Annotated in this window: 112 protein-coding genes and 2 pseudogenes (1 of these 114 running past the window's edge); 90 read left to right on the top strand and 24 right to left on the bottom strand. The window is 71.2% G+C overall.

Annotation, left to right across the window (positions count from 1 at the left end):
- Positions 1–738, bottom strand: partial view of a DUF2071 domain-containing protein gene (locus HTV45_RS28265; protein WP_308309773.1) — the 5' portion only. The gene continues 30 nt to the left of window position 1, outside the view; the window shows 738 of its 768 coding nt (coding positions 1–738); it begins with the start codon at positions 736–738; its stop codon lies off the left edge, out of view.
- A gap of 121 nt (positions 739–859) precedes the next feature.
- Between HTV45_RS28265 and HTV45_RS28260 the strand changes: the two genes are divergently transcribed.
- The 6 genes from HTV45_RS28260 (at position 860) to HTV45_RS28240 (ending at position 6,087) form a co-directional block, all read left to right on the top strand.
- Positions 860–1,192, top strand: a complete 333-nt coding sequence (locus HTV45_RS28260; RefSeq protein WP_215208718.1) for a cupin domain-containing protein — start codon at positions 860–862, stop codon at positions 1,190–1,192.
- A gap of 327 nt (positions 1,193–1,519) precedes the next feature.
- The gene (locus HTV45_RS28255) at positions 1,520–3,232 is read left to right on the top strand and encodes a hypothetical protein (RefSeq protein WP_251692864.1); all 1,713 of its coding nucleotides are present in this window, start codon (positions 1,520–1,522) and stop codon (positions 3,230–3,232) included.
- On the top strand, positions 3,123–3,566 hold the full coding sequence (locus HTV45_RS34535) for a hypothetical protein (protein ID WP_251692863.1): 444 nt from the start codon (positions 3,123–3,125) through the stop codon (positions 3,564–3,566). The genes HTV45_RS28255 and HTV45_RS34535 overlap by 110 nt, the downstream gene beginning before the upstream one ends.
- Positions 3,563–4,108: a hypothetical protein gene (locus HTV45_RS28250; protein WP_215208717.1), complete on the top strand. Its 546-nt coding sequence runs from the start codon at positions 3,563–3,565 to the stop codon at positions 4,106–4,108. The genes HTV45_RS34535 and HTV45_RS28250 overlap by 4 nt, the downstream gene beginning before the upstream one ends.
- Positions 4,109–4,235: 127 nt before the next feature.
- A complete protein-coding gene (locus tag HTV45_RS28245; protein ID WP_215208716.1) occupies positions 4,236–5,576 on the top strand; it encodes an AAA family ATPase in 1,341 nt (446 codons plus the stop codon).
- 4 nt (positions 5,577–5,580) lie between these two features.
- Positions 5,581–6,087 carry a hypothetical protein gene (locus HTV45_RS28240; RefSeq protein WP_215208715.1) on the top strand — a complete coding sequence of 169 codons (507 nt, stop codon included), beginning with the start codon at positions 5,581–5,583 and terminating at the stop codon, positions 6,085–6,087.
- A 31-nt stretch (positions 6,088–6,118) separates the two neighbouring features.
- On the opposite strand, the gene HTV45_RS28235 is transcribed toward HTV45_RS28240, so the two are convergent.
- Positions 6,119–6,580 (bottom strand): ATP-binding protein, encoded by a 462-nt coding sequence (locus HTV45_RS28235; RefSeq protein ID WP_215208714.1) that lies wholly within the window; start codon positions 6,578–6,580, stop codon positions 6,119–6,121.
- A 143-nt stretch (positions 6,581–6,723) separates the two neighbouring features.
- Here HTV45_RS28235 and HTV45_RS28230 point away from each other — a divergent pair, with 143 nt between their 5' ends.
- Together HTV45_RS28230 and HTV45_RS28225 are read left to right on the top strand one after the other, a co-directional pair.
- Complete coding sequence (locus HTV45_RS28230) at positions 6,724–7,569, top strand: helix-turn-helix transcriptional regulator (protein WP_215208713.1); 846 nt, start codon at positions 6,724–6,726, stop codon at positions 7,567–7,569.
- Positions 7,566–7,754 carry a DUF397 domain-containing protein gene (locus HTV45_RS28225; RefSeq protein WP_215208712.1) on the top strand — a complete coding sequence of 63 codons (189 nt, stop codon included), beginning with the start codon at positions 7,566–7,568 and terminating at the stop codon, positions 7,752–7,754. Before HTV45_RS28230 ends, HTV45_RS28225 begins: the two co-directional genes overlap by 4 nt.
- Before the next feature lie 65 nt (positions 7,755–7,819).
- Here HTV45_RS28225 and HTV45_RS28220 read toward each other — a convergent pair whose 3' ends face one another.
- Positions 7,820–9,574, bottom strand: a complete 1,755-nt coding sequence (locus tag HTV45_RS28220) for an NlpC/P60 family protein (RefSeq protein WP_215208711.1) — start codon at positions 9,572–9,574, stop codon at positions 7,820–7,822.
- Positions 9,575–10,052: 478 nt separating this feature from the next.
- On the opposite strand from HTV45_RS28220, the gene rpsJ reads away from it, so the two are divergent.
- The 31 genes from rpsJ to truA all read left to right on the top strand — a co-directional run bounded on the left by rpsJ (position 10,053) and on the right by truA (position 27,694).
- On the top strand, positions 10,053–10,361 hold the full coding sequence (rpsJ, locus tag HTV45_RS28215; RefSeq protein ID WP_003948644.1) for a 30S ribosomal protein S10: 309 nt from the start codon (positions 10,053–10,055) through the stop codon (positions 10,359–10,361).
- 16 nt (positions 10,362–10,377) lie between these two features.
- Positions 10,378–11,022 (top strand): 50S ribosomal protein L3, encoded by a 645-nt coding sequence (rplC, locus tag HTV45_RS28210; RefSeq protein WP_215208710.1) that lies wholly within the window; start codon positions 10,378–10,380, stop codon positions 11,020–11,022.
- 7 nt (positions 11,023–11,029) lie between these two features.
- Entirely contained in the window at positions 11,030–11,689 is a 660-nt protein-coding gene (gene rplD / locus HTV45_RS28205; protein WP_215208709.1) for a 50S ribosomal protein L4, read from the top strand.
- Positions 11,689–12,108 carry a 50S ribosomal protein L23 gene (gene rplW, locus HTV45_RS28200; protein WP_215208708.1) on the top strand — a complete coding sequence of 140 codons (420 nt, stop codon included), beginning with the start codon at positions 11,689–11,691 and terminating at the stop codon, positions 12,106–12,108. The genes rplD and rplW overlap by 1 nt, the downstream gene beginning before the upstream one ends.
- Positions 12,109–12,146: 38 nt before the next feature.
- Positions 12,147–12,983 (top strand): 50S ribosomal protein L2, encoded by an 837-nt coding sequence (rplB, locus tag HTV45_RS28195; RefSeq protein ID WP_103546601.1) that lies wholly within the window; start codon positions 12,147–12,149, stop codon positions 12,981–12,983.
- 12 nt (positions 12,984–12,995) lie between these two features.
- Entirely contained in the window at positions 12,996–13,277 is a 282-nt protein-coding gene (gene rpsS, locus HTV45_RS28190) for a 30S ribosomal protein S19 (protein ID WP_003948639.1), read from the top strand.
- 44 nt (positions 13,278–13,321) lie between these two features.
- A complete protein-coding gene (gene rplV, locus HTV45_RS28185) occupies positions 13,322–13,669 on the top strand; it encodes a 50S ribosomal protein L22 (RefSeq protein ID WP_215208729.1) in 348 nt (115 codons plus the stop codon).
- A complete protein-coding gene (gene rpsC, locus HTV45_RS28180) occupies positions 13,669–14,496 on the top strand; it encodes a 30S ribosomal protein S3 (RefSeq protein ID WP_030220998.1) in 828 nt (275 codons plus the stop codon). Before rplV ends, rpsC begins: the two co-directional genes overlap by 1 nt.
- 5 nt (positions 14,497–14,501) lie before the next feature.
- Positions 14,502–14,921: a 50S ribosomal protein L16 gene (gene rplP / locus HTV45_RS28175; protein ID WP_004927269.1), complete on the top strand. Its 420-nt coding sequence runs from the start codon at positions 14,502–14,504 to the stop codon at positions 14,919–14,921.
- Positions 14,921–15,145: a 50S ribosomal protein L29 gene (rpmC, locus tag HTV45_RS28170; RefSeq protein WP_030831683.1), complete on the top strand. Its 225-nt coding sequence runs from the start codon at positions 14,921–14,923 to the stop codon at positions 15,143–15,145. Before rplP ends, rpmC begins: the two co-directional genes overlap by 1 nt.
- Positions 15,145–15,432, top strand: coding sequence for a 30S ribosomal protein S17 (gene rpsQ, locus HTV45_RS28165; RefSeq protein WP_215208707.1), 288 nt, complete (start codon positions 15,145–15,147; stop codon positions 15,430–15,432). The genes rpmC and rpsQ overlap by 1 nt, the downstream gene beginning before the upstream one ends.
- 135 nt (positions 15,433–15,567) lie before the next feature.
- Complete coding sequence (gene rplN / locus HTV45_RS28160; protein WP_003992364.1) at positions 15,568–15,936, top strand: 50S ribosomal protein L14; 369 nt, start codon at positions 15,568–15,570, stop codon at positions 15,934–15,936.
- 2 nt (positions 15,937–15,938) lie between these two features.
- Positions 15,939–16,262 carry a 50S ribosomal protein L24 gene (rplX, locus tag HTV45_RS28155; protein WP_016645174.1) on the top strand — a complete coding sequence of 108 codons (324 nt, stop codon included), beginning with the start codon at positions 15,939–15,941 and terminating at the stop codon, positions 16,260–16,262.
- Positions 16,262–16,819, top strand: coding sequence for a 50S ribosomal protein L5 (gene rplE, locus HTV45_RS28150; RefSeq protein ID WP_103546598.1), 558 nt, complete (start codon positions 16,262–16,264; stop codon positions 16,817–16,819). The genes rplX and rplE overlap by 1 nt, the downstream gene beginning before the upstream one ends.
- A gap of 5 nt (positions 16,820–16,824) precedes the next feature.
- On the top strand, positions 16,825–17,010 hold the full coding sequence (locus tag HTV45_RS28145; protein ID WP_003948630.1) for a type Z 30S ribosomal protein S14: 186 nt from the start codon (positions 16,825–16,827) through the stop codon (positions 17,008–17,010).
- A gap of 237 nt (positions 17,011–17,247) precedes the next feature.
- Positions 17,248–17,646, top strand: coding sequence for a 30S ribosomal protein S8 (gene rpsH, locus HTV45_RS28140; RefSeq protein ID WP_103546597.1), 399 nt, complete (start codon positions 17,248–17,250; stop codon positions 17,644–17,646).
- A gap of 24 nt (positions 17,647–17,670) precedes the next feature.
- Complete coding sequence (rplF, locus tag HTV45_RS28135) at positions 17,671–18,210, top strand: 50S ribosomal protein L6 (RefSeq protein ID WP_215208706.1); 540 nt, start codon at positions 17,671–17,673, stop codon at positions 18,208–18,210.
- Positions 18,211–18,213: 3 nt separating this feature from the next.
- Positions 18,214–18,597, top strand: a complete 384-nt coding sequence (gene rplR, locus HTV45_RS28130) for a 50S ribosomal protein L18 (RefSeq protein ID WP_055592173.1) — start codon at positions 18,214–18,216, stop codon at positions 18,595–18,597.
- Positions 18,598–18,662: 65 nt separating this feature from the next.
- The gene (gene rpsE / locus HTV45_RS28125) at positions 18,663–19,268 is read left to right on the top strand and encodes a 30S ribosomal protein S5 (RefSeq protein WP_215208705.1); all 606 of its coding nucleotides are present in this window, start codon (positions 18,663–18,665) and stop codon (positions 19,266–19,268) included.
- 3 nt (positions 19,269–19,271) lie between these two features.
- The gene (gene rpmD / locus HTV45_RS28120) at positions 19,272–19,454 is read left to right on the top strand and encodes a 50S ribosomal protein L30 (protein ID WP_004927226.1); all 183 of its coding nucleotides are present in this window, start codon (positions 19,272–19,274) and stop codon (positions 19,452–19,454) included.
- Between the two features lie 2 nt (positions 19,455–19,456).
- Positions 19,457–19,912: a 50S ribosomal protein L15 gene (gene rplO / locus HTV45_RS28115; RefSeq protein WP_215208704.1), complete on the top strand. Its 456-nt coding sequence runs from the start codon at positions 19,457–19,459 to the stop codon at positions 19,910–19,912.
- Between the two features lie 244 nt (positions 19,913–20,156).
- Positions 20,157–21,470: a preprotein translocase subunit SecY gene (secY, locus tag HTV45_RS28110; protein WP_215208703.1), complete on the top strand. Its 1,314-nt coding sequence runs from the start codon at positions 20,157–20,159 to the stop codon at positions 21,468–21,470.
- A complete protein-coding gene (locus tag HTV45_RS28105) occupies positions 21,470–22,123 on the top strand; it encodes an adenylate kinase (protein ID WP_215208702.1) in 654 nt (217 codons plus the stop codon). The genes secY and HTV45_RS28105 overlap by 1 nt, the downstream gene beginning before the upstream one ends.
- A gap of 236 nt (positions 22,124–22,359) precedes the next feature.
- A complete protein-coding gene (gene map / locus HTV45_RS28100; protein ID WP_215208701.1) occupies positions 22,360–23,196 on the top strand; it encodes a type I methionyl aminopeptidase in 837 nt (278 codons plus the stop codon).
- Positions 23,197–23,358: 162 nt separating this feature from the next.
- Positions 23,359–23,580 carry a translation initiation factor IF-1 gene (gene infA / locus HTV45_RS28095; protein WP_003948620.1) on the top strand — a complete coding sequence of 74 codons (222 nt, stop codon included), beginning with the start codon at positions 23,359–23,361 and terminating at the stop codon, positions 23,578–23,580.
- Positions 23,581–23,639: 59 nt separating this feature from the next.
- On the top strand, positions 23,640–23,753 hold the full coding sequence (rpmJ, locus tag HTV45_RS28090; protein WP_003974245.1) for a 50S ribosomal protein L36: 114 nt from the start codon (positions 23,640–23,642) through the stop codon (positions 23,751–23,753).
- A gap of 191 nt (positions 23,754–23,944) precedes the next feature.
- A complete protein-coding gene (rpsM, locus tag HTV45_RS28085) occupies positions 23,945–24,325 on the top strand; it encodes a 30S ribosomal protein S13 (protein WP_006140893.1) in 381 nt (126 codons plus the stop codon).
- A 64-nt stretch (positions 24,326–24,389) separates the two neighbouring features.
- Positions 24,390–24,794: a 30S ribosomal protein S11 gene (gene rpsK / locus HTV45_RS28080; protein WP_003948617.1), complete on the top strand. Its 405-nt coding sequence runs from the start codon at positions 24,390–24,392 to the stop codon at positions 24,792–24,794.
- A gap of 171 nt (positions 24,795–24,965) precedes the next feature.
- A complete protein-coding gene (locus HTV45_RS28075; protein WP_003966937.1) occupies positions 24,966–25,988 on the top strand; it encodes a DNA-directed RNA polymerase subunit alpha in 1,023 nt (340 codons plus the stop codon).
- Positions 25,989–26,192: 204 nt separating this feature from the next.
- Positions 26,193–26,708 carry a 50S ribosomal protein L17 gene (rplQ, locus tag HTV45_RS28070; protein ID WP_215208700.1) on the top strand — a complete coding sequence of 172 codons (516 nt, stop codon included), beginning with the start codon at positions 26,193–26,195 and terminating at the stop codon, positions 26,706–26,708.
- Between the two features lie 143 nt (positions 26,709–26,851).
- A complete protein-coding gene (truA, locus tag HTV45_RS28065) occupies positions 26,852–27,694 on the top strand; it encodes a tRNA pseudouridine(38-40) synthase TruA (protein ID WP_308309772.1) in 843 nt (280 codons plus the stop codon).
- Between the two features lie 199 nt (positions 27,695–27,893).
- Here truA and HTV45_RS28060 read toward each other — a convergent pair whose 3' ends face one another.
- The gene (locus tag HTV45_RS28060) at positions 27,894–28,808 is read right to left on the bottom strand and encodes a hypothetical protein (protein ID WP_215208699.1); all 915 of its coding nucleotides are present in this window, start codon (positions 28,806–28,808) and stop codon (positions 27,894–27,896) included.
- A gap of 74 nt (positions 28,809–28,882) precedes the next feature.
- Between HTV45_RS28060 and HTV45_RS28055 the strand changes: the two genes are divergently transcribed.
- The 4 genes from HTV45_RS28055 to glmM all read left to right on the top strand — a co-directional run bounded on the left by HTV45_RS28055 (position 28,883) and on the right by glmM (position 33,125).
- The gene (locus HTV45_RS28055) at positions 28,883–30,169 is read left to right on the top strand and encodes a glycosyltransferase family 87 protein (RefSeq protein ID WP_215208698.1); all 1,287 of its coding nucleotides are present in this window, start codon (positions 28,883–28,885) and stop codon (positions 30,167–30,169) included.
- Positions 30,170–30,459: 290 nt separating this feature from the next.
- Positions 30,460–30,903, top strand: coding sequence for a 50S ribosomal protein L13 (rplM, locus tag HTV45_RS28050; protein WP_215208697.1), 444 nt, complete (start codon positions 30,460–30,462; stop codon positions 30,901–30,903).
- A 42-nt stretch (positions 30,904–30,945) separates the two neighbouring features.
- Positions 30,946–31,458, top strand: coding sequence for a 30S ribosomal protein S9 (gene rpsI, locus HTV45_RS28045; RefSeq protein WP_215208696.1), 513 nt, complete (start codon positions 30,946–30,948; stop codon positions 31,456–31,458).
- Positions 31,459–31,766: 308 nt separating this feature from the next.
- On the top strand, positions 31,767–33,125 hold the full coding sequence (gene glmM / locus HTV45_RS28040; protein WP_215208695.1) for a phosphoglucosamine mutase: 1,359 nt from the start codon (positions 31,767–31,769) through the stop codon (positions 33,123–33,125).
- Positions 33,126–33,553: 428 nt separating this feature from the next.
- On the opposite strand, the gene coaA is transcribed toward glmM, so the two are convergent.
- Positions 33,554–34,543 (bottom strand): type I pantothenate kinase, encoded by a 990-nt coding sequence (gene coaA, locus HTV45_RS28035; protein ID WP_215208694.1) that lies wholly within the window; start codon positions 34,541–34,543, stop codon positions 33,554–33,556.
- 211 nt (positions 34,544–34,754) lie between these two features.
- Here coaA and HTV45_RS28030 point away from each other — a divergent pair, with 211 nt between their 5' ends.
- The 9 genes from HTV45_RS28030 (at position 34,755) to HTV45_RS27990 (ending at position 44,493) form a co-directional block, all read left to right on the top strand.
- Complete coding sequence (locus HTV45_RS28030) at positions 34,755–35,534, top strand: hypothetical protein (RefSeq protein WP_215208693.1); 780 nt, start codon at positions 34,755–34,757, stop codon at positions 35,532–35,534.
- A gap of 116 nt (positions 35,535–35,650) precedes the next feature.
- Positions 35,651–37,498, top strand: a complete 1,848-nt coding sequence (gene glmS, locus HTV45_RS28025) for a glutamine--fructose-6-phosphate transaminase (isomerizing) (RefSeq protein ID WP_215208692.1) — start codon at positions 35,651–35,653, stop codon at positions 37,496–37,498.
- A gap of 281 nt (positions 37,499–37,779) precedes the next feature.
- Positions 37,780–38,151 carry a holo-ACP synthase gene (locus tag HTV45_RS28020; protein ID WP_215208691.1) on the top strand — a complete coding sequence of 124 codons (372 nt, stop codon included), beginning with the start codon at positions 37,780–37,782 and terminating at the stop codon, positions 38,149–38,151.
- A gap of 296 nt (positions 38,152–38,447) precedes the next feature.
- Positions 38,448–39,284 (top strand): RNA polymerase sigma factor SigF, encoded by an 837-nt coding sequence (locus HTV45_RS28015; RefSeq protein ID WP_181007756.1) that lies wholly within the window; start codon positions 38,448–38,450, stop codon positions 39,282–39,284.
- Positions 39,285–39,657: 373 nt separating this feature from the next.
- A complete protein-coding gene (locus HTV45_RS28010; RefSeq protein WP_215208690.1) occupies positions 39,658–41,088 on the top strand; it encodes an NAD(P)H-hydrate dehydratase in 1,431 nt (476 codons plus the stop codon).
- A gap of 103 nt (positions 41,089–41,191) precedes the next feature.
- Positions 41,192–42,409, top strand: coding sequence for an alanine racemase (gene alr / locus HTV45_RS28005; protein ID WP_215208689.1), 1,218 nt, complete (start codon positions 41,192–41,194; stop codon positions 42,407–42,409).
- Entirely contained in the window at positions 42,406–43,635 is a 1,230-nt protein-coding gene (locus tag HTV45_RS28000) for an alpha/beta hydrolase (RefSeq protein ID WP_308309771.1), read from the top strand. Before alr ends, HTV45_RS28000 begins: the two co-directional genes overlap by 4 nt.
- Positions 43,604–44,134 (top strand): tRNA (adenosine(37)-N6)-threonylcarbamoyltransferase complex ATPase subunit type 1 TsaE, encoded by a 531-nt coding sequence (gene tsaE / locus HTV45_RS27995; RefSeq protein WP_215208688.1) that lies wholly within the window; start codon positions 43,604–43,606, stop codon positions 44,132–44,134. The genes HTV45_RS28000 and tsaE overlap by 32 nt, the downstream gene beginning before the upstream one ends.
- A gap of 179 nt (positions 44,135–44,313) precedes the next feature.
- Positions 44,314–44,493 carry a hypothetical protein gene (locus HTV45_RS27990; RefSeq protein WP_215208687.1) on the top strand — a complete coding sequence of 60 codons (180 nt, stop codon included), beginning with the start codon at positions 44,314–44,316 and terminating at the stop codon, positions 44,491–44,493.
- A 36-nt stretch (positions 44,494–44,529) separates the two neighbouring features.
- On the opposite strand, the gene HTV45_RS27985 is transcribed toward HTV45_RS27990, so the two are convergent.
- The gene (locus HTV45_RS27985; protein WP_215208686.1) at positions 44,530–45,078 is read right to left on the bottom strand and encodes a hypothetical protein; all 549 of its coding nucleotides are present in this window, start codon (positions 45,076–45,078) and stop codon (positions 44,530–44,532) included.
- Between the two features lie 119 nt (positions 45,079–45,197).
- On the opposite strand from HTV45_RS27985, the gene tsaB reads away from it, so the two are divergent.
- From tsaB to HTV45_RS27945, 8 genes are all read left to right on the top strand, one after another.
- Positions 45,198–45,851, top strand: a complete 654-nt coding sequence (gene tsaB / locus HTV45_RS27980) for a tRNA (adenosine(37)-N6)-threonylcarbamoyltransferase complex dimerization subunit type 1 TsaB (RefSeq protein ID WP_215208685.1) — start codon at positions 45,198–45,200, stop codon at positions 45,849–45,851.
- A gap of 35 nt (positions 45,852–45,886) precedes the next feature.
- On the top strand, positions 45,887–46,420 hold the full coding sequence (gene rimI / locus HTV45_RS27975) for a ribosomal protein S18-alanine N-acetyltransferase (RefSeq protein ID WP_215208726.1): 534 nt from the start codon (positions 45,887–45,889) through the stop codon (positions 46,418–46,420).
- Positions 46,413–47,510 (top strand): tRNA (adenosine(37)-N6)-threonylcarbamoyltransferase complex transferase subunit TsaD, encoded by a 1,098-nt coding sequence (gene tsaD / locus HTV45_RS27970; protein ID WP_215208684.1) that lies wholly within the window; start codon positions 46,413–46,415, stop codon positions 47,508–47,510. The genes rimI and tsaD overlap by 8 nt, the downstream gene beginning before the upstream one ends.
- Positions 47,507–47,770 (top strand): hypothetical protein, encoded by a 264-nt coding sequence (locus HTV45_RS27965; protein WP_215208683.1) that lies wholly within the window; start codon positions 47,507–47,509, stop codon positions 47,768–47,770. Before tsaD ends, HTV45_RS27965 begins: the two co-directional genes overlap by 4 nt.
- A 286-nt stretch (positions 47,771–48,056) precedes the next feature.
- A complete protein-coding gene (locus HTV45_RS27960; protein WP_215208682.1) occupies positions 48,057–49,109 on the top strand; it encodes a LacI family DNA-binding transcriptional regulator in 1,053 nt (350 codons plus the stop codon).
- A 262-nt stretch (positions 49,110–49,371) separates the two neighbouring features.
- Complete coding sequence (locus tag HTV45_RS27955; RefSeq protein ID WP_308309774.1) at positions 49,372–50,394, top strand: LCP family protein; 1,023 nt, start codon at positions 49,372–49,374, stop codon at positions 50,392–50,394.
- Positions 50,395–50,527: 133 nt separating this feature from the next.
- Complete coding sequence (locus HTV45_RS27950; protein WP_215208680.1) at positions 50,528–50,884, top strand: YciI family protein; 357 nt, start codon at positions 50,528–50,530, stop codon at positions 50,882–50,884.
- 160 nt (positions 50,885–51,044) lie between these two features.
- Positions 51,045–52,256, top strand: coding sequence for an RNA polymerase sigma factor (locus tag HTV45_RS27945; protein WP_215208725.1), 1,212 nt, complete (start codon positions 51,045–51,047; stop codon positions 52,254–52,256).
- A 191-nt stretch (positions 52,257–52,447) separates the two neighbouring features.
- Here HTV45_RS27945 and HTV45_RS27940 read toward each other — a convergent pair whose 3' ends face one another.
- Positions 52,448–53,635: a methyltransferase domain-containing protein gene (locus HTV45_RS27940; protein WP_308309770.1), complete on the bottom strand. Its 1,188-nt coding sequence runs from the start codon at positions 53,633–53,635 to the stop codon at positions 52,448–52,450.
- 135 nt (positions 53,636–53,770) lie between these two features.
- On the opposite strand from HTV45_RS27940, the gene HTV45_RS27935 reads away from it, so the two are divergent.
- The 5 genes from HTV45_RS27935 to HTV45_RS27915 all read left to right on the top strand — a co-directional run bounded on the left by HTV45_RS27935 (position 53,771) and on the right by HTV45_RS27915 (position 59,247).
- Positions 53,771–54,652, top strand: coding sequence for a polysaccharide deacetylase family protein (locus tag HTV45_RS27935; protein ID WP_308309769.1), 882 nt, complete (start codon positions 53,771–53,773; stop codon positions 54,650–54,652).
- A complete protein-coding gene (locus HTV45_RS27930; protein ID WP_308309768.1) occupies positions 54,649–55,551 on the top strand; it encodes a polysaccharide deacetylase family protein in 903 nt (300 codons plus the stop codon). The genes HTV45_RS27935 and HTV45_RS27930 overlap by 4 nt, the downstream gene beginning before the upstream one ends.
- A 434-nt stretch (positions 55,552–55,985) precedes the next feature.
- Positions 55,986–56,294 (top strand): co-chaperone GroES, encoded by a 309-nt coding sequence (groES, locus tag HTV45_RS27925; RefSeq protein WP_003998759.1) that lies wholly within the window; start codon positions 55,986–55,988, stop codon positions 56,292–56,294.
- A 124-nt stretch (positions 56,295–56,418) separates the two neighbouring features.
- Positions 56,419–58,044 (top strand): chaperonin GroEL, encoded by a 1,626-nt coding sequence (groL, locus tag HTV45_RS27920; RefSeq protein WP_215208676.1) that lies wholly within the window; start codon positions 56,419–56,421, stop codon positions 58,042–58,044.
- A 153-nt stretch (positions 58,045–58,197) separates the two neighbouring features.
- Complete coding sequence (locus HTV45_RS27915; protein ID WP_215208675.1) at positions 58,198–59,247, top strand: hypothetical protein; 1,050 nt, start codon at positions 58,198–58,200, stop codon at positions 59,245–59,247.
- A gap of 44 nt (positions 59,248–59,291) precedes the next feature.
- On the opposite strand, the gene HTV45_RS27910 is transcribed toward HTV45_RS27915, so the two are convergent.
- Entirely contained in the window at positions 59,292–59,558 is a 267-nt protein-coding gene (locus tag HTV45_RS27910) for a hypothetical protein (RefSeq protein ID WP_215208674.1), read from the bottom strand.
- 381 nt (positions 59,559–59,939) lie between these two features.
- Here HTV45_RS27910 and HTV45_RS34900 point away from each other — a divergent pair, with 381 nt between their 5' ends.
- From HTV45_RS34900 to HTV45_RS27900, 3 genes are all read left to right on the top strand, one after another.
- The gene (locus tag HTV45_RS34900) at positions 59,940–60,068 is read left to right on the top strand and encodes a hypothetical protein (protein ID WP_285899697.1); all 129 of its coding nucleotides are present in this window, start codon (positions 59,940–59,942) and stop codon (positions 60,066–60,068) included.
- A 270-nt stretch (positions 60,069–60,338) separates the two neighbouring features.
- The gene (locus HTV45_RS27905) at positions 60,339–61,082 is read left to right on the top strand and encodes an NPCBM/NEW2 domain-containing protein (protein WP_215208673.1); all 744 of its coding nucleotides are present in this window, start codon (positions 60,339–60,341) and stop codon (positions 61,080–61,082) included.
- A gap of 320 nt (positions 61,083–61,402) precedes the next feature.
- A complete protein-coding gene (locus HTV45_RS27900; RefSeq protein WP_215208672.1) occupies positions 61,403–62,713 on the top strand; it encodes a hypothetical protein in 1,311 nt (436 codons plus the stop codon).
- A gap of 273 nt (positions 62,714–62,986) precedes the next feature.
- On the opposite strand, the gene HTV45_RS27895 is transcribed toward HTV45_RS27900, so the two are convergent.
- The 3 genes from HTV45_RS27895 to HTV45_RS27885 form a co-directional block, all read right to left on the bottom strand.
- A complete protein-coding gene (locus HTV45_RS27895; protein ID WP_215208671.1) occupies positions 62,987–63,694 on the bottom strand; it encodes an ester cyclase in 708 nt (235 codons plus the stop codon).
- 139 nt (positions 63,695–63,833) lie between these two features.
- Positions 63,834–64,607: an SDR family oxidoreductase gene (locus tag HTV45_RS27890; protein WP_215208670.1), complete on the bottom strand. Its 774-nt coding sequence runs from the start codon at positions 64,605–64,607 to the stop codon at positions 63,834–63,836.
- Positions 64,608–64,657: 50 nt separating this feature from the next.
- Positions 64,658–65,338, bottom strand: coding sequence for an MOSC domain-containing protein (locus HTV45_RS27885; RefSeq protein ID WP_215208669.1), 681 nt, complete (start codon positions 65,336–65,338; stop codon positions 64,658–64,660).
- Between the two features lie 79 nt (positions 65,339–65,417).
- Here HTV45_RS27885 and HTV45_RS27880 point away from each other — a divergent pair, with 79 nt between their 5' ends.
- Positions 65,418–66,314 (top strand): LysR family transcriptional regulator, encoded by an 897-nt coding sequence (locus HTV45_RS27880; protein ID WP_215208668.1) that lies wholly within the window; start codon positions 65,418–65,420, stop codon positions 66,312–66,314.
- Between the two features lie 103 nt (positions 66,315–66,417).
- Here HTV45_RS27880 and HTV45_RS27875 read toward each other — a convergent pair whose 3' ends face one another.
- Positions 66,418–66,750 (bottom strand): WhiB family transcriptional regulator, encoded by a 333-nt coding sequence (locus HTV45_RS27875; protein WP_215208667.1) that lies wholly within the window; start codon positions 66,748–66,750, stop codon positions 66,418–66,420.
- A gap of 379 nt (positions 66,751–67,129) precedes the next feature.
- Between HTV45_RS27875 and HTV45_RS27870 the strand changes: the two genes are divergently transcribed.
- The 4 genes from HTV45_RS27870 to HTV45_RS27855 all read left to right on the top strand — a co-directional run bounded on the left by HTV45_RS27870 (position 67,130) and on the right by HTV45_RS27855 (position 71,918).
- Positions 67,130–67,741 carry a response regulator transcription factor gene (locus HTV45_RS27870; protein WP_003948568.1) on the top strand — a complete coding sequence of 204 codons (612 nt, stop codon included), beginning with the start codon at positions 67,130–67,132 and terminating at the stop codon, positions 67,739–67,741.
- A gap of 668 nt (positions 67,742–68,409) precedes the next feature.
- Entirely contained in the window at positions 68,410–68,997 is a 588-nt protein-coding gene (locus HTV45_RS27865) for a sigma-70 family RNA polymerase sigma factor (protein ID WP_215208666.1), read from the top strand.
- A gap of 164 nt (positions 68,998–69,161) precedes the next feature.
- Complete coding sequence (gene guaB / locus HTV45_RS27860) at positions 69,162–70,664, top strand: IMP dehydrogenase (protein ID WP_215208665.1); 1,503 nt, start codon at positions 69,162–69,164, stop codon at positions 70,662–70,664.
- 129 nt (positions 70,665–70,793) lie between these two features.
- Complete coding sequence (locus HTV45_RS27855; RefSeq protein ID WP_215208664.1) at positions 70,794–71,918, top strand: GuaB3 family IMP dehydrogenase-related protein; 1,125 nt, start codon at positions 70,794–70,796, stop codon at positions 71,916–71,918.
- 553 nt (positions 71,919–72,471) lie between these two features.
- On the opposite strand, the gene HTV45_RS27850 is transcribed toward HTV45_RS27855, so the two are convergent.
- On the bottom strand, positions 72,472–73,680 hold the full coding sequence (locus HTV45_RS27850; RefSeq protein ID WP_215208663.1) for a nucleotide sugar dehydrogenase: 1,209 nt from the start codon (positions 73,678–73,680) through the stop codon (positions 72,472–72,474).
- Between the two features lie 272 nt (positions 73,681–73,952).
- On the opposite strand from HTV45_RS27850, the gene HTV45_RS27845 reads away from it, so the two are divergent.
- Complete coding sequence (locus tag HTV45_RS27845) at positions 73,953–75,659, top strand: glycerol-3-phosphate dehydrogenase/oxidase (RefSeq protein WP_215208662.1); 1,707 nt, start codon at positions 73,953–73,955, stop codon at positions 75,657–75,659.
- An 83-nt stretch (positions 75,660–75,742) separates the two neighbouring features.
- Here HTV45_RS27845 and HTV45_RS27840 read toward each other — a convergent pair whose 3' ends face one another.
- A complete protein-coding gene (locus tag HTV45_RS27840) occupies positions 75,743–76,786 on the bottom strand; it encodes a serine hydrolase (RefSeq protein WP_215208661.1) in 1,044 nt (347 codons plus the stop codon).
- 171 nt (positions 76,787–76,957) lie between these two features.
- Between HTV45_RS27840 and HTV45_RS27835 the strand changes: the two genes are divergently transcribed.
- The 7 genes and pseudogenes from HTV45_RS27835 to HTV45_RS27805 all read left to right on the top strand — a co-directional run bounded on the left by HTV45_RS27835 (position 76,958) and on the right by HTV45_RS27805 (position 90,556).
- A complete protein-coding gene (locus HTV45_RS27835; RefSeq protein WP_215208660.1) occupies positions 76,958–79,057 on the top strand; it encodes a serine/threonine-protein kinase in 2,100 nt (699 codons plus the stop codon).
- 152 nt (positions 79,058–79,209) lie between these two features.
- Positions 79,210–81,696, top strand: coding sequence for a protein kinase (locus HTV45_RS27830; RefSeq protein WP_215208659.1), 2,487 nt, complete (start codon positions 79,210–79,212; stop codon positions 81,694–81,696).
- Positions 81,697–81,856: 160 nt separating this feature from the next.
- Entirely contained in the window at positions 81,857–83,494 is a 1,638-nt protein-coding gene (locus HTV45_RS27825) for a serine/threonine-protein kinase (protein WP_215208658.1), read from the top strand.
- 81 nt (positions 83,495–83,575) lie between these two features.
- Positions 83,576–84,709: pseudogene (locus tag HTV45_RS27820) on the top strand (serine/threonine-protein kinase); the annotation flags it as partial.
- 313 nt (positions 84,710–85,022) lie between these two features.
- Complete coding sequence (locus HTV45_RS27815) at positions 85,023–86,759, top strand: serine/threonine-protein kinase (protein ID WP_215208656.1); 1,737 nt, start codon at positions 85,023–85,025, stop codon at positions 86,757–86,759.
- Between the two features lie 291 nt (positions 86,760–87,050).
- Positions 87,051–88,664 carry a succinic semialdehyde dehydrogenase gene (locus HTV45_RS27810; protein ID WP_215208655.1) on the top strand — a complete coding sequence of 538 codons (1,614 nt, stop codon included), beginning with the start codon at positions 87,051–87,053 and terminating at the stop codon, positions 88,662–88,664.
- Positions 88,665–88,765: 101 nt separating this feature from the next.
- The gene (locus HTV45_RS27805; RefSeq protein WP_215208654.1) at positions 88,766–90,556 is read left to right on the top strand and encodes a GMC family oxidoreductase; all 1,791 of its coding nucleotides are present in this window, start codon (positions 88,766–88,768) and stop codon (positions 90,554–90,556) included.
- A gap of 652 nt (positions 90,557–91,208) precedes the next feature.
- Here the strand turns inward: HTV45_RS27805 and HTV45_RS27800 are convergent.
- A complete protein-coding gene (locus HTV45_RS27800; protein ID WP_215208653.1) occupies positions 91,209–91,505 on the bottom strand; it encodes a chorismate mutase in 297 nt (98 codons plus the stop codon).
- A gap of 370 nt (positions 91,506–91,875) precedes the next feature.
- Here HTV45_RS27800 and guaA point away from each other — a divergent pair, with 370 nt between their 5' ends.
- Positions 91,876–93,456 (top strand): glutamine-hydrolyzing GMP synthase, encoded by a 1,581-nt coding sequence (gene guaA / locus HTV45_RS27795; protein WP_215208652.1) that lies wholly within the window; start codon positions 91,876–91,878, stop codon positions 93,454–93,456.
- A gap of 10 nt (positions 93,457–93,466) precedes the next feature.
- Here guaA and HTV45_RS27790 read toward each other — a convergent pair whose 3' ends face one another.
- Complete coding sequence (locus HTV45_RS27790) at positions 93,467–93,958, bottom strand: pyridoxamine 5'-phosphate oxidase family protein (RefSeq protein WP_215208651.1); 492 nt, start codon at positions 93,956–93,958, stop codon at positions 93,467–93,469.
- 126 nt (positions 93,959–94,084) lie between these two features.
- Between HTV45_RS27790 and HTV45_RS27785 the strand changes: the two genes are divergently transcribed.
- The 3 genes from HTV45_RS27785 to HTV45_RS27775 all read left to right on the top strand — a co-directional run bounded on the left by HTV45_RS27785 (position 94,085) and on the right by HTV45_RS27775 (position 97,003).
- The gene (locus HTV45_RS27785; RefSeq protein WP_215208650.1) at positions 94,085–94,879 is read left to right on the top strand and encodes a class II aldolase/adducin family protein; all 795 of its coding nucleotides are present in this window, start codon (positions 94,085–94,087) and stop codon (positions 94,877–94,879) included.
- Between the two features lie 213 nt (positions 94,880–95,092).
- Positions 95,093–96,373: a hypothetical protein gene (locus HTV45_RS27780; protein ID WP_215208649.1), complete on the top strand. Its 1,281-nt coding sequence runs from the start codon at positions 95,093–95,095 to the stop codon at positions 96,371–96,373.
- A 105-nt stretch (positions 96,374–96,478) separates the two neighbouring features.
- Positions 96,479–97,003: a DoxX family protein gene (locus HTV45_RS27775; RefSeq protein ID WP_215208648.1), complete on the top strand. Its 525-nt coding sequence runs from the start codon at positions 96,479–96,481 to the stop codon at positions 97,001–97,003.
- A gap of 24 nt (positions 97,004–97,027) precedes the next feature.
- Here HTV45_RS27775 and HTV45_RS27770 read toward each other — a convergent pair whose 3' ends face one another.
- Positions 97,028–97,243 (bottom strand): hypothetical protein, encoded by a 216-nt coding sequence (locus HTV45_RS27770; protein ID WP_215208647.1) that lies wholly within the window; start codon positions 97,241–97,243, stop codon positions 97,028–97,030.
- Complete coding sequence (locus HTV45_RS27765; protein ID WP_215208646.1) at positions 97,230–98,690, bottom strand: PspC domain-containing protein; 1,461 nt, start codon at positions 98,688–98,690, stop codon at positions 97,230–97,232. Before HTV45_RS27765 ends, HTV45_RS27770 begins: the two co-directional genes overlap by 14 nt.
- Before the next feature lie 177 nt (positions 98,691–98,867).
- Between HTV45_RS27765 and HTV45_RS27760 the strand changes: the two genes are divergently transcribed.
- On the top strand, positions 98,868–100,160 hold the full coding sequence (locus HTV45_RS27760) for an ATP-binding protein (RefSeq protein WP_215208645.1): 1,293 nt from the start codon (positions 98,868–98,870) through the stop codon (positions 100,158–100,160).
- On the top strand, positions 100,157–100,912 hold the full coding sequence (locus tag HTV45_RS27755) for a response regulator transcription factor (RefSeq protein ID WP_215208644.1): 756 nt from the start codon (positions 100,157–100,159) through the stop codon (positions 100,910–100,912). Before HTV45_RS27760 ends, HTV45_RS27755 begins: the two co-directional genes overlap by 4 nt.
- Positions 100,913–100,934: 22 nt before the next feature.
- Here the strand turns inward: HTV45_RS27755 and HTV45_RS27750 are convergent, their stop codons facing one another.
- Positions 100,935–101,972 (bottom strand): C40 family peptidase, encoded by a 1,038-nt coding sequence (locus HTV45_RS27750; protein ID WP_215208643.1) that lies wholly within the window; start codon positions 101,970–101,972, stop codon positions 100,935–100,937.
- Between the two features lie 356 nt (positions 101,973–102,328).
- On the opposite strand from HTV45_RS27750, the gene HTV45_RS27745 reads away from it, so the two are divergent.
- Positions 102,329–102,682 carry a hypothetical protein gene (locus HTV45_RS27745; protein WP_215208642.1) on the top strand — a complete coding sequence of 118 codons (354 nt, stop codon included), beginning with the start codon at positions 102,329–102,331 and terminating at the stop codon, positions 102,680–102,682.
- A 61-nt stretch (positions 102,683–102,743) separates the two neighbouring features.
- On the opposite strand, the gene HTV45_RS27740 is transcribed toward HTV45_RS27745, so the two are convergent.
- The gene (locus HTV45_RS27740) at positions 102,744–103,928 is read right to left on the bottom strand and encodes a C40 family peptidase (protein ID WP_215208641.1); all 1,185 of its coding nucleotides are present in this window, start codon (positions 103,926–103,928) and stop codon (positions 102,744–102,746) included.
- A 454-nt stretch (positions 103,929–104,382) separates the two neighbouring features.
- Here HTV45_RS27740 and pcrA point away from each other — a divergent pair, with 454 nt between their 5' ends.
- Positions 104,383–106,863 (top strand): DNA helicase PcrA, encoded by a 2,481-nt coding sequence (pcrA, locus tag HTV45_RS27735; protein ID WP_215208640.1) that lies wholly within the window; start codon positions 104,383–104,385, stop codon positions 106,861–106,863.
- A gap of 133 nt (positions 106,864–106,996) precedes the next feature.
- Here the strand turns inward: pcrA and HTV45_RS27730 are convergent, their stop codons facing one another.
- Together HTV45_RS27730 and HTV45_RS27725 are read right to left on the bottom strand one after the other, a co-directional pair.
- A complete protein-coding gene (locus tag HTV45_RS27730) occupies positions 106,997–108,703 on the bottom strand; it encodes a M23 family metallopeptidase (RefSeq protein ID WP_215208639.1) in 1,707 nt (568 codons plus the stop codon).
- A gap of 179 nt (positions 108,704–108,882) precedes the next feature.
- On the bottom strand, positions 108,883–109,758 hold the full coding sequence (locus tag HTV45_RS27725) for a triacylglycerol lipase (RefSeq protein ID WP_215208638.1): 876 nt from the start codon (positions 109,756–109,758) through the stop codon (positions 108,883–108,885).
- Between the two features lie 395 nt (positions 109,759–110,153).
- On the opposite strand from HTV45_RS27725, the gene HTV45_RS27720 reads away from it, so the two are divergent.
- On the top strand, positions 110,154–110,570 hold the full coding sequence (locus HTV45_RS27720) for a cobalamin B12-binding domain-containing protein (RefSeq protein ID WP_215208724.1): 417 nt from the start codon (positions 110,154–110,156) through the stop codon (positions 110,568–110,570).
- A gap of 281 nt (positions 110,571–110,851) precedes the next feature.
- Here the strand turns inward: HTV45_RS27720 and HTV45_RS27715 are convergent, their stop codons facing one another.
- Both HTV45_RS27715 and HTV45_RS27710 read right to left on the bottom strand, forming a co-directional pair.
- Positions 110,852–112,477, bottom strand: a complete 1,626-nt coding sequence (locus HTV45_RS27715; RefSeq protein WP_215208637.1) for a DUF5691 domain-containing protein — start codon at positions 112,475–112,477, stop codon at positions 110,852–110,854.
- Positions 112,478–112,588: 111 nt separating this feature from the next.
- A pseudogene (locus HTV45_RS27710) lies at positions 112,589–112,817 on the bottom strand (hypothetical protein); the annotation flags it as partial.

The raw sequence follows: 112,817 nt of genomic DNA, 5'->3' as shown, positions 1-112,817 counted from the left end.
AGGCCGGCCGAAGCGGGCGGGGACGCCCGGGGAGTACAGCACGCTCACCGGCTCCCCGGCCGGTGCCGGCAGACCGGCCGCCGTGATCAGGTCCTCCTCGCACTCCACCAGCTCGGCCCGCTCCAGCGGCCAGCGCGGATGCGCGTTGGGCAGGTACATCGACCGCCCGAAGAACGCGCCGTGCATGCCCCAGCGGGCGGTGAGGAAGTGCTCCAGCTCCGTCGGCTCCCCGATCGCCTCGCCCCGTCGCACGGTGAGACGGCTGCCCGCACCGCGCGGTCCCGGCCAGCGCCGGGAGCCGGTGTACGTCACCCTGCCGCCGTCGAGGTGCCCCACGCTCATCCGGGACCAGACGTACGGCATCCGGAACCCCAGGCGCCCGATCGCCACCGGGATCAGCCGGGAGGCGTCCAGGGAGAGGAAGACGACCCCGCGCCGTCCGTGCGGGTCCACCGAGTAGAGGCGGACGTTGGTCTCCGGGAAGTTCCCCAGGTACGGCACCCCCGGCAGCCGCAGCCAGCCCACCCGGTGCATCCGGAACGCGACGAGACCGACGTACGTGACCCCGTCCAGCGTGTCGGGCACGGTGCCCGGCGGCAGCAGACCGGCCACGTCGGCCGGGTCCACCGCCCAGTGCACGAACGTCAGGTCGAGCCAGGACTGGGTGAGCAGCGGGCGCGCGATCGCCTCCGGCGGGTCGGGCGTGACGGGCTCCGGGGGCAGCGATGTCGACGGCACCGGGCCAGTATCGCGGAGCACGCGGGCACGGCACGGGCCGTCCGGGTGAACGTGGCCGACACCACGGTGTACCCCACACGGCCCTGGTGACCGTGCGCCGCCGGCGGGAACACTGGGAGCCATGCAGAAGCTCTCCCTCGACGCCCTCGCCCGTGAACACCTCGAACGCGCCGCCGCCGCGTCCAACGGCCGCAGCGCCACCACCGTCTACGGCGGCCACGAGCACACCCTGCGCCAGACCCTCCTCGCGCTGACCGCCGGCACCGGCCTCGCCGAGCACGAGAACCCCGGCGAGGCCACCCTGCTGGTCCTGCGCGGCCGCGTCCGCCTCACCAGCGGCGACACGGAGTGGGAGGGCCGCTCCGGCGACCTGATCGCCATCCCCCCGGCCCGCCACGCCCTGGAGGCGCTGGAGGACGCGGCGGTGATCCTCACGGTCGCCAAACTGGGCTGAACGCTCCGCCGGGACGGTACGGCACGACGCGTGGGGTGGCTCGCGCTGCCCGCCGGGGTGGGCGGAGCGGCCGTGACGTCACGCTCCGCTACGCCGCGATACCGTGTGCGACAGCGGTCGACCCTCCGACACCGGTGTGGCCGCGCGGGAGGGCGACCGGACGGGGAGGACGGTCCGTGGTGACGTGCACCGCTGGGACGTGCACCGCTGGGCCGGAGCGACGGCAGGGACGAAGCCGAACCGGTTCACGGTGAACCCTGCCGGGACGCTCTGCCGAGCCCTGCCGAGACACCCTGGGGGACCGAGATGCCGACCTACCACGAGATCATGACCACGGATCTCGGCGCACTCACCACGGCCGCCGAACAGTGGGACGGGATGGCGGGTGAGTTCGCCGAACAGGAGAAGGCCTACCGCCGGGACGTGCACGGCATCTCCCTGGGCACCGGCTGGGAGGGACTGAGCGCCGGCGCGGCCAACAGGCGTTTCGACATCACCCTCAAGCAGTTCGAGTACGCGCAGACGGAGGCCAAGGCGGTGGCCGCACTGGTACGCGACGCGCACACGCAGTTCGTCGAACTGCGCGGCCGGCTGAAGTCGGCCCGGCAGGACGCCGTCGACGCGGGCATGAAGGTGTCCGAGACCGGACGCGTGAGCTTCGACATGGAGCGGCTGCCGGAGGAGTCACGCAGGTCGGTGCGCCAGGATCCGGCCTGCCTGGACGCCGTCCAGTCGTGGCAGGACCGCATCGACAAGGCGGTCCGGGATGTCACGGACGCGGACACCGGCGTCCGGATCGCCCTGCGGGCCGTCGTGACCGACTCCAGCCCCCTCGCCGGCGGCAAGGGCTTCAACGGTGAGGCGAAGGGCGACATCGAGAAGTACGAGGGTGAGGCGGCCGAGAAGGCACTGGACCGGCTCCGCGAGGGCGAGCGCCTGTCCGACAGGGAACTCGCCGAGCTGGAGCGGACGTTCCGCGACAACGCCGACGACCCCGCGTTCTCCCGCACGCTCCTGGACGGCCTGGGCGCCGAAGGCACCATCAGACTGACGAACGAGCTGAACGACCTCGTCCACGCGCGCGGCGACGGCCGCGCGGACCACTACACGAAGATCGGGACCGGCCTGGCCCACGCCCTCGCCTCGGCGACCCGGGACACCGGGTCGCCCTGGTACGAGGGCTGGCGCGAGGACATGCGGGAGGCCGGCGTGGCCCGGTACGCCACCGACGCCCAGGGAGCCCGCCTCGACGAGGCGGTCGGCTACCAGTCACTGGTCACCCTCATGCAGAAGGGCGACGGGTACGCGCCGGACATGCTCGCGGACCTGACCGACGACATGATCGCGGCCGAGAAGAAGGACCCGGGCATCTGGCGCCTCAAGCACGAGTACAGCGGAGAGCGGGGCGGCTGGTTCGCCAACGACCCGGTGGACGGCATGCTCGGCCTCATGAGCCGGAACCCCGACGCCGCCGCGGACTACCTCGGCTCCGACGCGCACATGACGTACCTCATGAACGAGCGGGACTGGGAGGTCACCCTGCACGAGCGGGAGGGGATGAAGACGACCACGTACACGCGGTGTGGACGGCGACAGCCACGCGGGCTTCGGCGCCGCCCTGCAGGCCGCGACGACCGGTATCGACCCGTCGGACGGGAACGCCCGCTACGTCGAGCACACCGAGCAGAACGAGGCGGTCCTCAAGTCGGCCCTGACGACCCTGGCCGACGAGGGCGACGACTTCCCACCGTCCCTGCGGGAGCCCATGGCCACGATCCTGGTCAACCACGGGGACACGGTGTACACGGCGATGAGCAACGTCGACATCGCGGCCTCGCCCCTCGACCAGACCGACCTCTTCGAGGTCACGAAGCAACTCTCCAAGGACCAGGACGCCTACGGCACGCTGAACGCGGGACTGAACCAGGCGATGGTCACCGGCATCCACGATGCCGACAGCTCCTACCCGGAGGAGTCCCTGACGCGTGCGGGCCGCACGGTCGGCTTCCTGGCGGAGGCCCGTGTCCAGGCCCAGGGTGATCCGGAGATCGCTGAGTTCGGGGCCAAGCCGCTGCTCGACGAGGCCATCAGCTACATCCCGGTCGCCGGTGACAGGATCCAGCAGGGAGTCGACTACGTCACCGAGAAGTGGCTGGAGGACGAGCAGAGGAGCCTGGACGGGCAGGCGGCCAAGGAGAACATCGCCCGGTATGAGGACCGCAACAAGCAGTTGATCGCTCTGGCAGAGGAATGGCAGGAAGTGCACCAGAAGGACGGTGCCCCCCAGTACAGGCCGGCCGACAAGATCGAGCAGGCCGCAGAGATCGGGATCTCCCGGGCTCAGGGAATCTCCGGAGGCGGGACGAGGGGATGAGTCGTCTGTTCCGGGGCATCGTCCCCGTGGCACTGGGAACTCTGCTGGTCCTCGGAGGCCTGTGGCTGTTCGGCGGCGAGGGGAAACGGGAGCTGCCCGAGTCGCTCTGCGGAACCCGTATAAGCCCACGTCTCCTGGAGCCGCTGCTTCCGGCCGAGGGCGATGTGTCCGAACGGAACGACGTGGAGAGAGGGGAACCACAACCGTCCTCCCCGTGCCGCGTCTACGTCGGTGACGAGGTCGCTCTGCGTCTGCGGTTCGCGTGGCACTCGGATCCCGTCGACCCGCTACAGGTGGCCGGGTCCGTGGATTCGGTGTCGAACCTTTCGATGCCGGAGAGGGTGGATCTCCCGGAGGAAACGGTGATCGGCTACGACGGAGCGATCTCCACGACGCTCTGCGAGACCGAGGGAGGCTCCCGTTTCACGCTGTCCGTACTACTGGAGGGAGCCAATTCCACCCGTGACACCTACCGGGCCCCTCTTGAGGACTTCATGCGCGCCTACTTCCCCGCCACCGTGAAGACGCTGAACTGTCGCTGAGCCGGTCGGCCGGCGGTGGTGTGGCGCTTCGGCACGCCGGTCGGTCGCTGTTGGACGCGTCGTATGGGCTGCTGCTTAGCTGAGCGAAGGACTGCGTCAGGTCGATAGTGAGTGAAAGAGGTGCCTGGTGGACACTCCCCGTCTTGAAGAGGTGCGACTGACCTCCTTCAAGAGCTTCACCGAGCAGCGTCTGCCCTTGCAGGATCTCACCGTGCTGATCGGGCGGAACGGCAGTGGGAAGTCCAACGCGCTCGACGGACTGATGGTGTTGTCCCGGCTGGCACTGGGCGAACCGGTGAGGGACGCGCTGGACGGGCCCCGCACCGGGGGAGAGGAACCGATCCGGGGCGGCGCCGAGGGGTGTGTGCCGCTCGGGGAGGACCGTTTCGCGCTCGGGTGCCGGGTGCGGTCCGGTGAGGCGGTCTTCGATCTGGACGTGGTGATCGCGGTCTCTCCCGAAGTGCGCATCCTCCGTGAGGAGCTGACGGCGGTCGAGGGCGTGCCGTATGCGGGCCGCCGGCTGGCGGAAGGGCGTTCTCTCCTGACGAGCGACGCACCGGACGCACGCCGCAGCGACCTCAACGTCCGCTACTTCAACGGGCGGCGCGGTCTCGATCCGGGGGTACCGTTCGCCGCCGACAGGCTGCTGGCCGGGCAGGTGCCGGTGAGGCTGCCCGCGACCACGGAGGCCACGAAGCTCGTACACCGGGCGGCGCGGGACGTGCTCGCCGTCCTGCGGGACGTCTTCCTCCTCGACCCGGTTCCGCACCTCATGAGGCAGTACGTCAATGCGCGTGACGCGGAGCTCAGACGCAGCGCCGACAACCTGAGCGCGGCGGTCGCCGGCCTGGCCAAGACCGATCCCGCCGCTTTCGACAGACTCACGGAGCTGGTGGCGGGCATGCCCGAGTACCCGGTGCGGGGGATGAGCAGCGTTGACACCAAGTTGGGGGATGTACAGCTGGTCCTGCGCGAGGCGGGATACCACGGAGCGGAACACGACGTCCCCGCACGGCTCCTGAGCGACGGCATGCTGCGGTTCCTTGCCTTCGGCACCGCTCTGCTGAGCGCGCCCGTCTCCGACGGTGGCGTCGAACCGCTCCTGACGCAGCGGCACCTGGTGATCGAGGAGATCGAGAACGGCCTCTACCCCACCCAGGCCGCGCGGGTACTGCGTCTGATGAAGGATGAGTCCCAGCGGCGCCGCATCGACGTGCTCTTCACCACCCACAGCCCGGCCCTGCTCAATTCCCTGAACGCGCAGGATCATCCGGGAGTCGTTGTGTGCAGCCGGGACCCGGAGTCGGGGGAGAGCCGACTGTCCCGCCTCACGGAACTGCCCGGCTACGTCGACCTCCTGGCCGCGGGTGACCTCGGTGACGCGGTGACCAAGGGGCGTCTGCCGGATGCCGTGCGGCCCCGGGAAGAGGGTATGACGAGTGTCGAGGACTTCCTGAGGAGCCTGTGAGTCCGTGAGCAGACAGCAACAGTCCGGGCTGCGGCTCCCCGTCGTCGACTTCCTGGACACATCCGTTTTCGTCGAGATCCTCGGCGTACCCCACATGGACGGCCACCGCGGCGAAGTCTTGTCGGAGATGGACGCCCGGCTGAAGGCCAGGGTGCGCTTCGTGCTGCCGACCGCGACCGTTGTCGAGACCGGCAATCACGTCTTCCAGATCAAGAACGGTGACGCCCGCCGGAAGTGTGCCGCGGACTTCATGAGCATGTTGCGCAAGACCGCGAATGGGGAGGCGCCCTGGGTGCTGCACGAGCGGACCTGGGACGGTGCCTTCCTCGCCTCGCTCTGTGACGGCGGCACCACAGGCATGGACCTGGCCACGCACGCCGTACGACAGCAGCTGGGCACCGGCGATCTGAGCATCGTCTCCGAGCGGGACCTGTACGCGGCCAGGGCGAGGGCCGAGGTCCGCATCTGGACGCTGGAGGCCACGATGGGGACGTGGGCCGAGCTGCCCTGAGCCTGGCCCGTACGGCAGTCCCGTCGCCGGGTCACCGGGGTGGGGCGACGGGTCGGGAACCGGTGGGTCCGGTCTCCACCTCGGCCCAGACGGTCTTGAGCGGGGGCGGCCCGGGGACGACTCCCCAACGGTCGGCGAAGGCTTCCACGAGCAGCAGGCCGCGTCCCGACTCGGCGTCGGTGGCGGAGTGCTGTGGGCACGGCATCCGGTCACCGCGCGTGTCGGTGACCTCGATGCGGAGGATGCCGCCGACGACGTACAGCAACAGCCGGAAGTCCCGGCCGGGGACGCGGCCGTGGGTGACGGCGTTGGCCGACAGCTCCGCGACGACGAGTTCCGCCGGGTGCGTCGGCAGTCCCCACGTGCGCAGTTGCTCGGTGGCGAGCAGCCGGGCGAGACGGGCGCCGCGCGGTGTGGAGGACAGCTGGAGGCTGAGGTTACGGACGGGGGCGGCGGCAAGTCGGGGCGCGGGGTCACTGATTTCCTGATTCACGTCACTCAGCGTGGCGGAACCTGCTTCCGTGGAGGAGTGACAACGCCTGCACGTACCGTCACTGTCCCGGCTTTTGTCTCGGCTGTCTCGGCTGTCTCGGCGTTGTACGAGTACGAGTACACGTACGCGCCGGAGGAGGAGCCGTGGACGAGGGTGTCGACGAGGCGGGCTGGGATGTCGAGCCGGGCGACGAGATCGAGCCGGTGGTGCAGGCGGTGGGCCGCCTGCTCAGGGTCTGCCGGGAGTCCGCCGGGATGAGCGTGTCCGAGCTGGCGGACGCCCTCGGGTACGGCGAGGACATGATCCGCAAGATCGAACGCGGGGCCCGCATCCCCCGCCCGGAGTGCCTGGACAGGGCGGACCAGATCCTGAAGGCGCAGGGGCATCTGAGGGCCTTCATGGAGGACATGCGCAAGGCGCGGTATCCGAAGAAGGTGCGGCAACTGGCCGAGCTGGAGGAGCGGTCGGTGGAGATGCTGCTGTACAGCAACCACAACATCCATGGGCTGTTGCAGACGGAGGAGTACGCGCGGGCGCTGCTTCGCACCTGGCGTCCCGCCTACCCGCCGGACGAACTGGAGCGCATGACGGTCGCCCGCATGGCCCGGAAGTCCGTCTTCGAGCGCTCACCCGCGCCGGAGTTCGGCTTTGTCCTGGAAGAGGTGACGCTGCGCCGCCCGGTCGGGGGCACAATGGTGCTGCGCCGACAGCTCGAACACATGCTGCACGTGGCGAAGTTGCCGTTCGTGGAGCTTCAGGTGATGCCGACCGCCAGCGCGAACCACCCGGGAACGGGTGGGCTTGTCGAGGTGCTCAAGTTCGCGGACGGTACGGGGATGGGGCGTACCGACGGCGACTTCGGAGGCCGCCCGGTCTCGCACCCAAGACAGCTCCGCGTCCTCGATCTGCGCTATGGCATCATCCGGGCTCAGGCGCTCACACCAGAGGAGTCTCTGGTCTTCATCGAGCAAATGCTGGGAGAGCTATGAGCACGCCGGAACTCCACTGGTTCAAGAGCAGCTACAGCAGCAGCAGCAACGGCAACGACTGCATCGAAGTCGCCCCCACCCCCACCACCGTCCACGTCCGCGACTCCAAGAACACATCCGGCCCGCGGCTCGCGCTCACACCGGAGGCGTGGGCGGACTTCGTGGCCTACGCGTCGCGGGGCTGATCCCCGACGCCCGCACCGGCAGTCTCATCGCCACCCACCCCCCACCGGCGCCTTCGGCGGGGGTGTCAGATGCGGTGCACCGTGTGCAGGGTCCGGGCGTAGGTGCCCGTTCCGTCCAGGAGTGAGGCGCCTCCCAGATCGGACATGGTGGGGCCGTTGACGGTCTTGCGGCTGGACAGGAAGCGGCGCCCGCCGGCCGTGTCCGTGCCGAGGTGGATGCCGACGTGGTCCGCCGTGGCCATGACGTTGTCATCGCCCGAGTCCGCGTTGAACAGCACGAGATCGCCGGGCTGGAGCTGCTCGGCGGAAGGAGGGATCACCCCGTCGGTGCGGGCGATGCGCACCCCCGGGGCGTGGTCGGCCATGTCGCGGGACCGCCGGGGTATCCGGGTGCCGGAGGTGTCCTCACCCGCGGCCATCGGCACCCCCATGTGGTAGCCGTACACCATCCGTGTGTAACCCGAGCAGTCGAGGTTGCCCACCTGCTTGCTCGACCGGCCGGTGTGGGTGCCGTCGGGAAAGGTCCAGCCGGTGTCCATGTACTCGTGGAAGTCGGCACCCTCGCGGCGCAGACCCCGCGGGTCCAGGTAGCCGTACCCCGCCGCGCCCAGGACCTGTCTGCCCTCCGCCGGTCCGGAGCCGGAGATCACGGCGGGAGCACCGGGGAGGAACATGGCGGCGTAGGCCAGGACGTCCGGCGCGGTGGAGCCGGACCAGGCGCGTACGGTGCTCTCCAGCTCCGGCGTCCAGGTTCCGTCGAAGGGCTCGGGCAGCACCCGCACCCAGTCCCCGTGGGTGACCGTCGGCGGCTCTGCCCACGTGCCGGCGTCCAGTTGGAAGCGGCTCACCAGCAGCTTCATCGGCAGGCTGGTGCAGCCGCGGTTGGCCAGTGCGCGCAGGCCGACGCGTCCCGCCCCGAAGGTCGAGTCGGTGACGTCCACCGCCCACCCGGAGGGCTCCGGTGCGGTGGACGCCCAGGCCTTGGCCCGGATCCGGGTCCCCTCACGGCGCACCCGGATCGTCCAGTCCGTGCCCGCGGGCACACCGGTGGCGACCGTGAGGGCCGGGACCAGCTGGGTGACCGTGTCGTCGACCTCCTTCTCCACCCGCAGTTGCACCGCGCCGGAGGTGACGAAGGAGAGCCGGGCCCGGTAGTTGTTGTGGGTGTTCTGGTAGCCGAAGGACAGGGCGTAGGAGCAGGCTTCCCCGGTGGGCACCTTGTCGAAGCGGGCGACGGAGCGGACGTCGACGTCGGTGAGCGCGTTGTCGCGGATGCTGGCGTGCCGGCTGGCGTAGTCGGTGGTCAGTTCGATGACGCCGGTGCCCGGCAGTACCGAGTAGTCGGTGTCGGCGGGGCCGAGAGTGGACCAGACGCCGCCGCCGGGGGAGCTGCCCCAGTAGGAGCGCCTGTCCGCGGGCAGGGACGGGTCGGGCAGGGTCCGCCCGAAGTCGTCCACGAAGGGGTGCTTGTTCTCCGTGAACGTCCGCTCCGGTCCGGGCAGCAGCACGGTGCGGGCGCCGTGGGTGAGCAGGGCGACGCGTCTGCCGTCCGAGGTGACCTCGGTACGGGACGGGGTGCCCGGCAGGATCCTGGTGGTGAGGGGCGACCGCAGTGTCTCGCGGAGGAAGTGAGCGGCACCCAGCGGTGCCGTCGTCACGGACGAGGGGGTGGAGCCGAGTGTCGTCGGAGCCGCGAGTGGCGTGGCCGGTGCGGCCGTACCGGTCGCCTGTGCGGGGGAGGCGGTCGTGCTGACCAGGGGGAGGGAAGCGGTGGAGGCGGCGAGGACGGCGAGGACGCTGCGCCGTGAGGTGTTCGACATGGTGTTCATGATCGTGGAGCGGCGACCCGCTCCGGGCTCCGGCGCCGGTCCGGAGGCTCCCGCGTTTGATCGCCGTCACTCCCGGGGTAATCTCTTCCGTCCGATTGGCCAGCCCCGGTCCCCGTGTGGCAAACTGTCGGAGTTGCTCGGTCGAGCGTTGATGCTGCGCGCCTCCCGCCGGGAGGGCTGGAAGCAAGTCCCACAGTACTCGTCGCCCCATGCGTTGCGCCGGAAGGCGCAGGGGCGGACGTACGGGAATCTTCCGGAAAGCGTGTGTGCGATGCCGGCCAGGCACCCGGTGGGCCTTTCGCCCCCGGTCCACGGTTCTGGTAAGGCCGTGTCAATCCCCGCAGGGATGTTCGAACGTGGGACATCCATGTCAGCGAGAGAGCGACACGCCCGACCGCGTGGGTCGGACGGCGAGAGTGTGGAACACCGGGTTCCAGAGCGTTGAGAGAAACAGGACTACGGAGTAGCCATGGCGGGACAGAAGATCCGCATCCGGCTCAAGGCCTACGACCACGAGGTCATCGACTCTTCGGCGAAGAAGATCGTCGAGACGGTGACGCGCACTGGTGCGTCGGTCGCGGGCCCGGTGCCGCTGCCCACTGAGAAGAACGTGTACTGCGTCATCAAGTCGCCGCACAAGTACAAGGACTCGCGCGAGCACTTCGAGATGCGCACGCACAAGCGCCTGATCGACATCCTCGACCCGACCCCCAAGACCGTTGACTCTCTGATGCGACTCGACCTCCCGGCCGGTGTCGACATCGAGATCAAGCTCTGAGGGCGGTGATCTGAAGATGACCAAGCAGATCAAGGGCATCCTGGGCGAGAAGCTCGGCATGACGCAGGTGTGGGACGAGAACAACCGTGTTGTTCCGGTCACCGTCGTCAAGGCCGGCCCGAACGTCGTCACCCAGGTCCGTACGAACGACGCCGACGGCTACGAGTCGGTCCAGATCGCCTTCGGCGAGATCGACCCGCGCAAGGTGAACAAGCCCCTCAAGGGCCACTTCGCCAAGGCCGACGTCACCCCCCGCCGTCACCTCGTCGAGATCCGCACCGCGGACGCCTCCGAGTACACGCTGGGCCAGGAAGTCACCGCCGAGGTCTTCGAGTCCGGCGTGAAGGTCGACGTCACCGGCAAGAGCAAGGGCAAGGGCTTCGCCGGTGTCATGAAGCGTCACAACTTCAAGGGCCTCGGCGCCGGTCACGGCACCCAGCGCAAGCACCGCTCGCCGGGCTCCATCGGTGGCTGTGCCACCCCGGGCCGCGTGTTCAAGGGCCTCCGCATGGCGGGTCGCATGGGCAACGAGCGGGTCACCACCCAGAACCTGACCGTCCACGCCATTGACGCGGAGAAGGGTCTGCTGCTCATCAAGGGCGCGGTTCCCGGTCCGAACGGCGGCCTCGTCCTGGTCCGCACCGCGGCCAAGGGGGCCTGAGGTAACGATGAGCACTGTTGACATCCTTTCGCCTGCCGGCGAGAAGACCGGAAGCGTCGAGCTCCCCGCGGAGATCTTCGGCGTGGAGAAGATCAGCATTCCGCTGATCCACCAGGTCGTCGTCGCGCAGAACGCCGCTGCCCGCCAGGGCACGCACAAGACCAAGCGTCGCGGAGAAGTCCGTGGTGGCGGCCGCAAGCCGTACCGCCAGAAGGGCACCGGCCGCGCCCGTCAGGGCTCGACCCGCGCCCCGCAGTTCGCCGGCGGTGGCGTCGTCCACGGCCCGCAGCCGCGTGACTACTCGCAGCGGACCCCGAAGAAGATGAAGGCCGCGGCCCTGCGCCACGCCCTCACCGACCGGGCCCGCCACAACCGCATCCACGTCGTCACCGGCGTGATCGAGGGTGAGGCGCCCTCCACGAAGGCCGCCCGGACGCTGTTCGGCAAGATCTCGGAGCGCAAGAACCTGCTCCTGGTCGTCGACCGCGCCGACGAGGCCGCGTGGCTGTCCGCCCGCAACCTGCCCCAGATCCACATTCTGGAGCCGGGCCAGCTGAACACGTACGACGTTCTCGTCTCGGACGATGTGGTCTTCACCCAGGCCGCTTTCGAGTCCTTCGTCGCCGGCCCGAACAAGGCCAACGACAACGAAGGGAGCGAGGTCTGATGGCTGCTCGTCACCCCTCGATCGCCTCGAAGGCCGCCAAGGCGGCCAAGGCCCGTCGCGTCGCCAAGGCGCGCCGCCACGAGGCCGAAGGCAAGAACACCGTCGTCACTCCGGTGAGCAAGTCGTACACGGACCCCCGTGACGTGCTGCTCAAGCCGGTCGTGTCGGAGAAGAGCTACGCGCTGATCGACGAGAACAAGTACACGTTCCTCGTCGACCCCCACGCGAACAAGACCCAGATCAAGCAGGCCGTCCAGGCGGTCTTCGAGGTCAAGGTCACCGGGGTCAACACGATCAACCGCATCGGCAAGCGCAAGCGGACCCGCACCGGCTTCGGCCAGCGTGCGGCGACCAAGCGCGCGATCGTGACCCTCGCCGAGGGCGACCGTATCGACATCTTCGGCGGTCCGACCGCTTAAGCGGTCAGGATCGTTCGATATCGGACGAGGACTGAGAAATGGGTATCCGCAAGTACAAGCCGACGACGCCGGGCCGTCGTGGCTCCAGCGTCGCCGACTTCGTCGAGGTCACGCGGTCCACGCCGGAGAAGTCGCTGGTCCGTCCCCTGCACAGCAAGGGCGGCCGTAACAATTCCGGTCGTGTGACCGTCCGCCACCAGGGTGGTGGCCACAAGCGCGCCTTCCGCGTGATCGACTTCCGTCGTCACGACAAGGACGGCGTGCCGGCGAAGGTCGCGCACATCGAGTACGACCCCAACCGCACCGCGCGCATCGCGCTGCTGCACTACGCCGACGGCGAGAAGCGCTACATCCTCGCCCCGCGCAACCTGCAGCAGGGCGACCGCGTGGAGAACGGTCCCGGGGCCGACATCAAGCCGGGCAACAACCTGGCCCTCCGCAACATCCCGGTCGGTACCACGATCCACGCGATCGAGCTCCGTCCCGGTGGCGGCGCCAAGTTCGCCCGCTCCGCCGGTGCCTCCGTGCAGCTGCTCGCGAAGGAGGGCTCGATGGCCCACCTCCGCATGCCGTCCGGAGAGATCCGCCTGGTCGACCAGCGCTGCCGCGCCACGGTCGGCGAGGTCGGCAACGCCGAGCAGAGCAACATCAACTGGGGCAAGGCCGGCCGTAAGCGGTGGCTGGGCGTCCGCCCGACCGTCCGTGGTGTCGTGATGAACCCGGTCGACCACCCGCACGGTGGTGGTGAGGGCCGGACCTCCGGTGGCCGTCACCCCGTGTCCCCCTGGGGCAAGAAGGAAGGCCGTACTCGTTCGCCCAAGAAGGCGTCGAACAAGTACATCGTCCGCCGCCGCAAGACGAACAAGAAGCGCTAAGGACGGGTTGAGATGCCTCGTAGCTTGAAGAAGGGACCCTTCGTCGACGACCACCTGATCAAGAAGGTGGACGTCCAGAACGAAGCCGGTACCAAGAACGTCATCAAGACCTGGTCCCGTCGCTCGATGATCGTCCCGGCGATGCTGGGCCACACGATCGCGGTGCACAACGGCAAGACCCACATCCCGGTGTTTGTCACCGAGTCGATGGTCGGCCACAAGCTCGGCGAGTTCTCGCCGACCCGCACCTTCCGGGGCCACGTCAAGGACGACCGGAAGTCGAAGCGCCGCTAGTCGGCGGGGTGCAATCGACCATGACAGACACTGAAGGGACAACCATGGAAGCCAGGGCCCAGGCGCGGTACATCCGCGTCACGCCCATGAAGGCCCGCCGCGTGGTGGACCTCATCCGTGGCATGGATGCCACGGAGGCTCAGGCGGTCCTGCGTTTCGCCCCGCAGGCCGCGAGCGTGACGGTGGGCAAGGTGCTGGACAGCGCCATCGCCAATGCCGCGCACAACTACGACCACACCGACGCCGACAGCCTCTTCATTTCCGAGGCCTACGTCGACGAGGGCCCGACCCTGAAGCGGTTCCGTCCGCGTGCCCAGGGCCGCGCCTACCGGATCCGCAAGCGGACCAGCCACATCACCGTGGTCGTCAGCAGCAAGGAAGGAACCCGGTAATGGGCCAGAAGGTTAACCCGCATGGGTTCCGGCTCGGCATCACCACCGACTTCAAGTCGCGCTGGTACGCCGACAAGCTGTACAAGGACTACGTCAAGGAAGACGTCGCCATCCGCCGGATGATGACGTCCGGCATGGAGCGCGCCGGCATCTCCAAGGTCGAGATCGAGCGCACCCGGGACCGTGTGCGGGTGGACATCCACACCGCGCGTCCGGGCATCGTGATCGGCCGCCGCGGCGCCGAGGCCGACCGCATCCGCGGTGACCTCGAGAAGCTCACGGGCAAGCAGGTCCAGCTCAACATCCTCGAGGTCAAGAGCCCGGAGACGGACGCTCAGCTGGTGGCCCAGGCCGTCGCCGAGCAGCTGTCCTCCCGCGTCTCCTTCCGTCGTGCCATGCGCAAGAGCATGCAGGGCACGATGAAGGCCGGCGCCAAGGGCATCAAGATCCAGTGTGGTGGCCGTCTCGGCGGCGCCGAGATGTCCCGCTCGGAGTTCTACCGCGAGGGCCGTGTGCCCCTGCACACGCTCCGCGCGAACGTGGACTACGGCTTCTTCGAGGCCAAGACGACCTTCGGCCGCATCGGCGTGAAGGTCTGGATCTACAAGGGCGACGTCAAGAACATCGCCGAGGTCCGCGCCGAGAACGCCGCCGCCCGTGCCGGCAACCGCCCGGCCCGTGGCGGTGCCGACCGCCCGGCCCGTGGTGGCCGCGGTGGCGAGCGTGGCGGTCGCGGCCGCAAGCCGCAGCAGGCTCCCGCTGCCGAGGCCCCCAAGGCCGAGGCTCCGGCTGCCGCTCCGGCTGAGAGCACCGGAACGGAGGCCTGACCGACATGCTGATCCCCCGTAGGGTCAAGCACCGCAAGCAGCACCACCCGAAGCGCCGTGGTCAGGCCAAGGGCGGTACGACGGTCGCGTTCGGCGAGTACGGCATTCAGGCCCTCACGCCGGCGTACGTGACCAACCGCCAGATCGAGGCGGCCCGTATCGCGATGACCCGCCACATCAAGCGTGGCGGCAAGGTCTGGATCAACATCTACCCGGACCGCCCGCTCACGAAGAAGCCGGCCGAGACCCGCATGGGTTCCGGTAAGGGTTCGCCGGAGTGGTGGATCGCGAACGTGCACCCGGGACGGGTCATGTTCGAGCTGTCCTACCCCAACGAGAAGATCGCCCGTGAGGCCCTCACTCGTGCAGCGCACAAGCTGCCGATGAAGTGCCGGATCGTCAAGCGCGAGGCAGGTGAAGCGTGATGTCGGCCGGTACCAAGGCGTCCGAGCTGCGCGAGCTGGGTGACGAGGAGCTTCTGGCGAAGCTCCGCGAAGCCAAGGAAGAGCTGTTCAACCTCCGCTTCCAGGCGGCGACCGGACAGCTTGAGAACCATGGCCGTCTGAAGGCGGTCCGCAAGGACATCGCGCGGATCTACACCCTGATGCGCGAGCGTGAGCTGGGCATCGAAACGGTGGAGAACGCCTGATGAGCGAGAACAACGTGACTGAGACCAACCCCGAGGTTCGTGGCGACCGTAAGACCCGCGAGGGCATCGTCGTCGCCGACAAGATGGACAAGACCGTCGTCGTCGCCGTCGAGGACCGCAAGAAGCACGCGCTGTACGGCAAGGTCATCCGCAGCACGAGCAAGCTCAAGGCCCACGACGAGCAGAACGCCGCCGGTATCGGCGACCGCGTCCTCCTGATGGAGACCCGGCCGCTGTCGGCGACGAAGCACTGGCGCATCGTCGAGATCCTCGAGAAGGCCAAGTAGGTAATTCCCGCAAGGGAATTCCCCAGACGTTCCTGCGGGGCATCCCTCGCAGGACAGTTCCGCCAGGCTCCGGGGTCCGCTCGCCCGACAGGGTGAGCGGCCCCCGGGGAACCGGCAGACAAACAGGAGATAGACGTGATCCAGCAGGAGTCGCGACTGCGCGTCGCCGACAACACGGGGGCGAAGGAAATCCTTTGCATCCGTGTGCTCGGTGGCTCCGGTCGCCGCTACGCGGGCATCGGTGACGTCATCGTCGCCACCGTCAAGGACGCGATCCCCGGTGGCAACGTGAAGAAGGGTGACGTCATCAAGGCGGTCATCGTTCGCACCGTCAAGGAGCGCCGCCGTCCGGACGGCTCGTACATCCGCTTCGACGAGAACGCCGCCGTCATTCTGAAGAACGACGGCGACCCTCGTGGCACCCGTATCTTCGGCCCGGTCGGCCGAGAGCTGCGCGAGAAGAAGTTCATGAAGATCATCTCCCTCGCGCCGGAGGTGCTGTGAGCATGAAGATCAAGAAGGGCGACCTGGTCCAGGTCATCACCGGCAAGGACAAGGGCAAGCAGGGCAAGGTCATTGCCGCTTACCCGCGCGACGAGCGTGTCCTGGTCGAGGGTGTCAACCGGGTCAAGAAGCACACCAAGGCCGGCCCGACCGCCAGCGGTTCGCAGGCCGGCGGCATCGTGACCACCGAGGCTCCGGTCCACGTCTCCAACGTCCAGCTGGTCGTGGAGAAGGACGGGAACAAGGTCGTCACGCGCGTCGGTTACCGCTTCGACGACGAAGGCAACAAGATCCGCGTTGCCAAGCGGACGGGTGAGGACATCTGATGACGACCACCACCACTCCGCGTCTGAAGACGAAGTACCGCGAGGACATCGCGGGCAAGCTGCGTGAGCAGTTCTCCTACGAGAACGTCATGCAGGTTCCCGGCCTCGTGAAGATCGTGGTCAACATGGGTGTGGGCGACGCCGCCCGCGACTCCAAGCTGATCGAGGGCGCCATCCGCGACCTCACCACGATCACCGGTCAGAAGCCGGCCGTCACCAAGGCCCGCAAGTCCATCGCGCAGTTCAAGCTGCGCGAGGGCCAGCCGATCGGTGCCCACGTCACGCTCCGTGGCGACCGCATGTGGGAGTTCCTGGACCGCACCCTGTCGCTCGCGCTCCCGCGCATCCGCGACTTCCGTGGTCTGTCCCCCAAGCAGTTCGACGGACGTGGCAACTACACCTTCGGTCTCACGGAGCAGGTCATGTTCCACGAGATCGACCAGGACAAGATCGACCGCACCCGGGGTATGGACATCACCGTGGTGACCACGGCGACCAACGACGAAGAGGGCCGCGCCCTTCTCCGTCACCTCGGCTTCCCGTTCAAGGAGGCGTGAGCGAGATGGCGAAGAAGGCTCTCATCGCGAAGGCTGCTCGCAAGCCCAAGTTCGGAGTGCGCGGTTACACCCGCTGCCAGCGCTGCGGTCGTCCGCACTCCGTGTACCGCAAGTTCGGCCTGTGCCGCGTGTGCCTTCGTGAGATGGCTCACCGTGGCGAGCTGCCGGGCGTGACCAAGAGCTCCTGGTAGTCCGGGTAATTCCGGACTCCAGGGCTCTCGGTAAGCAAGGGGAACGGCGGGAGTCCCGCTCCGTATGGCTTAGGCTTGCGGGGTTGGGCACCTGCCGTGCCCGCACGCACGCGGGCAACGCCCGCTCATGTTTGCTTACTACGCCGTAGGTCCACCGCGCCGCACCCGTCCCGTCTCGGATCGGGGAGAGGGATGGCGCACCAGGAAACCCCGGCGAGAGAGGCCGAAGGCCAATTCATGACCATGACTGATCCGATCGCAGACATGCTTACGCGTCTGCGGAACGCGAACTCGGCGTACCACGACACCGTGGCGATGCCGCACTCGAAGATCAAGTCGCACATCGCGGAGATCCTCCAGCAGGAGGGCTTCATCACGGGCTGGAAGGTCGAGGACGCCGAGGTCGGCAAGAACCTCGTCCTGGACCTCAAGTTCGGTCCCAACCGTGAGCGCTCCATCGCGGGCATCAAGCGGATCTCCAAGCCCGGTCTCCGGGTGTACGCGAAGTCCACCAACCTGCCGAAGGTCCTGGGCGGCCTGGGCGTGGCGATCATCTCCACGTCCCACGGGCTCCTCACGGGACAGCAGGCCGGCAAGAAGGGCGTAGGCGGAGAAGTCCTCGCCTACGTCTGGTAACGGAAGGGAACGGAGGAAACAGCTATGTCGCGCATCGGCAAGCTCCCCATCGCGGTTCCCGCCGGCGTGGACGTCACCATCGACGGCCAGACGGTCTCGGTCAAGGGCCCCAAGGGCTCGCTGACCCACACCGTCGTGGCGCCGATCGAGATCGCCAAGGGTGAGGACGGCGTTCTGAACGTCACCCGCCCCAACGACGAGCGTCAGAACAAGGCCCTGCACGGCCTGTCCCGCACGCTGGTGGCGAACATGATCACCGGCGTGACCCAGGGTTACGTGAAGAAGCTCGAGATCAGCGGTGTCGGTTACCGCGTGCTCGCCAAGGGTTCGAACCTGGAGTTCTCCCTCGGCTACAGCCACTCGATCACGGTCGAGGCCCCCGAGGGCATCACCTTCAAGGTCGAGAACCCGACGCGCTTCTCGGTCGAGGGAATCGACAAGCAGAAGGTCGGCGAGGTTGCGGCCAACATCCGCAAGCTGCGCAAGCCCGACCCGTACAAGGCCAAGGGTGTCAAGTACGAGGGCGAAGTCATCCGGCGCAAGGTCGGAAAGGCGGGTAAGTAAGCCATGGCATACGGGCAGAAGATCCTCAAGGGCGACGCCTACAAGCGTGCTGCTATCAAGCGCCGTCACATCCGGATCCGCAAGAATGTCTCTGGTACCGCAGAGCGTCCCCGCCTGGTCGTGACCCGCTCCAACCGCCACATCGTGGCGCAGGTGATCGACGACCTCAAGGGCCACACGCTGGCTTCGGCGTCCACGCTGGACGCATCGATCCGTGGTGGCGAGGCCGACAAGTCCTCGCAGGCCAAGCAGGTCGGTGCCCTGGTCGCGGAGCGCGCCAAGGCCGCCGGTGTCGAGGCTGTCGTATTCGACCGCGGTGGCAACCAGTACGCGGGGCGCATCGCCGCCCTGGCGGACGCCGCCCGCGAAGCCGGTCTGAAGTTCTAGAGCCGCCCGTCGCGGTAGCGACTGTTGTTGCTGCGAGCTAGCGGAAACAGAGAGAGGTAATTCCAATGGCTGGACCCCAGCGCCGCGGTGGCGGTGCCGGTGGCGGCGAGCGGCGGGACCGGAAGGGCCGTGACGGTGGCGCATCCGCCGCCGAGAAGACCGCGTACGTTGAGCGCGTAGTCGCGATCAACCGCGTCGCCAAGGTTGTGAAGGGTGGTCGTCGCTTCAGCTTTACCGCGCTGGTCGTGGTGGGCGACGGTGACGGCACCGTGGGTGTCGGATACGGCAAGGCCAAGGAGGTGCCGGCCGCCATCGCCAAGGGTGTTGAGGAGGCCAAGAAGCACTTCTTCAAGGTCCCCCGCATCCAGGGCACCATCCCGCACCCCATCCAGGGTGAGAAGGCTGCCGGCGTCGTGCTGCTCAAGCCGGCGTCCCCGGGTACCGGCGTGATCGCCGGTGGTCCGGTGCGCGCCGTGCTCGAGTGCGCCGGTATCCACGACGTGCTGTCGAAGTCGCTCGGCTCCGACAACCAGATCAACATCGTGCACGCGACCGTGGAGGCCCTCAAGGGCCTGATGCGTCCCGAGGAGATCGCGGCCCGCCGTGGTCTGCCCCTCGAGGACGTGGCTCCCGCGGCTCTTCTCCGCGCACGTGCCGGGGCGGGTGCGTAGGTCATGGCGCAGCTCAGGATTACGCAGGTCAAGTCCTACATCGGCAGCAAGCAGAACCACCGTGACACCCTGCGTTCCCTTGGTCTCAAGGGCATCAACACGCAGGTCGTCAAGGAGGATCGTCCCGAGTTCCGCGGCATGGTGCACACCGTCCGCCACCTCGTGACGGTCGAGGAGGTCGACTGATCATGGCGGAGCAGAACCCGCTCAAGATCCACAACCTCCGTCCCGCCCCCGGCGCCAAGACCGCGAAGACCCGAGTCGGTCGTGGTGAGGCGTCGAAGGGTAAGACGGCCGGTCGTGGTACCAAGGGCACCAAGGCCCGTTACCAGGTTCCGGAGCGCTTCGAGGGTGGCCAGATGCCCCTCCACATGCGTCTCCCGAAGCTCAAGGGCTTCAAGAACCCGTTCAAGACCGAGTTCCAGGTCGTCAACCTGGACAAGCTCGCCTCCCTCTACCCCGAGGGCGGAGAGGTCACGGTCGAGGACCTGGTCAACAAGGGTGCCGTGCGCAAGAACAGCCTCGTCAAGGTCCTGGGCCAGGGCGAGATCTCCGTGGCGCTGCAGGTGACGGTCGACGCCGTCTCCGGCTCCGCCAAGGAGAAGATCACCGCCGCCGGCGGTACCGTCACCGAGCTCGTCTGATTTCTTCAGGTGTCCCGATGACGTAGAGCGATCCCGACCGGGGATACCCCACAAATGGGGTATCCCCGGTTGGTCGTTCCTAGGGGGGCATGGTCGCCGGTAAGGTGGCCTGCGCTGCCCATTGACCTCGGGTGCCCCATACGGGGCACTCACGGCGGCAGTTGACCGTTACGTAATCGTCCTTAGTCGGAATCTCAAGACCGTCACCCTTGACGCACTTGCGCGGGGGGTCGCAGGAGGCACCGTGCTCACCGCGTTCGCCCGGGCGTTCAAGACGCCCGACCTGCGCAAGAAGCTGCTCTTCACGCTCGGCATCATCGTCGTGTACCGCATTGGTACGAACGTCCCGATCCCTGGTGTCGACTACCGCAATGTCCAGGCGTGTATCGACAACGCCGAGACCGGCCAGGGCCTGCTGGGCCTGGTCAACATGTTCAGCGGTGGCGCGCTGCTCCAGATCACGATCTTCGCGCTGGGCATCATGCCGTACATCACCGCGAGCATCATCCTGCAGCTGCTGACCGTCGTGATCCCGCGTCTGGAAGCCCTGAAGAAGGAGGGCCAGGCCGGTACGGCGAAGATCACGCAGTACACCCGTTATCTGACGGTCGCGCTCGCCATCCTCCAGGGCACCGGGCTGGTGGCCACCGCGCGCAGCGGCTCCCTCTTCCCGGGCTGCCCCGTCGCCGGACAGATCGTCCCGGACCAGTCGATCTTCGTGACCATGACCATGGTCATCACGATGACCGCCGGTACGGCCGCGGTGATGTGGCTCGGCGAGCTGATCACCGACCGCGGTATCGGCAACGGCATGTCGATCCTGATGTTCATCTCGATCGCCGCGACCTTCCCCTCCGCCTTGTGGGCCATCAAGGAGCAGGGCAGCCTGGCGGACGGCTGGATCGAGTTCGGCACCGTCATGATCGTCGGATTCGTCATGGTCGCCCTGGTCGTCTTCGTCGAGCAGGCCCAGCGCCGGATCCCGGTGCAGTACGCCAAGCGCATGATCGGCCGCCGCTCCTACGGCGGCACGTCCACCTACATCCCGCTCAAGGTGAACCAGGCGGGCGTCATCCCCGTCATCTTCGCCTCGTCGCTGCTCTACATTCCCGCTCTGATCGTTCAGTTCTCCAATTCCCAGTCGGGCTGGGCGACCTGGATCACGACGAACCTGGCGGACACCGGCGCGACGCCGCACATCATCCTGTACTTCGTGCTGATCGTCTTCTTCGCCTTCTTCTACGTGGCCATTACCTTCAACCCCGAAGAAGTCGCCGACAACATGAAGAAGTATGGTGGCTTCATCCCGGGCATCCGGGCTGGCCGACCGACCGCTGAGTACCTGAGCTTTGTACTCAACCGGATCACCTGGCCGGGTTCGCTGTATCTGGGGCTGATCTCTCTCGTGCCGACAATGGCGTTGGCTGGTTTCGGGGCAAACCAGAACTTCCCGTTCGGCGGGACCAGCATCCTGATCATCGTGGGTGTCGGTCTCGAGACCGTGAAGCAGATCGAGAGCCAGCTTCAGCAGCGCAATTACGAAGGGTTCCTCCGCTGATGCGAATCGTCCTCGTCGGGCCGCCGGGTGCCGGTAAGGGTACGCAGGCCACCCGCCTTGCCGAGAAACTGCGCATCCCGCACATCTCCACGGGCGACCTGTTCCGCGCCAACATCAGCCGGCAGACCGAGCTCGGCAAGCTCGCGAAGTCGTATATGGACGCGGGCAATCTCGTCCCCGACGAGGTCACCATCGCCATGGCCAAGGACCGCATGGAGCAGCCCGACGCCGAGGGCGGTTTCCTGCTGGACGGTTTCCCGCGCAATGTGTCGCAGGCCGGGGCGCTGGACGAACTGCTGCAGACCGAGGGCATCAAGCTGGACGCGGTGCTCGATCTGGAGGCTCCCGAGGACGAGGTCGTCAAGCGGATCGCCGGACGGCGCGTCTGCCGCAACGACTCGGCGCACGTGTTCCACGCGACGTACAGCCCGCCGAAGCAGGAGGGTGTGTGCGACACCTGTGGTGGTGAGCTGTACCAGCGGGACGACGACTCGGAGTCGACGGTACGGACGCGGCTGGAGGTCTACCACACGCAGACCGAGCCGATCATCGGCTACTACCGGGCGCAGGGGCTGGTCGTGACCATCTCCGCGATGGGGCCGGTCGACGAGGTCACCACGCGTGCGCTGGAGGCGCTGAAGAGCGGTAAGTAGGTCGTGTCGCGTGCTTGCAGCCGCGGTTCCCTTCCAGGGGGCCGCGGCTGTGGCTTGGGCGGGGCGGTGCGCGGGCCGGCGTGTGCGGGGTGCCGTCGGCCCGCCCCTGCCTCCATCGCCCCAGCGGCACGGCTGCCCACGGTGGACGGTGGGCGGGGGAGTGGGGGAAGGGAGCGGGCCCGTATCGTTGGAGGGGTTGGTATTTCTCCACTGGTCGCAGAAAGGCCGTCGTCCCCATGGTGCAGATCAAGAGCCCTGAGCAGATCGCCACGATGCGTGAGGCGGGGCTGGTCGTCGCCGCCATTCACGCGGCCACCCGCGAGGCCGCCGTGCCCGGGGCCTCGACGAAGGATCTGGACGAGGTCGCCCGCAAGGTGCTCGCCGAGCACAACGCCAAGTCGAACTTCCTCGGCTACGGGGGCTTCCCGGCGACCATCTGCACCTCGGTGAACGAGGTCGTCGTGCACGGCATCCCCTCCGGCGACGTCGTCCTCAAGGACGGCGACGTGATCTCCATCGACTGCGGTGCGGTCATCGACGGCTGGCACGGCGACGCCGCCTACACCGCGTTCGTCGGGTCCGGCCACTCCCCGGAACTGGTCGAGCTGTCCCGGGTGACCGAGGAGTCGATGTGGGCCGGCATCGCGGCCATGAAGCAGGGCAACCGGCTCGTCGACGTCTCCCGCGCGATCGAGACGTACATCCGCCGGCAGCCGAAGCCGGGCGGCGGCAAGTACGGGATCATCGAGGACTACGGCGGCCACGGCATCGGCACCGAGATGCACATGGACCCGCATCTGCTGAACTACGTCGAGCGCAAGCGGGGCAAGGGCCCGAAGCTGGTCCCCGGTTTCTGCCTGGCGATCGAGCCGATGGTCTCCCTGGGCACCCCGAAGACCGAGGTCCTCTCCGACGACTGGACGGTCATCACGACCGACGGCACGTGGTCGTCGCACTGGGAGCACTCCGTCGCCCTCACCGAGCGGGGACCGCTGGTCCTGACGGCTCCGGACGGCGGCAGGACCAAGCTGGCGGAGATGGGCATCACCGCCGCTCCCGACCCTCTTGGTTAAGGATCTCCGGTGTGGGGCAGGATCTCTCGATTCGTGTTTCCGGGTGCGCTGACGTAGACTGACTCGTCGGCTCTTGTGCACCCGCATGTCTGCATGTACTCACAATGTTCTCACGCGGTGCACGCCAGAGTCGATCAAGGTAGTCGATTCGAAGGGCGAAGCGTGGCCAAGAAGCAAGGTGCCATCGAGATCGAAGGCACTGTCGTCGAGTCTCTCCCGAACGCCATGTTCAAGGTGGAGCTCCAGAACGGCCACCAGGTCCTGGCTCACATCAGCGGCAAGATGCGTATGCACTACATCCGCATCCTCCCTGACGACCGGGTCGTGGTGGAGCTGTCTCCGTACGACCTGACGCGTGGCCGGATCGTCTACCGGTACAAGTAGATCTTGCCCGCGCCCCGGTTCGCCGGGGTGATGGCACTGACCCGGAGAACCTCACACCCATGAAGGTCAAGCCGAGCGTCAAGAAGATCTGCGACAAGTGCAGGGTGATCCGCCGTCACGGCCGGGTCATGGTCATCTGCGACAACCCGCGCCACAAGCAGCGCCAGGGCTGACCGCAGCACGATCGACCCTCTGCGACTTCGCAGAACTTCGCGCGACGCGAGCAGTACACGTTCATACGCAGGTCCCGAGCCGTATGGCTCGACACCCCCGGCTCGGAGGCCGGGGACCCGGTCCGTACCTCGTACGGCGGGCTGGGAAGCGGGCCTGCGGAAGACCTCCGACAACTAACTGGAGCCATTGAATGGCACGCGTTTCCGGTGTTGACATCCCGCGCGAAAAGCGCGTGGAGATCGCCCTCACCTATGTGTTCGGCATCGGCCGGACCCTTTCGCAGCAGACGCTGGCCGCTACCGGCGTCGACCCGAACACCCGCGTTCGCGACCTCTCCGAGGAGCAGCTCGTCGCGATCCGTGAGTTCGTGGACAACAACATCAAGACCGAGGGCGACCTCCGTCGCGAGATCCAGGCCGACATCCGCCGCAAGGTCGAGATCGGTACCTACCAGGGTCTGCGACACCGTCGTGGTCTGCCCGTCCGCGGTCAGCGCACCAGCACCAACGCGCGTACCCGCAAGGGCCCGCGTCGCGCCATCGCCGGCAAGAAGAAGCCGGGCAAGAAGTAGTCCTCAGCGGACGCTCATCCAGCGGTCTTGCTGCAGGACCGACCACCTCCCGTAGGAGTAATAGATGCCCCCCAAGGGTCGTCAGGGCGCTGCCAAGAAGGTGCGCCGCAAGGAAAAGAAGAACGTCGCTCACGGCCACGCGCACATCAAGAGCACGTTCAACAACACGATCGTCTCCATCACGGACCCGACCGGCAACGTGATCTCCTGGGCCTCCGCCGGCCACGTCGGCTTCAAGGGTTCCCGGAAGTCCACGCCGTTCGCCGCGCAGATGGCCGCCGAGTCGGCTGCCCGCCGCGCCCAGGAGCACGGCATGCGCAAGGTCGACGTGTTCGTCAAGGGCCCGGGCTCCGGTCGTGAGACCGCGATCCGCTCCCTGCAGGCCACGGGCCTCGAGGTCGGCTCCATCCAGGACGTCACCCCGACCCCGCACAACGGCTGCCGCCCGCCCAAGCGCCGCCGCGTCTGATTTCGCGCGACGGCCCTCCCCGCCGCCGCGGGGAGGATCCGCGCCGTCGCGTGTGATCTCGCTTCACCAGGGTTTTCCGGGCGGTACGACTCTTTCGGGTCGTATCGCCCGTACCCTTGCAGTACTGGTCGGGCGTCAAATAGCGGGCGCCCCTGACTGAAGGATCTCTCCATGCTGATCGCTCAGCGTCCCTCGTTGACCGAAGAGGTCGTCGACGAATTCCGCTCCCGGTTCGTGATCGAGCCGCTGGAGCCGGGCTTCGGCTACACCCTCGGCAACTCCCTCCGCCGTACCCTCCTGTCGTCGATCCCCGGTGCCGCTGTCACCAGCATCCGCATCGACGGCGTCCTGCACGAGTTCACCACCGTGCCGGGCGTCAAGGAGGACGTCACCGACCTGATCCTCAACATCAAGCAGCTGGTCGTCTCCTCGGAGCACGACGAGCCGGTCGTGATGTACCTGCGCAAGCAGGGCCCGGGTCTGGTCACCGCCGCCGACATCGCCCCGCCGGCCGGTGTCGAGGTGCACAACCCCGACCTCGTCCTCGCCACGCTCAACGGCAAGGGCAAGCTGGAGATGGAGCTGACGGTCGAGCGCGGCCGCGGTTACGTCTCGGCCGTGCAGAACAAGCAGGTCGGTCAGGAGATCGGGCGCATCCCGGTCGACTCGATCTACTCGCCGGTTCTCAAGGTCACCTACAAGGTCGAGGCGACCCGTGTCGAGCAGCGCACCGACTTCGACAAGCTGATCGTCGACGTCGAGACCAAGCAGGCCATGCGTCCGCGTGACGCCATGGCGTCGGCCGGTAAGACCCTGGTCGAGCTGTTCGGTCTGGCCCGCGAGCTCAACATCGACGCCGAGGGCATCGACATGGGCCCGTCGCCCACGGACGCCGCCCTCGCCGCCGATCTGGCGCTGCCGATCGAGGAGCTGGAGCTCACCGTTCGGTCGTACAACTGCCTCAAGCGTGAGGGCATCCACTCCGTGGGTGAGCTCGTCGCGCGCAGCGAGGCCGACCTGCTCGACATCCGCAACTTCGGTGCGAAGTCGATCGACGAGGTCAAGGCGAAGCTGGCGGGCATGGGTCTCGCGCTGAAGGACTCGCCCCCCGGGTTCGACCCCACCGCCGCTGCGGACGCGTTCGGCGCGGACGACGACGCGGACGCGGGCTTCGTGGAGACCGAGCAGTACTAGGCGCTCCGCGAGGAGGCCTGATTCTCGGGTGCGGGTCCGCTGTGGCTTGTCGCGCCCCCGCGACGGAGTCGCATACCGACACCTCCCCGCGCCCCTTCCGGGGCGCCCCTTCGGGGTCGCCCCGGATCTCCGACAGACAACCGTCTGCTCGGATACTGACTCCGGTACCTGATACGGCCGGGGCAGACACCTAGGAGAAACACCATGCCGAGGCCCACCAAGGGTGCCCGTATGGGCGGCAGCGCCGCGCACGAGAAGCTCCTCCTCGCGAACCTCGCGAAGGCGCTGTTCGAGCACGGCCGCATCACCACCACCGAGGCGAAGGCGCGCAAGCTGCGTCCGTACGCCGAGCGTCTGGTCACCAAGGCGAAGAAGGGCGACCTTCACAACCGCCGTCAGGTGCTCCAGGTCATCACGGACAAGAGCATCGTCCACACGCTCTTCACCGAGATCGGCCCGCGGTACGAGAACCGTCCCGGTGGCTACACCCGCATCACCAAGATCGGTAACCGCCGTGGCGACAACGCGCCCATGGCCGTCATCGAGCTGGTCGAGGCGCTGACGGTTCAGCAGACCGCGGTCGGCGAGGCCGAGGCTGCGACGAAGCGTTCCGCGAAGGACGCCGAGGGCGCTGACGCTGAGGCCGCCGAGACCAAGGCGGACCTGTCCAAGGACGAGGCGGTCGAGGCTGCCCCGGCCGAGGAGCCGAAGGACGCGTAAGCGTTCTGATGGGGGACTGGTCGTTCGCGGCTGCGGATTCTTCGTGGCCGGTCGCACAGTTCCCGGCGTCCCTCTGGGGCGCGCTGCGGGCCCGTTCCTTCCGAAGGAGCGGGCCCGCTTCTCGTGGGTGAGAGGATCTCGGTGTGAGTGACGAAGTGCGGGTGCGGCTGGACCTTTCCTACGACGGAGCCGGGTTCTCCGGGTGGGCCAGGCAGGCCGGGGGACGGCGGACCGTACAGGGCGAGATCGAGGACGCGCTGCGGACCGTGACGCGGTCCGGGGGGACGACGTACGAGCTGACCGTGGCGGGGCGGACCGACGCCGGTGTGCACGCCCGGGGCCAGGTCGCGCACGTCGACCTTCCGCGGGAGGTGTGGGCCGAGCACCACACCAAGCTGCTGAAGCGGCTCGCCGGGCGGCTGCCGAGGGACGTGCGGGTGTGGGCGCTCAGGGAGGCGCCGCCCGGGTTCGACGCGCGGTTCTCCGCGATCTGGCGGCGCTACGCCTACCGGGTCACCGACAACCCCGGGGGAGTGGACCCGCTGCTGCGCGGTCATGTGCTGTGGCACGACTGGCCGTTGGACGTCGACGCCATGAGAACGGCCGCGCGCGGGCTGCTGGGGGAGCACGACTTCGCCGCCTACTGCAAGAAGCGGGAGGGGGCCACGACCATCCGGACGCTCCAGGAGCTGAGCCTGGAGCGCGGCGGTGACGGGATCATCACCGCCACCGTGCGGGCGGACGCCTTCTGCCACAACATGGTGCGCTCACTGATCGGCGCCCTGCTGTTCGTCGGCGACGGCCACCGCCCGCCGGACTGGCCCGGGAAGGTCCTGGCGGCGGGCGTCCGGGACTCGGCCGTCCATGTCGTACGCCCGCACGGCCTGACCCTGGAAGAGGTCGGCTACCCGGCCGACGAGCAGTTGGCGGCCCGCAGCAGGGAAGCCCGCAACAAGCGGACCCTGCCCACCGCCCGCTGCTGCTGAGGGTGGGGCGGCTTCGGCAACTGGTGCACCGACATCCCCTTCGAGGGGACGCGTTCCTGGACGCCGAAGGTCGACCGGGTCTGCTCAGGTCCGGCCGGACGGTCTTCCCGGACGGCGCGACCGAGCCCGCGGCCGACTCCGCCGCCGCGGGCACCAGGTACGTGAACACGCTGTCAGGGAAGGGCTCACCGGGCGGCGGTCAGCCCGCCTGGGCCGCCGCGGATGCCTGGGCCTCGCCCCGGCGGCGGATCTGACGGAAGGTGAACTCCTGGAGGTCGTCGCCGGTGGCGAAGACGGCCTTGTCCTTCTCCGTCACGTCCTTGCCGTCGGTGAAGCCGGCCAGGGTGAAGTAGGCGTAGCGGCCGAGGGCGTTGCGGGTGGAGCGGCAGACCGCGCCGGAGCAGAAGTCCTTCACGCCGCCGCCCGACAGCGACTTGACGATGCTCTTGCCGTCGGTCTGCCCGCGGGCCTTGGCCGCCTGCGCCTGGGTGTCGAAGACGGCGACGCCCACCGTCACCGCCACGTCGTCCTTGGTGTAGGTGACCCGGATCAGGCGTGTGCAGCCGTTGTCGGTGAGCGCCTTGGGGAGGGTGGCCCTCGCGGCCGAGGCGCAGTTCCCGGTGTCCGCCGTCGGGCCCTTCTTGTACACCGTCCCACCCATGGTCAGCTGGGTGCCCGGGAAGAGGATGTCGGGGCTGAGCGGGGCCTTGTCCTTCACCGCGCTGGCGATGAAGTCGTTCGGGTCCAGTGGAGGCGGGGCGCTGGTCGGGGCGAACGACGGGACCGTGCCCGTCGGGCTCGGTACGGCGACGTCGGTGGCACCGGGCAGCTGGGACGACGCGCCCGGTGAGGCCTGGTCGCCGCCGTTCGCCGAGACGACGGCGACCGCCACGGCCGTGCCTATCGCGACGGTGGCGAGTGCGCCGCCGCCTATGAACAGCAGCCGGCGCCGCTTGGCCCGCGCCTCGGAAGCGTCGGCGAGCGCGGCCCAGTCGGGTGACTGGCCCCCGCCCCCGCCGTCGCCGCTCCACGGCTGCTGCGGCTGCTGCGGCTGCTGGGAATTCGGTTTCCAGGGATCCCACTGCTGCGGAGGTCCCCCCTGCCCAAAGCTCATGGGGCGCATCTTAGACGTGCCTTGGGGTGTGCTGGTCCTCCTCAACGGCTGTCGCAGGCCGTAGCGTTGCGCCCATGGTGATGGACAAAAGCGACATCTCGGGGTGGTTGGTGCGGCCCGCGGGCGTCGCCGCGTGGGCCGGACTGGCGGCCGTGCTGGGGGCGCTGACGGTCCGCACGGTGCTGGTGACCTCGGGCGGAGGCATGGACAACGCGATCGTCGTGGACGCCGCGCGCACCTGGCTGGACGGTGGATCGCCCTACGACGACCGGCACTTCCTCTACTTTCCGAGTGCGGTCATGGCGGCCGTTCCGCAGGCGCTGCTGCCATGGTCCGTGCTCGATGTGCTGGTGCCGGTGGTGGTGACCGTCGCCCTCGCGCTGGGCTGGGTCTGTGCCCTGCGGCTGCACCGGGTGCCGCTGCACAGCCGGCTCGCCGCCCTCGGGCTGCTGGGCCTCGCGGCCGGATTCGCGCCGTTCGGGCAGCTGGTGCGGCTGGGGAACTGGACGGTGACGGCCGCGCTGGCGCTGCCCCTGTCCCTGCTGCTGGCGAGCCGGGGCCGCTGGACGGCGGCGGGCGCGGTCATCGGAGTGGCGGTGGCGGTGAAGCCGCTGCTCGCGCCGATGGTGCTGCTGTTCCTCTTCGCGCGCCGGTGGAGGGCACTGGCCGTGGTGGTTCTGGTGCCCGCGGTCACCTCGGTGGTGGCCGCCCTGTTCCTGCCCGACCCCACGGGCTTCCTCACCCGCACCCTGCCCTTCCTGCTGAGCGGCGACGACGCCTTCGTGCGGCTCTACGAGGCCGGGCCCGCGGCCGTGCTGCCCCGGCTCGGCGCGCCCCAGGCGCCGGCCACGGCGCTGGCCCTGCTCGCGGCCGCCGTCGGGGTGTGGTGCGGGTACCGCCGCTGGCGGGGGCCCGGGCCCGTGTCGCTGCGCCTCGCCGAGACGTCCGCGGGGCTGATGCTCTCGGCGTTCCTGGTGTCGCGGCCCTCCTACAACCACTACCTGCTGGTCGTCCTGCCCCTGCTGCTCGCCGGCCTGCCGTATGCCGGGTCGGTGGCCCGGCGGCCCTGGTTCTGGCTCGCGCTGGTGCCGCAGCTGCCGGGGGTGACCTGGCCGTGGCTGGAGTCGGGGAAACGCCGGGCCTTCCGGGACGCGGTCACGCTGTGTGTACTGGCGGGGACGGTCGCGTATCACTGCGTGCGGGGCGAGCGAGGGGAGCAGGGGGAGAGAGGGGAGCAGGGGGAGCGGGGGGAACGGGACGGGGAGCGGGAGGGCCGTGGGGTGGCTGGGGCGTCGCGGACTCCGGGTCGTCCGGTGCCTGGCGGCGTGGTGTCCGAGGTGCGGGGGAGCGAGGGTGTGTGATGCGCGGGACGCGGGAGGCGGGGGAGGCGCCGGGTGAGGCCGTAGAATCGGTTGTGGCCACCGGCGGTGAGCTCGTTTTGACCCGCCTGGCTGAGCATGGGTATTCTGCATGTTCGTTGTGTGTAGTGGCTTGCTCATTCTCACGTGAGGGGCCCTTACACCGGTCCACCGGACCGATGACCAGCGACCAGCGCGCGGTTTGCGTCACCGCAGTGCGGTCAGGGCTGTCGTGATCGTCTTCGGTGACCTTGTCAGGACCACATTCACTGAAGAAGCGAAGGCTACGAACCGTGCGTACGTACAGCCCCAAGCCCGGCGATGTGACGCGCCAGTGGCACGTCATCGACGCTCAGGACATCGTCCTGGGTCGTCTGGCCACCACTGCGGCCTCCATCCTGCGCGGCAAGCACAAGCCGATCTACGCGCCCCACGTCGACACCGGTGACTTCGTCATCATCATCAACGCGGACAAGGTGCACCTCTCCGGAAACAAGCGGACCCAGAAGATGGCGTACCGCCACTCGGGCTACCCGGGTGGTCTGCGCTCCGTCCGCTACGACGAGCTGCTCGCGAAGAACCCCGAGAAGGCCGTCGAGAAGGCCGTCAAGGGCATGCTCCCCAAGAACACCCTGGGCCGTCAGATGCTGTCGAAGCTGAAGGTCTACTCGGGCGACCAGCACCCGCACGCTGCCCAGCAGCCGGTGCCGTTCGAGATCACCCAGGTCGCGCAGTAAGTCCGGCCACCCCCTAAGACTGAACTGAATCTGAGGAGCATCGTGGCCGAGACCACTGCCGAGCAGCCGCTCGAAGAGCTTGACATCGACAGCTACACCACCGAGTCCGAGGTGCCCGTCGAGGGCGAGTACACCTCGGAGTCCATGGCCTCCCGCTTCGGCGAGCCCCAGCCGGCCGCCGGGCTGGGCCGTCGCAAGAACGCCATCGCCCGCGTCCGGATCGTCCCGGGCACCGGCAAGTGGAAGATCAACGGTCGCACCCTCGAGGACTACTTCCCGAACAAGGTGCACCAGCAGGAAGTCAACGAGCCCTTCAAGGTGCTCGAGCTCGACGACCGTTACGACGTCATCGCCCGCATCGCGGGTGGCGGTGTCTCCGGTCAGGCCGGTGCGCTCCGTCTGGGTGTCGCCCGTGCGCTGAACGAGGCGGACGTCGACAACAACCGCGGCGCCCTGAAGAAGGCCGGCTTCCTCAAGCGCGACGACCGTGCGGTCGAGCGCAAGAAGGCCGGTCTGAAGAAGGCCCGTAAGGCCCCGCAGTACAGCAAGCGCTGATCCCAGGCGCTCGCGCGTACTCCGAACGCCCCGGCGGCACGCCACAGTGCTGCCGGGGCGTTCGTCTATTTACTGCCGTGGGCGTATAACGTCACAAGGCGCTCAAACGCTAATGTGATCGGATGGTCGGATGGCCGGGCGTTGTCCTCATGGTGAACGCCCGGGATGCGGAGCCGCACTCGCCTTGCGACCGTCGAACACATCACAAGCTTCGTCAGTGGCGCAACCGTCGGCCGTACAGGTGGGTCCAACGCCTCGGCGGAACCCCTGGTTCGGCTTTTCATACTGACGCTTCTTCAGGAGGACAAGTGGGACGACTCTTCGGCACGGACGGTGTGCGCGGTGTCGCCAACGCGGACCTGACGGCGGAAATGGCGCTCGGCCTGTCCGTCGCCGCCGCGCACGTACTGGCCGAGGCGGGCACGTTCGAAGGGCACCGGCCCACCGCCGTGGTCGGACGTGATCCGCGCGCGTCCGGGGAGTTCCTGGAAGCCGCCGTGGTCGCGGGCCTGGCGAGCGCGGGCGTGGATGTCCTGCGGGTCGGAGTGCTGCCGACACCCGCGGTGGCACACCTCACCGGTGCCCTCCGCGCCGACCTCGGTGTCATGCTCTCCGCCAGCCACAACGCCATGCCGGACAACGGCGTCAAGTTCTTCGCCCGCGGCGGTCACAAACTCGCCGACGAACTGGAGAACCGGATCGAGTCCGTGTACGAGGAGCACCGCACCGGCGCCCCCTGGGACCGCCCGACCGGGGCCGGCGTCGGTCGTGTGCGGGACTACGGGGAAGGGCTCGACACCTACGTCGCCCACCTCGTCGGCGTGCTCCCGAACCGGCTGGACGGGCTGAAGATCGTCCTCGACGAGGCGCACGGTGCCGCCGCGAAGGTGTCGCCGGAGGCGTTCACCCGGGCCGGGGCCGAGGTCATCACGATCGGTGCCGAGCCGGACGGGCTCAACATCAACGACGGGTGCGGCTCGACCCACCTCGGCCTGCTGAAGGCCGCGGTCGTCGAGCACGGGGCCGCGCTGGGGATCGCCCACGACGGTGACGCCGACCGGTGCCTGGCCGTGGACCACACCGGTGAGGAGGTCGACGGCGACCAGATCCTCGCGGTGCTGGCGCTGGCGATGCGGGAGCGGTCCGCGCTGCGGTCCGACACCGTCGTCGCGACGGTGATGTCCAATCTCGGCTTCAAGCTGGCGATGGAGCGGGAGGGCATCCAGCTGGTGCAGACCGCTGTCGGGGACCGGTACGTGCTGGAGGAGATGAAGAACGGGGGCTACGCCCTCGGGGGCGAGCAGTCCGGGCACGTCATCATCCTCGACCACGCGACGACCGGTGACGGCACGCTGACCGGGCTGCTGCTCGCGGCGCGCGTCGCGGGGAGCGGGCGTCCGCTGCGGGAGCTGGCGTCGGTGATGTCGCGTCTGCCGCAGGTGCTCATCAACGTCCCGGATGTGGACAGGTCCCGGGTGCGGACCTCCGCGGAGCTCGCCGCAGCGGTGGGTGAGGCGGAACGGGAGCTGGGCGAGACGGGGCGTGTGCTCCTGCGGCCCTCGGGGACGGAACCGCTGGTCCGCGTCATGGTCGAGGCCGCGGACATCGACCAGGCGCGGTCGGTGGCGGGGCGGCTGGCGGACGCGGTGAAGTCGGCGCTGGGATAGCCGGCGGCGCGGAGGCTGTTCGGCGGTGGTGCGGGTGCGCCGGTGGCTGTCCGGTGGGGGTGCGGGATGTATGCCTGCGGCGCAGCTTTCGATTCGGTGGGGGTGGGCGTAGCGCCCAGGGGCGGTGGGTGGGTCGGGGTCGGGTCGAGGTGTCCGTCCTCGGACCGGCGCGGAATCGGTCATTCGGCAGGGCTGGGGTGTTGACGCGCCAGTCGCTGCGGGCGGGCACCCCCGCCCCGTCCCCTTCCCGCCGCGCGACCCCTCGCCGGCCGCGGGCAGTCGTGCCGCCGGGGCGCGGCACCCGGGTTGTGCAGCACTCCCCCCGCCCAGCGCTGGAACCGGGTGACCCATGAAGCACCGGGCCGAGTAGCGGCCTCTGCCTGGCTGTACACCCCGGCCGGAGGGCCCTGTCGGCCCCGGGGGAGCCCTTACAGCTTGCGCAGGCTGAGGCGCTGGACCTTGTGGTCCGGGCCCTTGCGCAGGATCAGGGCGGCCCGGCCCCGGGTGGGGGCGATGTTCTCCACGAGGTTCGGCTTGTTGATCGTCCGCCACATCGTGCGGGCGTAGTCGAGGGCCTCGTCCTCGGAGACCTGCGTGTACTTGCGGAAGTACGAGGACGGGTCCTGGAACGCGGTCTCGCGCAGCCGCTTGAAGCGGTTGAGGTACCAGCGCTCGATGTCCTCGGCGCGGGCGTCGACGTACACGCTGAAGTCGAAGTAGTCGGCGAGGCCCACGCGTGTGCGGCCGTCCTGGCCGGGCAGGGCAGGCTGGAGGACGTTGAGGCCCTCGACGATCAGGATGTCCGGACGGCGCACGGTGAGCTTCTCGCCCGGCACGATGTCATAGATCAGGTGGGAGTAGACGGGCGCGGTGACCTCGCCCTTGCCCGCCTTGATGTCGGCGACGAAGCGGGTGAGCGCGCGGCGGTCGTAGGACTCGGGGAAGCCCTTGCGCGACATCAGCCCGCGTTCCTGGAGCTTCTCGGTCGGCAGCAGGAAGCCGTCCGTGGTGACCAGCTCCACCCGTGGATGCTCGGGCCAGCGCGACAGCAGGGCACGGAGCAGGCGGGCGACCGTGGACTTGCCGACGGCGACGGAGCCGGCGACCCCTATGACGAAGGGTGTGCCCGACTGGGAGCCCTGCTCACCGAGGAAGGTGTTCAGCGCGCTGCGGAGACCGGCGGTGGCACCGACGTAGAGGTTGAGCAGCCGGGACAGCGGCAGGTAGATGTCCCGCACCTCGTCGAGGTCGATGACGTCACCGAGTCCGCGCAGTTGTTCGACCTCCGCCGCGGACAGCGGCAGCGGAGTCTTCTCGCGCAGCGCGCTCCATTCGGCGCGGGTGAGGTCGACGTAGGGAGTCGCCTCCGGCCGATGCCGGTGGGCGCTCCGGGGGATCGAGGAGACCGGATAGATCACAGTCCATTGTTAACGGAGTTCGAACGGGGCGACAGGTGGGCTGCGTCACGCTCGTTCGCCCGCGGGACCCCTGCCGTACTCCTTGCAGATCACGCGTGGATCACGGTAGGGATCCGAGGGGGCGATCTGGTGATCATTTCTGGTGGAGCTGTGTTTACAGTGCGGGAAATGTGCCGCGGATCTCGTCCGCGCCTTCGAGAAAGAGTCACCCGTGAGAACCAGCCCCGTCCGCCGTACGCTGCTCGCCGCTTCCGCTGTCACGTTCGCCCTGCTGGTCACCGGCTGCGGTGGCTCCGGTGACGAGGACAAGTCCGGCGAGGGCAAGGGCAAGGCCGACGCGACCGCTTCCGCCGCGCCGGCGGGTAAGGCGCTCACCGCCGCCGAGCTGGAGAAGGCCGTGCTCGCGCAGTCGGACGTCAAGGACGGCAAGGTGACGAAGGTCCCCGCCGCGGAAGATGTCGCCGCGGACAAGGTCAAGGCGGCGGACGCGGCCTGCCAGCCGCTCGCCCACCTGCAGATGAGCGTGCCCGCCGGCTCGCCGGCCGCCACGGTGAAGCGGGCCTGGACGAGCGAGCCGCAGAAGCCGGCCGCTGATGTCAGCCCCGAGGACGCGCTGCTCGCCGGCCTCGACGTGAACAAGATGATCGTCACGCTCGCCTCCTACGAGGACGGCGGCGCCGAGCAGGTCATCAAGGACGTGGACGCCGCCGTCGGCACGTGCGCCGGAGGCTTCGCCTATGACGCGATGGGCGAGCCGTTCAAGATCCTGGAGGTCGAGAAGACCCAGGCGTCCGGCGGCGACGAGACGGTCGCGATCACGGCGACCCTGGCCGCGGAGGAAGGCGTGAAGGCGCCCATGAAGCTGGTCGTCGCCCGCAAGGGCGCCACCGTCGCCTCCTTCACCGTCACCAACTTCGCCTCTGCCGCCACCGGCGAGGACTTCGACTTCCCGACGGCTGTCTCCGACGCCCAGCTCGGCAAGCTCGCCTGACGCATCCCGCGTTCCGTTCCCACCGGTGCCCGAGGCCTTCGTGCGCCGGTGGGAATTTCCGATTTCGGGCACGCGGTGGCCGTTTGTGGCGGCTGACGGACCGTAGGCTGCCGGGTATGTGCGGAATCGTGGGATACGTGGGGCCGCAGTCGGCGCTGGACGTCGTGACGGCCGGACTGAAGCGACTGGAGTACCGGGGCTACGACTCGGCGGGTGTCGCCGTGCAGGCCGACGGCGGGCTGGCCACGGCGAAGAAGGCCGGGAAGCTGGTCAACCTGGAGAAGGAGCTGGCCGACCGGCCGCTGCCGGCCGGGACGACCGGGATCGGCCACACCCGTTGGGCCACCCACGGCGGTCCGACCGACGCCAACGCCCATCCGCACCTCGACAACGCGGGCCGCGTCGCCGTCGTCCACAACGGCATCATCGAGAACTTCGCCGCGCTGCGTGAGGAGTTGGCCGAGCGCGGCCATGAACTCCGCTCCGAGACGGACACCGAAGTCGTCGCCCATCTGCTCGCCGAGGAGTTCTCCGGCTGCGCGGATCTCGCCGAGGCGATGCGGCTGGTGTGCCGGCGTCTGGAGGGCGCGTTCACCCTGGTGGCCGTCCACGCCGACGAACCGGACGTGGTCGTCGGCGCGCGCCGCAACTCGCCGCTGGTGGTGGGCGTGGGGGAGGGGGAGGCGTTCCTCGCCTCGGACGTGGCCGCGTTCATCGCGCACACCCGGGACGCCGTCGAGCTGGGTCAGGACCAGGTCGTCGAGGTGCGCCGCGACGCGGTCACCGTCACCGACTTCCACGGGGACGCGGCCGATGTCCGCGCGTACCACGTCGACTGGGACGCCTCCGCCGCCGAGAAGGGCGGCTACGACTACTTCATGCTCAAGGAGATCGCCGAGCAGCCGAAGGCCGTCGCCGACACGCTGCTGGGCCGGATCGACGGGGCGGGCTCGCTGACGCTGGACGAGGTCCGGATCCCGGCGGGCGTGCTGCGCGAGGTCGACAAGGTCGTCATCGTCGCCTGCGGTACCGCCTTCCACGCCGGGCTGATCGCCAAGTACGCCATCGAGCACTGGACGCGGCTGCCGTGTGAGGTGGAACTGGCGAGCGAGTTCCGCTACCGGGACCCGATCCTCGACCAGCAGACCCTGGTCATCGCCGTCTCCCAGTCCGGCGAGACCATGGACACGCTGATGGCGCTGCGGCACGCCCGCGAGCAGGGCGCCAAGGTCCTCGCGATCTGCAACACCAACGGCTCCACGATCCCGCGCGAGTCGGACGCGGTGCTGTACACGCACGCCGGGCCGGAGGTGGCCGTCGCCTCCACGAAGGCGTTCCTGACGCAGCTCGTCGCCTGCTACCTGGTCGCCCTGTACCTGGGCCAGGTGCGGGGCACCCAGTGGGCCGACGAGATCCGCGCGGTGGTGCGGGACCTGTCCTCCGTCTCCGGTGCGGTGGACCGCGTCCTGGAGACCATGGAGCCGGTACGGGAGCTGGCCCGGTCGCTGGCGGCGAAGAACACGGTGCTGTTCCTCGGACGCCATGTGGGCTACCCGGTGGCCCTGGAGGGGGCCCTGAAACTGAAGGAGCTCGCCTACATGCACGCGGAGGGCTTCGCTGCGGGTGAGCTGAAGCACGGGCCGATCGCGCTGATCGAGGACGACCTGCCGGTGGTGGTCGTCGTCCCCTCGCCGCGCGGGCGGTCGGTGCTCCACGACAAGATCGTCTCCAACATCCAGGAGATCCGGGCGCGCGGTGCCCGCACGATCGTCATCGCGGAGGAGGGCGACGAGGCGGTGGTGCCGTACGCGGACCACCTGATCCGCGTCCCGGTCACCCCCACGCTGCTCCAGCCGCTGGTGGCGACGGTGCCGCTGCAGGTCTTCGCCTGCGAGCTGGCCACGGCGCGGGGGAACGAGGTGGATCAGCCCCGGAACCTGGCGAAGTCGGTGACCGTGGAGTAGGCCGTGCCGGCCCGTCCGGCGCGGCCGCTGGTATCGCCGGCAGGCCCGGGCGACGGGTGGTGAGGGCCCCTGGAAACCGCCTCATGTCGCCGGGGCCTTGCTGTGCCGTACGAGGGAGAAAGAGGGGGAAAGGGTGAAAACGGGCGTGAGGGGTCGTGCGGCGGGCACCCGTCCGCCCGTCGGGCGCCGGTGCGCAAGGGAACCGGCGCCTCCGATCCGGCGCCCGACGTCCCACCGGGAGAGCGGCACCGTGCGAGGCACCGCCTCGTAGGGTGCTGCGCATGAGCATCATCGGAGTCGGGATCGACGTGGCGGAGATCGAACGGTTCGCGGAGTCGCTGGAGCGGACGCCCGCGCTGGCCCGGCGGCTCTTCGTGGAGAGCGAGCTGCTGCTGCCCAGCGGGGAGCGGCGCGGTGTGGCCTCCCTCGCCGCACGGTTCGCCGCCAAGGAGGCGCTGGCCAAGGCGCTGGGCGCGCCGGCCGGGCTCTCCTGGACCGATGTCGAGGTGTGGTGCGAGGACAGCGGGCAGCCGCGGTTGCGGGTCAGCGGGACGGTGGCGGCCCGGGCGGCGGAACTGGGCGTACGGTCCTGGCACGTGTCCCTGAGTCACGACGCCGGGGTGGCCTCGGCGGTCGTCGTCGCGGAGGGGTGAGGCCGGTCACATGGGTTCGTTGCTCGCTTTCCCGGGGGCAGGGGTCGACCTGCCGGTCTGGGGGGAGGCGTTTCTCCTCGTCGGCGCCGTGCTCACCCTTGTCTTCTCCCTCGTGCGGCTGGTGCGGAAGCGTCGTCGGTGACCTTCGCGGGGTCCTTCCGCGAGCGTGGTCCGTGCATTTCGTACGGTTGTTTCGGAAGGGCGGTGCGTGCATCGCCCGGACGGGGGTACAAGCGTGGAGCCGGCGCCCGGAACGGGGGCCGAGAGATTTGGGAGGGCTAGCTGTGACGTCGACGATGGCGCGGACGGACCGAGCTCAGAGCGTGACCGAGCTGCCGGAGGTCGCGGATCCCGGCCAGGTCGCGCCCCAGGACGCACGCGAGCTGTCCAAGCAGTTCTTCCGCCGGCTCACGGAGCTGGAGGAGGGCACGCACGAGTACCAGTACGCGCGCAACACGCTGATCGAGATGAACATGTCCCTGGTCCGCTACGCGGCCGGCCGGTTCCGCAGCCGCGGACCGGAGGAGATGGAGGACATCGTCCAGGTCGGCATGATCGGTCTGATCAAGGCGATCGACCGGTTCGAGCTGTCCCGCGAAGTGGAGTTCACCTCCTTCGCGATCCCCTACATCGTCGGTGAGATCAAGCGGTTCTTCCGGGACACGTCCTGGTCCGTGCACGTGCCGCGGCGCCTTCAGGAGGCCCGGGTGCAGCTGGCCCGTGCCACCGAGGAACTGCGCAGCCGGCTGGGCCGTACGCCCTCGACCGCCGAACTCGCCCAGCTGATGAGCCTGACCGAGGCCGAGGTCAACGAGGCCCGGATCGCCTCCAACGGCTACAACTCCTCCTCGCTGGACGCCGCCATCGGCAGCGAGCCGGACGGCGAGAGCGTGCTCGCGGACTTCATCGGCACCGAGGACGCCGCACTGGGACTGGTCGAGGACTTCCACGCGCTCGCCCCGATGATCGCCGACCTCGACGAGCGCGAGCGGAAGATCGTGCACTGGAGGTTCGTGGAGGAGCTGACGCAGGCGGAGATCGGTGAGCGGCTGGGCTGCTCCCAGATGCACGTGTCGCGGCTGCTGTCCCGGACGCTGAAGAAGCTGCGGGCGGGGATGCTCAGCACCAGCTGAGGCGAATCGCGGCGAAGAGGTGTGGTGGGGGGGGGGGGGGGGGGGGGGGGGGGGGGGGGGGGGGGGGGGGGGGGGGGGGGGGGGGGGGGGGGGGGGGGGGGGGGGGGGGGGGGGGGGGGGGGGGGGGGGGGGGGGGGGGGGGGGGGGGGGGGGGGGGGGGGGGGGGGGGGGGGGGGGNGGTGCGGCCTGAGGGCCGCACCCCGCGTTCGTGTGCCTGTGTGCCCGTGTGCCGGTGTGCCGACCGTCGCGCCGTCGCCGCTCGGTCGCGGGTGGCGGTCGCGTGCGGCGGCCCAGCGGCGCACAGGCCGGCGGGCGGGAGCCGCCGGCCCGGTCACCGGGAGCCGGCTCGTTGTGGTGCGGGAGACTCGGACGCATGCGTACTGCGTACAGCGTGGAGACGGTCAGGGCGGCAGAGCGGGAACTGATGGCACGGCTGCCGGAGGGCGCGCTGATGCAGCGTGCGGCCGCCGGACTCGCCGCGGCCTGCGCGGACGTGCTCGGGCGGGTGTACGGCAGCCGGGTCGTGCTGCTGGTGGGCAGCGGGGACAACGGAGGCGACGCCCTGTACGCCGGTGCCCGGCTCGCCCGGCGCGGCGCCGGGGTGAGCGCGGTTCTGCTTTCGCCGGAGCGTGCCCATCCCGGAGGGCTCGAGGCGCTGCGCCGGGCGGGCGGCCGGGTGGAGGGCACGGAGGGCGCGCGCGAGTCGATCGGGCGGGCGGATCTCGTCGTCGACGGCATCGTCGGGATCGGCGGCACGGGCGGGCTGCGGCCGGACGCCGTGCCGCTCGCGGAGGCCGCCGAGCGGGCGCGGGCGGCCGTGGTCGCCGTCGATCTGCCGAGCGGCGTCGACGCGGACAGCGGGGAGGTGCGGGGGAGGGCGCTGCGGGCCGACCTCACGGTGACGTTCGGGACGCACAAGGCGGGACTGCTGATCGATCCGGCACGGGAGTACGCCGGGGCGGTGCGGCTGGTCGACATCGGGCTGGCGCTTCCGGCGGAACCCGGGCTGGAGGCGTTGCAGCACGCGGACGTGGCCCGGCTGCTGCCGGTGCCGGCCGCGGAGAGCGACAAGTACCGGCGGGGCGTGGTCGGCATCGCCGCCGGGTCCGCGCGTTATCCGGGGGCGGCGGTGCTCGCGGTGGCGGGTGCGCTGCGGGGCGGGGCGGGGGCCGTACGGTACGTCGGTCCCGCCGGGCAGGCCGTGATCGCCCGCTTCCCGGAGGCGCTGGTGTCCGACCGTGGACCGGAGCACGCGGGGCGGGTGCAGGCATGGGTGGTCGGACCGGGTGCCGGGGACGACGCGGCGACGGTCGCGGAGGTGCTGGCGGCCGATGTGCCGGTGCTGATCGACGCGGACGGGCTGCGGCTGGCGGAGGCCTCGGCGGTACGGGGCCGGCGGGCGCCGACGCTGATGACCCCGCACGCGGGGGAGGCGGCGGCGCTGCTCGGCGTCGGGCGGGAGGAGGTCGAGGGAGGCCGGCTGGGCGCGGTGCGGGAGCTGGCGGGGCGGTACGGGGCGACGGTGCTGTTGAAGGGGTCGACGACGCTGGTCTGCGGCGGGGGCGGGCCGGTGCGGGTGAACCCGACGGGGACATCGTGGCTGGCGACGGCCGGGAGCGGTGACGTGCTGTCGGGGCTCGGGGGGTCGCTGCTGGCGGCGGGGCTGCCGGCGGTGGACGCCGGGAGCGTGGCGGCGTACCTGCACGGGCTGGCGGGGAGGTTCGCGGCGGACGGGGCGCCGGTGGGGGCGTGGGATGTGGCGGAGGGGATCGCGGGGGCGTGGCGGAGTGTGGTGAGGGGCTGAACGGTGACCGGAGGGGCTGAACGGTGACCGGGTGCGTCGGGTCGGGGGTGGGAGGGCCGGAGGGCCGGAGGGTTGATTGCGGGGCTCTGAGAGACTGTGCGGGATGAACGAGACAGTTGCGCCGCCGGGTGCGGAGCTGCGGGCCCGTGCCGAGATCGACCTGGCTGCCGTGCGGGCCAATGTGCGGGCCCTGCGCGAGCGCGCGCCCGGCGCCGCCCTGATGGCCGTGGTCAAGGCCGACGGGTACGGGCACGGCGCGGCCGCCTGTGCCCGGGCCGCTGTCGAGGCCGGGGCGACCTGGCTGGGCACCGCAACCCCGCAGGAGGCGCTCGCGCTGCGCGCGCCCGGTACCGGGGTGCCGGATCACGTACGGGTGATGTGCTGGCTGTGGACACCGGGCGGGCCCTGGCGCGAGGCGATCGAGGCCGGTGTCGACGTGTCCCTCGGCGGCATGTGGGCGCTGGAGGAGGTCACGCGGGCCGCGCGTCTCGCCGGGCGGCCCGCGCGGGCGCACCTCAAGGCCGATACCGGACTGGGACGCGGCGGCTGCCAGCCCGGGGAGGACTGGGCGGAGCTGGTCGCCGGCGCGCTGCGCGCCGAGGCCGAGGGGCTGCTGCGGATCACCGGTCTCTGGTCCCACCTCGCCTGCGCCGACGAACCCGGGCATCCCTCGATCGTCGCCCAGCTGTCCCTGTTCCGGGAGATGGTGGCGTACGCGGAGGGCCGGGGCGTCGACCCCGAGGTGCGGCACATCGCCAACTCGCCCGCCACCCTGACCCTTCCCGAGAGCCACTTCGACCTGGTCCGCCCCGGCATCGCGGTGTACGGCGTCTCGCCCAGCCCCGAGACCGGCGTCCCCGCCGACTTCGGACTGCGCCCGGCGATGACCCTGTCCGCCTCGCTGGCCCTGGTGAAGCGGGTCCCCGGCGGCCATGGCGTCAGCTACGCCCACCACTACGTCACCCCGGGCGCGACCACCCTCGGGCTGGTCCCGCTCGGCTACGCGGACGGCATCCCGCGCCACGCCTCCTCCTCCGGCCCGGTACTGGTCGAGGGCAAGTGGCGTACGGTCGCGGGGCGGATCGCGATGGACCAGTTCGTCGTCGACCTGGGCGGGGACGACCCGGGCGCGGGTGCACGCGCCGTGCTCTTCGGCCCGGGTGACCGGGGTGAGCCCACCGCCGCCGACTGGGCGCAGGCGGCCGGGACCATCGCGTACGAGATCGTCACCCGGATCGGCAGCCGCGTTCCGCGCGTCTACAGGAACGAGGGGAACGAGGGGAACGAGGGGAACGAGGGGAACGAGGGGAGCGGCAGGTGAGCGAGGGCATCGCGGAGGTCGCCGCCTCCGCGGCCGAGGTCTCCCGCGGGGGCTGGCGCCGGGCCACCGGCGTCGCGGGCGTCGCGATAGGCGTGCTCGCCACCGGAGCCGCCGCGGGTGTCGCCATAGAGCGGATGACGGTCGGCCGGGGCATGCGCAAGAAGGCCAGGCTCGCCCTCGACTCCACCGGTCCGTACGGGTCGTTGCGCGGCACACCAGGCAGGGCGTACTCCGATGACGGCACCGAGCTGTACTACGAGGTCGACGACCCCGACCCCGACCCGGAGGCCACGCCCGCGCGGCGGCGCCGGCTGTTCGGCCGCAGGTCCCCGGCTCCGGTGACCGTCGTCTTCAGCCACGGCTACTGCCTCAACCAGGACTCCTGGCACTTCCAGCGGGCCGCGCTCAGGGACGTCGTACGGACCGTGTACTGGGACCAGCGCAGCCACGGCCGCTCGGCGCGGGGCGCGGCCCAGACGGAGCGGGGCGAGCCGGTCACCATCGACCAGCTCGGGCGCGACCTGAAGGCCGTCGTCGACGCGGCGGCGCCCGAGGGGCCCCTGGTGCTCGTCGGTCACTCCATGGGCGGGATGACCGTGATGGCCCTCGCCGAGCAGTATCCCGAGCTGATGCGGGAGCGGTGCGTGGGTGTCGCCCTGGTCGGTACGTCGTCGGGGCGGCTCGGCGAGGTCAACTTCGGGCTGCCGGTGGCCGGGGTCAACGCGGTGCGGCGGCTGCTGCCGGGAGTGCTGAAGGCGCTGGGGCAGCGGGCCGAGCTGGTGGAGAGGGGGCGCCGGGCCACCGCGGACCTGTTCGCGGGGGTCATCAAGCGGTACTCCTTCGCGTCCCGGGACGTGGACCCGGCCGTCGCCCGGTTCGCCGAGCGGATGATCGAGAGCACGCCCATCGACGTGGTCGCCGAGTACTACCCGGCCTTCGACGACCACGACAAGACCGAGGCCCTCGCCCACTTCGCCGCCCTCCCGGTGCTGGTGCTGGCCGGGACCCAGGACCTGGTGACGCCCAGCGAGCACAGCGAGGCGATCGCCGATGTGCTGCCCGACGGGGAGCTGGTGCTGGTCCCGGACGCCGGACACCTGGTGATGCTGGAGCATCCGGAGGTGGTCACCGACCGGCTCGCCGACCTGCTCGTCCGCGCGGGCGCGATGCCGGCGGGCGTTACGGTGGATGGTTATGGAAGCAGCAGCACCGTACAACCCGGCTGAACCGGGGCCGGCCGCGAACTCCGTCGAGCTGACCGTCACCTCCCCCGAGCAGATGCGGGAACTGGGGCGCAGGCTCGCCAAGCTGTTGCGCGCCGGCGATCTCGTCGTGCTCTCCGGCGAGCTCGGCGCGGGCAAGACGACACTGACCCGGGGGCTCGGCGAAGGGCTCGGTGTGCGGGGCGCGGTCACCTCGCCGACCTTCGTGATCGCCCGGGTGCATCCGTCGCCGGCGGGCGGTCCACCGCTGGTCCACGTCGACGCCTACCGGCTGGGCGGCGGGCTGGACGAGATGGAGGACCTGGACCTCGACGTCTCGCTGCCGGAGTCGGTGATCGTGGTGGAGTGGGGCGAGGGCAAGGTCGAGGAGCTGACCGAGGACCGGTTGCGCGTCGGCATCCACCGGGCGGTCGGGGACACCACGGACGAGGTGCGGCAGGTGACCGTGACCGGTCTGGGTGCGCGGTGGGCGGGCGCCGGCCTGAGCGCGCTCTCGGCCTGACGGCCCGGTGCCGGCCGGTTCCGCGGTCGGACGGCGGACTCACGCGCGTGCGGCGCCCCGGATTCCGACATCGTGTCGGCAAACGGTTGCGTTCGGGGTCTCCGGCGTGGTCACATGGTATCCAGTTCGTAGTTAGGTCTACCTAACCACGTCCGCCCCCGGCCCACAGGAGGCGCTCCATGCCGGACACCCAGAACTCATCCGGGTCCACGGCGCAGCCGCAGTCGCTTTCCGGGGTGCCGATGCGTGAACTGCTCGCCGCGTGCGCCGCGGCCGCCGCGATCTCCACCCCGCCCGGCGCCCCCGCGCCCCGCCGCTCCGCCGAGGCGGACGTACGGGAGCGGCGCGAGGCGGCGTGACGGGGGCCGCCCGTCGGCCGGTCGCCACGGGTGGTCTTACGGCACCACGACGACCGTCCGTCCGATCGTCGCGAACTTCCACATCGCCGCGCCGTCCGCGCGGGTCTCACGGATGCCGCCCGTGCGCTCCCGCGGGTCGAGCACCGGCGCCGAACCGTCGACCGCCGCGCTGAACCCGATAGCCGTGCCGTCGACGCCGGCGAAGCGGACGACGTGCTCGACGGGGACACCGTCCGATCCGGTGACCGCGCCGGACCGGGACGTGACCCGGTAGGTGCCCGGGGCGGGGTCCACCGTGCCGGGCTCGACCCCGAAGGCGCGCGACACCTTGCTCCCCGTCTCCACCAGCCACACCCGGTCGTTCTCCAGCGAGTACACGACCCGTTTGCCCGTGCCCGACCGTACGGGCAGGGCGCCGGGACGGTCCCGGTCCGGGAGCGCCTTGCGGACCGCGCCCGCAGCTCCGGACGCCGGGTGGCGCAGTCCCGGCGGGACGTTCTCCGCCGCCTGGTGGCCGAGGAAGCCGACCGTCGCCAGCGCCGCCGCGGTCAGCCCCGTTACGATCATCGCGCTGGTGCCTGACACCGACGTCACCTCTGTCCCGCTCTGCTCCGTTATGTACGCATGCCGTCGTGACGGTAGCAGTACGTGACCGTCCGGCCGGTGCGGCCGTGGCCGGGGCGCGGGAGCCGTAGGCTGTTTGCGTGCTCTTGCTCGCTCTGGATACCGCCACCCCCGCCGTCACCGTCGCGCTGCACGACGGCGACGACGTCATCGCCTCGTCCAGTCAGGTGGACGCCCGCCGGCACGGCGAGCTGCTGCTCCCGGCGGTCGACCGTGTACTCGCCGAGGCAGGCCTGCGGCTGGACGCCGTCACCGGGATCGTCGTCGGCGTCGGCCCCGGCCCGTACACCGGGCTGCGGGTCGGCCTGATGACCGCGGACACCTTCGGCCTCGCGCTCGGTGTGCCCGTGCACGGTGTGTGCACGCTGGACGGCCTCGCCTACGCCTCCGATCTGGAGGGCCCCTTCGTCGTGGCGACCGACGCCCGCCGCAAGGAGGTCTACTGGGCGCGCTACGCCGACTCCCGCACCCGGCTCACCGAGCCGGCCGTGGACCGGCCCGCCGACATCGCCGGGGAGGTCGCGGGCCTGCCCGCGGTCGGCGCCGGCGCGCTGCTGTACCCGGACACGTTCCCCCGGGTGCGCGCGCCCGAGCACGTCACCGCCGCCGCCCTGGCCCGGCTGGCCGTGGAGCGGCTCGAGGGGGGCGGGGAACTGCCACCGCCCCGGCCGCTGTACCTGCGCCGCCCCGATGCCCAGGTCCCCAAGAACTACAAGGTGGTCACCCCCAAGTGACGGGAAACGGAAACGAGACGGTCGTGCTGCGCGAGATGCGCTGGTGGGACATCGACTCCGTACTGGAACTGGAGCGGGACCTGTTTCCCGAGGACGCCTGGTCGCGCGGGATGTTCTGGTCCGAGCTGGCGCACGCCCGCGGGCCCGGGGCGACCCGGCACTACGTCGTGGCCCAGGAGGGCGACCGGATCGTCGGCTACGCGGGCCTGACCACCTCGGGCACGGAGTCGGAGGACGGAGGCTCCGCCGAGGGGGGCGACATCCAGACCGTCGCCGTCACCCGTGACCACTGGGGCACCGGCCTCGGCTCGCGGCTGCTGACCGAGCTGCTGCGGGCGGCGACCGCGTTCGAGTGCACCGAGGTGATGCTGGAGTGCCGGGTGGACAACGTCCGCGCACAGAAGCTCTACGAGCGCTTCGGCTTCGAGATCATCGGGGTCCGGCGCGGCTACTACCAGCCGGGGAACGTGGACGCCCTGGTGATGCGCCTGACCGATCCGTCCACCTCAGTGAGCCCGGCGAGTCCCGTCGACGGGACCGGCGTACAAGGAACCGAGATCCATGGCTGACGAACCCCTGGTACTGGGGATCGAGACCTCCTGCGACGAGACCGGTGTCGGCATCGTGCGCGGTACCACCCTGCTGGCGGACGCCGTCGCCTCCAGCGTCGACGAGCACGCCCGCTATGGCGGTGTCGTCCCCGAGGTCGCCTCCCGCGCCCACCTGGAGGCGATGGTCCCCACCATCGAGCGCGCGCTGAAGGACGCGGGTGTCGGCGCCCGCGACCTCGACGGCATCGCCGTCACCGCCGGCCCCGGACTCGCCGGGGCACTGCTGGTCGGTGTCTCGGCGGCCAAGGCGTACGCCTACGCCCTCGGCAAGCCGCTCTACGGGGTCAACCACCTCGCCTCCCACATCTGCGTCGACCAGTTGGAGCACGGACCGCTGCCCGAGCCGACGATGGCCCTGCTGGTCTCCGGCGGGCACTCCTCGCTGCTGCTGTCCGCGGACATCACCTCCGACGTCCGCCCGCTCGGCGCGACCATCGACGACGCGGCGGGCGAGGCGTTCGACAAGATCGCCCGTGTGATGAACCTCGGGTTCCCCGGCGGCCCGGTCATCGACCGCTACGCCCGCGAGGGCGACCCGGACGCGATCGCGTTCCCGCGCGGGCTGACCGGCCCGCGTGACCCGGCGTACGACTTCTCCTTCTCCGGGCTGAAGACGGCGGTGGCCCGCTGGATCGAGGCCAGGCGCGCGGCGGGCGAGGAGGTGCCGGTGCGCGACGTGTCGGCGTCCTTCCAGGAGGCGGTCGTGGACGTCCTCACCCGCAAGGCCGTACGGGCCTGCAAGGACGAGGGCGTCGACCATCTGATGATCGGCGGCGGGGTGGCCGCCAACTCCCGGCTGCGGGCTCTGGCCCAGGAGCGCTGCGAGGCGGCCGGTATCCGGCTGCGTGTGCCCCGTCCCAAGCTGTGCACGGACAACGGCGCGATGGTGGCCGCACTGGGCGCGGAGATGGTCGCCCGCAACCGCCCCGTCTCCGACTGGGACCTGTCCGCCGACTCCTCCCTCCCGGTCACCGAACCCCATGTGCCGGGCACCTCGCACGCGCACGACCATGTGCACGAGACCGCCAGGGAGAACCTGTACTCATGACGGTCGCGCTGATGTGGGAGGCCCGTGCGGTCCCCGGCCGGGCCTCGGACCTGCTGGCCTGGACCGAGGAACGGGTACGGGAGTTCACCGAACGCCCCCTGCGCCGCGAGACCTTCCGTGCCCCGCAGGACCGCGTCCTGCTCATCACCTGGTGGGACGCCCCGTACGACGCGGAGCTGCCCGAACTCCCGGAGCCGGCCGGGGACCTGATCGCCCGCCCGGTACACCGCTGGCGGTTCGAGTCGCTCGGCGGCGTCTGACTCCGGGACCCGTCCGGGGCCGGTGCGCTCACCCGGCGGCCCGGACTCCCGTGGCGGCCGGACTCCGTGGCCGGGTCACCCGCCGCAGTCGCCTCCATGGCCACCGCGCTCTGGCGTGACCCCGCCCCGGCCGCCGCCGCCCACGGCGGGCTCCTGTCGGGGTGGAGGACCGGACCTCTCCCGCACCATGGGATCCGAATGTTTCGCGACAAATAGCGAATGTTCCGGGAATCCATGGCGTGCGTAGGTCTTCGTCAAGAGGGCGGGCAGGGTTACGATCGCGCCCATGACTTCCCCGCAGCCCGCTGAAACACGGACGCAAGGGCGCACCTCCCAGACCGCGACGCTCGCCGAGATCGCCCGCGAGGCCGGCGTCTCCGCCCCGACTGTTTCGAAGGTCCTCAACGGGCGGGCGGATGTCGCTCCCGGCACCCGGAGCCGGGTCGAGGGACTGCTGCGCGCCCACGGCTACCGGCGACGGCGTGCCGAGGCCACCCGCTCGCCCCTGATCGACCTGGTCTTCCACGAGCTGGAGAGCGCCTGGGCGATGGAGGTCATCCGGGGTGTGGAGAACGTCGCCCGCGACGCCGGGCTCAGCGTGGTGCTCTCCGAGAGCGCGGGACGGCTCACGCCGGGGCGCACCTGGGCCGACCAGGTCGCCGCGCGCCGCCCGCACGGCGTGGTCCTCGTCCTGTCCGGTCTCGACGAGTCCGGACAGGCCCTGCTGACCAGCCGCTCCATCCCGTTCGTGGTGATGGACCCGGCCGGCGACCCGGGCACCGACGTGCCGTCCATCGGCGCGACCAACTGGCAGGGCGGACTCGCCGCCACCCGGCACCTGGTGGAGCTGGGCCACACCAGGATCGGCGCCATCAGCGGGCCCTCGCGGATGATGTGCAGCCGCGCCCGCGTCGACGGCTACCGGGCCGCCCTGGAGACGGCGGGTCTCCCGGTGGTTCCGGAGCTGATCGTGGGCGGCGACTTCCACCACGACGCCGGTTACCGGCAGGGCCTCGCCCTGCTGCGCCGGGAGGACCGGCCCACCGCGATCTTCACCGGGAACGACCTCCAGGCGCTCGGCGTCTACGAGGCCGCACGCGAGCTGGGGCTGCGCATCCCGGAGGACCTGAGCGTGGTCGGGTTCGACGACCTTCCCCTGGCCCGCTGGGTGGGGCCGCCGCTGACGACCGTACGGCAGCCGCTGACGGAGATGGCGGAGGCGGCGGCCAGGCTGGTCCTCGACCTCGGCAAGGGAGAGGACAGCCAGGCGGCGACCCGGGTGGAGCTGGCGACGAGTCTGGTGGTGCGGAGCAGTACGGCGGCACCGGGCGGGGCGTGAGCCGCTTCGAGAGTTTCGACCCGTCGGGCCCATCGGTCCGGGGCCCGTCGGACCCGCCGTGGGGGCCTGCGTCCGGCAGACCTGTCGGACCTGTCGGAAGTCTGAGAATTTTCCAAGAAAAATGTCCGGTAGTCGCCGCTCGTCATAATTCGGACTTACGTTCCTACGTGTGACGGGACATCAGGGGAGCGACGGGGCCGACGCCGACGGGGGCGCCGGGAGTGACGAGGGCGGGGCCGGTGACGGGGCCGACGGCACCGGGATACGGACCGGCCGGCGGGCGCGGGTACTGAAGATCACCGGGCTCTCGCTGGCGGGCGTCCTCCTCCTGGGCGCGGGGGCGGCCGGCTGGGCGTACTGGCACCTCAGCGACAACATCAGCAGCGTCGACATCAACGGTGCGCTGGGCGACGACCGTCCCGCCAGGCCCCTGTCCGCTCCGTCTGCGGGGGCATCGGCCACCGCCGTGCCGCTGCCGACCGAGTCCCTGAACATCCTGGTGCTGGGCTCGGACTCGCGCACCGGTGAGGAGAACCGGGAGCTCGGCGGCGGTGAGGACGGAGGTGCCCGCTCGGACACCGCCATGGTGGTCCACCTCGACGCCGGACGGACCGCCGCGACGGTGGTCAGCATCCCGCGCGACACCCTCGTGGACCGGCCCTCCTGCCCCCTGCCCGACGGGGAGTCGACACGGCCGGTGTCCGGGGCCATGTTCAACAGCGCGTACGAGGTCGGCGGGCCGGTGTGCGCGGTGAAGACCGTCGAGGCACTCACGGACGTCCGGATGGACCACTACATCGAGATCGACTTCGCCGGATTCGCCCGCCTGGTCGACGCGCTCGGCGGGGTCACCGTCACCACCCGGGAGGACATCGACGACGAGCGGAGCCACCTCACCCTGGAGGCCGGGACCCACCACCTCGACGGCACCGAAGCCCTCGCCCTGGCCCGCACCCGGTACGACATCGGAGACGGCAGCGACCTCGGCCGCATCGAACTCCAGCACCAGCTCGTGAAGGCACTGCTGGAGCAGATCGGGCGGCAGAACCTGCTGACCGACCCCGCCGGGCTGTACGAGGTGGCCGACGCGGTCACCGGGAGCCTCACCGCCGACACCGGGCTGGACTCGCTCGGCGAGCTGACCCGCCTCGGCCAGAGTCTGAGGGGACTGTCCTCCGCCGGTGTCACGACCCTGACCATGCCGGTGCTGCCCGCCCCCTGGGACCGCAACCGCGTGGTGGCCGACGAGCCGGAGGCGGGAGAGCTGTGGGCCTCGCTGCGGTGAGCGGCGGGCACCGGCCCGCCCCGGAGAAGTGACGCGGAAAAACTTCCGCGCGGGTGTCGATGTCCGTCCCTCCCGTTCGACGCAGTGGTGAGAGGCCGGGAGGGACCCGGTCCGCACGAGGCGAGGAGCCATCATGCCGCGCTATCTCTCCATGATCCGGATCGACGAGAACAACGCCCCCGAGGGGGGCCCGAGTGCCGAACTGATGCAGCGGATGGGCGAGCTGATCGAGGAGATGACCAAGGCCGGGGTCCTGCTGGACACCGCCGGGCTCACCCCGACCGCCGAGGGCACCCGGGTGCACTACGAGGGCGGCCGGCTCTCCGTGACCGACGGGCCGTTCACCGAGACCAAGGAGGTCATCGGCGGTTACGCGATGCTTCAGGCCAGGGACAAGGCCGAGGCGGTCGAGTGGACCAAGCGCTTCCTGCGGGTGCACGAGGAGCACTGGACGGTGACCTGCGAGGTGCGGGAGGTCGTCGAGGGCTGACCGTCCGGGTGCCGGGAGGCCGGGGCGGACCCGGGGGCCGGCGGCGGCTTCTTGGTTCCGCCGCCGTACGGGTGTCTGATGGTGGGCTGTGACACCACAGCCCACCACCGGCCCCGGCGGCCGGGAGACGGCGGCCCGCACCGTCGAGACCGTGTTCCGCATGGAGTCCCCCCGGGTGATCGCCGGCGTGACCCGTCTCGTCCGGGACGTCGGCATCGCCGAGGAACTCGCGCAGGACGCCCTGGTCGCCGCGCTGGAGCAGTGGCCGCGGGACGGGGTGCCCGCCAATCCGGGCGCCTGGCTCATGACCACCGCCCGCAACCGCGCCGTCGACCTGATCCGCCGCCGGGAGACCTACGTCCGCAAGCTGGCCGAGATCGGCCGCGACCCGTCGGCCGGGGTCGCCCCGCCGCCGGAGCCCGCCGACCCGGACGGCATCGACGACGACCTGCTCCGCCTCGTCTTCACCGCCTGCCACCCGGTGCTGTCCGCCGAGGCGCGCACCGCCCTCACCCTGCGGTTGCTCGGCGGCCTGACCACGGCCGAGATCGCCCGCGCCTTCCTCGTGCCGGAGGCGACCGTGGCCCAGCGGATCGTGCGCGCCAAGCGCACCCTGGCGACGCGGAACGTCGCCTTCGAGGTACCCCACGGTCCCGACCGCGCGGCCCGCCTCGGCTCGGTCCTGGACGTCATCTACCTGATCTACAACGAGGGGTACGCGGCCACGGCAGGCGACGACTGGCTGCGCCCCGCGCTGTGCGAGGACGCGCTGCGGCTGGCCCGTGTGCTGTCCGGACTGATGCCGGAGGAGTCCGAGGTGCACGGGCTCACCGCGCTGCTGGAGTTCCAGTCCTCACGGGCCGCGGCCCGCACCGGTCCGGACGGCGAACCGGTACTCCTCGAGGACCAGAACCGCGCCCGCTGGAACCGCGTGTTCATCGCCCGCGGTGTCGACGCCCTCACCCTCGCCGACGCCACCGCCGCCGGAGCCCCCGGCCCGTACGCTCTTCAGGCGGCCATCGCGGCCTGCCACGCGCACGCCCACCGCTACGACGAGACCGACTGGTCCCGGATCGCCACCCTGTACGGCCTGCTCGCCGCCCGCGCCCCCTCCCCGGTCGTCGAACTCAACCGCGCGGTCGCCGTCTCCATGGCCGAGGGCCCCGCCGCCGCACTGCCCCTCGTCGACGCCCTGACCGGCGTACCGGCACTGCGGGACTACCACCTGCTGCCCAGCGTCCGCGGTGATCTGCTGGCCCGCCTCGGCCGTACGCGGGAGGCCCGGGCCGAGTTCGAGCGGGCGGCGTCGCTGACCCGCAACGCACGCGAACGCGAGCTGCTGCTGCGCCGCGCGGCGGCGCAGGACGGCTGACCGGCGCACCGGTGGCCCGGCGGCGGGATGGCCGGGGCGCCGTCGACGCGGGGCGGAGGACCGTGGCGCAGGGGGAACCGTGCGGCCGGAGCGGGGTTTCGCGGCGCCGGGTGCCTGCGGGGGCCGCCGCCGCGCCGCCGCGGCCCTGGGCGGCGACCCCATGACCGTACGGGTGGGCCGCCGCCGCGTGGTCATCGCACCGGGTGCCCCAGCAGCATGGCCGGGGCGCCGGCGACGCGGGTGAGGAACACGGTGACGGACGCGGAGCCGTGCGGTTTGGGCAGCGCCTTGCGGCGCAGTTCCTCCGGCTCGACGGCCGAGCCGCGCTTCTTGACGGTCAGGATGCCGACCGCGCGCTCCCGCAGCAGCGCCTTGAGCTTCTTGACGTTGAAGGGAAGCCGGTCGGTGATCTCGTAGGCGGTGGCGTACGGCGTGCTGTGCGCCTCGTCGGAGGTGACGTAGGCGATGGTCGGGTCGATCAGCCCGCCGTTCAGGTCCCCGGCCACCTCGGCGACCAGGTGGGCGCGGATGACGGCGCCGTCGGGCTCGTACAGGTATCGGCCGACCGGCCGGACCTCGGGGTTCGGGAGCTCGGTCCCGGGTGTCACGTAGATGCCGGCCATGGCGGGCAGCAGCGTGGCCCGCCGTGCCCCCGGTGTCACGTCCGGGCCGAACCACAGCACGGCCTCCTTCACGTCCCCGCCGTCCGAGACCCACTCGGCCGTCGCCTCGGCGGGGATCGCCTCGTGCGGGATGCCGGGCGCGATCTTCAGCAGGCCGAGCGGTGCCGCGCGTGCGGCGGACACGGCCCAGGACAGGGGAGGGGAGTATGCCTCCGGATCGAAGATCCGGCCGCGTCCGGAGGAGCGCCGGGCGGGGTCGGCGAAGACCGCGTCGCAGCCGGCCGTGTCCACCTCCGTCACGTCGGCCTCGCGCACCTCGATCAGGCCGGCGAGCCCGAGCGCGTCGGCGTTGGCGCGGGCCGCCTCACAGGTCAGCGGGTCCCGGTCGACGGCCAGGACCCGGATCCCGGCGCGGGCCAGCGCGATCGCGTCGCCGCCGATCCCGCAGCACAGGTCGGCGACGGACCGCACCCCGCGGGCGCGGAGGCACTCGGCGCGGTACGTCGCCACACTCGCCCGGGTCGACTGCTCCACCCCGTTGGGTGTGAAGAACATCCGCCCCGCGTCCTCGGTGCCGAACTTCGCCACCGCCCGCTGACGCAGCCGCGCCTGGCCGAGCGCGGCCGACACCAGCTCGGCGGGGTGGGTGCGGCGCAGCCGGGTCGCGACGGCGAGTTCGTGCGCCGGGTCGGTGTCGCGCACCTCGTCGAGGAGGGCGCGGCCTTCGGGGGTGAGGAGGGGGGCGAGGTCGTTCACCGGGTCATTGTGGGCCAGTCGGTGGACCGTATGCGTCCGGCCGCGGTGTCGGGCCGGGTCCCGGCCGTCCGGCTGCGAGGATCCGGCGTCATGCGAGAAGTAGGACAAAATGATAAAAAGTGGCCGTCGCGTGGTGTGCGGACCGGCCTCGCCGTACTCGCTCTCGCCACCATCGCCTCGGCCTGCGGAGAGGGCGGCGGTGGCGACAAGGTCGAACCGGCGGGCGGCCAGCAGCCCTACCAGGCACCCCCGGCCCGCGCGCTCGACTCCTACGCCACCAAGCTGCGCGCCGCGCACGCCGCGAGCGTCGCCGCCGCGAAACGCTGGGGCCTGAAGAAGGTGCCCCTGACGGCTCCCGAGCCCCCGGAGAAGAAGCCGGAGATCACCACCCGCGACGGCTTCGAGGTGGACGGCCACCGCCGCCTCGGACTTCCCCCGGTGTTCACCACCGTCCCCACCAAGGAGAAGATCCTCTTCCTCACCATCGACGACGGTGAGGAGAAGGACCCCGCGTTCCTGCGGATGATGAGCGAACTGAAGATCCCCTACAGCGCCTTCCTCAGCGACTACCTCGTCAAGGAGGACTACGGCTACTTCAAGAAGATGCGGGACGGGGGCGTCGGCCTGCACAACCACACCCTGCACCACCCCTACCTCCCCGCCCTGTCCCGCGCCCGCCAGACGCGCGAGATCTGCGGCATGCAGAAGGTCATCGAGAAGCACTACGGCGAGCGCCCCGCCCTCTTCCGCCCGCCGTACGGCAACTACGACAAGAACACCCTGCGCGCCGCGAAGTCCTGCGGGATCACGCATGTCCCCCTCTGGAACGAGGAGGTCTTCGTCGACCGCTGGGAGTACCGCGAGTGGGACCGCTCGCTGCACCCCGGTGACATCGTCCTCACCCACTTCCGGGGCCGCGACGACTGGAAGGGCACGATGCCGGACATGATCCGCCGCTTCCTCGACCGGGTCACGGCCGAGGGCTACGCGGTGGCGCGGTTGGAGGACTACCTGTGAGGCGCGCGAGGGCCCTGACGGCCCTCGTGGCAGCCGCTGCCGCCGTACTCGGCGGGGGATGCGGCACCGGCCCGGACGGCCCGGACGCTCCCCGGCACGGATCCGCCACTGCCCCTGGCGGGCCGGCTGCGTCCCCTGGCGGGCCGGCGGATCTCCCGGGCGGGACGCCGGGTCCCTCCGCGCCGTCCGGGCTTCCCGTGCCGCCGGGGCCGGGGCCGGGGCCGGAGCCGGAGCCGGAGCCGGAGCCGGAGCCGGGGGCGGGGGGGGGGGCGGCGGGCAGGGCCACCCAGGCCACCGCCGCCCTCCCGCCCGTCATCGACCACATCCCGACCGACGACCGGGTCGTCTTCCTCACCTACGACGACGGCGTCGAACGCGCCCCCCGCTTCATCGACCTGGTCCGCGAACGCCGGCTCCCCGTCAGCATGTTCCTGACGGACAGTGTGATGGGCCCCGGCTACGCCCACTTCGCCCGCCTGCGCGCGGTCGGCGCGAGTCTGCAGAACCACACCCTGGACCATCCCGCCCTGCGCGGTCTGCCCTACGCCGGACAGCGCGCCGAGATCTGCGGTCAGCAGCGCAAGCTCAAGGCCCGCTTCGGCATCCGCCCCCGCCTGTTCCGCCCGCCCTACGGCACGTACGACGCCACCACCCTGCGCGCCGCCGCCGACTGCGGCATCGCGGCCGTGGTGCTGTGGCGGGCCACCCTGGAAACGGACGGCCACCTCACCTACGCCCGCGGCCCCCGCCACCTGAACCCCGGCGACATCGTCGCCGTACCCTCGGGCGAGGCGCCGACGCTGTCGCTGGCGGAACGGACGGGACGGCTGCTGGGGGAACTGGAGGAGCGGGGGCTGAAGGTGGGGCGCCTGGAGGACTACGCCCCAGGCCACCACTGACCCCGGCCCGGCAGCCCTGACGAGCACGGCCGGTACTCCCGCCGTCCGGCGGTCACTGGCGGGCACGGCCGGTACTCCCGCCGTCCGGCGGTCACTGGCGAGCACCGCTCACCTCTCAGCCCGTCCGGCGATTGAGGACGAGGCCCGTTCAGGGCCGAAGGGGGGTCTGGGGGCGCAGCCCCCAGTGACGGTCACTGCAACACCGCCGGCTGCACAACCCGGTGCAAAAACCGCCCCCCACGCCCGACGCGCCGCACGGCAACTGGCACTCCGCTTGACCGAGTGCTAATCCCGGTCATAGTCTCGGACCTGGCACTCCCCCCTGGAGAGTGCCAATGCGCGACGGGCAGGTCCGGCACCCGCGACGACGGATCCACCTGGTCGCCACCTCAGACAGTTAACCCCGTGAGATCTCCGAAGGGGGAGGTCGGATCGTGACGACCACCAGCTCCAAGGTTGCCATCAAGCCGCTCGAGGACCGCATTGTGGTCCAGCCGCTCGACGCTGAGCAGACCACGGCCTCTGGCCTGGTCATTCCGGACACCGCCAAGGAGAAGCCCCAGGAGGGCGTCGTCCTGGCCGTGGGCCCGGGACGCTTCGAGAACGGCGAGCGCCTGCCGCTCGACGTCAAGACCGGCGACATCGTGCTGTACAGCAAGTACGGCGGCACCGAGGTGAAGTACAACGGCGAGGAGTACCTCGTCCTCTCGGCTCGCGACGTCCTCGCGATCATCGAGAAGTAATTCACCCGCTTCACCGAAGCACCTGCATGTGAGCTGCGCCCCGGGCCCCCGCGACCTTATGAAGCCGGGCGTCAGGGGCGCAGTTCGTTTCACCCACGCTTTCCGAGAGGGCTGAACCGCTCCCATGGCGAAGATCCTGAAGTTCGACGAGGACGCCCGTCGCGCCCTTGAGCGCGGCGTCAACAAGCTTGCCGACACGGTGAAGGTGACGATCGGCCCCAAGGGCCGCAACGTCGTCATCGACAAGAAGTTCGGCGCCCCCACCATCACCAACGACGGTGTCACGATCGCCCGCGAGGTGGAGATCGAGGACCCGTACGAGAACCTCGGCGCGCAGCTGGTGAAGGAGGTGGCGACCAAGACCAACGACATCGCGGGTGACGGCACCACCACCGCCACCGTGCTGGCCCAGGCGCTGGTCCGCGAGGGCCTGAAGAACGTCGCCGCGGGCGCTTCCCCGGCCGCCCTGAAGAAGGGCATCGACGCCGCCGTCGCCGCGGTGTCCGAGGACCTGCTCGCCTCGGCCCGTCCGATCGACGAGAAGTCCGACATCGCCGCCGTCGCCGCGCTGTCCGCGCAGGACGAGCAGGTCGGCGAGCTCATCGCCGAGGCGATGGACAAGGTCGGCAAGGACGGTGTCATCACCGTCGAGGAGTCCAACACCTTCGGTCTGGAGCTGGACTTCACCGAGGGCATGGCCTTCGACAAGGGCTACCTGTCGCCGTACTTCGTGACGGACCAGGAGCGTATGGAGGCCGTCCTCGACGACCCGTACATCCTGATCACCCAGGGCAAGATCGGCTCCATCGCGGAGCTGCTGCCGCTGCTGGAGAAGGTCATCCAGGCCAACGCCTCCAAGCCGCTGCTGATCATCGCCGAGGACGTCGAGGGCGAGGCCCTGTCGACCCTGGTCGTCAACAAGATCCGCGGCACCTTCAACGCGGTCGCGGTCAAGGCGCCCGGCTTCGGCGACCGCCGCAAGGCGATGCTGCAGGACATGGCCGTCCTCACCGGCGCCACGGTCATCGCCGAGGAGGTCGGCCTCAAGCTCGACCAGGTCGGCCTGGACGTGCTCGGCTCCGCCCGCCGCGTCACCGTCACCAAGGACGACACCACGGTCGTCGACGGTGGCGGCAAGAAGGAGGACGTGACCGGTCGCATCGGCCAGATCAAGGCCGAGATCGAGACCACCGACTCCGACTGGGACCGCGAGAAGCTCCAGGAGCGCCTCGCGAAGCTGGCCGGCGGCGTGTGCGTGATCAAGGTCGGCGCCGCCACCGAGGTGGAGCTGAAGGAGAAGAAGCACCGTCTGGAGGACGCCATCTCCGCGACCCGCGCCGCGGTCGAGGAGGGCATCGTCTCCGGTGGTGGCTCCGCGCTGGTCCACGCCGTCAAGGTCCTCGAGGGCAACCTCGGCAAGACCGGCGACGAGGCCACCGGTGTCTCCGTGGTCCGCAAGGCCGCCGTCGAGCCGCTGCGCTGGATCGCCGAGAACGCCGGCCTCGAGGGCTACGTCATCACCTCCAAGGTCGCCGAGCTCGAGAAGGGCCAGGGCTTCAACGCCGCCACCGGCGAGTACGGCGACCTGGTCAAGGCCGGCGTCATCGACCCGGTCAAGGTGACCCGCTCCGCGCTGGAGAACGCCGCGTCCATCGCCTCCCTGCTCCTCACGACCGAGACCCTGGTCGTGGAGAAGAAGGAAGAGGAAGAGCCGGCCGCCGCCGGCGGTGGCCACGGCCACGCCCACTGACGACACGAGGTCGCCGGTACCTGAGTGAAGGCCCGGTTCCCGTCCGCCCGGACGGGAACCGGGCCTTTGCCATGCCCCCGATCATGGAACCGTCCCCGGCCGGAGAGGGTCTCTCCACACGGCAGACGGAGCAGGAGCAGGAGGGGGACGGCGATGCACCAGGTGCTCTACGGGGAGCGGTCCCGCAACCCACTGGCACGCACCGTGGAACTCACCGGGAGCGGGCTGCGCAGAGGCGGCAGGACGACTCCGCCGGCCGAGCTGAACCTCGCCGCCATGGCGGAGGCCTTCCTGCGCGGGCACTGGCTCGGCGGCGGAGGCAGCGAACGCCCCCTGGCCTCGCTGCCGCCGGACCGCGGCATCGTGCCGGTCACCCGGGCGACCGGCACCAGCACTCCCATGAAGGTACGCCAGGCGGCCGGCTTCGCCCGCGCGCTGGGTGAACTGGCGGTCCGCAGATGCGGCGGACCCGACCAGGTGGCCGCCCTCGCCGCGCGGGCGCACGCGGAAGGCGTACCCCTGTGGATCGCACGCCGGTACGCGCACGCCCCCGCCGGACCGGTGACCGTCGCCGTGGACCGCCGCTCGGTGCGCGTCGACGTCTGGGGCCCTCACGCCCCGGCCGTACGGCTCAGAGCACCGCAGGGCTACCTCTCCGACTCCGTCGACCAGGCCCACGGCCTGGTCATGACCGTCGGTGACGTCCCCGCCGGAATCGAACTGCGCAGGAAGCTCCGCAGATCCAAGAACAAGGTCGAGATCCGCCTGCCCGACCGGCTGTGGACCCTGCGCCGCGAGGACACCGTGAGTTCGTCACTGCTGCGTGACGGCGCCCGTGTCGCCGTACTGACCCGCCCGCCCCGCGGCACCACCCCGGCCCCCGGCACCCTGCTGCTCCCGCTGTCCGACGTCCACCACGAGAGCCCCGACCCCCTGGACGCCGTGATGGCCCACGCGGTCGCGGTCTCCTTCGGTCTCGGCGACACCACGGGCACGGCCAGATTCCGCCCCGCGCACCGCTACCGCGGGGCCACGGGCGACGCCGCCTGGGACCGCCCCTGGTTCAGCAACCTCGGCAGGGACCGCGACGACAACGAACCCGGCGGCGGCGACGGCTGGGGGAGCGACGGCGGAGACGGAGGCGACGGAGGCGGCGACGGAGGGGGCGGCGGTGACGGAGGCGGGAGCGGAGGCGGCGACTGAGCCGGCCCGCACCCCCGCGCCTCGCCCCGCTCCCGGTCCAGGGATCACCAGGCCTTGCTGCGGTCGAACTCCGTGATGTCGACGGTGACGCCGGAGGTCTTGAGCGTGGTGGGGGACTCCCCCGTGGCCGTCTGCCCCGGCTGTACGTCGGTGGCCAGCTCGGTCGAGTTGTAGAGCCGTTTGCCGTCCGGCCCCACGGCCTCCCACTCCCACGTGGAGTTCGACTTCTCCGAACTCCGGTTCGTGATGGTCCAGGTGACCCAGATGTTCTCGAACCCGGCCTGGGAGCGGTCCTCGATCTCGAAACTCACGAGATCGCCCCGCTCACCACCCGACACCTCCGACCGCCCGTCCTTGGGCTCCTCGCCCTGGTCTTCGGCCTTTGGCGTAATGCGCAGGTCGGCGGTTGGGGGCGGCTGTCGGCGGGGCGGTGGAAGGCGGCCGTGATCCCGGAAATCGAACGGGAATTCAAAAGAGAATAGGTGTGCGAATACAGTGCGGGGATTCCCGGGTTCGCGGGTTTCGAGAACATCACGTGAGGAGGGCTTCTGTAACGGGAGGGCCACAGCACTGAACGCCCGTCGAAATCCACGGTGTTGCCCGTCATGCGTGTGTCACCATCAACCTCCTTTTACTGCGGGAAAGTTGGGGATATGGCGGGTTGGACCACCGACCACAGAGTCAAAATCATCGTGGGAATCGTCGGAGCCGCGGCGGTGATCGTCGCCGCGGTCATCACCGGCCTGATGAAGTCGGACACCACCAGCGTGGACCAGAAGAACGGGCGGGACGGCACCGTCTGCATCGGCTCGAAGTGCTGAGACGAATGTCGTGCGGGCATGGCGCAGAGCGGTCCGCGGGACGGGGGCGGGGACGAGCCGACCGGGCCACTCCTCCTCGCAGCCCGAGGAGGGCGGCGCAGGGCTCACGGGCGGCGGGGGCTCCGGCGGCGCGAACGACGATGAACCGCACGAGGAGCCGGCCGACTGCTGCGTATGTCCTTCGAGGGGGCGCTCGGTGACACACACGGGCGGTCGGGTCTCCGGCCGTGCGCAGGTGACGGGCGGAGCCGGATGACCGAGGCGGGAAGAATGAGAACGTGGAGAAGAGCGGCCCGCGGGCCGGTACTCGCGTGCCTGCTGGTGTGCGTGGCCACCGGCTGCGGCGACACCAACAACATCGACGCGCATGCCGGGCGGGACGGCAAGGTCTGCGTGGACGGCGCGGTGTGCGACGAGGATGCGACGGAGCCCGGGGCGCCGGAGTCCTCGGAGGCGTCCCCATCGGCCGGCTCCCCGTCGTCCGATGACCCGTCCGGCGACGGCACCCCGGACGACGACGGCGGCGAAGTCGTCACCGCCGATCCCGGATCCGCCGTCTCCGGCGATGACCCGGCCGAGGCGCGTTCCGACGTCCGCGTGCGGCACCTCACCGAGATCGGTCCGATCGGGGGGTACGGGAACAACGTGAGGAAGGACTCCTCGCAACTCGGTGACACCCCCCTCACCAAGAGCATCGTCTTCGCGCCGGGGGTCTTCAGCAAGACGGTCAAGCCGCTCACCTTCACCGTCCCCACCGGGCTGACGCGCTTTGCGGCGACCGTCGGACTCGACGACGAGACGCTGCCCGACTACGTGGCCCACGTCGGCATCGAGAACCGCGACGGAACGACCCTCACCAGCCTCACCCTCCGGACCGGAGACGTGCACAACATCTCGGAGAACGTGGCCGGGGCGGGAGCGATCACCATCAGCGTCTCGATCCTGGAATGGGCGTCGGACGCGGTGAACAGCAGACCGCGTGTCGTGATCGGCGACGGCAGATTCATCAGGTAGACGCCGTATCTGCCGCGCTGCCCCCGGCGGTCAGTCCGTCGTCCCTTCAGCCGAGCGGGCCGAGCAGGACCGGTACCACTGAATTCCTGTGCCTTTCGTATCCGCGGGGGATAGCCTGCGCGGCGGACTCTCACCCCTCCCTGATCGGATGGTCGGGATTGCCTATCGTATTTCTTATCGAATTAGATTCGATTCCATTCCCCCGATGAAAAGGTTTATGGACATGTGTATGGCGATTCGGTAGGGGAGTCAGTTAATCTTCAACAGGGGTGTCGTCAAGTGCATCCCTGTCGCACGCATACGACAGTGGGGGGCGTGCAGTGGAGCTCTGGGGTTCACTCATATCGACAGCCAGGTGCGCAAACGCGCGGGTGCATGGCGTCCTGGATTCCTATGCGGAGAAAGTCACCCCGAAGGGGAGAGTGGGGCAAGCCTTCTTCATCTTCATCGTCCCGCTCGTGGTCATGGGACTCGTCTATGCCGTATGCGCCTGGACCGGCGTGGAGTCATCGGAGGACTGTCCCGCTTCCACCCTTCTGCACCTGGCCATCCCGGCTCTCCAGGAACGGCCCTCGGAGTGCCGTGAACTGCCTCTCGTCGCCGACCTGCCGAGCGTCGCCCTCGGTTTCACGTCGACGCTCGCGGTGACGATCTACCTGACCCTGATCAAGAGGCTGGGGCGGCTCGAGCGAGGACTCGTCGCCTCCGGACTCGTGAAATCGGCGAAGTTCAGGGAGGGGCAACTCGCCGAGCGGCTCGCAGCCCTCCACGAGGGGATCCGCATCGCGCGCCGGGGCAGAGTGGTGCTGCTGGCTTTCAGTATCGCCCTGAGCTGCTACCTCTACTGGGCTGCCTTCAAGGGCGGTCGCGCTTTCTCCGACCTCTCCGCCATATCCAGGGAGCATCCGAGCGAAGAGGTGCTGCGTGCCTCGTGGTGGGCCAATCATGAAGAGCATATCGGGCTGGCCGTCACCTGGATCGTTGTCGGGGCGTTCGGTATCTACTTCGCGGCGAAGCAGGCCTATATCTACGGAAAGCTCGTAGGCTTCTCTGTCGGCTCCAGGAAATACTGGGAGTTCCAGTACGTGCCGAGGGATCGCGACGACGACTTCGGATGGAAGCCGGTGGGCGAAATCAACGCCATGATCTATCTGGGCTTCCTGAACTTCGCGGTCAGCCTGTTCGCTGTCGCCTACCTCTTGCAGGACGCGCCCGGCGGATGGGGCAAGGCGGCCATCGGCGCTATGGCACTGCTGGGAATCGTGGCGAACCTGGGCGTTCTGCTGGCGCTTCTCTGGGTGATGGTGAGGAACCACCGCAAGATCATCATGCGGAATCGGGCAGAGGTGAAGAGGAGACTGCTGGAGCGTGAGGGCCGGCTGCGGGCGTCGCGTGAACTCCCCGCTCACGCGGGCGGGCGGTCTCCGCAGCGTCGCGGCGGGCCGATCGCGTCGAAGGGGCCTGCCGTCGGCGAGAAGGAATACTCGTACCTCTCCGTCCAGGGGACGCTCCTGTTCGAGGCGCCCCGCTGGTATCCCCTGAAGGGGAGACTCCGGCCGCTCCTGTCGGTGGCCCCCGGACTCTTCGCCTTCTACAAGGCGGGCGCCGAGCTTGTGAAGCTCATCCAGTGAGTCCGTCGCCCTGTCCCCGGCTGACCGCGCGCCTCAGACCCACCCTCACCGAGAGGCGGGCTCCCATTTCGCCGTGCTGACCTCCACCGACGAGGTGCGGGCGGCGACGGAACCCTCCGGAAAGCTCCGCAGGATCGGTACTCCCCGCACCTCTCCGTACGTCGTCGCGCTCGTCGAAGGGCTCAGCCGTCACCGAGGGGAACGAGCAGGCATCCGACGCGGGGACGCAGGGCCTGGCATCGCCGCCAGGCTCCGCTGACCTGCTCGGCCGGCTCAGAGCTCGGTGGGCTCCAGCGCCCCCAACTCCGCCATCAGCCCCAGCCGGTCGTACTGCCACCAGCCCTCGACGATCTTCCCGGTGTCACCGAAGCGGAAGATGACCGTACCGGTCATGGACGCCTTCTTCCCGGTGGCCGGGATGCCGAGGAAGTCGCCCGTGTGGGTGCCCTGCCAGCTCCACCGGGTGCAGACGCGGTCGCCCTGGGCGATCTGGTCCTCGATGCGGAAGGAGAAGTCGAAACCACCGCGCCAGACGTCCATCTCGCGCCGGAAGTGGTCGAGGCCGATGATGTCCTGCTCGTTGGCCGGATCGTGGTCGCGGTAGTGCTCCTCGATCAGACCCGTCATCGGCGACAGATCGTCCGCCGTGGCCACCACCTCGAAGAAGCGCCGCGCGGAATCCGTGTTCAGCCGCGCGTCGCGCACCACGTCCAGGTCCGTGAACGTCGGCATCCCGTCGCAGAGCGCCACCATCTCCCGGAAGATCCGGTCGGTCTCGGGGAGCTGTGAGTTCCGCATCGCCTCCTCGTAGGACGGGAACTCCACGATCTCGACGATGTGCGAGGTGTCCGAGCGGTCCTTGCCGACGACCGCGTGGGTCGCCGTCCGCTTCCCCCTGCTCTGCTCGACCCACTGGTCCATGAGCCGGTCCATCTCCTCGAACCGGTTCGTCCTGCAGTCGATCAGCTGCATGAAGGTCATGACGTCACCGCCTCCGGCCCCCGGTCCGGGGGTCCTGGGTCCGGATGTCCTGGTCCCTCCATTCTCCTCCGTCGGACGGTCCGCGTCCCGCCCGGCCGGAGTATCCGGAGTACCGGAGTGCCGGAGTGCCGGAAGACCTCTACCGGGGGCCGTACTTCCGCCCGGTCCGGGACGAGAGGCCGCCGAGCAGTCCGCGCGGGACCAGCTTCGCCGCCCCCATCAGGGCCTTGTAGCGGGGGTCCGGGATCGACACCGTCCTGCCCCGGGCCAGGTCGGTGAGGGCGGCCGCGGCGACCTTGTCCGCGTCCAGCCACATCCAGCCCGGGATGCTGTCCGTGCCCATCCCGGCCCGCTCGTGGAACTCGGTGCGCACGAAGCCGGGGCACAGCGCCATCAGACGGACGCCGTGGCCCGCCAGGTCGACGGCCGCGCCCTGGGTGAACTGCACCACCCACGCCTTGGAGGCACCGTACGTCCCACGCGGCACGAACGCGGCGGTCGAGGCGACGTTCACGACGCCTCCGCGCCCGCGCTCCCGCATCGCCTCCACGGCCGACGACGTCAGCCGGAGCACGGCCTCGCAGTGCACCTTGAGCATCCGCAGCTCGTCGGCCATGGGGACCTCGAGGTAGCGGCCCTTGTTGCCGAACCCGGCGTTGTTGATCAGCAGGTCGACGGGGTTCTTCCGGTCGCCGAGGCGGTCGGCCACCGACTCGATGCCCTTGTCCTCAGCCAGGTCGGCGGTCAGCACCTCCGCCTCGATGCCGTGGCGGTCGTGCAACTCGGTGGCCTGTTCGCGCAGCCGGCCGGTGTCGCGGGCCACCAGCACCAGGTCATGTCCGTCGGCCGCCAGCCGCCGCGCGAACGCGGCACCGATCCCAGCCGTCGATCCCGTAATCAGAGCCGTTGTCATGGCGCAAGAGTAGTTACCCGGAGCGGAGTCGTCCGCTCGGTGCCGAGCTGTCAGGCCGTGGACTCCACCTCGTACTTCTCCATGTACTTCCGCGCCAGCGCGCGCGCCTCCGGATGCAGTGCCGGGCCGGCCGCGGTCAGCCGCGGCAGCAGTGTCCGTTCGGTCGTCACCGCGCGGAACTGCAGAGCCACCGTCACCTCGTGGTCCGGCCGGTGCAGGATCCGTACGGCGTCGCCCGCCCGTATCCCGCCGGGCCGGATGACCCGCAGGTACGCACCCGGCGCGCCGCGCCGCGTGAACCGCTTCACCCAGCCCTTCTCACCCAGATGGCCCTGGAAGGTGCGGCAGGGGATGCGTCCGCTGGTGATCTCCAGCACCACGTCCGCGCCGATGCCCCAGCGCTCGCCGATCAGCGCGCCGGACACGTCGATCCCTTCGGTGGTGAGGTTCTCGCCGAAGGATCCGGGCGCCAGCGGGCGTCCCAGCGTGCGCTCCCACTCGTCGAGATCCTCCCGGGCCACGGCGTAGACGGCCTGGTCGTCGCCGCCGTGGTGCCTGGTCTCGCAGACCGCGTCCCCGGCCAGTCCGCTGCCCCCGACACCCTTGGGTCCGGGGGCCTCCACCCGCACGGGTCCGGTCACCGGCTGCTTGTCGATACCGGTCACACCGTCGGGATGGTCCGTGTACGGCACCGCCGTGGGGCGCCCCACGTTCACAGAGAGAAGCTTCATGGGCGAACGGTAGGCGATCGAGATAAAAGCGTCGACGCATTATGGGTCGCGAGGTCAAAGGGTCGCTTATCCTTGTGGAGTGATCGAAGCCCGACATCTCCGCGTGCTGCGTGCCGTGGCCACCACCGGTTCCTTCTCCGCGGCGGCCCGCGAGCTGGGCTGCACCCAGCCGGCCGTCAGTCAGCAGATGAAGGCCCTGGAGGCGTCGGTCGGCACGCCCCTGCTCATCCGCAGCGGCCGCGAGATGCGTCTGACCCAGGCCGGTGAGGCACTGGTGCGGCATGCCGCCGGGATCATCGCCGGACTCACCGCGGCCGAGGAGGAGGTCGCCGCCATCGCCGGGCTGCGCGCGGGCCGGGTCCGGCTCGTCTCCTTCCCCAGCGGCAGCTCCACGCTCGTTCCCACGGCGCTCGCCGCCCTGCGCGACGCCCACCCGGGCACCCGGGTCTCCCTCGAGGAGGCCGAACCGCCGCGCTCCGTGCGGCTGCTGCGCGAGGGTGACTGCGATGTGGCCCTGGCCTTCCGCTACGAAGGGGCGGCGGGTGCGGAGGAGTGGGACGACCTCGTCGTCCGGCCGCTGCTGTCGGACCGGCTGGTGGGGCTGGTGCCGGAGGGGCACCGGCTCGCCCGTGCGGCGTCCCTGGCCATCGGTGAACTCGCCGACGAGCCGTGGATCGCCGGCTGCCCGCGCTGCCGGGGGCAGCTGGTCGAGGTGTGCGAGACGGCCGGCTTCACCCCGCGCATCGACTTCGCGACCGACGACTACCCGGCGGTCGCCGGACTGGTGGGCGCGGGACTCGGGGTCGCGGTCCTGCCCCAGCTGGCCATCGAGTCCGTACGGCCCCGGGGGGTGCGCACCGTGGCACTGGAGCCCGCCGTGCGGCGGGAGATCGTCGCCCTCACGCTCCCGGATCTCGCCCAGGTGCCCGCGGTCGCCGCGACGCTGGAGAAGCTGGCCGCGGCCGCGGCCGGCTGACGGCGCGGCGGCAGCCCGTCGAGCCGGCTGCCGGCCTGTCACGGGCAGCCCGTCGTGGAGCAAGGACACGCGTGCGTGCCCGCGTTTCAGAAGAAACGTTCCTTCAGTTGTTCGAAGCGGAGACGTGTCCGCCGCCGGCCGATGCCGGCACCAGCCGGTGACGCGCCCGCCCCATCAGCTCTTCGCGCTCGTCCTCGGTCAGGCCGCCCCACACGCCGTACGGTTCGCGGACCGCCAGCGCGTGCGCGGCGCACTCGGCGCGTACCGGGCACCTCATGCAGACCTCCTTGGCCGAGTTCTCGCGAGCGCTTCGAGCCGCACCGCGCTCACCTTCGGGGTGGAAGAACAACGAGCTGTCCACCCCGCGGCAGGCAGCGAGGAGCTGCCAGTCCCACAGGTCCGCGTTCGGTCCGGGAAGGCGGGAGAAATCTGCCATTGTGTGACCCCTTGTAGCCGTTCTGGGCGGATCCGGTGTCCACGACCGTACAACTACGATCAAAGGAGATGAAAATATGACTCATTGCGAATCTAGCCCCGAACACCATCAAAGGGGAAGAAAAGGGTCTGAATGGGGCACGGGTTGTGGTGAAAGTTCGAGGGTCCGCGCGCATGTCTGCACCGTGAGCGCCTCCTCACGTAGAGTGCCGAAGATGGCAGACGGCCCCGTAACTCTTTCGAGTGACCGTCGTTGAGAGTGCGAGGCGGTTGAAGGAACAGGTGCTCGGGCGGGTGTCCGGGTCAGTCGACCGCACAGGTGACGATTTCGTACCAGCCTGGAGGCTCAAGGTGACGCGCATCAGCTGCGGAGGGCGGCCATGACTTCCGTCCTCGTCTGCGACGACTCCCCGCTTGCCCGGGAGGCGCTCCGCCGTGCGGTCGCGACCGTGCCCGGTGTCGAGCGCGTAACGACGGCTGCCAACGGCGAGGAAGTCCTCCGCCGCTGGGGTGCCGACCGCTCGGATCTGATTCTGATGGACGTACGCATGCCCGGCCTGGGCGGCGTCGAGACGGTCCGCCGGCTGCTGTCCGCCGACCCGGGGGCGCGCATCATCATGCTCACCGTCGCCGAGGACCTGGACGGTGTGGCGCTCGCGGTGGCCGCCGGCGCACGCGGCTATCTGCACAAGGACGCCTCCCGCGCGGAGCTGCGGGCCACGGTCACGCAGGCGCTCGCGGACCCGACCTGGCGGCTCGCCCCGCGGCGGCTGCGCTCCGCCGAGATGGGTGCGGCGCCGACGCTCACCGCGCGGGAGATCCAGGTCCTCGAAGGAATGAGCCACGGCCGCTCCAACGCGGAGATCGGCCGGGAGCTGTTCCTCTCGGAGGACACCGTCAAGACGCACGCGCGACGGCTCTTCAAGAAGCTCGGCGCCTCCGACCGGGCCCACGCGGTGGCGCTCGGGTTCCGGTGGGGTCTGGTGCGCTAGGCCCGACCTGCGGGCCGGGCCGGATGCGGCGTACGGCGGCGGGAGCGGGCCGGTGAGCGGGTACGGGCCGGTGCGCGGGGGCGTGCCGGTGCCTCCGCCCGGGACCGGATCCTGCCGGGGGCCGGGAACGGTTCGGGTGCCGTCGGTCCATGGTCGTGCGCACCCAGCGCACCCAGCGCACCCAGCGGCGCGCCCCGCGTGTCGTGCGTCCGCCTGTGCTCCCGCGCGCGGTCATGTCGCCCCGCACGCCTCGCTGCCGTGCGGAGCCGGAACGGCGGGCCCACGGTCCCCGGTGTGCTGCGCCCTCGCGCGGTGTCGTCATGGGGCCGGTCAGCCGGCAGCGCGGAGCGCGCGGAACGGCGGCGTGCGGTCCCCCGCCTCCCGTGCCGGACCCGTCCGGGCGGCGAGCCCAGGCGCCGGTCGCGTACCCCGCGAGAACCACCCCGGAAACCTGCCCCACCAGGGCTTCCTCGATGGCCGGCAGGTGCCCGCTGCTCGTTTCGGCGCCGATGGCGCATCCTTGAGGTGTGGAGTTCCTCGGGGACGAGTCGGTCGAGCGGGAGGGGAGGGCGCAGGGTATGAGTTCCGGCGCACCTGCTCATAACGCTTCGGTGCACAACCAGGGACACGGTGCCGCGGACCAGACGCCGGCAAGGCACCATGGACCGATGCGCGACGACGAGGCGGGCACTGCCCATGGGGCGTTCGGTGCGCTCGTCCATCGCGCCGTCGACGGAGACGAGCAGGCCACACACGACCTGCTCGCACATGTCCACCCCCTGGCGCTGCGCTACTGCCGCACGCGTCTGTCCCGGCTCCCCGGCGACGCCCGGCACTTCGTCGAGGACCTCGCCCAGGAGGTCTGCGTCGCGGTGCTCCTCGCGCTGCCCCGCTACAAGGACACCGGCCGGCCCTTCGAGGCGTTCATCTTCGCCATCGCCTCCCACAAGGTCGCCGACCTCCAGCGCGCGGCGATGCGGCACCCCGGATCGACCGCCGTGCCCTCCGACGAGATGCCCGAGCGCCCCGACGACTCCCTCGGCCCGGAAGAGCGCGCCCTGCTCAGCAGCGACGCCGAATGGGCCAAGAAACTGCTGGCCAGCCTGCCCGAGAACCAGCGCGAGCTGATCCTGCTGCGCATCGCCGTCGGGCTCACCGCCGAGGAGACCGGCCAGATGTTGGGTATGTCACCCGGGGCCGTCCGGGTGGCGCAGCACCGCGCGCTGAGCCGGCTGCGGGCCCTGGCGGAGCAGTAACCGCCGCCCTCGCACCGCTCCTTCGGTCCAGCCGATGAACGGACGATCAGCCGTCTCCGTACGAACATACGAAGCCGGAGCCGTGTGAAACCGTGGAATGAGACGTCCGCGCTTCCCGTTAGCATGGACATCCGCACCGATCAAGGCCATTTGGGGAAGGTGTCATGACTGCGAACGTCGACGGAGTGCCCGGAAAATTCGCGACACTCGGGCTGACCTACGACGACGTGCTGCTGCTGCCGGGCGCATCCGAGGTGCTCCCCAACGCGGTTGACACCTCGTCCCGCATCTCCCGCAACGTCCGGGTGAACATTCCCCTGCTCTCGGCCGCGATGGACAAGGTCACCGAGGCCCGTATGGCGATCGCCATGGCCCGGCAGGGCGGCGTCGGCGTGCTCCACCGCAACCTCTCCGTCGAGGACCAGGCCAATCAGGTCGACCTGGTGAAGCGCTCCGAGTCCGGCATGGTCACCGACCCCATCACCATTCACCCGGACGCCACGCTCGCCGAGGCCGACGCGCTGTGCGCGAAGTTCCGCATCAGCGGCGTCCCGGTCACCGACGGCAACAAGAAGCTGCTCGGCATCGTCACCAACCGTGACATGGCCTTCGAGACCGACCGTTCCCGTGAGGTGCGCGAGGTCATGACCCCGATGCCGCTGGTCACCGGGCACGTCGGCATCTCCGGCGTCGAGGCGATGGAGCTCCTGCGCCGCCACAAGATCGAGAAGCTGCCGCTGGTCGACGACACGGGGGCGCTCAAGGGCCTGATCACGGTCAAGGACTTCGTGAAGGCCGAGCAGTACCCGCACGCCGCCAAGGACGGGGAGGGCCGGCTGATCGTCGGCGCCGCCGTGGGCGCCAGCCCCGAGGCCCTGGAGCGGGCCCAGGCGCTCGCCGAGGCCGGTGTGGACTTCCTGGTCGTCGACACCTCGCACGGCCACAACAGCAACGCCCTGAGCTGGATGGCGAAGATCAAGTCGAGCGTCGGCATCGACGTGATCGGCGGCAACGTGGCCACGCGCGACGGCGCCCAGGCGCTGATCGACGCCGGTGTCGACGGCATCAAGGTGGGCGTCGGACCCGGCTCGATCTGCACCACCCGGGTCGTCGCCGGCATCGGAGTACCGCAGGTCACGGCCATCTACGAGGCGTCCCTCGCGGCCCGCGCGGCGGGCGTCCCGCTCATCGGCGACGGCGGGCTGCAGTACTCCGGCGACATCGGCAAGGCGCTCGCCGCCGGCGCCGACACCGTCATGCTGGGCAGCCTTCTCGCGGGCTGCGAGGAGTCCCCCGGCGAGCTGCAGTTCATCAACGGCAAGCAGTTCAAGTCGTACCGCGGCATGGGCTCGCTGGGCGCCATGCAGTCCCGGGGACAGGGCAGGTCGTACTCGAAGGACCGCTACTTCCAGGCCGAGGTCGCCGCCGACGACAAGCTCGTGCCGGAGGGCATCGAGGGCCAGGTGCCCTACCGCGGCCCGCTGGCCAACGTGCTGCACCAGCTCGTCGGCGGTCTGCGCCAGACGATGGGCTACGTGGGCGCCGCGACCATCGAGGAGATGGAGTCCAAGGGCCGCTTCGTCCGCATCACGTCGGCCGGTCTCAAGGAGAGCCACCCGCACGACATCCAGATGACGGTCGAGGCACCGAACTACAGCCGCCAGTAGAGGCGAGCCCGTCGAGGGCGGCTCCGGATGCGTCCGGGGCCGCCCTCGCGCGACGTCCGGGGCGGTGGGCGCCGCGGCCGTCGGGGATACTGGAAGGCGCTGCAAACGCATCAGGGAAAGGCCACAGACGTGACTGAGATCGAGATCGGGCGCGGCAAGCGCGGCCGCCGGGCGTACGCCTTCGACGACATCGCCGTCGTCCCCAGCCGCCGTACGCGGGACCCGAAGGAGGTCTCGATCGCCTGGCAGATCGACGCCTACCGCTTCGAGCTGCCGTTCCTGGCCGCTCCCATGGACTCGGTCGTCTCACCGGCCACGGCGATCCGCATCGGTGAGCTCGGCGGCCTCGGTGTGCTGAACCTCGAGGGCCTGTGGACGCGCCACGAGGACCCGCAGCCGCTGCTGGACGAGGTCGTCGGCCTGCCCGCCGAGGCGGCCACCCGGCGCCTCCAGGAGATCTACGCCGCTCCCATCAGGGAGGAGCTGATCGGGCAGCGCATCAAGGAGGTGCGCGACTCGGGCGTGGTCACCGCCGCCGCGCTCTCCCCGCAGCGCACCGTCCAGTTCTCCAAGGCCGTCGTCGACGCGGGCGTGGACATCTTCGTCATCCGCGGCACGACGGTCTCGGCCGAGCACGTCTCCAGTTCGCACGAGCCGCTGAACCTGAAGCAGTTCATCTACGAGCTCGACGTCCCGGTGATCGTCGGCGGTTGCGCCACCTACACCGCCGCCCTGCACCTCATGCGCACCGGCGCGGCGGGCGTGCTGGTCGGCTTCGGCGGCGGCGCCGCGCACACCACGCGCAACGTGCTGGGCATCCAGGTCCCCATGGCCACCGCGGTCGCCGACGTGGCCGCCGCCCGCCGCGACTACATGGACGAGTCCGGCGGCCGGTACGTGCACGTCATCGCGGACGGCGGCGTCGGCTGGTCGGGCGACATCTCCAAGGCGATCGCCTGCGGCGCGGACTCCGTGATGATGGGCTCTCCGCTGGCCCGCGCTACGGACGGTCCGGGCAGGGGCAACCACTGGGGCATGGAGGCCGTCAACGAGGAGCTGCCGCGCGGCCAGAAGGTCGACCTCGGCACGGTCGGCACGCTGGAGGAGATCCTCACCGGCCCGTCGCACACCCCCGACGGCTCGATGAACCTCTTCGGCGCCCTGCGCCGCGCGATGGCCACGACCGGCTACAGCGAGCTGAAGGAGTTCCAGCGCGTCGAGGTGACGGTGGCGGACTCGCAGCACCGGCGGTAGGGGTCGGACGGGCTTTTCGTACGGCACCGAGAGGGCCGGTCACCTGGTGAGGTGACCGGCCCTCTCGCATGTCGGGGGGCGTGCGGGGGCGCCCGTGGCAGTCGGGGGGCGCGCGGTCGCTTTCGGGGTCGATTCGCGCTGGTACACCCGTGTGAGGCCGCTACTGTCCCCGACGGCGCCCAGTTCTTCTGGGAGCCCCCTTCCAAGGACCTGGTCCGGACCCCGCCCTCGGGGCCCGGCCCGATTCCGACGGACCGTCCACCGGGTCACTGGGCGGTGTCGTGGAAGGGGGCGCCCATGGGACGCCACCGCAGGCCCACTCGCTGGGATCGGATCCGTCCGTGGGCGGTGAAGTGCCGGAGGAGGTGGATCTTGCGGATTTTCGGATGGTGAGCGGCCGCCCCCACGAAGACTGGGGGCGGACACCCGTGAACCATTCCGGAGCCTGCCGCAGTGACCGCTGCGGTGGGCTCCGCCTGTTTTCTACCGTACCCGTGCGGCACCCCGCCCACCACCAACCCTGTGGCGCGGACAGCCTCCGCGCGCCCCCTCCTCACAACCGGTGCGCCGCCCCCGTAGGAGTGGCCCCCCGGGTGTCCAGCAAGAGCTGGGCCTTCACCGACAGGCCCTGGAGGTCGTACGTGCGGTGCTGTTGCAGCAGGATCGTCAGGTCGGCGTCGGCGGCGGCCTCGTAGAGGGAGTCCGCGCGGGGGACGGGGCGGTCGAGGACGTTCCAGGACGGGACGTGCGGGTCCTGGTAGCTGATGGAGGCGCCCAGTTCCATCAGCCGGACCGCGATCTCCTGGGCCGGGCTGCCCTGCTGGTCGGCGAGGTCGGCCTTGTAGGTGACGCCGAGGAGCAGCACACGTGCGCCGCGCGCGGACTTGCCGTGCTCGTTGAGGAGCGCGGCGGCGCGCTGCACGACGTAGCGCGGCATCCGGCTGTTGACCTCCTGGGCGAGTTCCGCCATGCGCAGGGTGCGGCCCGCGTGGGCGGTCAGGTCCTGGGGGACGGCGTGGCCGCCGACGCCGGGGCCGGGGCGGAAGGGGTGGAAGCCGAAGGGTTTGGTCTCCGCGCAGCGCAGCACGTCCCACAGGTCGATGCCCAGGTCGTGGCAGAGGGCGGCCATCTCGTTGACGAGGGCGATGTTGACGTGCCGGAAGTTGGTCTCCAGGAGCTGCACGGTCTCCGCCTCGCGCGGGCCGCGCGCGCGGACGACCTTGTCGGTGAGCCGGCCGTAGAAGGCGGCGGCCGACTCGGTGCAGGCGGGGGTGAGGCCGCCGATGACCTTCGGGGTGTTGGCGGGGGTGAAGTCGCGGTTGCCCGGGTCGACGCGGCTGGGGGAGTGGGCGAGGTGGAAATCGCGTCCGGCGCGGAGACCGGAACCCGATTCGAGCAGGCGCAGCAGGGGCCCCTCCGTCGTCCCGGGGGGGACCGGGGACTCCAGGATCACCGTGGTGTGCGGGCGCAGCCGCGTGGCGAGGGTCCGAGCGGCCGTCTCGACCTGCCCGAGGGCCGGTCCGCCGTCCGTGCCGCGTAGGGTCGGCGCGCAGATGACGGCGGTGCGCACCCGGCCCAGTTCGGCGGGGTTGGTGGTGGTGCGGAAGCCCTGGGCCAGCATGCGGCGCTGCTCGGCGGCGCTGAGGGAGCCGGGCTCGGGGCCGGTCCGGTATCCGACGGTGGGGATGCCGGCGGTGACGGCGGCCTGGGCCAGGGGCAGTCCGTACGGGCCGAGTCCGATGACGGCGAGATCTGCGGGCATGGCGTGGGCCGTCCTTCCCAATAACCGGAGTGCGACAGGTGCGCAAGCGCTGTGGACTGGACAGGCGAGCGCAATGTCAGACTAGGAGTAAATATGACCGATATGTGGGATTGATCGGTTGGTTTCGGTGAGTCGTTCCGCGGGTGTTGTCCACAGGCTGGGGGCGCGTGTGGCTGAAGTCGGGCAAGAGGGTCAGAATCTGGGCATGAGGATGAGGGACCGGGCTTCGCCCCACAGGTGCGGCCGACGCGACCGATGAGCGGGAGGCAGCGGTGAGGACAGCGACACTGGGGCCGGCGCAGCGCGCCGAATCACTCGCATCCATGGCCGAGCACGAACTGGACGTGCTGGTGGTGGGTGGCGGAGTGGTCGGTGCGGGCACGGCGCTCGACGCCGTGACACGGGGCCTGTCCACGGGACTTCTCGAGGCGCGCGACTGGGCGTCGGGCACCTCCAGCCGGTCCAGCAAGCTGATCCACGGTGGCCTGCGCTATCTGGAGATGCTCGACTTCGCCCTCGTCCGCGAGGCGCTGAAGGAGCGCGGTCTGCTCCTGGAAAGGCTCGCTCCGCATCTGGTGCGTCCGGTGCCGTTTCTGTACCCCCTGCAGCACAAGGGCTGGGAGCGGCTGTACGCCGGAGCGGGCGTCGCGCTCTACGACACCATGGCGATGGCCCGCGGCCACGGTCGGGGACTGCCCGTGCACCGGCACCTGAGCAGGCGTCATGCCCTGCGTGTCGCCCCGTGTCTGAAGAAGGACGCGCTGGTCGGCGCCCTGCAGTACTACGACGCGCAGATGGACGACGCCCGGTTCGTCGCCACCCTGGTCCGCACGGCCGCGGCGTACGGCGCGAAGACCGCCAACCGTGCCCGGGTGACCGGGTTCCTGCGGGAGGGTGAACGCGTCGTCGGCGCCCGGGTGCACGACGTGGCGGGCGGCGGCGAGTACGAGGTCCGCGCCAAGCAGGTCGTCAACGCCACCGGTGTGTGGACCGACGACACGCAGGCGATGGTCGGGGAGCGAGGGCAGTTCCATGTCCGGGCCTCCAAGGGCATCCACCTGGTCGTCCCCAAGGACCGCATCCACTCCACGACCGGGCTCATCCTGCGCACCGAGAAATCCGTCCTGTTCGTCATTCCCTGGGGCAGGCACTGGATCGTCGGCACCACGGACACCGGCTGGGACCTGGACAAGGCGCACCCGGCCGCGTCCAGCGCCGACATCGACTATCTGCTCGAGCACGTGAACTCGGTGCTCGCGGTGCCGCTGACCCGGGACGACGTCGAGGGTGTGTTCGCCGGCCTGCGACCGCTGCTCTCCGGCGAGTCGGACGCCACCAGCAAGCTGTCCCGCGAGCACACGGTGGCCCATCCGGTACCCGGACTGGTCGTGGTGGCGGGCGGCAAGTACACGACGTACCGGGTCATGGCCAAGGACGCGGTGGACGCGGCGGTGCACGGACTCGACGTGCGCGTCGCCGCCTGCGTCACCGAGGAGACGCCGCTGGTGGGCGCCGAGGGCTACCACGCGCTGTGGAACGCACGGGCGCGGACGGCGGCCCGTACCGGGCTCCACCCGGTCCGGGTGGAGCACCTGCTGCAGCGGTACGGCACGATGGCGGAGGAGGTCCTGGATCTCATCGCCGCCGATCCCTCGCTGGGCGAGCCGCTGGGCGGGGCCGACGACTATCTGCGCGCCGAGATCAGCTACGCCGCCTCGCACGAGGGTGCCCGGCACCTGGACGATGTGCTGACCCGTCGCACCCGGATCTCGATCGAGACGTTCGACCGGGGCACGCGGTGTGCGCGGGAGGCCGCCGAGCTGATGGCGCCGGTGCTGGGCTGGGACCAGGGGCAGGTCGAGCGCGAGGTCCAGCACTTCGAGAAGCGGGTGGAGGCCGAGCGCGAGTCGCAGCGGCAGCCCGACGACCTGACCGCGGACGCGGCGCGACTGGGGGCGCCGGACATCGCGCAGCTGTAGTCGTCCACGGGGGCGGCTGACGGCGTCTCACATCACTCGGACGGGTGGCGGAATCCGGGAGCCCCGTTCGGGGCCCGGCCGTTCTACCGGGTGCGAGGGCAGAACCCGGCCGCGAGCACCGCGGGTTCGAGGCCGGGGTCCGCGATCGCGTCCGTGTTCACCCGGAAGGTGAGCACACGCCGGCCGTCGACGGTGGCCGCGGTGCGCACATAGCTGCCGGGGACGCGCCCGTTGTGCCCCCACACGGTGGTGCCGCACGGAAGCGTCACAGGAAACAGCCCCATGCCGTACGCGCCGTGTGCGGCGCGGGTGTCGAGCATGTCCCGCAGCCGGTGCGGGGGCAGCAGCTCACCGCCGAGCAGGGCCGAGTAGAAGCGGTCCAGGTCGGCGAGCGTGGTCACGATCTCGCCCGCGGCGCCGGCCACCCGCGGGTCGAGCAGGGTGACGTCGGTTCCGTCGGCGGCGTAGGAGCGGCCGTGAGGCCGCGGCAGAGAGGTGCGGGAGCCCGGAAAGGACGTGCCGGTCAGACCCAGTGGAGCGAGGACACGGCGTTCGGTCTCGTCGGCGTAGGAGCGGCCGGCGGCCTGTTCGACGACCAGACCGAGCAGTACGTAGTTGGTGTTCGAGTAGTGGAACCGGCCGCGCTCGGCCGGAGGGTGGGTGAGTGCGATGCGTACGGCCTGAAGAGGTGTCACCGGGAGGGCGCCCCGGGTATCCGCGGTGAAGTCGGGGAGACCGCTGGTGTGGGTGAGCAGGGAACGCAGGGTCAGCGCGCTGCCGTGGTGGCCCGCTCCCCGCACCAGTCCGGGCAAATGTTTTCCCACGGTGTCGGAGAGCGACAGACGACCCTCCTCGGCCAGTTGCAGGACGACGACGGCGATGAACGTCTTGGTGACGCTGCCGGCCCGGAAGTGGTCGGCGCGCCCGATGCCGGGGCCGGCGTGGGCGTAGCGCGGGCCGGATTCCTCCGAGACCAGCAGGGCCGCGGCGGGGGCGCCACCCCGGGTGACCAGCAGCGGAAGGAGCGCGTCGGCGCCCCGGGGCGCCGGGGCCGGAGAGGCGGCCGGGGCCAGGGCGAGCAGGGCCAGGATCAGCGGAACGGCCGTCAGGGCCCGAAGCGATGACATCCCTGAGCCTCCCTTGTCGGGGCACATCATGCAGGCCCGGGGGAGCGCGTACGTCATCCGGGTCCCGTACGCGCCGGGTCCGTGGCGCGGGCAGAGGCACCCTGGGCGTCAGCCACTTGTCGGGTGAGGGACAATGAAGGCTCTGTCAGGGCGGGTTGCATGAGGGGACGCATGTCGGAGGCGGAGCGGGCGGGGACATCCCGTCAGGACAAGAGCGCACGTCTCCTCGCCGGGCGGTACCGGCTGGGAGACGTGCTCGGCCGCGGCGGCATGGGGACGGTGTGGCGTGCCCAGGACGAGACCCTGGGGAGAACGGTCGCCGTCAAGGAACTCCGCTTTCCGTCGAGCATCGACGAGGAGGAGAAGCGGCGGCTGATCACACGGACGCTGCGCGAGGCCAAGGCGATCGCGCGGATCCGCAACAACAGTGCCGTGACCGTCTTCGACGTGGTGCAGGAGGACGACCGCCCCTGGATCGTGATGGAACTCGTCGAGGGCAAGTCACTCGCCGAGGTCATCCGGGAGGACGGCCTGCTGGAGCCGGGGCGTGCCGCCGAGGTCGGGCTCGCCGTGCTCGACGTGCTGCGCTCCGCGCACCGGGAGGGCATCCTGCACCGTGACGTGAAGCCGTCGAACGTGCTGATCGCGGAGGACGGCCGGGTCGTGCTCACCGACTTCGGCATCGCCCAGGTCGAGGGCGACCCGTCCATCACCTCCACGGGGATGCTGGTCGGCGCTCCCTCGTACATCTCCCCGGAGCGGGCGCGCGGACACAAACCAGGACCGGCGGCGGACCTCTGGTCGCTCGGCGGGCTGCTCTACGCGGCGGTGGAGGGCACACCTCCGTACGACAAGGGCTCCGCGATCGCGACGCTCACGGCGGTGATGACGGAACCGCTCGAGGAGCCCCGCAACGCGGGACCGCTGCGGGAGGTCATCTACGGACTGCTCACCAAGGACCCCGCCCAGCGGCTCGACGTCAGCGGGGCCCGGGCCCTGCTGAACGCGGTCGTCAACGCGCCCGTGCCCCGGGCCGGCCAGGAGCCGGCGGATGCCACGAAGGTCGTGCCGCTGCCCGAGCAGCCCGGCGAACGGGACGTCAGGAGCGGGCGGGGCGAGGAGCCGGGGGAGAAGCTGCGGGGCGCGCTGCGTTCCATGCGGAAGGCCGCCGTGGCGGCGGGCTCCGCGGGCGCCGCCGCGGCGGCCCGCGCCAAGTCCACCAGCCGTACCACCGCCGCGTCGTCCGGGACGGCCGCGACGCCCGCGGACGCTCCGGCCGGGGCGTCCGGAGCAGGGGCCGGCCAGGCGGCGTTCCCCTCCACCGGCGCCCCGCCCTCCCCGCCCGCGCCCTCCCCGCCCGCGTCCGCCACCGCGGCGGGTCCGGCTCCGGGACCGGGCGGCCGGGGTGCCGCGCACCGGCCCCCGGCCGGCCGCAGTTCGGGGTGGCCGGTGATGACGCCGCCGGACATGCCGGCCCGGCCAGTGCCGCGGGCGTCGATCACCGATGTGGTGCCCCGGCGGACCCTGGTCGTCATCGCGGTGGTCGCGGCCCTCGCCGTACTCGGCATCGTGCTGGCCATCGTGCTCAGCGGTGGCGACGACGAGGGCGGCCAGGGAGCGAACGGCAGCGGCGGCGACCGGACCGCCGCCGGCCAGGACCCGAGCGCCGACACCAGGAGCGACGAGAACGACGGCACCCGCACCGACGGCACCCGCGGCGGCGACAAGGCGTCCGGATCGGCCGAGGCGGGCGAGGGCACGGGCGAGGGCACGGGAACGAGCGACCCGGGCGCCGGCGCCGGCGGGCCGGACGGCTCGGCCGGGGACGGCGGGGACGCGGAGGCGGCGGAGACGTACAAGGGGAGCCAGGGGTATGCGATCGGGCTGCCCGCGGGGTGGACGTTCCAGTCGTCCGGTGCCGCCGGTGACCGGTTCACCGGCCCCGACGGACAGAAGCTGCTGATCGGCTGGACGACCACGCCGAAGGACGACCCGGTCGCGGACTGGAAGAACCAGGAGCGCGCCATGGTGCGTGCCCAGTACCGGCGGATCAGTATCGAGGCGGTGGAGTACCGGGGCTGGAAGACGGCGGACTGGGAGTTCACCTACGTCGACGGCGGGACCACGTACCGCTCCGTCGACCGGGGGACCGTCGTCGGCGACCGGCTCGGCTACGGCCTGATGTACACGGCCAGGGCGGACCGGTGGGACAGCGATCAGCGTAAGGACACCTGGCGGACGCTGACCGAGACCTTCCGGCCGAAGGCCTGAGCGTGAGCGGTTTCGGAAAGGGGTGTCAGATGTGGCATCCCCTCTCTGCGGGTTGCCTCCGGCACGTATCGTGAGTGGTTGCGGACCGTACGCCGCCTCGACGGTGCGCTTGGCGAACGGAACTGACCGACCGTAGTGCCGGGGGAGGCAACGTGGACGACTATGCGGGACGGGTTCTCGCCGACCGCTACCGCCTGCCGCTGCCCCCCTCCGACGAGTACGAGCTGACCGAGACCCGCGCCTTCGACACCTACAGCGGGCAGGAGGTCCTGGTCAGGCAGGTGCCGCTGCCGGAGGTCGTCGAGGCCGAAGTGCTCGACGCCGAGGGGCTGCCCGACGGCTTCACCGCCCGTGACACACGGCGTGGCGGCTCCGGGTCCGCAGCCGCGCGGGCGGGCGCGCGGCGGCCCGCCGACCCGGTCGTGCGGCGCGCGGTCGAGGCCGCGCAGGCGGCGGCCGCCATCCCCGACCATCCGCGCCTGGACCAGGTCTTCGACGTGTTCGCGGAGGGCGGTTCGCTGTGGATAGTCAGCGAACTCGTGGCCGCGCGTCCGCTGGCCGCCCTGCTCGCGGAGAAACCGCTCTCCCCGTACCGGGCGGCGGAGGTCGCCTCCGACGTCCTGACGGCCCTGAGGGTGCTGCACTCCCACGGCTGGGTGCACCGCAACATCACCGCGCGCACGGTCCTCGTCTGCGACGACGGCCGGGTCATGCTGACCGGCCTCGCGGTCGGCGCCGCTGAGGAGGCACTGTGCGGCTACGACCCGGTGCCCGCCCCCGACCCGGAACCGGATCCGCGGCAGCCGGAGGCGCTCGAAGCCCGGGGGCCGGCGGCGGCGCGGGCCGGCACGCCGGACACCGCGCGCGGCCCGTCCTGGCCGCCCGGGTTCGCCCGTGACCCGGACCCCGACCCCGAGGCCGCGCGCCGGGCCGCCATCGAGGCGCGGGCCGGCCGGCTGCCCGACGGCGGCGCGGACCTGCCGGGCGGTCTCACCCCCGTAGCGGCGCCCCGGGCACTCGACAGTGCCGGAGACGTGCGGGCGGCCCGGGCGGGAGCGATCGCCGCGTACCGGGCCGGCGCCCGTGCCGCCGCCCGGGTGCAGGAGGCCCAGCAGAGCAGCCGTACGGCCCTGCCCGGCGCCCGCCCCGCACCCGAGGGCGGCGGTCCGCCGCCCGGCGCGGGGCCCCCGGGACAGATAGCCGACCCCTACGGCGTCGGCGCGGCCACGCCCCGCACCGGCGCCGGAGCCCCACAAGCCCTGGGGGAAGTCCCCGGCGGCCCGACCGGACCCGGCGCCCTCGAAGCGGTCGGCGCCCCCGGCGCGGCCACCCCTCCCGCCCGCTGGGACGACATGGTGGCGCACACCCCCGCCCGCCGCGGCCCCGCCACCGCGCTGGCCGCCGAGCGGGCGCGGCAGGCACGGATGGCCGTCGTCGGACCCGTGACCGAGCGGTGGGCGCCGGAGCAGGCAGGCCCGGTGCACGAGAACTGGCAGCTGGCCGCGCCCATCGGCCCCGCCACCGACCTGTGGGCCCTGGGCTCCCTGCTGTTCCGCGCCGTACAGGGACACGCGCCCTACCCGGAGGAGTCGACGGCCGAGCTGGTGCAGATGGTGTGTGCCGAGCCGCCCGCCTACGCCGAGGAGTGCGGGCCGCTGCGGCCGGTCGTGGAGTCGCTGCTGCGTCAGGACCCCACCGACCGCTCCGACTACGAGGAGCTGCGCGGCTGGCTGCGCTCGCTGGTGCGCTCCGCGCCCGAGCCCGAGGCCGGTGTGCACGTCATAGCGGCACCCCCCGCCGACACCAGCAGACTTCCCGTCCTACGGCGCCGGGGCGAGCTGGTGCGCAGACGGCGGGCCGGGCTCCCCGCCCACCACGGACGGCACAAGCGGACGAAACGGGAAAGCGGGTCCCCGCGCCGGCTCGGCCGCTCCCTGCTTCTGCTGGTGCTGCTCGCCATGGCGGCGGCGATCGCGTACGCGGTGCTGTTCATGCCGAAGACGGACGAGGGAAGCGCGGGGGCGTCCACCGACCGTGCCGGTTCCGCCGGTGAGGTCAGTGCGGCACCGGACCCGACCGGCGGCGGGCAGAACGCGCCGGGACCCGGGGACGGTCCCGGCGGCACCCCCGGCAGCAGCCCCGGGGAGTCGGCCGCCGACAACGAGACCCAGACCACCGGTCCCGAGGTCGCCGACGGCTTCACCCTGCGCTCGGACCCGGAGGGCTTCCGGGTCGCCGTCGCCGAGAACTGGCAGCGCGCCGCGAAGAACGGCAGCGGCCAGGTGGTCTACTCCCGGGGCGACTTCGAGCTCATCGTCGTCCCCGGCCGGGACAGCGCGGAGGAGTACGGCAGCGACCCCATGGGCTACCAGCGGGACGACGAGCGCGAACTCCAGCCCTACCGCGACTCCAGCTGGGCCACCTCCACCGGCCTGAAGACCATAGAGGTGGGTGGGCGGACCATGGCCGAGGGCCAGTTCACCTGGACCGGCGACGGGGGCGAGCTGTACGTCCGCAACCTCGCGGCGCTGATCGACGGCCGCTACCACGTGGTGCAGGTGCGCGGACCGGAGGCCGAGCGGGACGAGGTGACACGGCTGTACGAGCAGGCGTCGGCGACCTACCGGTACACCGGCTGAACCGCCGTCACCACGCGGACACGGGCGTTCTGGTTGCCTCCCACCGCAGAGAGCGACAACCATCACAGTGCGGTCTCCATGGCCCGCCGTCGGTTCCCAGGATTGGTCCTGTGTACTTACGCTGGCCCTGTCAAGACCATTGCGGGGCAACGTGAATCAGATGCAGGGCTCGCTCCTCGCGGGCCGCTACCGGCTCGGTGAATCCATCGGGAGCGGTGGCATGGGCCGAGTGTGGCGTGCCCACGACGAGGTGCTGCACCGCTCGGTCGCCATCAAGGAACTGACCGCGGCGCTCTACGTCTCCGACAGTGAACGGGCCACGCTGCTGGCGCGCACCCGCGCGGAGGCGCGGGCGGCCGCGCGGATCAACCACTCCGCCGTCGTCACGGTGCACGACGTGCTGGAGCACGACGGCCGGCCGTGGATCGTGATGGAACTGGTCGAGGGTCACTCCCTCGCCGACGCGCTGAAGGAACGGGAACGCGTCGAGCCCCGTGAGGCCGCCCGGATCGGCCTGTGGGTATTGCGCGCCCTGCGCGCCGCGCACACCGCCGGCGTACTGCACCGCGACGTCAAACCCGGCAATGTGCTGCTCGGGCGGGACGGGCGGGTGCTGCTCACCGACTTCGGCATCGCCCAGATAGACGGCGACACGGCCATCACCCGCACCGGAGAGGTCGTCGGCTCGGTCGACTACCTGGCACCCGAGCGGGTCCGCGGCCACGACCCCGGCCCCTCCTCCGACCTGTGGGCACTCGGCGCGACGCTGTACACGGCGGTGGAGGGCGTCTCGCCGTTCCGTCGCACCACGCCGCTGAGCACCATGCAGGCCGTCGTCGAGGAGGAGGCCGACGAGCCGCGGCACGCCGGCCCGCTCGCGCCCGTCATCAGCGCGCTGCTGCGCAAGGATCCGGCCACCCGGCCCGACCCCTCCCAGGCCGAGCAGCTGCTCGCCGAGGCCGCGGAGGGACGCCGGCCGCGCGCGGCACAGGAGTACGTGCCGACCCGGGCCGTCGAGGCCCGGGTACCGCCGCCGCTGCCGCACCAGCGCGGGCCGGAGAGCGCCGTCGGCGCGGCGCCGCCGTATCCGCGGCCGAGCGGTCCCACCGCCGTCCAGCAGCCGTACGGGCCGCCCGCCACGCCGCGCCGGCGGGTGCGCGGACGGATGATCGCCCTGGTCGTCGCCCTGGCCGTCATCGTCGGCGGCGGAACCGCGGTGGTGCTCCAGCAGTGGGACCGGGGCGGCACCGCGACCGGCTCCGGCGAGACCCCCGGACCCGCCCCGCGGCCCAGTACCCCGAAGACCGGCGGGCCCGACAGGGCGGGGGACCTCCCCGAGGGCTGGGTGCGCCGCACCGACCCTCTCGGCTTCAGCGTCGTCCTGCCCGGTGAGGACTGGGAGCGGGTGGTCTTCGACGAGGGAACCCGGCAGGTCGACTACACGCCCGACGGCGGCGAGCACTTCCTGCGGATCGCCATGGACGACTCCCCCGACTTCGACGACGCCTACGAGCATCTGAGCGATCTCGACCAGCAGATCGGCGGGCGCCTGGTCGACTACGAGCGGCTGGGCCTGCGGCGTCTGACCTACCGTGACCTCGGCAGCGCACGGCTGGAGTACAGCTGGACGGCGCTGGCCAAGGACACGGAGTTCCCCGGCCCGCGCCGGGCGGTCGACCAGATGTACATCTCGCGCGACGGTGTCGAGTACGCGATCTACATGTCCGCTCCGGCCGCCGACTGGGACACCACCGGCGAGCAGTTCCGGACGATATTGCGGGGCTGGCGCGAGCCCTGACGCCGTGACGGGGGCACCGGAGCGCCGCTTGGCCGAATCGCCGTACCGGAGCGGACACATCCGGTGGGGCATGATGGGCGCATGGTGACCGAGGGGGATCCGGAGCACGGGACCGCACGGCACAACGCGCGTGTCATCGCGGGTCGTTACCGGCTGGAGGCGAGGATCGGCCGCGGCGGCATGGGCGTGGTCTGGCGGGCCACCGACCAACTGCTGGCGCGGAGCGTCGCCGTGAAGGAACTCCCCTTCGACGAGACGCTCTCCGCGGCCGAGGCCCGGCGGCAGCGCGACCGCACCCTGCGCGAGGCCCGTGCCCTCGCCCAGCTGAGCCACCCGAACATCATCGTCGTCCACGATGTCGTCGAGGACGACGAGCGTCCGTACATCGTCCTGGAGCTGATCGAGGGGCCGTCCCTCGCCGAGCGCATCGCCGAGCAGGGCCCCGTCGACGCCGCGGAGGCCGCGCGGATCGGCGTCGACCTGCTCGGCGCGCTGCGCGCGGCCCACACCTCCGGTGTGCTGCACCGCGACCTCAAGCCCGCCAACGTCCTGCTGGAGGACGGTACCGACCGGGTGCTGCTCACCGACTTCGGCATCGCCCAGGTGTCGGGCTCCACCACGCTCACCGAGACCGGCTCCTTCGTCGGCTCTCCCGAGTACACCGCGCCCGAGCGGATGTCCGGCGCGCGGACGGGACCCGAGTCCGACCTGTGGTCGCTCGGCGCGCTGCTGTGCACGGCGCTCAGCGGCGAGTCGCCGTTCCGGCGCGACTCGCTGAGCGGCGTCCTGCACGCGGTCGTGGTGGACGAGATCCGCCCGCCCGCGGAGGCCGGGCCGGTCCTGCCCGTGGTGCGCGGCCTGCTGGAACGCGACCCGGACCGCCGGCTGGACGCGGACCGGGCCGAACGGATGCTGAGGGCGTTCCTCGCCACGGGCCGCACTCCGGAGTCGGCGCCGCCGGGGCTGTTGCCGCCGGACCGGGAGCTGCCCCGCGGGAGGTTCGCGGCCTGGCGGACGGCCGGTAAGGGGCCGGACGCCCCGAGGCCGGGAGCCTTCGGGGAGGCTCCCGTCCGGCGGCAGCCCACCAAGGGGGTGCTGGTGGCCGCGCTGGTGGTCGCCGCTATGGCGGGGGCGGGAGTCTCCGCGGCGGCGCTGCTCCTGCAGGACCGGGACGGCGACGGGGGTGACAAGCCGAGCAGCACGGCGCCGGAGACACCCCCGGCCGACCCGGTCCCCGGTCCCCGGCCGCCGGCGTCCGTCCCCACGACCACCGGCCCCCAGCGGACGCTGCCGTCGGAGTCGGAGTCGGAGTCCGGCTCCACGGCGGCGGATCCGACGGCAACGGACCCGACGGCAGGCTCGACGGTGGCCGACCCGACGGCGGCCGGGCCACCGATGTCGGGTTCCTCACCTCAGGCCGGCCTCAAAGAGCCATAAAAGGGAGATAAGTTCCGGCCAGGGTCACGGGTCTGTGACCGGTGGGCGCCCGCAGTGGATCCGTGAGGGCCCCGCGCGATATGGATGAACCATGAGCAGCAACGGGGGAGCCCACAGCGGATCCGACGAGCCCACCAGTTTTGGTCTGCAACCGCCGAATCCGCCCATGCCGGCGCCGCACGCCGACAACCCCTACGCGGCCTCGACCCAGGTGGTCCCGCAGCAGGCGCAGCAGCCGCACCCGACCGGGCAGGCCGGGCAGGTCCCGCAGCCTCCGCCACACCCGCACGGCGCGGGACAGGACCGGACCCCCCAGCCGACGAGCGCGCCCGATCCCGGCACCGGACGGCTGATCGCCGGCCGCTACCGGCTGCTCGCCAAGCTCGGGCACGGCGGCATGGGTACCGTGTGGCGGGCCAAGGACGAGACGGTGGACCGCGAGGTCGCCGTCAAGGAACCGCGCGTTCCGGACCACCTTCCCGAACGCGAACGGGCCAACGCCTACGAGCGGATGCGCCGTGAGGCCCGCGCCGCCGCCCGGCTCGACCACCCGGCGGTGGTCAACGTCCACGACGTCGCGGTGGTCGACGGCCGGCCGTGGATCGTGATGGAGCTGGTCCATGGCCGTTCGCTGGGCGGTGTGCTGCAGGAGGAGGGCACCCTCTCCGTACGCGAGGCGGCCAGGGTGGGCCTGGAGGTGCTCGGCGCGCTGGAGGCCGCGCACGCGGCGGGCATCCTGCACCGGGACGTGAAGCCGGACAACGTACTGCTCGGCCGGCACGACCGCGTCGTGCTCACCGACTTCGGCATCGCCCAGATCGAGGGCGAGACCAATCTGACCGACACCGGCGGCTTCGTCGGTTCGCCGGAGTACATCGCGCCGGAGCGGGTGCTGGGCCAGCGCCCCGGCCCGGCCTCCGACCTGTGGTCGCTCGGCGTGGTGCTGTACGCGGCGACGGAGGGGGTCTCGCCGTTCCGCCGCAGCAACACCCCCGCCACCCTCCAGTCCGTACTCAACGCGACCCCGGCGCCGCCCGCCGCCGCGCAGGGGCCTCTGGCCGGCGTCATCACCGCCCTGCTGCAGAAGGACCCGGCGCGCCGGCCGAACGCCGCCCAGGTCCGCGCCGTACTGGAGGCGGCCGCGAACCCGCCCGCCCCGCAGCCCACGCAGGTCGCCCCGCTCCCCGCGCCGGACCACGGCGGCAAGGGCATCCGGGTCGGCCGCAAGACCCTGACCGGGCTGGGCGCGGTGGTGGTCGCCGCGGCGGTCGCGGCGTACCTGGTGATCGCGGACCCCTTCGCGGGTCCCCTCCCGGACGGCTGGAAGCGGCACGACCTCGGGGAGAAGGCGGGTGTCGCCGTCGCGGTTCCCGGCGGTTTCGTCGAGGACGAGCCCGCCGAGGACGCGGACGGGACGGCCGTCTCCTTCACCGACCCCAGCGGGATGGTGCGGATCGAGGCCGACCGGGACATCAAGGCCGAGGACGAGAAGGGCGACCTCCAGTCGTCCGCCTCCGAGCAGGCGTTCACGCACTGGAACGACCTCAAGGACGGCGACTACGGCTTGCGCATCGCCCCCGAGCCGGCGCCGGAGGGACAGCCGCGCGAGACCACGTACAAGGACCGCGACGCGGCCACGAACACCATCGTCCACACGACCACCACCACACCGGCGCTGGTGCGCGAGGTGCAGGTCATGTACTACCGGAACCAGGACGGCGACATGTACCGGCTCTGGATCGCCTACCCGGGCGAGGGCCATTTCGCGGACGAGGGCCGGAAGATCGCCCGGACCGTCATCGATTCCTGGGACGTCCACCAGCTCTGACAGCTCCGACAGCTCCGACAGCTCCGACGGCTCTGACGGCTCTGACGCGCCAGCTCCGACAGCTCCGACAGCTCCGACGGCTCTGACGCGCCAGCTCCGCCAGCTCCGCCAGCTCCGACGCCGTCGCTCCGGACCGGCTCGAGACCGAAACGTAGTGGACCGGGGCCGGTCCGATCATCAACGCCCTGATCAGGTGGTTTGTTGCCAGTGTTCACTGGCGATGTGTGGACCGTGCGGGAATCTGTTACCGACGGGTACACAAAGGGTGCGCCCCGGCATACCCTGCGGCTCATGACGGACGCGCAGACCCGGGAAACCGCCGGCACCAATCCCCTCGCCCCCGCCCCGGAGGGCGCACGCACCGCCGCCGACGTGGTCACGCCGGAGCTGGTCGCCCAGCTCACCAAGGGTGTGCCCGGCTCCGGCCGAACCGCCAACCACACGCCGTTCACCGGCGAGAAGCTGGCCGACCTGCCCGAGTCGACGCCCGAGGACGTGGCCGGTGCCTTCGAGGCGGCCCGCGCCGCCCAGGCCGTCTGGGCGCGGGTCCCGGTGCGCCGGCGCGCCGCCGTTCTGCTGCGTTTCCACGACCTGGTGCTGGAGCGCCAGGCCGAGGTGCTCGACCTGATCCAGCTGGAGACGGGCAAAGCCCGGCTGCACGCCCACGAGGAGGTGCAGGCCGTCGCCGTCGCCGCCCGTCACTACGGCCGCCGCGCCGCCTCCTACCTGCGGCCCAAGCGGCACGCCGGCGCCGTGCCGGCCCTGACGAAGGTCACCGAACTGCGGCACCCGCGCGGTGTCGTGGGCCAGATAGCTCCCTGGAACTACCCCCTCGAGCTCTCCGTCGGAGACGCGCTCCCGGCGTTCGTCGCGGGCAACGCGGTCGTGATGAAGCCCGACACGGAGACCTGCCTGACCGCGCTGTGGGCCCGTGACCTGCTGATCGAGGCCGGGTTGCCCGCCGACGTCTTCCAGGTCGTCCTCGGTGAGGGCCCGGTCATCGGCCCCGAGGTCGTCCGTCACGCCGACTACGTCTCCTTCACCGGCTCCACCCGCACCGGCCGTGAGGTCGCCCAGGGTGCCGCCGCCCGTCTGGTCGGCGTCTCCCTCGAACTGGGCGGCAAGAACGCCATGCTGGTCCTCGAGGACGCCGACCTCGACAAGGCGGCCGCGGGCGCCGTCCGCGCCTGCTTCTCCAGCGCGGGCCAGCTGTGCATCTCCATCGAGCGGCTGTACGTCCACGCGTCCGTCGCCGACGCCTTCCTGGAACGCTTCGCCGCCCGCACCAGGGCCATCCGCCTCGGCACGTCCCTCGCCTACGGGGCCGGCATGGGCTCCCTGGTCGGGCAGCGCCAGCTGGACGCCGTCACCCGGCATGTGGACGACGCCGTCGCCAAGGGCGCCAGGGTGCTCGCGGGCGGCACGGCCCGGCCGGACATCGGCCCCTACTTCTACGAGCCGACCATCCTCGACGGGGTGGAGAACCCCATGAGCGTCTGCTCCGAGGAGACGTTCGGCCCGGTCGTCTCCGTCTACCGCTTCTCCTCCGACGACGAGGCGGTCGAGGCCGCCAACTCCACCCCGTACGGCCTGAACTCCTCCGTCTGGACCAGGGACGCCCGGCGCGGCCGGGAGATCGCCGCCCGTATGCGCACCGGCACGGTCAACATCAACGAGGGTTACGCGCCGGCGTACGGCAGCGTCCAGTCGCCGATGGGCGGCATGAAGGACTCCGGTCTCGGCCGCCGGCACGGCTCCGAGGGCATCCTCAAGTACACCGAGGCCCAGACGGTGGCCCACCAGCGTCTGCTGCCGATGGCGCCCTCCCTGGGCATGGACGACGAGAAGTACGCGGCCTTCATGAGCCGCAGTCTGCGTCTGATGAAGGCATTCCGGTTCAGGTGACCGGCCTTCGGGGCGCGGGGCGGGGCCGGTATGCGGCTCCGTCGCGCGAACGCGAGAGAGCCACCGATCACCCGCACGCGACACCCGAAGAGGAGACACCCGTGCCCCAGGAGGATTACGACTACGACGTCCTCGTCGTCGGTTCCGGCTTCGGCGGCTCCGTGTCCGCACTCCGTCTGACGGAGAAGGGATACACCGTCGGCGTCCTGGAAGCCGGCCGCCGCTTCACCCGCGCCACACTGCCCAGGAACTCCTGGGACCTGAAGAACTACCTCTGGGCGCCGAAGCTCGGCATGTACGGCATCCAGCGCATCCACCTGCTCGGCAACGTCATGGTGCTGGCCGGCGCCGGTGTCGGCGGAGGCTCCCTCAACTACGCCAACACCCTCTACGTACCGCCCAAGCCGTTCTTCGACGACCCGCAGTGGGGGCACATCACCGACTGGCAGGACGAGCTGAAGCCGTACTACGACCAGGCGCGGCGCATGCTCGGCGTGCGGCTCAACCCGACGATGACCCCGTCGGACGTGCATCTCAAGGCGGCGGCCGAACGGATGGGCGTGGGCGACTCCTTCCACATGGCTCCGGTCGGTGTCTTCTTCGGTGACGGCGAGGACGCCGACGGCACGCGGAAGGCGAAGCCGGGGCAGGAGGTGCCCGACCCGTACTTCGGCGGGGCGGGACCCTCGCGCCGGGCCTGCGCCGAGTGCGGCGAGTGCATGACCGGCTGCCGGCACGGTGCGAAGAACACCCTCAACGAGAACTACCTCCACCTCGCCGAGAAGGCCGGCGCGGTCGTCCACCCCATGACGACGGCGGTGTCGGTGACCGAGGACTCCCGCGGCGGGTACGCGGTCGCCACGCTCCCGACCGACCAGCGCCGCAAGGGCAGGGGCCGTACCTTCCGCACCCGCCGGGTCGTCCTGGCCGCCGGTACCTACGGCACCCAGACACTGCTGCACCGGATGCGGGACGGAGGCCGGCTGCCGCACCTCTCGGACAGGCTGGGCGAGCTGACCCGTACCAACTCCGAGGCGCTCGTCGGCGCGCAGACCGACAACCGCCGCTACCGCAGGGCCACCGGTGCGCCGAAGGCCGACTTCACCCGCGGGGTGGCCATCACGTCCTCGATCCATCCCGACGAGAACACCCATATCGAACCGGTCCGCTACGGCAGGGGCTCCAACTCGATGGGCAGCCTGTCCATCCTCCAGGTGCCGTACGCGGGCGGCGGCTCGGGCACCGCCCGGGTGCTGGGCTGGCTGGGCAACGCGGTGCGGCACCCCGTGCTGATGGCGCGTTCGCTCTCCAACCGGCGCTGGTCGGAGCGGACCATCATCGGGCTGGTGATGCAGTCGCTGGACAACTCCCTGACGACGTACGTCAAGCCGTCCGGCGCCGGCCGCGGACTGCTCACCGCCCGGCAGGGCCACGGAGCCCCCAATCCCAAGCAGATCAAGGCGGCCACCGAGGGCGCCTCGGCGCTGGCGGCCGAGATCAACGGCTTCGCCGGCTCGAATGTCGGTGAGCTGACGGGTATGCCGCTGACCGCCCACTTCCTGGGCGGCTGCCCCATCGGCGGGTCCCGCGACACCGGTGTGATCGACCCCTACCACCGCCTCTACGGCCACCCGGGGATCTCGGTCGTGGACGGATCGGCGGTCTCGGCGAACCTGGGCGTCAACCCCTCCCTGACCATCACGGCACAGGCCGAGCGGGCGATGTCGTACTGGCCCAACAAGGGGGAGGCCGATCCGCGGCCGGAGCAGGGGGAGCAGTACCGGCGCCTCACTCCGGTCGAGCCGAAGTCCCCGGCGGTCCCGGCGGACGCGTTCGGCGCGCTGAAGCTGCCGTTCCTGGGGATGCCGGCGGTCCCGCCGAAGCGGAACTGAGACGTCACGGGCGAGACGCCCCGGGAGAGACGCCCGAGGGAGAAGGACCTGTGCCCCCCTCCGAGCTCAGGTCCTTCTCCCTCGGCCGTGCGGTCCGTGAGGATCTCGGTGAGTGTGATCGACAGGGCGCCCGGATGGTTGTCCTGTCACGCAGAGATTCCTCGTGTGATCTGGATCACATGCGAAGGGTGACCGCCGTCGGCGCGGGCGCGCGGGGTGACCGGGCGGCCGAGGGCCGTGGGTGAGGGGTGCGCGGATCCTGACGGCCGGGGGCGGCGGGAGGCCCTGCCGGGGCCGGAAGCGGGCCGCGGCAAGGAGACGGAGCCGGCCGGGGAGGACGCGGACCGCGGCGTGGTGCTCCGTACGCCAGGCGTGTGGCGGGTCCCCGACGGCCGGTCCCGGGCGTCCCGGGACCGGCCGTTCTCTGGGGTGACCGGGCCGCTGTCCCCTGCCGTCCGGTCACTTCCCGTGAGCGAGGTCCCGCGACGTGCGGCACGAGCCGCACGTCTCATCGCTCCGGGAAGTCACGCGTGGTGCTGCTCGGGTCCGCCCCTGGCCGACGCGGACACCGGGACCAACGAAGCGGTTCCGGTGTCGGTCACGCGCCGTACGGGTGAGGGACGGACGTACGGCCGTACCGGGAACGCGGATCTCAGATCCTGCCCCGGCACAGCTCCAGCAGGGTCATCGCCAGCGTGGTGCCGGGCTTGCCCAGGGCGTCACGGTAGGTGGCGAGGATCTCCATCTCGCGGGAGAGGTTCACGCGCCGGCCGCCGGAGGCGATCCGTTCCTTCTGGATCACGGCCGACACGGCCATCCGTTCCTGCACGAGGCCGATGATCCGGTCGTCGAGCGCGTCGATCCGCTCACGGGCACCGGTGATCAGTTCGGCGGCCTCGGTGGTGCGGGCTCCGGTCTTCTCGGCCGGCTCGGTGGTGGTGGCGGTCATGTCGGGGCTCCTCGGTTGAGTGGTGCGCGGGGTGCCCCGGAGCGGCAGGGTCCGGACAACGGCAGGCGCCCCGGACCTTGTCGGCCCGGGGCGCCTGGGAAGTCGCTTGTCAGTTGCTCAAGCAGCACGACCATGGCAGCCGGCGGGCCGGGTGCCATAGGTAAAGAGGAAGGTCGGGTGCGTGAGCATGGGGCAAGTATGCCCGGCGGGCGGCGGTCGTCCAACCGGGGCCGCATGGTGAGACGGGGGCACCGGGCGGCCCTCGTTCCGCGGCCCCCGGGCCGTTCCGTCCGGCGCGGGACGTGACCCTTCGCCGCCTCGGTAGAATCGGGAGGCACAAGACTCCCGCCCCACCGCCGGAAGGCACCTCGTGTCATCAGCGTCTCCCGCTGCCAACGCGCCCGACACCGTTCTGGTCGTCGACTTCGGCGCGCAGTACGCCCAGCTCATCGCCCGTCGCGTCCGCGAGGCACGGGTCTACAGCGAGATCGTGCCGAGCACCATGCCGGTCACCGAGATGCTCGCCAGGAACCCGGCGGCGATCATCCTCTCCGGCGGCCCCTCGTCCGTGTACGAGGAGGGCGCCCCCCGGCTCGACCGCGAGATCTTCGAAGCCGGCGTCCCCGTCTTCGGCATGTGCTACGGCTTCCAGCTCATGGCCCAGAGCCTGGGCGGCCAGGTGGACAACACCGGCTCCCGTGAGTACGGCCGTACGGACCTGCACGTCTCCAAGATCTCCTCCACCCTCTTCGAGGGCACCCCGGGCGAGCAGGCCGTCTGGATGTCGCACGGCGACGCCTGCTCCGCCGCCCCCGAGGGCTTCTCCGTCACGGCCTCGACGGACGTCGTGCCGGTCGCCGCCTTCGAGAACGACGAGAAGAAGCTCTACGGCGTCCAGTACCACCCCGAGGTGATGCACTCCACGCACGGACAGCAGGTGCTGGAGCACTTCCTGTACCGCGGCGCGGGCCTGAGCCCCGACTGGACCACCGGCAGCGTCATCGAGGAGCAGGTCTCCGCGATCCGCGAGATGGTCGGCGACCGGCGCGCCATCTGCGGTCTGTCCGGCGGCGTGGACTCCGCGGTCGCCGCCGCCCTCGTCCAGAAGGCCATCGGCTCCCAGCTGACCTGCGTGTACGTCGACCACGGCCTGATGCGCAAGGGCGAGACCGAGCAGGTCGAGAAGGACTTCGTGGCCGCGACCGGCGTGCAGCTGAAGGTCGTGGACGCCGAGGAGCGGTTCCTGACCGCGCTCAAGGGCGTCTCGGACCCCGAGGAGAAGCGGAAGATCATCGGCCGCGAGTTCATCAGGGTCTTCGAGCAGGCCCAGGCCGAGATCATCGCGGACGCGGGCCCGGCCGTGGAGTTCCTGGTCCAGGGCACGCTCTACCCGGACGTCGTGGAGTCCGGCGGCGGCACCGGCACCGCCAACATCAAGTCCCACCACAACGTCGGCGGCCTTCCCGAGGACCTCGAGTTCCAGCTGATCGAGCCGCTGCGCCAGCTGTTCAAGGACGAGGTCCGGATGGTCGGCCAGGAACTCGGCCTGCCGGACGAGATCGTCCAGCGCCAGCCGTTCCCGGGCCCCGGCCTCGGCATCCGGATCGTCGGCGAGGTCACCAGGGAGCGGCTCGACCTGCTCCGCGAGGCCGACGCCATCGCCCGCGAGGAGCTCACCGCGGCCGGCCTGGACCGGGACATCTGGCAGTGCCCGGTCGTCCTGCTGGCGGACGTGCGGTCGGTGGGCGTCCAGGGCGACGGCCGCACCTACGGTCACCCGATCGTGCTGCGCCCCGTCTCCAGCGAGGACGCCATGACCGCCGACTGGTCCCGGCTGCCGTACGACGTCCTCGGGAAGATCTCCACCCGGATCACCAACGAGGTGCGCGACGTCAACCGGGTCGTCCTCGACGTCACCTCCAAGCCGCCGGGGACCATCGAGTGGGAGTAGTCCCGCTGACTCAGGTCCGCCTCAGGGTCCGCACCGGCCCACCGGGCTTCCAGACCTGGACGACCAGGTACGTCTCGTCCTCGACGTAGGTCCGCACGACCTCCGTCAGCTCGGTGCGGAAGAGGCGGAACGGCTCCGGCGGTTCCGCCTCTTCGGCGTACCGGGCCCGGGTCCGCGTGTCCTCCGCGGGGATCTCGACCGCCCGGCCGGCGAGGCGGACGTCACCGCCCCCCATGCCGGTGCCCTCCCCCGGGTTCGCCTGGAGCGCGAAGCGCGGGTCGCGGCGCAGGTCCAGCGCCTTGCGGGAGTCCGGCATCATGCCGAACCAGAGCTCCCCGTTCAGGAAGCGGACCTCCAGGCCGGTGGTGCGCGGCGAGCCGTCCCCGCGCAGGGTGGCGAGAACATGGTGCGGGTACGCGGCGAAGCGCTCCTCGACGGTCTTCGCCAGCCCGGGTTCGGCCGCGGTGAAGGCCGCCCAGTTCGCGGTCGTCTCTGTGCTCATGGGACGAGTGTGGCGCGGATACCGGACATCCCATGTCGGGTATCCGGCGTTACGGAACAGAGCTGTCGTACGGGACGGCCCACCGGTAACTTCCGCCCCGTACGCACATCCCCCGCGGGAGGACTCATGCACGGGCCCACGCCGCCCCTGCCGCTGCCCACCGACACACTGCGCTTCGCCCTGCCGCCCATGCACGAATCCGTGGAGGACGAACGCCGGCACCGCAAGGAACGGCTCGCGGGCGCGCTGCGGATCTTCGGGCGACTGGGCTTCGAGGACGGGGTCTCGGGACACATCACCGCACGCGACCCGGAGTTCACCGACTGCTTCTGGGTCAACCCGTTCGGGATGCCCTTCCGGCACGTCACGGTCAGCGACCTCGTCCTCGCCAACCGGGACGGCCAGGTCATCGAGGGCGGCCACCACGTCAACCAGGCCGCGTTCACCGTGCACGCCCAGGTGCACGCGGCCCGTCCCGACGTCGTCGCCGTCGCCCACTGCCACTCCGTCCACGGGCGGGCCCTCGCCGCCCTGGGCGACCTGCTGGACCCGATCACCCAGGAGAGCTGCGCCTTCTACGAGGACCACGCCCTCTACGACGCCTACAGTGGCGTCACCGTCGACGCGGAGGAGGGGCGGCGCATCGCGGGTGTGCTCGGGTCCGGCAAGGCGCTGGTGCTGCGCAACCACGGACTGCTCACCGTGGGCGACTCGGTGGACGCGGCGGCCTGGTGGTTCGCCAGCATGGAACGGTCCTGCCGGGTGCAGCTCACCGCGAAGGCGGCGGGACGGCCCGTGCTCATCGGCCACCGGCAGGCGGTCGCCACCCGGGAGCAGCTCGGCGGGGACCTCGTGGCATGGATCAACTACCAGCCGATGTGGCAGGAGATCACCCGGAGCGAGCCGGATCTGCTGGACTGAGAACGGGGGTCAACCCGGCGCCTGGAAGTTCACTCGCACGGACCGGGCCTGCCGAACGGGATGGGCGTGCGGTAGGGCACAATTCGCACTCGTCACGGGGGACTTGTGCGGTGGCCGGCGGCAGTGACCGTGGTCCGGGTGCCGGCGGTGACGTGGCAAGTGACGTGATGGTGTCGTAGTGGTGGTCGACGGTGGGGAAGGCGGACTCCGGGCGTGGCGGTGCATGAGGCGAGGCAGGGCGGCATGGACGCGGGCGCGCACGAGGGCGGCTGCACCTGCGGCGACTGCCCGCACGGGGCGCGTGAGGGGCACCGGCGCGCGGTCGCCGCGTTCCTGCTGAAGCGGGACGGGTTCGCGGCCGGGCAGGGGGTGCCGGCCGCGGTGGCGTACTCCCCCTCCGCCTCCCGGCAGTGGGTGTCCGAGGAGCTGACCCAGGCCGCGGAGGCGGTCGCCGAGCGGGGACGGGCCGAGGGCGCGGCCTGGCTGGCGCGACTGTGGAGGTGGACCGCGGCCGTGGTGTGGGCGGGCGTCGTGGCGCTGCTCCTGGGCCAGGCGCTCACGGCGATCGGCGCGGGGTGGACGGCCGCGCGCACCGCCGGGCTGCTGGCCGCGCTGGTGGTGGCGGGCGCGCTGACGGCCGCGTCCTGGTTCCACCGGGCGCGCGGTGGTGTGCTGGCGCCGGTGATCGGAGAGGACAACCGGCTCTCCACCTCCCGCGCGGTGGCCGCTAGCTGGGTGCTGTTCCTGGCGTTCACGGTGCTCGTCCTGGCGGGGCAGCTGGCGGCCGCCTCCGGCAACCGGGAGCGTGACGCGCTGATCGACGGACTCGAACTCGCCCGCGGCGCGGGCGTCGTGACCGTGCTGGCGGTGGTGTGCGCGATCGCCGTGCTGGTACGGCGGGTGGTCGGGCTGCGGGTGCAGGGGCAGCGGCTGCAGAAGGTGCGTGCCCACCGGCCCAGGGCGGCGGACCTGCTGAGCGACGACGCGGGGCGGGGGAGCTTCGCCGACATCCAGTACGTCGTGATCAGCGGCGTCGCCCTGGCGTTCGCGGCGGTCCGGCTGGCGCGGCGGCCGGAGCAGCTGCCGGATCTGCCGTGGGGGCTCGCGGTGGTGGTGCTGGTGTCGGCCGGGACGTATCTCGCGGGGAAGTACGCGGAGGGCGGGCGTCCGGTGATCCTCTCGGTGGTGCGGGCGCGGGAGGCCGGCGCTCTCGACGCGCCGATCCGCACCGGCGACGACATCGAGATCCGGGGGGCCGGGTTCGTGCCGGTGGGAGCGCAGGGGGCAGACCGGCTGTCGCGGATGGTGGTGCGGGTGGGGGCGGTGAACGTCCACGTACCGCTGGTCCCGGTCACCGGCGGCTTCGACAACCCCACGGACGCGCTGCTGACGGTGCCGGTACCGGCGGAGGCCGAACCCGGCCGCGTGGACGTCCAGGTCGTCACCGCGGCGGGCGTGGAGACGAACCGCTACACCATCGACCTGACCGAGTAGGCGCCGCGAGAAAAACCCCGTGCACAGGGTTGAGCCGTGACAGATTGTCGTACGTATGGTTCCTAAGGGAGGCCCCGGCACGGCAGTGAGAGGCGGCGGACAGCGATGACGCACGGTATGCGCACGGACACGCACTCCCCCCATTTCGACGGTGACGGCAACTGGCGGGACACCGCCACCCGCTACGCCCTCGTCCCCCTGCGCATCTTCCTCGGCGTCACCTTCGTCTACGCCGGCCTGGACAAACTGACCGACAGCGCGTTCATGAAGGACTCCGGCGCCGGTTCCATCGGCGACATGATGCGCGCCGTCCGGGACTCCTCCGCCATCCCCGCGATGGTCGACATGGCGCTGGAGAGCCCGGTCGCGTTCGGCTACGCCATCGCCCTGGGCGAACTGGCCGTGGGCATCGGCGCCCTGCTCGGGCTGTTCACCCGCCTCGCCGCCCTCGGCGGTGCGCTGATCTCCCTCAGCCTGTGGCTGACCGTCAGCTGGGCCTCCGATCCGTACTACTACGGCAACGATCTTCCGTACCTCATGGCCTGGACCCCCCTCGTCCTGGCGGGCGCTCCGCTGCTGTCCGTGGACGCGGCCCTGCGCACGCGGCGACGGCGGCGGACGGGGGAGTAACCGCCGGCTTCCGCGGGCCCGGTGTCAGGCCGTGCCGTCCGCCCTGCGTCTGCGGCGGCGCACGAGACCGGTCAGCGAACCCACCGCGCCGGCCAGGCAGAGGCCGCCCACCACGACGGGGATCATGACGAACCACGGGGTGTCCCAGGCGCCGCCCGCGTCCCCGGCGTAGATCACCGCGGCCACGGTGAGGGCCGAGCCGGCGACCAGCCTGCCGGGCTGGAACTCATGACGTAGCACGGCTCACCTCCGCCTGTCCCACGCCGACATGGAGATCGAGATCGAGGGTGCCCGCCGGCTCGGTGCCCGCGGGCGGTTCCAGGGTCACCTGCTCGCGCTTGCCCGGTGCCACGTCCACGTCCTTCCGCTTGTCGCCCGGCAACTGGATGTCACCCACGCCCACATCGATGCTCAGCTTCACGGTCACGTCCCTGGGCAGGATCACGTGGATCCGGCCCAGGCCCACATTGGCCTCCGTCGTGACGGTCTCGTCGGCCGGGACGCGTATCGCGGACAGGTCCAGTTCACCCTCGCCTCCGCCCAGGTCGTACGCGGGGCGCAGCTGCGCGGCCGAGGCGGGCTCCCAGGTCGTGCGCACCCAGTCGGTGCGGATGTTCTCGGGGACCGCGGTCGAGCCGGCCAGCAGGCCCGCGGTGAGGACCGCCAGGACGATCGATCCCGCCCCGGTGCGACCGAGGAACGCGCTGACGGCCACGCCGACGCCGAAGACGGCGAGCGCGCAGGCGAGACCGGTCTGCACACTGGTGCCGAGAGGGCTCCCCTCCCAGGTCAGGCCGGTGCCGAGACCGGCCGCGAGCAGGGCGGACAGGAAGACCCAGCCGCCGATGCCGCGGGGACCGCGCCGCTTCGGCGGTTCCTGGGCCGGCGCCCGGGTCTTGTCGCGGGCGTGGGTGCGGGTGCCGAGGCCGATGTTCATGGCGGCGGAGATGTCCAGGTCCCGGGTGTCCCGGGGACCCCACAGATAGCCGGTGCCACCGACGTGCGTGCCGTCCTTGACGATGGGGTCGCGCCACCATGACGGAAAGGCGTCGGGAACCGGCGGCGCCTGGGGCTCCGGCGGGGCGTCGGCGGCGGCCTGGGCGGCGATGTGGTCGGGGCTGGGCGCGCCGCGCCGCCGTGACCAGTAACCGGCGCCGGCGAGCAGCAGGGACAGTATGACGGCGAAGCTCAGCACCCCGTCATTGCTGAGCATGGTGAGGAAGACGCCACAGCCGACCAGGGCGAACAGCACGGCCGCCAGGGTGTGGCCGTCGACCCGGCCGGTCAGCAGCCGGCGGATCTCGTTCTCGTCCTCGTCCTCGTACGGGGCGAAGAGCCAGGCGAATCCGTAGAAGATGAGACCGACGCCGCCGGTGGCGGACAGGACCGCGAGGGTGATGCGGAAGATCACCGGGTCCATGTCGCAGTGCCGGCCGAGCCCCGCGCAGACCCCGCCCAGCATCTGGTGCCGGCGGTCCCGCCGGAAGTGGTGGTCCGCCTCCGCGGGTCCGCTGCCGCCCGGTTCCGGCGGCATGGTGGCCGCTCCGCTCTGCCCGGGCGCGCCCGCGCGCCGCTGCGCGCGCGCCGGGCCCGCGGCGGGCCCGGCGTCCTGCGGCCCGGTGCCCCGGGGCGTGCGCGGGCCGGAACCGGGCTCCGGCCCCGTCGCGGCGTGCTGGTGATCGGTCATGGGTCCATGGTGACGGGCGAGCCGTCGTGGTGGGAGCCGGAACAACCCTGGCCCGACCCTGATATCGGTCCCTGAAGGGGCCCGGGGAGTGTTCGAGGGCCCGGAGTCCGGAGATCAGGGGCGTTTCCGGGGCCGACCCTGATGCTCCCGCATTCCTGCCGTGTGACCATCGTTGGCATGTCGGAAGCCGCAGCAGCGCCACTCGCCGAGCCGCGGCCGCCGCGCAAGCTCTACCGCAGCAGTGACGGACGCTGGCTCGGTGGGGTGGCGCGGGGGCTCGCCGGACACCTCGGGCTGCCCGTGATCTGGGTGCGTCTCGTCTTCGTCGGCCTGTTCATGGCCGACGGCCTCGGCGCTCTGCTCTATGCCGCGTTCTGGTTCTTCGTACCGCTCGGCGTGGGAGGGGTGGACGCGCAGCGGCCGTTCTCACCGGTGGCGACGGAGACCGCGCCGGACGGCAGGCGCAGACTCGTCACCCGCAGACCCGACAAGGGACAGATCGTCGCCCTGCTCCTCATGGTCGTGGTCGCCATGGTCTTCGTGAGCAGTGTGAACCTGACCGACGGCGCCAAGGCCTACCTCTGGCCGACCGTCCTGGTCGGCGCGGGTGTCGCCCTGGTGTGGAGGCAGGCGGACAACGCGCGCCGGGCCCGCTGGATGGAGGTCGGCCGACGCCGGCGCACGGTCACGCTGCTGCGGGCCGTGGCCGGTGTGCTGCTGGTGACGGCGGGCGCCTCCGGCATCTTCGTGCTGCGGGGCTCGGGCAGCCACCTCGGCTCGGTGCTCCAGGCGGCACTCGCGGTTCTGGTGGGCATTGCCCTCCTGGCCGGCCCCTATCTCGTGCGCATGACGCAGGACCTCAGCGAGGAGCGCCTGATGCGTATCCGGGCGCAGGAGCGCGCCGAGGTCGCCGCCCACGTCCATGACTCGGTACTGCACACCCTCACCCTGATCCAGCGCAACGCGGACCACGCGGGCGAGGTGCGCCGTCTGGCCCGAGCCCAGGAGCGGGATCTGCGCGCCTGGCTCTACAAGCCCGAGGGCAACGGCAAGGACGAGGACGACGAGCCCACCACCCTCGCCGAGGCCGTGAAGCGCAACGCGGCCGAGGTCGAGGACAAGCACGGCGTCCCCATCGAGGTCGTTGTCGTCGGCGACTGTCCGCTCGACGAAAGGACCGCCGCACAGATGCAGGCAGCGCGGGAAGCGATGGTCAACGCGGCCAAGTACGGTGGCGAGGGAGGCGCGGTGCAGGTCTACGCCGAAGTCGAGGGGAAGACGGTCTTCGTCTCCGTCCGGGACCGCGGTCCGGGCTTCGACCTGGACTCGATACCCGCCGACCGTATGGGCGTCAGAGAATCGATCATCGGCCGCATGGAGCGCAACGGCGGCACGGCGCGGCTGCGCGCGGTGCCGGACGGCGGCACGGAGGTCGAGCTGGAGATGGAGAGGGCGGAGACAACGTCATGAGCGAGCCGACCGAGGCGAACGCGGCGACGGAAGCGGGGCAGGGGCCCGAGCCCGCGGGACAGGCCGGGAGTGCGGCCGGGAGTGCGGCCGGGCGTCATGTGCGGGTCGTCCTCGTCGACGACCACCGTATGTTCCGTACGGGGGTCCAGGCCGAGATCGGACAGACCGAGCAGACCGGCGTCGAGGTGATCGGCGAAGCCGCCGACGTCGATCAGGCGGTCACGGTCATCACCGCGACCCGGCCCGAGGTGGTCCTTCTCGACGTGCACCTGCCCGGCGGCGGCGGAGTGGAAGTGCTGCGCCGCTGTGCCCCGTTGATGGGCGACACCGAGCAGCCGGTCCGGTTCCTCGCCCTGTCCGTGTCGGACGCGGCGGAGGACGTGATCGGCGTGATCCGCGGTGGCGCCCGCGGCTACGTCACCAAGACGATCACCGGCACCGACCTGGTCGACTCGATCTTCCGGGTCCAGGAGGGGGACGCCGTCTTCTCCCCCCGCCTGGCCGGTTTCGTCCTGGACGCCTTCGCCTCGACCGACGCCCCGCCGGTCGACGAGGACCTCGACCGCCTCACCCAGCGTGAGCGGGAGGTGCTGCGGCTGATCGCCCGGGGGTACGCGTACAAGGAGATCGCCAAGCAGCTGTTCATCTCGGTGAAGACGGTCGAGTCCCATGTCTCGGCGGTGCTGCGGAAACTCCAGCTCTCCAACCGCCACGAACTGACCCGCTGGGCGACGGCGCGGCGGCTGGTGTGAGCCGAGGCCTCCTGCGGGCCGGTCAGCTCACCCGTGTCGCCCCCGCGAACGGCATCGCGTCGAGGGGGGCCACGCGGACCGGGGCCGAGGGGTTCGGGGCGTGGATCATCTGCCCGTCGCCGATGTAGATCCCGACGTGGCTGATGCCGGGGTAGAAGAAGACGAGGTCGCCGGGGAGAAGTGCGGAGCGTGCGACGCGGCGGCCGGCGTTGATCTGGGCGTAGGTGGTGCGGGGGAGGGAGACACCGGCTGAGCGGTAGGCGGCCTGGACGAGGCCCGAGCAGTCGAAGGCGTCCGGACCGGTCGCCCCCCAGACATAAGGGCTGCCGATCTTCTCGTGGGCGTAGGCGATGGCCTCCGCCGCGCGGGTGCCGGGGGCCCGGGAGGCGGTCAGGCCGTCCCGGGGGGCCGACGGCGAGCGCGCGGCGCGGTCGGCGCCCGGGTCCCGCTGTTCGGGTGCCAGTCGGGACAGCTGTCGGCGGGCCGCGGTCAGCTTGCCGGTGATCGTCTTCTGGTGCCGCTTCATCTCGGCCCGGCGGGACGTCAGCGCCTTCACCTCGACGCGGGCCGCCCCGCGCAGCTGCTCGATCTCCCGGAGCTGTCCGCGGACGCGGCCCACCTCCGCCTGCCGGCGGCTGCCCACGCGTTCGGCGAGGGCGGTGCCGTCCAGGTAGCCGTCCGGGTCCTCGGACAGGAGGAGCCGCAGGGCGGGGTCCAGGCCGCCGTCCCGGTACTGTGCCGCCGCGACCAGGCCCAGGGCGTCCCGCGCGTCGTTGAGCCGGTCCCTCCTGCGGGCCGTCTCGTCGTGCAGATCGTGCAGCCGCCGCTGGGCCGACTCCGCCTTCTCCTTCGCGCCGTTGTACTTCTCGGTGGCGGTCTCCGCCTCCCGGTAGAGCTGCGCGACATCGGCCCTGACCCGCTCCGGCGTCGACTGCGGTTCGGCGAGCGCAGGGCCGTCGAGTCCGGTCGCGGTGGCCGCGCCGGCGAGGGCGATGGCGGCGGCCGTGCGGGCCGTGTGGCCGCCCGCCGAGCGCTTCCGGGACCTGCGGTGCGCTGCCACCTGGCTGTCCGTCCTTTCCGGAGACCGCCCCGAACGGCGGGCCGTTCGGGGGTCCGGCGGCGGCAGGTACGGGGGAGCCGTCCGCCGCCGGACCTTTCGGCGGTGGCGGCCGGCTGCCGCCCCTGGCACGGGCGGCGATGGAAGGCCGGTCACCTGGTGGAGGACGCTAGGCCCCGCCGCGTGGCCCGGGTAACGGGTTGTGCGGAAGTGGCGCGAGCGGATCGAAGGGTGACCGTAAGTGACCCGGGTCGTTCCGGCTCCGCCGTCTTCACTCTGGGTGATGACCGATCCGGTGAAGTCGGGCGGGCCGAGGGTGCCGGAGTGCTAGGGGAAGGGGGTGGCTAGGCTCCGGCCCCATGGACACACTCCTCCACCTCTTCGTCGGTCTGCACATCATCGGCATCGCGGCGCTGCTCGGCGGCTTCCTCACCCAGATGAAGGCCATGGGCGAGGGCACCGCCCGCTTCGGCCCCGCGATGCTGCACGGCGCGTTGACGATGCTGGTCACCGGCATGGTGCTGGTCGGCCTCAACCAGGCGCAGGACTACTCCGTCGACAACGTGAAGATCGGCGTGAAGCTGGCCCTGCTGATCGTGATCCTCGGCCTGGTCTATGTGAAGCGGGACGAGGAGAAGGTGGACAAGGGCCTGTTCGGCCTGGTCGGACTGCTGACCGTGGCGAACGTCTTCATCGCGGTGCTGTGGACCTGAGCCGCTGCGGGACGGGCCCCGGTGACCGCCCCGCCGGGCGGTCGGGCCGGGGCCCCGGTGGTCAGGCGGGGCGTACGACGCTGTGGATCGAGGACTCGCCGTCGTAGAAGACCGACTCCTCGCGGACGTACGTGCCGGGCTTGGGGGCGTGGATCATCATGCCGTTGCCGATGTAGATGCCCACGTGGGTGATGTCCTCGTAGAAGAAGACCAGGTCACCGGGCTGGGCCTGGGAGACGGGGACCGTCGTGCCCGCGTCGACCTGGTCGTAGGTGGTGCGTGGGACGGCGACGCCCGCGGCCTTCCACGCGGCCTGGGTGAGGCCGGAGCAGTCGTAGGAGCCGGGGCCGGTGGCGCCCCAGACGTACGGCTTGCCGATCTGCGCGCGGGCGAACGCCAGGGCCTTCTCGGCCTTGGTGGCGTACGAGGAGTCGGATGACGGCGGGGTGGTGGTGGCCGAGCCGGAGGACCCCGCGCCGCCCGAGGTGCCGCTGCCGCCCTCCTGCTGAGCGGCGGCCTCTTCCCGGGCCCTCTCCTGCTCCGCCTGCTGCTGCGCGAGTTCGGCGGCCTTGCGGGCGGCCTCTTGCTGCTTCTTCTTCTCGATCGCCGCCAGCCGTGCCTTCTCCTCGGCGGTCAGCTTCGACAGCAGCTCGCGCGCTTCGGTGAGCTTCTTCTGGACGGTGGCCTTGGCCGTCTTCAGATCGCCCTGCGACTCGGTGAGCGTCTCGAGGCTCTCCGTGGCCTCCTGGCGCTTCTCCATCGTCTCGGACTGCTGGGTGACGTAGTCGTCGACCGCCACCTTCTGACGGCCGGTCATCCGGTCCATCAGCTGACTCTGGTCGAAGACGTCCTGCGGTGTGTCCGCGAGCAGGAAGGTCGCCGTGTCGGGCATGCCCGCGCCGGTGCGGTACTGGGCGGCGGCGTAGGAACCCAGTTCCTCACGCGCGTCGTTGAGCTTCTGGGTGCGCTTGGCCACGTCGTCCAGGAGGGTGTCGACGTGCTTGCGCTGCTTGGTCGTCTTCTCCTTGGCCGCGTTGTACTTCTCGGTCGCCGACTCGGCCTGGCGGTAGAGATCGCCGACCTTCTTCTCGACCTCCTCCAGACTCGGCTTGTCGTCGTCCGTGGGGACGGCGCCCGCTGTCTGGGAGAGCAGGGCGACGGAGGTGAGGGCGGCCGTGGCCAGGGCCGGGGTGCGTATGCCTGCGACGCGCGCGCCGGGGGTGCGCGACTTGCGGTGCGACGCCAAGGGAGGCGACTCCTTCCAAGAACTCCGCCTACCGGGTCGGTGGTGGGGGTCCCGCCCAGGCCGTTCAGGCGCTGGGGGAGGGTTCGGGCGGGTGGTTCGGAAGGGTTGCCCTACGGCCGCTCCGCGAGGGAGTGGGCCGATTCACCCCGTGGTCTCGGTGGGTCCCCGGCTCCGGCTGTCGCGGCGGACAGTGACGGACTCGGCGGAGGCCGCGCGGTCCGGCGAGGTTCGCCGGCGGGGACGAGCGGCCTGTCCGCACCGTAGCCAACCGGTGTGGCGTCTGTGAAGGTTGATGGGTGATATGCCCGATACATTTTTGTGACCTTCCCCGGCGTGTCACTCAGGGTGAGGTGACGGACGTGCAGGGTGTGCGTGCGCTCGGGGATGCCGGGAACGGGGGATGTTCCCGGGGCGGGCCCGGGTTGTCGGTGGGGCACCCTAGACTCGGAGAGCGATGAGCAGCCTCTTTGACGACAGCTTCCTGGCGGACCTCCAGGCCCCGCGGGGCCCCGCGGACGAACCTCCGCCGCCCCCCGAGGACGATCATGCTCCGGAGACCGTTCCGGACGATCTGTTCGGGGGGAAGTTCGACGCGCCGCCGGACCGGGACGCCTACTACCGCGACGGCGCCCCCCGCCCGGTGATCGACGCCGCCACGCTGCTGGAGGGGCTGAACGAGAACCAGCGCGCCGCCGTCGTGCACTCCGGCTCCCCGCTGCTCATCGTGGCGGGCGCGGGTTCCGGCAAGACCCGTGTGCTCACCCACCGCATCGCCCATCTGCTGGGCGAGCGGCACGTCCACCCGGGCCAGATCCTCGCGATCACCTTCACCAACAAGGCCGCGGGCGAGATGAAGGAGCGCGTCGAGCAGCTCGTCGGCCCGCGCGCGGGCGCCATGTGGGTCATGACGTTCCACAGCGCGTGCGTGCGCATCCTGCGCCGCGAGAGCAAGAAGCTCGGTTTCACGTCGTCGTTCTCGATCTACGACGCCGCCGACTCCAAGCGTCTGATGGCACTGGTCTGCCGTGACCTGGACCTCGACCCCAAGCGCTTCCCGCCGAAGTCCTTCAGCGCCAAGATCAGCAACCTGAAGAACGAGCTGATCGACGAGGAGGACTTCGCCGCCCGGGCGGCCGACGGTTTCGAGAAGACCGTCGCTCAGGCCTACGCGCTCTACCAGTCGCGGTTGCGGGAGGCCAACGCCCTCGACTTCGACGACCTGATCATGACGACGGTCCATCTGCTCCGAGCCTTCCCGGATGTGGCCGAGCACTACCGCCGCCGCTTCCGGCATGTTCTGGTCGACGAGTACCAGGACACCAACCACGCCCAGTACGCCCTGGTCAGAGAGCTTGTCGGCACCTCGGAGCACCCCGTCGACGTGCCGCCGGAGGCCGAGGTCCCGCCCGCGGAGCTGTGTGTGGTGGGTGACGCCGACCAGTCGATCTACGCCTTCCGCGGCGCGACCATCCGCAACATCCTCCAGTTCGAGGAGGACTACCCGGACGCGACCACGATCCTGCTGGAGCAGAACTACCGCTCCACACAGACCATCCTGAGCGCGGCCAACGCGGTCATCGAGCGCAACGAGTCGCGCCGGCCCAAGAACCTGTGGACCAACGCCGGCTCGGGCGCGCGGATCACCGGCTACGTCGCCGACACCGAGCACGACGAGGCGCAGTTCGTCGCCGACGAGATAGACCGCCTCACGGACGCGGGCGAGGCCAGGGCGGGAGACGTCGCCGTCTTCTACCGGACCAACGCCCAGTCCCGTGTGTTCGAGGAGATCTTCATCCGCGTGGGCCTGCCCTACAAGGTCGTCGGCGGCGTCCGCTTCTACGAGCGCAAGGAGGTCCGGGACGTCCTGGCCTATCTGCGGGTGCTCGCCAACCCCGAGGACTCGGTGCCGCTGCGCCGCATCCTCAACGTGCCCAAGCGGGGCATCGGTGACCGCGCGGAGGCCATGATCGACGCCCTCTCCCAGCGCGAGAGGATCAGCTTCCCGCAGGCGCTGAAGCGCGTCGACGAGGCCTACGGCATGGCCGCCCGCTCGTCGAACGCCGTGAAGCGGTTCAACACGCTGATGGAGGACCTCCGCACGGTCGTCGAGTCCGGCGCGGGTCCGGCCACGGTCCTGGAGGCGATTCTCGAACGGACCGGATACCTCGCCGAGTTGCAGGCATCCACCGACCCCCAGGACGAGACCCGGATCGAGAACCTCCAGGAACTCGCGGCCGTCGCCCTGGAGTTCGAGCAGGAGCGGGGTGAGGGCGAGTCGGTCGGGCTGTCCGACTTCCTCGAGCAGGTCGCCCTGGTCGCCGACTCCGACCAGATCCCCGACGAGGACGACGACGGCTCCGGCGTCATCACCCTGATGACCCTGCACACCGCCAAGGGGCTGGAGTTCCCGGTCGTCTTCCTCACCGGCATGGAGGACGGCGTCTTCCCGCACATGCGCGCCCTCGGCCAGGCCAAGGAACTGGAGGAGGAGCGGCGGCTGGCGTACGTCGGCATCACGCGTGCGCGCGAGCGGCTGTACCTCACCCGGTCGACGCTGCGCAGCGCCTGGGGCCAGCCCTCGTACAACCCGCCCTCGCGTTTCCTGGAGGAGATCCCGGCCGCCCATCTGGAGTGGAAGCGGACGGGGGCGGTCGCGCCCGTCTCGTCCGGTCCGGCGTCGGGGGTGGCGGCCTCGCTGTCGTCGTCCCGTTCGCGCTCGTCGGCGTCCGGTGCCTCCGGGTTCGCCACCCGGCGGACCGCGGAGAAGCCCGCGGTGTCGGTCGCGGTCGGCGACCGGGTCACGCACGACCAGTTCGGGCTCGGCACGGTGGTCGCGGTGAAGGGGACCGGAGGGAACGCCGAGGCCACGATCGACTTCGGGGACACCAAGCCCAAGCGTCTGCTGCTGCGGTACGCGCCGGTGGAGAAGCTCTAGCGGAGCACCGAGCACCGAGCGGCCTGAGCCCGCGAGTCCGTCAGGGGCTTGCGGGCCGGCCCACGGTGTCAGCCGGCCGTGCCGTGCTGCTCGCTGTCGCGCCTGTTCCTGTCCCGCGGCGCCTCGCGATGTCCTACGACGGCTCGAGGCCGTGGCTGCGCAGCCAGGCGAGCGGGTCGATCGCCGAGCCTCCGCCGGGGCGCACCTCGAAGTGCAGGTGCGGGCCGGTGGAGTTGCCCGAGTTGCCGGAGAACGCGATCTGGTCGCCGGCCTTGACGGTCGCACCGGAGGGAATCTGGTAGGTGGAGAGGTGGCAGTACCACGTCTCCGTACCGTCCTTCGCCGTCACGATCATCATGTTGCCGTACGCGGAGTTGTACTCCGTACGCACCGTTCCGTCCGTCGCGGCCAGCACCGGGGAACCGTACGCGACGGGGAAGTCGATACCGGTGTGGACGGACATCCAGTTGATGCCGGACTGGCCGTAGTAGGCGCTGAGACCGTGCTGCGCGACCGGGAGGGAGAACTTCGGGCGCAGCCGTTCCTTGCGGGCCGCCTCCTCGGCGGCCGCCTTGCGCTCGGCCTCCTGCTGCGCTTTGAGGTCGATGCGCTCCTGGGTACGGCTGGCCCGGTCGGCGAAGTCGTCCGCGCCCGCGGCGAGGCTCTCCAGCTGGGTGTCCAGTTTGACGTTGGCGGCGGACGGCTGCACCGGCTGGGCGTCGGCCGCGGTCGTCGTCGTCTCCTGGCCGCTGTCCTCGGCCAGATCACCGACCGAGGCCGCCGCGATACCGGCGACGCCCATCACACACGCCGAGGGCACGGCCACCGTCAGCAGCGCGGAGCGCTTGGCGGGCATACGGCGCCGGGAGCGGGACCCGGAGCGTGAGGCAGCGCGCGGCGGCGGGACGGGAAGGGCCTCCTGCTGCTCGTCGAGCAGGGAGACGGCGGGCAGCTCACCGGTGTCGGCCGGGGCATCCTCGGCCGGGTCACCGCCGGCGGGTTCGCCGTGAGCCGGTTCGCCGTGGGCCGGTTCGTCGCCGGTGGCCTCGTGGGCGCTGGTGTGCTGTGCGTAGGTGTCCTGGGCGTACGTCTCGTGCTCGTACGTGTGCCGGCCGTAGGGGTCCTGGTCGTAGGACTCGGCCTGCGGCGCGTAGCTCTCGGACGCGGGGGCCTGGGGGGCCGCGTCGCCGCCGTCGGAGTTCCACTGGGTGGCGTCGTACACGCCGCTGTCGAAGGTCTGTGTGCCCCAGCCCCACTGCTGGGTGCCGTCGGCGGGGCTCTCGGCCTGTTCCGACGCGAGCCAGGTACCGGCGTCCCACTGGCCGCTCGTCCCGGGCGAGCCGGCCTGCGGGGGGATCACCGCCGTCGGCTGGGCGCCCGTGGTCCAGGCGGTCGTGTCGTAGCCGCCGGTGTCGTACGAGGTGGCCGCATACCCGTGGTAGTGCCCGGTGTCCTGGCTGCCCGCGGCCCACTGTCCGGAGTCGTAGGCGCCGGTGTCGTGGCCGCTGCCGGGGAGGTCACCGAAGAGGGGGTCGGTGGCGAAACTGCCGGTGGTGTGGGCGCCGGTGCCGTAGTGCGTGGCGGCGAAACCGGTGGCGTCACAGCCGCCGTAGGTGGTGACATCGCCGTACTGGGCCTCCTGGGAGCCGTACGACGCGTAGGGCGCCGCTTCGGCATCGGAGGCCGGAGCCGGGTCCATGGTCCCCGACGGGTGACGGTCGTTCACCAACTTCTCTTTCGCCTCGACAACAGGGGCTGCCAGAGCAGTGCGGCGACTGTACCCGGCGGTATGCGGGCACGACAATCTTCCCGAGGTTTCACGCGCGCAGGAAACGGGCATTCGGTCGTGTTTTGGCGAAGGGCGTGCGGGGTCTTGGCATTTTGTTCGAAGGGTGTTCGACCGTCTGGATGATTCGGCGGCCGTAAGTCGGCCGTGTCGGACCGTTGTTGTTCGGATCTGGGCGCCCGTGGTGCGCTTGTCACGGAGGGCGGATGCCGGGCGTGTCGGGCGTGCCGCCCTTATGCCACCGTCAGGCCGCCGGCGCGACCGGTGGTCGGCTCTCCGGCGTGTGCCGCGTCCAGCGCCTGCCGGATGCCGGTCGCCACCGCCGGGTGGACGGGCAGGGCGAGATGGCCGACCCCGCTCACCCGGACGTTCACCGCTGTCAGGTCCGGGTGCTCCACGCACGCCGCCTCCAGCGGATCCATGATGTGGTCGAGGTCGCTCCAGAAGGCCACGAAGTGTGTACGGCAGCCGGGCGCCGGCCCGCCGAGCTCCTCGAGCACCGGCGAGCCGGGGCGCATCTGGCGCACGATGGGGTGGGCGTTGGCCAGCCGCGCCACGCGCGTCCCGGAATGCGGCGTGCCGAGTGTGACCAGCGTCCGCACGCGGGTGTCACCGCCCAGTCGCTGCACGTAGTACCGCGCGATCAGCCCGCCGAGGCTGTGCCCGACCACGTCCACCTGGCGGCTGCCCGTGCGCTCGCACACCTGCTCGATGTGCCGGCCGAGCAGTTCCGCCGCGATGCGGATGTCGCAGGTCAGCGGCGAGTAGTTGAGCGACTCGATCTGCTGCCTGCCGTGTTGGGACAGGCTGCGGCGCAGCAGGACGAAGACCGACCGGTTGTCGATGAAGCCGTGCAGCAGGACGACCGGGGGCTTGGCCTCCGTGGGCAGTTGTGCGGTGCCCGTGCCCTCCGGGGTGGGCAGCGCGGCACGGTCCGGGCCCCGCCGCTCCTGGATGATCCCCGCGGGATAGAGGAGCACATGGCCCGCCAGGATCGCCAGCTCCAGGGCGGTCGCCTTCAGCAGGGTCAGGGAGAGATCCGTCAGCCGGGCCGGCAGAAGACGCCGGCAGAGCGGCAGGAAGGGAAGAGCTGCCTCGGTGACCTTCATGGCCGACCTCCTGTCGGCACGCGGAAGGACAGCCTCGTCCCCCGTGCGCCCTCATGGGATGTCGCCAGGAGAGCGGTCGACCGTGCGCGCGGGCGAAGCGTGGAGGGAGCGCGCTGGTACGGCGATGTCCGTGCGAATCCCTTATGCGCATGTTCCCACTGATGCCCGTGAGTCGCACGGGCACGCGGTGTGCGGGCCTCGGAGCCCGGGAACGCTGCGCGATGAACGTGTCCCACCGTGTGATTTCCCCCTCCCTGTGCACCGTGAAACTGCCGGTTGCGGGATGCTGGAGATAACGTTCGTTCACTTCTCCGGCCGGTTCGGGGCGGAGTGTCCGTGCGATGTGTGCGGTACTGGTCGATACGGATGGATGTAGTCGCTTCATGGAGGCAGTGATGGGTGTGGCAGCCGGTCCGATCCGCGTGGTGGTGGCCAAGCCGGGGCTCGACGGCCACGATCGCGGGGCGAAGGTGATCGCGCGTGCGCTGCGCGACGCCGGTATGGAGGTGATCTACACCGGGCTTCACCAGACTCCCGAGCAGATCGTCGACACCGCGATCCAGGAGGACGCCGACGCGATCGGTCTGTCCATCCTCTCCGGCGCGCACAACACGCTGTTCGCGGCGGTCATCGAGCTGCTGAACGAGCGGGACGCGGCGGACATCCTGGTGTTCGGCGGGGGCATCATCCCCGAGGCGGACATCGCTCCGCTGAAGGACAAGGGCGTCGCGGAGATCTTCACTCCGGGCGCGACGACCGCCTCGATCGTGGACTGGGTGCGGGCGAACGCCCGGCAGCCCGCGGAGGCGTAGGGCGCCGTCCGTCCGACGCCTCGGGCCCGGCACAGCGGCGGCCGGAGCCCGGTGCTCGCCAGCACGGGGCCGCTGCGGGGCGGGAGTGTGCGCGGCCCGGCTCCCGCAAAGGCGTGTCCGCCTCCTTCCCTGCCCCGCTCGGGTGACGGGACCCCCGTCGCCCGCCCGTGCCGCCCCGGGGCTCCCGCTCCCGGCGGAGCCGCTTCCGGGGGAGCCGCGACGTCCCGCGGGGGTTCCGGCGTGACGGTCGGTGCGGGGCCTCGACCGCGGGGCGAGGCAGGTCAGGGGGCGGGCGGCGTCAGCTCCGCGAGCATGGAGGCGCGCAGGCGCAAGGTGCTGACCAGCCGCTGGAAGGCCTCCGACCAGTAGCTCCCGGCTCCCGGTGACGCGTCCTCCGGCTCGTCCGGTACCGCCAGGAGCGCGTCGAGGCGGGCGGCCTCGGACGGATCCAGGCAGCGTTCGGCCAGACCCATGACTCCGCTGAAACTCCATGGATAACTCCCCGCGTCACGCGCGATGTTGAGCGCGTCGACCACCGCCCGCCCGACAGGTGCCGCCCAGGGCACAGCACATACCCCGAGCAGCTGAAACGCCTCGGACAGGCCGTGCTTCTCGATGAACCCGGCCACCCACTCCGCCCGTTCGGCGGAGGCCAGCAGGCCGAGGAGCTGGGCGCGTTCGGCCAGGGACACCGCGCCCGGCCCGCCCGCCTCCGGCGCGGAGGGCTCTCCGAGCAGCGCCCGGGACCAGGCCGCGTCCCGCTGCCGGACCGCGGCCCGGCACCAGGCCGCGTGCAGTTCGCTCTGCCAGCCGTCCGCCACCGGCAGGGCGACGATCTCCCGGGGTGTACGCCCGCCGAGCCGCCGCGACCAGCTGCCGAGGGGGGCCGACTCCACCAACTGGCCGAACCACCATGACCGTTCCCCCCGGCCCGCGGGGGCCTTGGCGACCACACCGTCGCGTTCCATGCCCGCGTCGCACTCGTGCGGTGCCTCGACGGTGATCGCCGGTATGTCCCGTGTACGGTCCACGGCCACGCACGCGCCGGCTCTGACCGCCATCCGTTGCGCCAGGGCCGAGCCGGGCAGCGCGGACAGCAACTCGGCCGCGGTCGCCCGTACGGTGCGGCTGCGGTCGGCCAGGGCCTGTTCCAAAAAGGTCTCGTCGTCCGGACCGATCCCGTCGCGCAGGGAGTCGAGGAACATCAGCCGGTCCTCGGCCCGCTCCGTGGACCAGGTCGCCGCGAGCAGTTCACGCGCGGCGGCCGGTTCCCGGGAGCGCAGGGCGGTGAGGAGGGCGACCCGCTCGGCGAAGAGACCCTCCTGCCAGAGCCGCCGCACCCCGTCCCCGTCCTGTGGTGAGAGCTCGGGTGCGCCGCCCGGTACGGCACGCAGGGCGAAGCGCCAGTCCGGGTTGAGCCGGGCCAGCCACAGCGCGCGCGGCCCCGCGAACCGCAGCCCCGCCGGACGCAGGTCCGTACGCCCCCGCGCGGCGTCGAGCAGGGCGGGCAGGACGGCGGGAGGCGGCGCGAAACCGCGGGCGTTCGCCGCCGCCAGCCACTGGGGCAGCAGCTCCATGAGATCCGGTGCCGTGCCCCGGCGGCCGCCGCCGGAGGTGCCGGGACGGTCGGTGAGCAGCGTCGCCAGCCGACGGACCGCGGCTGCCGGAAGCACGGGGCGCGGGTCCGCGGGGGCTGGTTCCGGACGCTCCGCGGCCCGGGCCGGCCGCAGTCCGGCCCGCCGCCGGACGGTCGCCGCGGCCGCGGCGTCCAGCAGGGCCGACGGCCCTCCCGGGCTGGGCCCGGCACCCGCCGGTGCGCGCCGGTCCGTGCCCAGCATGGCCGTGGTCACCAGTTCCTCCCAGTCACCCGGAGGAAACGCGTCCGCGGCGGCGGTCGTCCTGCTCATGAGCTTCCTTTCCGACGGGGGTCCCGGTGCGGCCGGACACTCACGAGCACCGAGTGTCCAGTGATGTCCGAAAGATGCCCGGGGGTGCGGGAACGGGCGTGAGCGCGCCGCTCAGCACAGCGGCACCACCTCGCCCGGCCCCTCGGGCCATGCCGCCAGAGGAGTGAACCCCTGATGGCCGCACTCACCGAACACCCGGACCGGGGCGCCGCCCGACAGGGCGACCAGGCGCCACAGGCCGGGCCGGGACAGCGCGGCCGCGGAGAGCGGCAGCGCCGCGTCCCCGCCGGCGTCGGCCAGCTGCCAGCCGCCCCCGCCCCCGCCCCCGCCCCCGCCCCCG

It is taken from the genome of Streptomyces sp. CHD11 (assembly GCF_018638295.1).
Lineage (GTDB): Bacteria > Actinomycetota > Actinomycetes > Streptomycetales > Streptomycetaceae > Streptomyces.
The sequence above is the reverse complement of the archived record's forward strand: the minus strand, read 5'-3'. Positions and strand labels throughout refer to the sequence as shown.

Bases quoted from the DNA above. Each gene is read 5' to 3' on its own strand.
- rplP (WP_004927269.1), top strand. From the start codon at position 14,502: ATGCTGATCCCCCGTAGGGTCAAGCACCGCAAGCAGCACCACCCGAAG.
- HTV45_RS27725 (WP_215208638.1), bottom strand. From the start codon at position 109,758: ATGAAGGTCACCGAGGCAGCTCTTCCCTTCCTGCCGCTCTGCCGGCGT.
- rplD (WP_215208709.1), top strand. From the start codon at position 11,030: ATGAGCACTGTTGACATCCTTTCGCCTGCCGGCGAGAAGACCGGAAGC.
- glmS (WP_215208692.1), top strand. From the start codon at position 35,651: ATGTGCGGAATCGTGGGATACGTGGGGCCGCAGTCGGCGCTGGACGTC.
- rplF (WP_215208706.1), top strand. From the start codon at position 17,671: ATGTCGCGCATCGGCAAGCTCCCCATCGCGGTTCCCGCCGGCGTGGAC.
- guaB (WP_215208665.1), top strand. From the start codon at position 69,162: ATGACTGCGAACGTCGACGGAGTGCCCGGAAAATTCGCGACACTCGGG.
- HTV45_RS27840 (WP_215208661.1), bottom strand. From the start codon at position 76,786: ATGTCATCGCTTCGGGCCCTGACGGCCGTTCCGCTGATCCTGGCCCTG.
- HTV45_RS28015 (WP_181007756.1), top strand. From the start codon at position 38,448: ATGGCGCGGACGGACCGAGCTCAGAGCGTGACCGAGCTGCCGGAGGTC.
- rplR (WP_055592173.1), top strand. From the start codon at position 18,214: ATGGCATACGGGCAGAAGATCCTCAAGGGCGACGCCTACAAGCGTGCT.
- HTV45_RS28225 (WP_215208712.1), top strand. From the start codon at position 7,566: ATGAGCACGCCGGAACTCCACTGGTTCAAGAGCAGCTACAGCAGCAGC.
- rpsJ (WP_003948644.1), top strand. From the start codon at position 10,053: ATGGCGGGACAGAAGATCCGCATCCGGCTCAAGGCCTACGACCACGAG.
- HTV45_RS27790 (WP_215208651.1), bottom strand. From the start codon at position 93,958: ATGAGCACAGAGACGACCGCGAACTGGGCGGCCTTCACCGCGGCCGAA.
- HTV45_RS28220 (WP_215208711.1), bottom strand. From the start codon at position 9,574: ATGTCGAACACCTCACGGCGCAGCGTCCTCGCCGTCCTCGCCGCCTCC.
- rplX (WP_016645174.1), top strand. From the start codon at position 15,939: ATGAAGATCAAGAAGGGCGACCTGGTCCAGGTCATCACCGGCAAGGAC.
- HTV45_RS27885 (WP_215208669.1), bottom strand. From the start codon at position 65,338: ATGAAGCTTCTCTCTGTGAACGTGGGGCGCCCCACGGCGGTGCCGTAC.
- rpsH (WP_103546597.1), top strand. From the start codon at position 17,248: ATGACCATGACTGATCCGATCGCAGACATGCTTACGCGTCTGCGGAAC.
- rplO (WP_215208704.1), top strand. From the start codon at position 19,457: ATGGCGGAGCAGAACCCGCTCAAGATCCACAACCTCCGTCCCGCCCCC.
- HTV45_RS28145 (WP_003948630.1), top strand. From the start codon at position 16,825: ATGGCGAAGAAGGCTCTCATCGCGAAGGCTGCTCGCAAGCCCAAGTTC.
- rpsE (WP_215208705.1), top strand. From the start codon at position 18,663: ATGGCTGGACCCCAGCGCCGCGGTGGCGGTGCCGGTGGCGGCGAGCGG.
- HTV45_RS27965 (WP_215208683.1), top strand. From the start codon at position 47,507: ATGACGGTCGCGCTGATGTGGGAGGCCCGTGCGGTCCCCGGCCGGGCC.
- HTV45_RS27815 (WP_215208656.1), top strand. From the start codon at position 85,023: ATGAGCAGCAACGGGGGAGCCCACAGCGGATCCGACGAGCCCACCAGT.
- HTV45_RS27950 (WP_215208680.1), top strand. From the start codon at position 50,528: ATGCCGCGCTATCTCTCCATGATCCGGATCGACGAGAACAACGCCCCC.
- HTV45_RS27760 (WP_215208645.1), top strand. From the start codon at position 98,868: ATGTCGGAAGCCGCAGCAGCGCCACTCGCCGAGCCGCGGCCGCCGCGC.
- rpsC (WP_030220998.1), top strand. From the start codon at position 13,669: ATGGGCCAGAAGGTTAACCCGCATGGGTTCCGGCTCGGCATCACCACC.
- HTV45_RS27875 (WP_215208667.1), bottom strand. From the start codon at position 66,750: ATGGCAGATTTCTCCCGCCTTCCCGGACCGAACGCGGACCTGTGGGAC.
- HTV45_RS27960 (WP_215208682.1), top strand. From the start codon at position 48,057: ATGACTTCCCCGCAGCCCGCTGAAACACGGACGCAAGGGCGCACCTCC.
- rpmJ (WP_003974245.1), top strand. From the start codon at position 23,640: ATGAAGGTCAAGCCGAGCGTCAAGAAGATCTGCGACAAGTGCAGGGTG.
- map (WP_215208701.1), top strand. From the start codon at position 22,360: ATGGTGCAGATCAAGAGCCCTGAGCAGATCGCCACGATGCGTGAGGCG.
- HTV45_RS27775 (WP_215208648.1), top strand. From the start codon at position 96,479: ATGACGCACGGTATGCGCACGGACACGCACTCCCCCCATTTCGACGGT.
- HTV45_RS27835 (WP_215208660.1), top strand. From the start codon at position 76,958: ATGTCGGAGGCGGAGCGGGCGGGGACATCCCGTCAGGACAAGAGCGCA.
- rpsM (WP_006140893.1), top strand. From the start codon at position 23,945: ATGGCACGCGTTTCCGGTGTTGACATCCCGCGCGAAAAGCGCGTGGAG.
- HTV45_RS27870 (WP_003948568.1), top strand. From the start codon at position 67,130: ATGACTTCCGTCCTCGTCTGCGACGACTCCCCGCTTGCCCGGGAGGCG.
- pcrA (WP_215208640.1), top strand. From the start codon at position 104,383: ATGAGCAGCCTCTTTGACGACAGCTTCCTGGCGGACCTCCAGGCCCCG.
- HTV45_RS28250 (WP_215208717.1), top strand. From the start codon at position 3,563: ATGAGTCGTCTGTTCCGGGGCATCGTCCCCGTGGCACTGGGAACTCTG.
- HTV45_RS34535 (WP_251692863.1), top strand. From the start codon at position 3,123: ATGGTCACCGGCATCCACGATGCCGACAGCTCCTACCCGGAGGAGTCC.
- tsaD (WP_215208684.1), top strand. From the start codon at position 46,413: ATGGCTGACGAACCCCTGGTACTGGGGATCGAGACCTCCTGCGACGAG.
- tsaE (WP_215208688.1), top strand. From the start codon at position 43,604: ATGGAAGCAGCAGCACCGTACAACCCGGCTGAACCGGGGCCGGCCGCG.
- HTV45_RS28060 (WP_215208699.1), bottom strand. From the start codon at position 28,808: ATGAGCTTTGGGCAGGGGGGACCTCCGCAGCAGTGGGATCCCTGGAAA.
- HTV45_RS27915 (WP_215208675.1), top strand. From the start codon at position 58,198: ATGCACCAGGTGCTCTACGGGGAGCGGTCCCGCAACCCACTGGCACGC.
- HTV45_RS28105 (WP_215208702.1), top strand. From the start codon at position 21,470: ATGCGAATCGTCCTCGTCGGGCCGCCGGGTGCCGGTAAGGGTACGCAG.
- HTV45_RS27715 (WP_215208637.1), bottom strand. From the start codon at position 112,477: ATGAGCAGGACGACCGCCGCCGCGGACGCGTTTCCTCCGGGTGACTGG.
- rplE (WP_103546598.1), top strand. From the start codon at position 16,262: ATGACGACCACCACCACTCCGCGTCTGAAGACGAAGTACCGCGAGGAC.
- HTV45_RS27945 (WP_215208725.1), top strand. From the start codon at position 51,045: ATGGAGTCCCCCCGGGTGATCGCCGGCGTGACCCGTCTCGTCCGGGAC.
- HTV45_RS27730 (WP_215208639.1), bottom strand. From the start codon at position 108,703: ATGCCCGTTTCCTGCGCGCGTGAAACCTCGGGAAGATTGTCGTGCCCG.
- HTV45_RS27850 (WP_215208663.1), bottom strand. From the start codon at position 73,680: ATGCCCGCAGATCTCGCCGTCATCGGACTCGGCCCGTACGGACTGCCC.
- rpsK (WP_003948617.1), top strand. From the start codon at position 24,390: ATGCCCCCCAAGGGTCGTCAGGGCGCTGCCAAGAAGGTGCGCCGCAAG.
- HTV45_RS27745 (WP_215208642.1), top strand. From the start codon at position 102,329: ATGGACACACTCCTCCACCTCTTCGTCGGTCTGCACATCATCGGCATC.
- HTV45_RS28020 (WP_215208691.1), top strand. From the start codon at position 37,780: ATGAGCATCATCGGAGTCGGGATCGACGTGGCGGAGATCGAACGGTTC.
- HTV45_RS27990 (WP_215208687.1), top strand. From the start codon at position 44,314: ATGCCGGACACCCAGAACTCATCCGGGTCCACGGCGCAGCCGCAGTCG.
- rpmC (WP_030831683.1), top strand. From the start codon at position 14,921: ATGTCGGCCGGTACCAAGGCGTCCGAGCTGCGCGAGCTGGGTGACGAG.
- HTV45_RS27895 (WP_215208671.1), bottom strand. From the start codon at position 63,694: ATGACCTTCATGCAGCTGATCGACTGCAGGACGAACCGGTTCGAGGAG.
- HTV45_RS27785 (WP_215208650.1), top strand. From the start codon at position 94,085: ATGCACGGGCCCACGCCGCCCCTGCCGCTGCCCACCGACACACTGCGC.
- alr (WP_215208689.1), top strand. From the start codon at position 41,192: ATGAACGAGACAGTTGCGCCGCCGGGTGCGGAGCTGCGGGCCCGTGCC.
- rplQ (WP_215208700.1), top strand. From the start codon at position 26,193: ATGCCGAGGCCCACCAAGGGTGCCCGTATGGGCGGCAGCGCCGCGCAC.
- HTV45_RS28255 (WP_251692864.1), top strand. From the start codon at position 1,520: ATGACCACGGATCTCGGCGCACTCACCACGGCCGCCGAACAGTGGGAC.
- rpsQ (WP_215208707.1), top strand. From the start codon at position 15,145: ATGAGCGAGAACAACGTGACTGAGACCAACCCCGAGGTTCGTGGCGAC.
- rimI (WP_215208726.1), top strand. From the start codon at position 45,887: ATGCGCTGGTGGGACATCGACTCCGTACTGGAACTGGAGCGGGACCTG.
- HTV45_RS27905 (WP_215208673.1), top strand. From the start codon at position 60,339: ATGAGAACGTGGAGAAGAGCGGCCCGCGGGCCGGTACTCGCGTGCCTG.
- HTV45_RS27825 (WP_215208658.1), top strand. From the start codon at position 81,857: ATGCAGGGCTCGCTCCTCGCGGGCCGCTACCGGCTCGGTGAATCCATC.
- HTV45_RS27765 (WP_215208646.1), bottom strand. From the start codon at position 98,690: ATGACCGATCACCAGCACGCCGCGACGGGGCCGGAGCCCGGTTCCGGC.
- HTV45_RS27810 (WP_215208655.1), top strand. From the start codon at position 87,051: ATGACGGACGCGCAGACCCGGGAAACCGCCGGCACCAATCCCCTCGCC.
- rpsS (WP_003948639.1), top strand. From the start codon at position 12,996: ATGCCTCGTAGCTTGAAGAAGGGACCCTTCGTCGACGACCACCTGATC.
- rpmD (WP_004927226.1), top strand. From the start codon at position 19,272: ATGGCGCAGCTCAGGATTACGCAGGTCAAGTCCTACATCGGCAGCAAG.
- HTV45_RS27800 (WP_215208653.1), bottom strand. From the start codon at position 91,505: ATGACCGCCACCACCACCGAGCCGGCCGAGAAGACCGGAGCCCGCACC.
- HTV45_RS27890 (WP_215208670.1), bottom strand. From the start codon at position 64,607: ATGACAACGGCTCTGATTACGGGATCGACGGCTGGGATCGGTGCCGCG.
- HTV45_RS28055 (WP_215208698.1), top strand. From the start codon at position 28,883: ATGGTGATGGACAAAAGCGACATCTCGGGGTGGTTGGTGCGGCCCGCG.
- rplC (WP_215208710.1), top strand. From the start codon at position 10,378: ATGACCAAGCAGATCAAGGGCATCCTGGGCGAGAAGCTCGGCATGACG.
- rplV (WP_215208729.1), top strand. From the start codon at position 13,322: ATGGAAGCCAGGGCCCAGGCGCGGTACATCCGCGTCACGCCCATGAAG.
- HTV45_RS27720 (WP_215208724.1), top strand. From the start codon at position 110,154: ATGGGTGTGGCAGCCGGTCCGATCCGCGTGGTGGTGGCCAAGCCGGGG.
- rplW (WP_215208708.1), top strand. From the start codon at position 11,689: ATGGCTGCTCGTCACCCCTCGATCGCCTCGAAGGCCGCCAAGGCGGCC.
- rplB (WP_103546601.1), top strand. From the start codon at position 12,147: ATGGGTATCCGCAAGTACAAGCCGACGACGCCGGGCCGTCGTGGCTCC.
- HTV45_RS28075 (WP_003966937.1), top strand. From the start codon at position 24,966: ATGCTGATCGCTCAGCGTCCCTCGTTGACCGAAGAGGTCGTCGACGAA.
- HTV45_RS28260 (WP_215208718.1), top strand. From the start codon at position 860: ATGCAGAAGCTCTCCCTCGACGCCCTCGCCCGTGAACACCTCGAACGC.
- HTV45_RS27865 (WP_215208666.1), top strand. From the start codon at position 68,410: ATGCGCGACGACGAGGCGGGCACTGCCCATGGGGCGTTCGGTGCGCTC.
- HTV45_RS28010 (WP_215208690.1), top strand. From the start codon at position 39,658: ATGCGTACTGCGTACAGCGTGGAGACGGTCAGGGCGGCAGAGCGGGAA.
- HTV45_RS27755 (WP_215208644.1), top strand. From the start codon at position 100,157: ATGAGCGAGCCGACCGAGGCGAACGCGGCGACGGAAGCGGGGCAGGGG.
- groL (WP_215208676.1), top strand. From the start codon at position 56,419: ATGGCGAAGATCCTGAAGTTCGACGAGGACGCCCGTCGCGCCCTTGAG.